The 115,343-nt window shown below is 62.0% G+C and carries 102 protein-coding genes and 1 pseudogene (1 of these 103 only partly in view); 53 read left to right on the top strand and 50 right to left on the bottom strand.

Going from position 1 to position 115,343, the window contains the following annotated elements; all coding sequences use genetic code 11:
- Both surE and ACK4R0_RS01795 read left to right on the top strand, forming a co-directional pair.
- Positions 1-291, top strand: partial view of a 5'/3'-nucleotidase SurE gene (gene surE / locus ACK4R0_RS01800; protein ID WP_409669332.1) — the 3' end only. It extends 489 nt beyond the left edge of the window; the window shows 291 of its 780 coding nt (coding positions 490-780); its start codon lies off the left edge, out of view; it ends in the stop codon at positions 289-291.
- A gap of 1 nt (position 292) precedes the next feature.
- The gene (locus tag ACK4R0_RS01795) at positions 293-949 is read left to right on the top strand and encodes a GntR family transcriptional regulator (protein ID WP_409669330.1); all 657 of its coding nucleotides are present in this window, start codon (positions 293-295) and stop codon (positions 947-949) included.
- Here ACK4R0_RS01795 and ACK4R0_RS01790 read toward each other — a convergent pair.
- From ACK4R0_RS01790 to ACK4R0_RS01765, 6 genes are read right to left on the bottom strand one after another with little or no spacing between them, the layout of a single operon-like run.
- On the bottom strand, positions 941-2,176 hold the full coding sequence (locus ACK4R0_RS01790; RefSeq protein ID WP_409669327.1) for a thiolase family protein: 1,236 nt from the start codon (positions 2,174-2,176) through the stop codon (positions 941-943). The two genes, ACK4R0_RS01795 and ACK4R0_RS01790, sit on opposite strands and share 9 nt — an antisense overlap.
- Positions 2,176-3,714, bottom strand: a complete 1,539-nt coding sequence (locus ACK4R0_RS01785) for a class I adenylate-forming enzyme family protein (protein ID WP_409669324.1) — start codon at positions 3,712-3,714, stop codon at positions 2,176-2,178. Before ACK4R0_RS01785 ends, ACK4R0_RS01790 begins: the two co-directional genes overlap by 1 nt.
- A 10-nt stretch (positions 3,715-3,724) precedes the next feature.
- Positions 3,725-5,182 carry a pyruvate carboxylase gene (locus ACK4R0_RS01780; protein WP_409669321.1) on the bottom strand — a complete coding sequence of 486 codons (1,458 nt, stop codon included), beginning with the start codon at positions 5,180-5,182 and terminating at the stop codon, positions 3,725-3,727.
- Between the two features lie 4 nt (positions 5,183-5,186).
- Positions 5,187-6,554, bottom strand: a complete 1,368-nt coding sequence (locus ACK4R0_RS01775; protein ID WP_409669318.1) for an acetyl/propionyl/methylcrotonyl-CoA carboxylase subunit alpha — start codon at positions 6,552-6,554, stop codon at positions 5,187-5,189.
- Between the two features lie 2 nt (positions 6,555-6,556).
- Positions 6,557-7,069, bottom strand: coding sequence for an acetyl-CoA carboxylase biotin carboxyl carrier protein (locus tag ACK4R0_RS01770; protein WP_409669315.1), 513 nt, complete (start codon positions 7,067-7,069; stop codon positions 6,557-6,559).
- On the bottom strand, positions 7,066-8,613 hold the full coding sequence (locus tag ACK4R0_RS01765) for a hypothetical protein (RefSeq protein WP_409669312.1): 1,548 nt from the start codon (positions 8,611-8,613) through the stop codon (positions 7,066-7,068). Before ACK4R0_RS01765 ends, ACK4R0_RS01770 begins: the two co-directional genes overlap by 4 nt.
- A 301-nt stretch (positions 8,614-8,914) precedes the next feature.
- Between ACK4R0_RS01765 and ACK4R0_RS01760 the strand changes: the two genes are divergently transcribed.
- From ACK4R0_RS01760 to ACK4R0_RS01735, 6 genes are all read left to right on the top strand, one after another.
- Positions 8,915-9,670 carry a response regulator transcription factor gene (locus ACK4R0_RS01760; RefSeq protein WP_409669310.1) on the top strand — a complete coding sequence of 252 codons (756 nt, stop codon included), beginning with the start codon at positions 8,915-8,917 and terminating at the stop codon, positions 9,668-9,670.
- A 99-nt stretch (positions 9,671-9,769) separates the two neighbouring features.
- A complete protein-coding gene (locus tag ACK4R0_RS01755) occupies positions 9,770-10,831 on the top strand; it encodes a zinc-binding dehydrogenase (RefSeq protein WP_409669307.1) in 1,062 nt (353 codons plus the stop codon).
- On the top strand, positions 10,828-11,853 hold the full coding sequence (locus ACK4R0_RS01750; RefSeq protein WP_409669304.1) for a phosphotransferase family protein: 1,026 nt from the start codon (positions 10,828-10,830) through the stop codon (positions 11,851-11,853). Before ACK4R0_RS01755 ends, ACK4R0_RS01750 begins: the two co-directional genes overlap by 4 nt.
- On the top strand, positions 11,850-12,272 hold the full coding sequence (locus tag ACK4R0_RS01745; protein ID WP_409669301.1) for a hypothetical protein: 423 nt from the start codon (positions 11,850-11,852) through the stop codon (positions 12,270-12,272). The genes ACK4R0_RS01750 and ACK4R0_RS01745 overlap by 4 nt, the downstream gene beginning before the upstream one ends.
- Before the next feature lie 81 nt (positions 12,273-12,353).
- Entirely contained in the window at positions 12,354-12,437 is an 84-nt protein-coding gene (locus ACK4R0_RS01740; protein ID WP_409670860.1) for a hypothetical protein, read from the top strand.
- Positions 12,438-13,437: 1,000 nt separating this feature from the next.
- Positions 13,438-14,214 carry an SDR family NAD(P)-dependent oxidoreductase gene (locus ACK4R0_RS01735; RefSeq protein WP_409669298.1) on the top strand — a complete coding sequence of 259 codons (777 nt, stop codon included), beginning with the start codon at positions 13,438-13,440 and terminating at the stop codon, positions 14,212-14,214.
- Between the two features lie 35 nt (positions 14,215-14,249).
- On the opposite strand, the gene ACK4R0_RS01730 is transcribed toward ACK4R0_RS01735, so the two are convergent.
- The 4 genes from ACK4R0_RS01730 to ACK4R0_RS01715 form a co-directional block, all read right to left on the bottom strand.
- On the bottom strand, positions 14,250-15,050 hold the full coding sequence (locus ACK4R0_RS01730) for an SDR family NAD(P)-dependent oxidoreductase (RefSeq protein ID WP_409669295.1): 801 nt from the start codon (positions 15,048-15,050) through the stop codon (positions 14,250-14,252).
- Positions 15,047-15,487: a GFA family protein gene (locus tag ACK4R0_RS01725; protein ID WP_409669292.1), complete on the bottom strand. Its 441-nt coding sequence runs from the start codon at positions 15,485-15,487 to the stop codon at positions 15,047-15,049. Before ACK4R0_RS01725 ends, ACK4R0_RS01730 begins: the two co-directional genes overlap by 4 nt.
- Positions 15,488-15,568: 81 nt before the next feature.
- Complete coding sequence (locus ACK4R0_RS01720) at positions 15,569-17,833, bottom strand: TonB-dependent receptor (protein ID WP_409669288.1); 2,265 nt, start codon at positions 17,831-17,833, stop codon at positions 15,569-15,571.
- Positions 17,834-18,101: 268 nt separating this feature from the next.
- Positions 18,102-19,352: a cytochrome P450 gene (locus ACK4R0_RS01715; RefSeq protein WP_409669285.1), complete on the bottom strand. Its 1,251-nt coding sequence runs from the start codon at positions 19,350-19,352 to the stop codon at positions 18,102-18,104.
- A gap of 141 nt (positions 19,353-19,493) precedes the next feature.
- On the opposite strand from ACK4R0_RS01715, the gene ACK4R0_RS01710 reads away from it, so the two are divergent.
- Entirely contained in the window at positions 19,494-20,492 is a 999-nt protein-coding gene (locus ACK4R0_RS01710) for a LysR family transcriptional regulator (RefSeq protein WP_409669282.1), read from the top strand.
- Here ACK4R0_RS01710 and ACK4R0_RS01705 read toward each other — a convergent pair.
- The gene (locus ACK4R0_RS01705; RefSeq protein ID WP_409669279.1) at positions 20,489-20,869 is read right to left on the bottom strand and encodes a nuclear transport factor 2 family protein; all 381 of its coding nucleotides are present in this window, start codon (positions 20,867-20,869) and stop codon (positions 20,489-20,491) included. The two genes, ACK4R0_RS01710 and ACK4R0_RS01705, sit on opposite strands and share 4 nt — an antisense overlap.
- Here ACK4R0_RS01705 and ACK4R0_RS01700 point away from each other — a divergent pair.
- From ACK4R0_RS01700 to ACK4R0_RS01665, 8 genes are all read left to right on the top strand, one after another.
- Positions 20,868-22,166 (top strand): phosphotransferase, encoded by a 1,299-nt coding sequence (locus tag ACK4R0_RS01700; protein ID WP_409669276.1) that lies wholly within the window; start codon positions 20,868-20,870, stop codon positions 22,164-22,166. The genes ACK4R0_RS01705 and ACK4R0_RS01700 overlap by 2 nt on opposite strands.
- A 17-nt stretch (positions 22,167-22,183) precedes the next feature.
- Entirely contained in the window at positions 22,184-22,957 is a 774-nt protein-coding gene (locus ACK4R0_RS01695) for an SDR family NAD(P)-dependent oxidoreductase (RefSeq protein ID WP_409669273.1), read from the top strand.
- A complete protein-coding gene (locus ACK4R0_RS01690) occupies positions 22,954-23,808 on the top strand; it encodes an SDR family NAD(P)-dependent oxidoreductase (RefSeq protein WP_409669270.1) in 855 nt (284 codons plus the stop codon). The genes ACK4R0_RS01695 and ACK4R0_RS01690 overlap by 4 nt, the downstream gene beginning before the upstream one ends.
- The gene (locus tag ACK4R0_RS01685; protein WP_409669267.1) at positions 23,805-24,821 is read left to right on the top strand and encodes a zinc-dependent alcohol dehydrogenase family protein; all 1,017 of its coding nucleotides are present in this window, start codon (positions 23,805-23,807) and stop codon (positions 24,819-24,821) included. Before ACK4R0_RS01690 ends, ACK4R0_RS01685 begins: the two co-directional genes overlap by 4 nt.
- 1 nt (position 24,822) lies before the next feature.
- Complete coding sequence (locus ACK4R0_RS01680) at positions 24,823-25,203, top strand: limonene-1,2-epoxide hydrolase family protein (RefSeq protein WP_409669264.1); 381 nt, start codon at positions 24,823-24,825, stop codon at positions 25,201-25,203.
- A 70-nt stretch (positions 25,204-25,273) separates the two neighbouring features.
- Positions 25,274-25,990 (top strand): GntR family transcriptional regulator, encoded by a 717-nt coding sequence (locus ACK4R0_RS01675; protein WP_409669261.1) that lies wholly within the window; start codon positions 25,274-25,276, stop codon positions 25,988-25,990.
- A complete protein-coding gene (locus ACK4R0_RS01670; protein ID WP_409669258.1) occupies positions 25,984-27,099 on the top strand; it encodes an NAD(P)-dependent alcohol dehydrogenase in 1,116 nt (371 codons plus the stop codon). The genes ACK4R0_RS01675 and ACK4R0_RS01670 overlap by 7 nt, the downstream gene beginning before the upstream one ends.
- A gap of 272 nt (positions 27,100-27,371) precedes the next feature.
- Positions 27,372-27,653: a hypothetical protein gene (locus tag ACK4R0_RS01665; RefSeq protein ID WP_409669255.1), complete on the top strand. Its 282-nt coding sequence runs from the start codon at positions 27,372-27,374 to the stop codon at positions 27,651-27,653.
- Here ACK4R0_RS01665 and ACK4R0_RS01660 read toward each other — a convergent pair.
- Together ACK4R0_RS01660 and ACK4R0_RS01655 are read right to left on the bottom strand one after the other, a co-directional pair.
- Positions 27,650-30,430, bottom strand: a complete 2,781-nt coding sequence (locus tag ACK4R0_RS01660) for a relaxase/mobilization nuclease domain-containing protein (RefSeq protein WP_409669252.1) — start codon at positions 30,428-30,430, stop codon at positions 27,650-27,652. The two genes, ACK4R0_RS01665 and ACK4R0_RS01660, sit on opposite strands and share 4 nt — an antisense overlap.
- Positions 30,427-30,915: a hypothetical protein gene (locus ACK4R0_RS01655; protein ID WP_409669249.1), complete on the bottom strand. Its 489-nt coding sequence runs from the start codon at positions 30,913-30,915 to the stop codon at positions 30,427-30,429. The genes ACK4R0_RS01660 and ACK4R0_RS01655 overlap by 4 nt, the downstream gene beginning before the upstream one ends.
- A gap of 215 nt (positions 30,916-31,130) precedes the next feature.
- Between ACK4R0_RS01655 and ACK4R0_RS01650 the strand changes: the two genes are divergently transcribed.
- A complete protein-coding gene (locus tag ACK4R0_RS01650; RefSeq protein WP_409670925.1) occupies positions 31,131-31,631 on the top strand; it encodes a hypothetical protein in 501 nt (166 codons plus the stop codon).
- On the opposite strand, the gene ACK4R0_RS01645 is transcribed toward ACK4R0_RS01650, so the two are convergent.
- The 4 genes from ACK4R0_RS01645 to ACK4R0_RS01630 all read right to left on the bottom strand — a co-directional run bounded on the left by ACK4R0_RS01645 (position 31,522) and on the right by ACK4R0_RS01630 (position 34,535).
- Positions 31,522-31,803, bottom strand: coding sequence for a protein NO VEIN domain-containing protein (locus ACK4R0_RS01645; protein WP_409669246.1), 282 nt, complete (start codon positions 31,801-31,803; stop codon positions 31,522-31,524). The genes ACK4R0_RS01650 and ACK4R0_RS01645 overlap by 110 nt on opposite strands.
- A gap of 318 nt (positions 31,804-32,121) precedes the next feature.
- Positions 32,122-32,892, bottom strand: a complete 771-nt coding sequence (locus ACK4R0_RS01640; protein WP_409669243.1) for a hypothetical protein — start codon at positions 32,890-32,892, stop codon at positions 32,122-32,124.
- Positions 32,893-32,986: 94 nt separating this feature from the next.
- Positions 32,987-33,532 carry a hypothetical protein gene (locus ACK4R0_RS01635; RefSeq protein WP_409669240.1) on the bottom strand — a complete coding sequence of 182 codons (546 nt, stop codon included), beginning with the start codon at positions 33,530-33,532 and terminating at the stop codon, positions 32,987-32,989.
- A 118-nt stretch (positions 33,533-33,650) separates the two neighbouring features.
- Positions 33,651-34,535, bottom strand: coding sequence for a 3'-5' exonuclease (locus ACK4R0_RS01630; protein ID WP_409669237.1), 885 nt, complete (start codon positions 34,533-34,535; stop codon positions 33,651-33,653).
- A 362-nt stretch (positions 34,536-34,897) separates the two neighbouring features.
- Between ACK4R0_RS01630 and ACK4R0_RS01625 the strand changes: the two genes are divergently transcribed.
- From ACK4R0_RS01625 to ACK4R0_RS01605, 5 genes are all read left to right on the top strand, one after another.
- On the top strand, positions 34,898-35,596 hold the full coding sequence (locus tag ACK4R0_RS01625; RefSeq protein WP_409669234.1) for a DNA-binding protein: 699 nt from the start codon (positions 34,898-34,900) through the stop codon (positions 35,594-35,596).
- A 496-nt stretch (positions 35,597-36,092) separates the two neighbouring features.
- A complete protein-coding gene (locus ACK4R0_RS01620) occupies positions 36,093-37,469 on the top strand; it encodes an amidohydrolase family protein (protein ID WP_409669231.1) in 1,377 nt (458 codons plus the stop codon).
- Positions 37,470-37,515: 46 nt separating this feature from the next.
- Positions 37,516-38,766: a c-type cytochrome gene (locus ACK4R0_RS01615; RefSeq protein ID WP_409669228.1), complete on the top strand. Its 1,251-nt coding sequence runs from the start codon at positions 37,516-37,518 to the stop codon at positions 38,764-38,766.
- The gene (locus tag ACK4R0_RS01610; RefSeq protein ID WP_409669225.1) at positions 38,763-39,254 is read left to right on the top strand and encodes a (2Fe-2S)-binding protein; all 492 of its coding nucleotides are present in this window, start codon (positions 38,763-38,765) and stop codon (positions 39,252-39,254) included. Before ACK4R0_RS01615 ends, ACK4R0_RS01610 begins: the two co-directional genes overlap by 4 nt.
- Before the next feature lie 11 nt (positions 39,255-39,265).
- Positions 39,266-41,512, top strand: coding sequence for a molybdopterin cofactor-binding domain-containing protein (locus ACK4R0_RS01605; RefSeq protein WP_409669222.1), 2,247 nt, complete (start codon positions 39,266-39,268; stop codon positions 41,510-41,512).
- Positions 41,513-42,032: 520 nt separating this feature from the next.
- Here ACK4R0_RS01605 and ACK4R0_RS01600 read toward each other — a convergent pair.
- Genes ACK4R0_RS01600 through ACK4R0_RS01590 form a run of 3 tightly spaced genes read right to left on the bottom strand, consistent with a single transcriptional unit; the run spans position 42,033 to position 45,214 of the window.
- A complete protein-coding gene (locus ACK4R0_RS01600; protein WP_409669219.1) occupies positions 42,033-42,443 on the bottom strand; it encodes an acyl-CoA thioesterase in 411 nt (136 codons plus the stop codon).
- Between the two features lie 21 nt (positions 42,444-42,464).
- On the bottom strand, positions 42,465-43,685 hold the full coding sequence (locus ACK4R0_RS01595) for a malonyl-CoA decarboxylase domain-containing protein (protein WP_409669216.1): 1,221 nt from the start codon (positions 43,683-43,685) through the stop codon (positions 42,465-42,467).
- Between the two features lie 29 nt (positions 43,686-43,714).
- Entirely contained in the window at positions 43,715-45,214 is a 1,500-nt protein-coding gene (locus ACK4R0_RS01590; protein WP_409669213.1) for an AMP-binding protein, read from the bottom strand.
- A 264-nt stretch (positions 45,215-45,478) separates the two neighbouring features.
- On the opposite strand from ACK4R0_RS01590, the gene ACK4R0_RS01585 reads away from it, so the two are divergent.
- The 11 genes from ACK4R0_RS01585 (at position 45,479) to ACK4R0_RS01535 (ending at position 59,740) form a co-directional block, all read left to right on the top strand.
- Complete coding sequence (locus tag ACK4R0_RS01585; RefSeq protein ID WP_409669210.1) at positions 45,479-46,252, top strand: GntR family transcriptional regulator; 774 nt, start codon at positions 45,479-45,481, stop codon at positions 46,250-46,252.
- A 205-nt stretch (positions 46,253-46,457) separates the two neighbouring features.
- Positions 46,458-48,572: a TonB-dependent receptor gene (locus ACK4R0_RS01580; RefSeq protein WP_409669207.1), complete on the top strand. Its 2,115-nt coding sequence runs from the start codon at positions 46,458-46,460 to the stop codon at positions 48,570-48,572.
- 41 nt (positions 48,573-48,613) lie between these two features.
- The gene (locus ACK4R0_RS01575; RefSeq protein WP_409669204.1) at positions 48,614-49,756 is read left to right on the top strand and encodes a serine hydrolase domain-containing protein; all 1,143 of its coding nucleotides are present in this window, start codon (positions 48,614-48,616) and stop codon (positions 49,754-49,756) included.
- Complete coding sequence (locus tag ACK4R0_RS01570; RefSeq protein ID WP_409669201.1) at positions 49,753-50,520, top strand: SDR family NAD(P)-dependent oxidoreductase; 768 nt, start codon at positions 49,753-49,755, stop codon at positions 50,518-50,520. The genes ACK4R0_RS01575 and ACK4R0_RS01570 overlap by 4 nt, the downstream gene beginning before the upstream one ends.
- Positions 50,520-51,854 carry an MFS transporter gene (locus ACK4R0_RS01565; RefSeq protein ID WP_409669198.1) on the top strand — a complete coding sequence of 445 codons (1,335 nt, stop codon included), beginning with the start codon at positions 50,520-50,522 and terminating at the stop codon, positions 51,852-51,854. Before ACK4R0_RS01570 ends, ACK4R0_RS01565 begins: the two co-directional genes overlap by 1 nt.
- Before the next feature lie 55 nt (positions 51,855-51,909).
- Positions 51,910-52,842: a 3-keto-5-aminohexanoate cleavage protein gene (locus ACK4R0_RS01560; RefSeq protein ID WP_409669195.1), complete on the top strand. Its 933-nt coding sequence runs from the start codon at positions 51,910-51,912 to the stop codon at positions 52,840-52,842.
- Entirely contained in the window at positions 52,842-54,908 is a 2,067-nt protein-coding gene (locus ACK4R0_RS01555; protein WP_409669192.1) for a hydantoinase/oxoprolinase family protein, read from the top strand. The genes ACK4R0_RS01560 and ACK4R0_RS01555 overlap by 1 nt, the downstream gene beginning before the upstream one ends.
- On the top strand, positions 54,905-56,668 hold the full coding sequence (locus ACK4R0_RS01550; RefSeq protein ID WP_409669189.1) for a hydantoinase B/oxoprolinase family protein: 1,764 nt from the start codon (positions 54,905-54,907) through the stop codon (positions 56,666-56,668). Before ACK4R0_RS01555 ends, ACK4R0_RS01550 begins: the two co-directional genes overlap by 4 nt.
- On the top strand, positions 56,665-57,432 hold the full coding sequence (locus ACK4R0_RS01545) for an SDR family oxidoreductase (protein WP_409669186.1): 768 nt from the start codon (positions 56,665-56,667) through the stop codon (positions 57,430-57,432). The genes ACK4R0_RS01550 and ACK4R0_RS01545 overlap by 4 nt, the downstream gene beginning before the upstream one ends.
- Positions 57,433-57,435: 3 nt before the next feature.
- Positions 57,436-58,026: a carboxymuconolactone decarboxylase family protein gene (locus tag ACK4R0_RS01540; protein ID WP_409669183.1), complete on the top strand. Its 591-nt coding sequence runs from the start codon at positions 57,436-57,438 to the stop codon at positions 58,024-58,026.
- Between the two features lie 388 nt (positions 58,027-58,414).
- A complete protein-coding gene (locus tag ACK4R0_RS01535) occupies positions 58,415-59,740 on the top strand; it encodes an amidohydrolase family protein (RefSeq protein ID WP_409669180.1) in 1,326 nt (441 codons plus the stop codon).
- 581 nt (positions 59,741-60,321) lie between these two features.
- Here ACK4R0_RS01535 and ACK4R0_RS01530 read toward each other — a convergent pair.
- Complete coding sequence (locus tag ACK4R0_RS01530; RefSeq protein ID WP_409669177.1) at positions 60,322-61,047, bottom strand: SDR family oxidoreductase; 726 nt, start codon at positions 61,045-61,047, stop codon at positions 60,322-60,324.
- Between the two features lie 149 nt (positions 61,048-61,196).
- Between ACK4R0_RS01530 and ACK4R0_RS01525 the strand changes: the two genes are divergently transcribed.
- The 4 genes and pseudogenes from ACK4R0_RS01525 to ACK4R0_RS01510 all read left to right on the top strand — a co-directional run bounded on the left by ACK4R0_RS01525 (position 61,197) and on the right by ACK4R0_RS01510 (position 64,926).
- Entirely contained in the window at positions 61,197-62,090 is an 894-nt protein-coding gene (locus ACK4R0_RS01525) for an AraC family transcriptional regulator N-terminal domain-containing protein (protein ID WP_409669174.1), read from the top strand.
- Between the two features lie 73 nt (positions 62,091-62,163).
- Positions 62,164-62,361, top strand: a pseudogene (locus ACK4R0_RS01520) (transposase); the annotation flags it as partial.
- Between the two features lie 417 nt (positions 62,362-62,778).
- On the top strand, positions 62,779-63,930 hold the full coding sequence (locus ACK4R0_RS01515) for an Acg family FMN-binding oxidoreductase (RefSeq protein WP_409669171.1): 1,152 nt from the start codon (positions 62,779-62,781) through the stop codon (positions 63,928-63,930).
- Between the two features lie 33 nt (positions 63,931-63,963).
- Complete coding sequence (locus tag ACK4R0_RS01510; protein ID WP_409669168.1) at positions 63,964-64,926, top strand: alpha/beta fold hydrolase; 963 nt, start codon at positions 63,964-63,966, stop codon at positions 64,924-64,926.
- A gap of 194 nt (positions 64,927-65,120) precedes the next feature.
- On the opposite strand, the gene ACK4R0_RS01505 is transcribed toward ACK4R0_RS01510, so the two are convergent.
- The gene (locus ACK4R0_RS01505) at positions 65,121-66,251 is read right to left on the bottom strand and encodes a cobalamin-independent methionine synthase II family protein (protein WP_409669166.1); all 1,131 of its coding nucleotides are present in this window, start codon (positions 66,249-66,251) and stop codon (positions 65,121-65,123) included.
- A 110-nt stretch (positions 66,252-66,361) separates the two neighbouring features.
- The gene (locus tag ACK4R0_RS01500) at positions 66,362-66,826 is read right to left on the bottom strand and encodes an Lrp/AsnC family transcriptional regulator (protein ID WP_409669163.1); all 465 of its coding nucleotides are present in this window, start codon (positions 66,824-66,826) and stop codon (positions 66,362-66,364) included.
- A gap of 124 nt (positions 66,827-66,950) precedes the next feature.
- Here ACK4R0_RS01500 and ACK4R0_RS01495 point away from each other — a divergent pair, with 124 nt between their 5' ends.
- Both ACK4R0_RS01495 and ACK4R0_RS01490 read left to right on the top strand, forming a co-directional pair.
- The gene (locus tag ACK4R0_RS01495) at positions 66,951-68,006 is read left to right on the top strand and encodes a Leu/Phe/Val dehydrogenase (RefSeq protein ID WP_409669160.1); all 1,056 of its coding nucleotides are present in this window, start codon (positions 66,951-66,953) and stop codon (positions 68,004-68,006) included.
- Positions 68,003-68,260, top strand: a complete 258-nt coding sequence (locus ACK4R0_RS01490; RefSeq protein WP_409669157.1) for a hypothetical protein — start codon at positions 68,003-68,005, stop codon at positions 68,258-68,260. Before ACK4R0_RS01495 ends, ACK4R0_RS01490 begins: the two co-directional genes overlap by 4 nt.
- Here ACK4R0_RS01490 and ACK4R0_RS01485 read toward each other — a convergent pair.
- The 7 genes from ACK4R0_RS01485 to ACK4R0_RS01455 all read right to left on the bottom strand — a co-directional run bounded on the left by ACK4R0_RS01485 (position 68,257) and on the right by ACK4R0_RS01455 (position 78,644).
- Positions 68,257-69,462, bottom strand: a complete 1,206-nt coding sequence (locus ACK4R0_RS01485; RefSeq protein ID WP_409669154.1) for a dipeptidase — start codon at positions 69,460-69,462, stop codon at positions 68,257-68,259. The two genes, ACK4R0_RS01490 and ACK4R0_RS01485, sit on opposite strands and share 4 nt — an antisense overlap.
- Positions 69,459-71,042: a serine hydrolase gene (locus ACK4R0_RS01480; protein ID WP_409669151.1), complete on the bottom strand. Its 1,584-nt coding sequence runs from the start codon at positions 71,040-71,042 to the stop codon at positions 69,459-69,461. The genes ACK4R0_RS01485 and ACK4R0_RS01480 overlap by 4 nt, the downstream gene beginning before the upstream one ends.
- The gene (locus tag ACK4R0_RS01475; RefSeq protein ID WP_409669148.1) at positions 71,039-72,178 is read right to left on the bottom strand and encodes a hypothetical protein; all 1,140 of its coding nucleotides are present in this window, start codon (positions 72,176-72,178) and stop codon (positions 71,039-71,041) included. Before ACK4R0_RS01475 ends, ACK4R0_RS01480 begins: the two co-directional genes overlap by 4 nt.
- Complete coding sequence (locus ACK4R0_RS01470; RefSeq protein WP_409669145.1) at positions 72,175-73,215, bottom strand: DUF1611 domain-containing protein; 1,041 nt, start codon at positions 73,213-73,215, stop codon at positions 72,175-72,177. The genes ACK4R0_RS01475 and ACK4R0_RS01470 overlap by 4 nt, the downstream gene beginning before the upstream one ends.
- Before the next feature lie 18 nt (positions 73,216-73,233).
- On the bottom strand, positions 73,234-75,345 hold the full coding sequence (locus ACK4R0_RS01465; RefSeq protein ID WP_409669142.1) for a TonB-dependent receptor: 2,112 nt from the start codon (positions 75,343-75,345) through the stop codon (positions 73,234-73,236).
- A 312-nt stretch (positions 75,346-75,657) separates the two neighbouring features.
- Complete coding sequence (locus ACK4R0_RS01460; protein ID WP_409669139.1) at positions 75,658-76,665, bottom strand: dipeptide epimerase; 1,008 nt, start codon at positions 76,663-76,665, stop codon at positions 75,658-75,660.
- Positions 76,665-78,644 carry a serine hydrolase gene (locus ACK4R0_RS01455; protein WP_409669136.1) on the bottom strand — a complete coding sequence of 660 codons (1,980 nt, stop codon included), beginning with the start codon at positions 78,642-78,644 and terminating at the stop codon, positions 76,665-76,667. Before ACK4R0_RS01455 ends, ACK4R0_RS01460 begins: the two co-directional genes overlap by 1 nt.
- Before the next feature lie 143 nt (positions 78,645-78,787).
- Here ACK4R0_RS01455 and ACK4R0_RS01450 point away from each other — a divergent pair, with 143 nt between their 5' ends.
- Positions 78,788-79,411 (top strand): helix-turn-helix domain-containing protein, encoded by a 624-nt coding sequence (locus tag ACK4R0_RS01450; protein WP_409669133.1) that lies wholly within the window; start codon positions 78,788-78,790, stop codon positions 79,409-79,411.
- Positions 79,412-79,448: 37 nt separating this feature from the next.
- Positions 79,449-81,152, top strand: coding sequence for an N-acyl-D-amino-acid deacylase family protein (locus tag ACK4R0_RS01445; protein WP_409669130.1), 1,704 nt, complete (start codon positions 79,449-79,451; stop codon positions 81,150-81,152).
- Positions 81,153-81,190: 38 nt separating this feature from the next.
- Here ACK4R0_RS01445 and ACK4R0_RS01440 read toward each other — a convergent pair whose 3' ends face one another.
- The 6 genes from ACK4R0_RS01440 to ACK4R0_RS01415 form a co-directional block, all read right to left on the bottom strand.
- The gene (locus ACK4R0_RS01440) at positions 81,191-82,423 is read right to left on the bottom strand and encodes a PQQ-dependent sugar dehydrogenase (protein WP_409669128.1); all 1,233 of its coding nucleotides are present in this window, start codon (positions 82,421-82,423) and stop codon (positions 81,191-81,193) included.
- Between the two features lie 131 nt (positions 82,424-82,554).
- A complete protein-coding gene (locus ACK4R0_RS01435) occupies positions 82,555-83,658 on the bottom strand; it encodes an alpha-hydroxy acid oxidase (RefSeq protein ID WP_409669125.1) in 1,104 nt (367 codons plus the stop codon).
- Positions 83,642-84,649: an FAD:protein FMN transferase gene (locus tag ACK4R0_RS01430; protein ID WP_409669122.1), complete on the bottom strand. Its 1,008-nt coding sequence runs from the start codon at positions 84,647-84,649 to the stop codon at positions 83,642-83,644. Before ACK4R0_RS01430 ends, ACK4R0_RS01435 begins: the two co-directional genes overlap by 17 nt.
- Positions 84,646-85,581 carry a DUF4198 domain-containing protein gene (locus ACK4R0_RS01425; protein WP_409669119.1) on the bottom strand — a complete coding sequence of 312 codons (936 nt, stop codon included), beginning with the start codon at positions 85,579-85,581 and terminating at the stop codon, positions 84,646-84,648. Before ACK4R0_RS01425 ends, ACK4R0_RS01430 begins: the two co-directional genes overlap by 4 nt.
- Positions 85,582-85,604: 23 nt before the next feature.
- Positions 85,605-86,081 carry a DUF2271 domain-containing protein gene (locus ACK4R0_RS01420; protein WP_409669116.1) on the bottom strand — a complete coding sequence of 159 codons (477 nt, stop codon included), beginning with the start codon at positions 86,079-86,081 and terminating at the stop codon, positions 85,605-85,607.
- 23 nt (positions 86,082-86,104) lie between these two features.
- Positions 86,105-86,881 (bottom strand): PepSY-associated TM helix domain-containing protein, encoded by a 777-nt coding sequence (locus ACK4R0_RS01415; protein WP_409669113.1) that lies wholly within the window; start codon positions 86,879-86,881, stop codon positions 86,105-86,107.
- Between the two features lie 202 nt (positions 86,882-87,083).
- On the opposite strand from ACK4R0_RS01415, the gene ACK4R0_RS01410 reads away from it, so the two are divergent.
- From ACK4R0_RS01410 to ACK4R0_RS01400, 3 genes are all read left to right on the top strand, one after another.
- A complete protein-coding gene (locus ACK4R0_RS01410; RefSeq protein WP_409669111.1) occupies positions 87,084-89,483 on the top strand; it encodes a TonB-dependent receptor in 2,400 nt (799 codons plus the stop codon).
- Between the two features lie 119 nt (positions 89,484-89,602).
- Positions 89,603-90,397, top strand: a complete 795-nt coding sequence (locus ACK4R0_RS01405; protein ID WP_409669108.1) for an energy transducer TonB — start codon at positions 89,603-89,605, stop codon at positions 90,395-90,397.
- 8 nt (positions 90,398-90,405) lie between these two features.
- Positions 90,406-91,089, top strand: a complete 684-nt coding sequence (locus ACK4R0_RS01400) for a Fe2+-dependent dioxygenase (RefSeq protein WP_409669105.1) — start codon at positions 90,406-90,408, stop codon at positions 91,087-91,089.
- A gap of 95 nt (positions 91,090-91,184) precedes the next feature.
- Here the strand turns inward: ACK4R0_RS01400 and ACK4R0_RS01395 are convergent, their stop codons facing one another.
- Positions 91,185-91,580 (bottom strand): enoyl-CoA hydratase/isomerase family protein, encoded by a 396-nt coding sequence (locus tag ACK4R0_RS01395; RefSeq protein ID WP_409669102.1) that lies wholly within the window; start codon positions 91,578-91,580, stop codon positions 91,185-91,187.
- A gap of 323 nt (positions 91,581-91,903) precedes the next feature.
- Here ACK4R0_RS01395 and ACK4R0_RS01390 point away from each other — a divergent pair, with 323 nt between their 5' ends.
- Entirely contained in the window at positions 91,904-92,566 is a 663-nt protein-coding gene (locus ACK4R0_RS01390) for an alpha/beta hydrolase (RefSeq protein ID WP_409669099.1), read from the top strand.
- Between the two features lie 95 nt (positions 92,567-92,661).
- On the opposite strand, the gene ACK4R0_RS01385 is transcribed toward ACK4R0_RS01390, so the two are convergent.
- The 13 genes from ACK4R0_RS01385 to ACK4R0_RS01325 all read right to left on the bottom strand — a co-directional run bounded on the left by ACK4R0_RS01385 (position 92,662) and on the right by ACK4R0_RS01325 (position 107,462).
- Entirely contained in the window at positions 92,662-93,390 is a 729-nt protein-coding gene (locus ACK4R0_RS01385; protein WP_409669096.1) for a TadE/TadG family type IV pilus assembly protein, read from the bottom strand.
- 117 nt (positions 93,391-93,507) lie between these two features.
- Entirely contained in the window at positions 93,508-93,669 is a 162-nt protein-coding gene (locus ACK4R0_RS01380; protein WP_409669094.1) for a hypothetical protein, read from the bottom strand.
- A 250-nt stretch (positions 93,670-93,919) separates the two neighbouring features.
- Positions 93,920-95,152 carry an NAD(P)/FAD-dependent oxidoreductase gene (locus ACK4R0_RS01375; protein WP_409669091.1) on the bottom strand — a complete coding sequence of 411 codons (1,233 nt, stop codon included), beginning with the start codon at positions 95,150-95,152 and terminating at the stop codon, positions 93,920-93,922.
- A 52-nt stretch (positions 95,153-95,204) separates the two neighbouring features.
- Positions 95,205-96,272 carry a phosphotransferase family protein gene (locus ACK4R0_RS01370; protein WP_409669089.1) on the bottom strand — a complete coding sequence of 356 codons (1,068 nt, stop codon included), beginning with the start codon at positions 96,270-96,272 and terminating at the stop codon, positions 95,205-95,207.
- A complete protein-coding gene (locus ACK4R0_RS01365) occupies positions 96,272-97,453 on the bottom strand; it encodes an acyl-CoA dehydrogenase family protein (protein WP_409669086.1) in 1,182 nt (393 codons plus the stop codon). The genes ACK4R0_RS01370 and ACK4R0_RS01365 overlap by 1 nt, the downstream gene beginning before the upstream one ends.
- A gap of 171 nt (positions 97,454-97,624) precedes the next feature.
- On the bottom strand, positions 97,625-98,407 hold the full coding sequence (locus tag ACK4R0_RS01360) for an SDR family oxidoreductase (RefSeq protein WP_409669083.1): 783 nt from the start codon (positions 98,405-98,407) through the stop codon (positions 97,625-97,627).
- Positions 98,408-98,506: 99 nt separating this feature from the next.
- Positions 98,507-99,391 (bottom strand): MaoC/PaaZ C-terminal domain-containing protein, encoded by an 885-nt coding sequence (locus ACK4R0_RS01355; protein WP_409669080.1) that lies wholly within the window; start codon positions 99,389-99,391, stop codon positions 98,507-98,509.
- On the bottom strand, positions 99,384-99,743 hold the full coding sequence (locus ACK4R0_RS01350) for a Zn-ribbon domain-containing OB-fold protein (RefSeq protein WP_409669077.1): 360 nt from the start codon (positions 99,741-99,743) through the stop codon (positions 99,384-99,386). Before ACK4R0_RS01350 ends, ACK4R0_RS01355 begins: the two co-directional genes overlap by 8 nt.
- Positions 99,740-100,882: a thiolase family protein gene (locus ACK4R0_RS01345; RefSeq protein WP_409669074.1), complete on the bottom strand. Its 1,143-nt coding sequence runs from the start codon at positions 100,880-100,882 to the stop codon at positions 99,740-99,742. The genes ACK4R0_RS01350 and ACK4R0_RS01345 overlap by 4 nt, the downstream gene beginning before the upstream one ends.
- A gap of 2 nt (positions 100,883-100,884) precedes the next feature.
- Positions 100,885-102,084 (bottom strand): CaiB/BaiF CoA transferase family protein, encoded by a 1,200-nt coding sequence (locus ACK4R0_RS01340; protein ID WP_409669072.1) that lies wholly within the window; start codon positions 102,082-102,084, stop codon positions 100,885-100,887.
- A complete protein-coding gene (locus tag ACK4R0_RS01335) occupies positions 102,077-103,666 on the bottom strand; it encodes a GMC family oxidoreductase (protein WP_409669069.1) in 1,590 nt (529 codons plus the stop codon). The genes ACK4R0_RS01340 and ACK4R0_RS01335 overlap by 8 nt, the downstream gene beginning before the upstream one ends.
- Before the next feature lie 102 nt (positions 103,667-103,768).
- Complete coding sequence (locus tag ACK4R0_RS01330) at positions 103,769-106,189, bottom strand: TonB-dependent receptor (protein ID WP_409669066.1); 2,421 nt, start codon at positions 106,187-106,189, stop codon at positions 103,769-103,771.
- A 61-nt stretch (positions 106,190-106,250) separates the two neighbouring features.
- Complete coding sequence (locus tag ACK4R0_RS01325) at positions 106,251-107,462, bottom strand: cytochrome P450 (RefSeq protein WP_409669063.1); 1,212 nt, start codon at positions 107,460-107,462, stop codon at positions 106,251-106,253.
- Positions 107,463-107,727: 265 nt separating this feature from the next.
- On the opposite strand from ACK4R0_RS01325, the gene ACK4R0_RS01320 reads away from it, so the two are divergent.
- From ACK4R0_RS01320 to ACK4R0_RS01290, 7 genes are read left to right on the top strand one after another with little or no spacing between them, the layout of a single operon-like run.
- Complete coding sequence (locus ACK4R0_RS01320) at positions 107,728-109,233, top strand: aldehyde dehydrogenase (protein WP_409669060.1); 1,506 nt, start codon at positions 107,728-107,730, stop codon at positions 109,231-109,233.
- A 56-nt stretch (positions 109,234-109,289) separates the two neighbouring features.
- The gene (locus tag ACK4R0_RS01315; RefSeq protein ID WP_409669057.1) at positions 109,290-110,747 is read left to right on the top strand and encodes an aldehyde dehydrogenase family protein; all 1,458 of its coding nucleotides are present in this window, start codon (positions 109,290-109,292) and stop codon (positions 110,745-110,747) included.
- Entirely contained in the window at positions 110,744-110,947 is a 204-nt protein-coding gene (locus ACK4R0_RS01310) for a tautomerase family protein (protein ID WP_409669054.1), read from the top strand. Before ACK4R0_RS01315 ends, ACK4R0_RS01310 begins: the two co-directional genes overlap by 4 nt.
- Entirely contained in the window at positions 110,947-112,539 is a 1,593-nt protein-coding gene (locus ACK4R0_RS01305; protein ID WP_409669051.1) for an MFS transporter, read from the top strand. The genes ACK4R0_RS01310 and ACK4R0_RS01305 overlap by 1 nt, the downstream gene beginning before the upstream one ends.
- Positions 112,536-113,249 (top strand): CoA transferase subunit A, encoded by a 714-nt coding sequence (locus ACK4R0_RS01300; RefSeq protein ID WP_409669049.1) that lies wholly within the window; start codon positions 112,536-112,538, stop codon positions 113,247-113,249. The genes ACK4R0_RS01305 and ACK4R0_RS01300 overlap by 4 nt, the downstream gene beginning before the upstream one ends.
- Positions 113,246-113,905, top strand: coding sequence for a 3-oxoacid CoA-transferase subunit B (locus tag ACK4R0_RS01295; protein WP_409669046.1), 660 nt, complete (start codon positions 113,246-113,248; stop codon positions 113,903-113,905). Before ACK4R0_RS01300 ends, ACK4R0_RS01295 begins: the two co-directional genes overlap by 4 nt.
- Positions 113,902-115,338 (top strand): NAD-dependent succinate-semialdehyde dehydrogenase, encoded by a 1,437-nt coding sequence (locus ACK4R0_RS01290; RefSeq protein ID WP_409669043.1) that lies wholly within the window; start codon positions 113,902-113,904, stop codon positions 115,336-115,338. The genes ACK4R0_RS01295 and ACK4R0_RS01290 overlap by 4 nt, the downstream gene beginning before the upstream one ends.
- Positions 115,339-115,343 lie beyond the last annotated feature (5 nt).

Below are 115,343 nucleotides of genomic sequence, written 5' to 3'. Positions count from 1 at the left end.
GGAATGTTCGTCAACGTCAACTTCCCCAATTGTCCGCCCGATGCAGTCACGGGCGTTCTTGCGACGCGGCAGGGGATGCGGCCCCCCGGCGCGTTTCAGCCGATCCGGCGGGTCGATGAACGGCACGTGCCCTATTACTGGATTAAGATCGCATTCCCCGATGGCGGTGAGCAGGACGGCAACGATCTGGCGGCGGTCACCAACAATGCCGTATCGGTCACCCCGCTGCAGCTGGATATGACCGCACACGACCTCTTGCCCGCCTTCGCGCAAGCATTCCCGGCTGATTGAGATGGCCGCGGACGCACTTGGCACCGCCGAATCCGTCGCGCAAGCTATCCGCAACGGAATAAAGACCGGTCAGTTCGTGCCCGGCCAGCATCTAGTGGAAGTCGCGCTGACCCAGCGGTTGCAGGTCAGCCGCAGTTCACTGCGCGAGGCGCTGCGTAACCTGCATGGCGACGGCATCGTCTCGATGAGCCGTTACCGTGGATCGCATATCTGTAGGCTGACACGCAAGGAAGCAGCGGACCTGCTGGAGGTTCTGGAGCAGCTGGTCTGCCTGGCGGCGCGGCGGGCAGCTCTGTTCGAAGGGGAAAAGACCTCGTTGATGGACGCCGCAGTGACCGCGAGCGACCACCAGGTCATTCGCGATCGTCAGGCGTACCTCGGTCTGCGTCAGGCGTTTTACGATACGCTGTTTGCGGTTTCGGCCAATCACGAGCTGCCGCGGGTTGCACCGTTGGGCCGCGCGGACCTGTTTCGTGCCCAGATCCGTCCCTATCAGGCGGCGGACGAACAGCATTCGCATGCCGATGGCTACCGGACGATAGCAGGTGCGGTCATATCTGGCGATGCAGCGCTGGCCGAGCAGTCCGTTCGCAGTCATTTTGCCGGAACACACGCCATGATTGCACGGCTTCCGGATCATGCATTTGCGTCAGACTGACACCGATCGCCGCAGGATGGTGATCGCCGACAAGCCGTCTTCCACGCCGTAAAAGCCGCCCGAGTTCTCTGCCAGCGCAATCCTTGCGCCCGGGACCTGACGCGCACCGGCATCGCCGCGCAGCTGCGTCACCAGTTCCCAGATCTGGCCGAGCCCGGTCGCCCCCAGCGGATGTCCCTTCGAGACCAGTCCGCCCGACGGATTGACCGGAATGCGGCCGCCGATGGACGTCTCGCCTTTTTCGGCATCGGACCCACCCCAACCTTCCGCGCATAGGCCAAGAGCCTCCGTCTGCACGACCTCGCCGAACGAACTGGCATCGTGGACTTCGGCGACGTCGATCTCGTCCGGTCCCACGCCAGCAGCTTCATAAGCGCGCTGTGCGGTGAGCCGGGTGACATGGCGAGCATAGTCATTCGGCGTGCGATCCGATCCGCTCTGCGATTCAACCGTCAGAACATCGACCGCGCGGGCGTCCGGAAACCGCGACAGCAGATCGGTGGCGCAGACAACCGCTGCCGCCGCCCCGTCGCTGATCGGCGCGCACATCGGCACGGTCAACGGCCAACACACCACCGGTGCCGCCATCACCTCATCGACCGTGAACGGATCGCGATATTGCGACAGCGGGTTGGCGACCGAATGCACATGATTCTTGGCCGCCACAGCCGCAATCTGCCGCGCGGTCGTGCCATAAGTCGCCATATGCAGCCGTGCCTGCGCGGCATAGGCCTGCATCATGATATTGGGGCCGGGTCCCTCCAACCCTTCAGGTGCAGGCAACAGCATGCCATCGGTCGCGTCGAGATAGGCCTGAGCGACCAGCGCATCGAGCGGCTGCTGGAACACGGCGAAGCGCTTGTCCCGGTCCTGGCTGTAGAGCTTTTCCACGCCGACCACGAGCGCGACATCGGCAAGTCCTGCGCGCACATAATCGACCGCGACGTGCAGGGCGATGGTCGCGCTGGCGCAGGCTGCCTCGACATGCAGCACGCGCACCCCCTGAATACCCATCGGGCGCAGCGCGTATTCGCCGGGGATCGACATTTCGCCGGCAAAGAAGCCCTGGATGACATTGGCGTAGATCGCCATGCCAAGGTCGCTCGCCTTGGCCCCGGCGTCGGCGAGCGCCTGTGCAACTGCGTGCTGCGACAGTTCGCTATGGGTGCGATCGAGGTGGCGTCCGAAGGAGGTCATTCCCACGCCGATGATGGCGGCACCACGCATTAGATAGCCTTTCCGGCGGCGGCCCAGAACGGCTTGCGCAGTTCTGCCCGCGAAACCTTGCCCGCGTTGGTACGCGGCAGCGCATCGGTGAACTCGATCCGCTTGGGTGTCTTTATCGGACCGAGCAGGCCGCGCGCATGGGCGAGCAAAGCTTCGTCGCCAATATCCCCGCGCCGTTCGACATAGGCGACAACCGCCTCGCCCCATTTATCGTCGGGTACGCCGATCACCGCGCAATCCTGGACCGCATCATGCGCAAGCAGCGCCTGCTCGACTTCGGCCGGGTAGATATTGAACCCGCCCGAAATGATCATGTCCTTCTTGCGATCGACGACATAGAACCAGCCATCGGCATCGCGCACGCCGATATCTCCGGTATGGTGCCAGCCGAATTGCGATACCTCAGCAGTAGCCTCCGGGTTTCGGTAATAGCCCGCCATCACCAATGGCCCGCGCACCACGATCTCACCGCGTTCGCCCGGGGGCAGAATTGTGCCGTCATCGTCCATGATCTCGACGACCGAGAGCAGATTGGGGCGTCCGCAGCTGCCCGGATGGGCCAGGCTGCCGTGTGCATCGAGATGTTCGTGCGGCGGCATCGCAGTGACGCACATCGGTGCTTCGGTCTGGCCGAAGCTGGCATTCATTACCGGGCCGAACACGTCGATAGCTTCCCTTAGCCGGTCCTGCGACATCGGCGCACCGGCATAGGAAATGTATTCGAGGCTTGAGAAGTCGGCATCGCGCACGCCCGGCGCTGCCAATAGCATGTAGACTGCGGTGGGGGGCAGGAACATGTAGGTCACGCGGTGCCGCTCGATTGCCGCGATCACGTCTGCAGGTTCGAACTTGGGCAACACCACCACGGTTCCGCCAAGCGCCATGCTGGCCAGTGCCAGCGGCCCTGCGGCATGCGTCATCGGGGCGGCGACAAGGTTCACCGGCGGGCGCTTCATCGGCATTGAGGCGACCAGTGAACTCACCAGCGCCTGCCAGTTGCCGTTGGTCAGCATGACACCCTTTGAGCGCCCCGTGGTCCCGCCGGTATTGCCCAGAAACGCGAGTTCATCGACCAGACCGGCGCGGCGCTGTGGCGCCTGCGAGCCATCGAGTACCAGTTGGTCCCCCAGATAGAAGTCGGCACCCTCTATGAGCCGGTCGAGCGCGATGAAACGCCGGATGTTGGGGCATTGCGCGCGCAAGGGTGCGATCCGGTCGGCCACGTCGGAATGGATGAACACCGTGTCGATATCGAGCAAATCGAACAGGTAGGCGTTTTCGGCAACGCTGGCGCGGTTGTTTGCCATCGCCCAGACGCCATCGGCGCGCAGAATGCCCAGCACCGCCTCGAACGCTTCGAGTGCGTTGCCGCTGAGGACGGCAGCGTGTGCGCCCGGCGCAAATCCATCGGCGATCAGCATGTTGGCGATGGCATGCGTTCGCGCCGCGACATCGCTGTAGGTTCGCGTTACATCGCCTGCGATCATGCAGGGCCGGTCATGCGCGATCCGTGCCCCGCGATCAAAAAAGTCGATCATCCGCATCGGATCAGCGCCGCATCGTCATATCCAGCGCCGCAGACCGGATCTGCACCAGTGGCGCGGTCGCCAGCTTCATCAATCGCTGAACCTTGTTGAACTCGGGCGATGAAAGCGTCGGATAATCGCGGCGGACCGGCCCTGCGGCCCGCATGCGGTCGATATCGGAGGCCGGCACCAGCGCGCGCAGGATCAGCTCATCGTCGTTGTCGCCAGTGCCGTGCCTGCGCCGCAGTTCATCGGCATCGGGCTGTTCGGGGGGATTGTCGGCAATTTCCCGCGCGCGCGGCATCGCCATGATCTGGTCCAGGACATTGGCATCGATCGGCGCAACCGGGTCGCCATAGAAGCCTGCCGCATATTGGATGACCTCGTCGGGCACAACCGAATAGCGCTTGCCGGTGACGATATTCAGCACCGCCAGCGTCCCCACCAGCTGCGCAAACGGTGTCGCCATGCCGGGGTATCCCAGCTCGCGGCGTACCGCTGCCACCTCGGCCAGAACCTCAGGCAGCTTGTCGAGCATGTTCTGCTGCACAAGCTGGGCGCGCAACGTGCCCATCATGCCGCCGGGGATCTGGTGCTTGAGCGCGGTCACGTCATATTCGAAGTGCTGGTTGACCAGAAAGCCTGCCGCCTTGCCCGTGCGCTCGAAATGATCGGCGACCGGCGCCAGCTTGCTGGTATCGATATTGTGGGTGTGGCCCATGATCTCTACGTTGCGGGTCATGATCTCGATCGAAGGGATCGATGGTCCGTTAGCCATCGGGCGCACCGCAGTGTGCAGCACGGTCACCCCGAACTCGATGGCATCCATGTAGCTCTTGGCCGACTGGCCGAGCATGTTGTTGGCGTGCATTTCGATCGGCTTGCCGCGCGCCTTGGCGACGATGGCAGGCACCAGTGTCGAAATGCGGTCGCGGTCGAGCACGCCACCGGTATCGTAGAGCAGCAGGCTGTCGACCTCGGGCAGCGCAGACAGCTTGTCGGCCTTGTCGGCATAATAGGCATCGTCATGCACCGGCGACATCGTGAACAGCATCGTGCCCGCAACCTGACAGCCATGACCCTTGGCGATCTTCGCCAGCCGGTGCATCTTGTCGATGTTGAACAACACGTCGTACAGCCAGAAACTGCGAAGCCCGTGGACGCACAACCGGTCCACCCACAGGTCCATCAGCACATCGGGCGTGAAGCCGAACGTCACCGATCCATTCGAACGGCACCCGGCGCGCAGCGGCGTGTTGGGCATGGCCCCGACCAGCAGATCGAGCCCGGCCCAGGGGTCTTCTTGACAATGCCGGATCAGCACCTCGAAGAGCGAGGAGCCCGCAAGGCTGATGATGTTATAGCCGGTCTGGTCAATGATCGGTGCCACCGGCAGTGCCATCCCGGCCTGCATCCGCATGCCCCACAGGCTCTGCTGGCCATCGCGCATGGTTTCATCGAGGAAGGTAATATGGGCCATCGGGCTACTCCGCCAGAGCGTTGGGATTGGCGAGCAGCACCTGCTCTAGCCAGCGAGTGTGGAAGGTGTTGGCGATGAAATCGGGATGCCGGGCGATGGCGCGGTGCAGCGCGATCGTTGTCGGTATGCCTTCGACCACGAAGTTCTCCAGCGCGTCGCCCAGCCGGGTGATCGCCTCGGCACGGTTTGCGCCATGAACGATCAGCTTGCCGATCATGCTGTCGTAATAGGGCGGGATGACCGCGCCTTGGGTCATGTGCGAATCCAGCCGGATGCCTTCGCCCTGCGGTGGCTGCCACCGGGTGACGGTGCCAGGGACGGGGATAAAACCGCGCGCGGCATCTTCGGCGTTGATCCGGCATTCGATGGCATGGCCGCTGACCGCGATGTCCTCCTGCCGCATCGAAAGACCGGCGCCGCCTGCAATGCGGATCTGCTCACCGACAAGATCGACCCCGGTTACCATCTCGGTGACGGGATGCTCAACCTGGATACGGGCGTTGACTTCGATGAAATAGACTTCCTGCCGCTGCACATCATACAGGAACTCGGCGGTCCCGGCGTTACGGTAATTGACCGATTTCGCCAGATCGACTGCGGCGCGGTGTAGTTCCGATCGAACGTGATCGGGCATGGCGACGCACGGCGATTCCTCGACGAGCTTCTGGTAACGCCGCTGCACCGAGCAATCGCGCTCCCCGAAATGGACGACATTGCCCAGCCCGTCGCCCATCAGCTGAACCTCGACATGCCGCGCCTCGGGCACGAAGCGCTCCATGAACAAGGTGCCGTCGTTGAACGCAGCCTGTGCCTCGGCGCTGGCCTTGGCAAAGCCCGCCTCGGCCTCGTCGCCGTTGTTGGCGACAACCATGCCGCGACCGCCGCCGCCGGCCGATGCCTTGAGCAGCACTGGATAGCCGATGCGGTCGCCCTCGCGCCGGGCATCGGCTGCGCTGGCGATGCGGTCGCTACCGGGTACCAAAGGTACGCCTGCGGCCCGCGCCATGCTGCGCGCCTGCAGCTTGTCGCCGAGCGCATCGATCATGTCGGGCTCAGGCCCCACGAATGCAACATCGTTCTGCGCGCACAGGCGGGGCAGGATCGAGCGTTCCGACAGAAATCCATAGCCCGGATGCAAGGCATCGCAGCCGCTGGCACGGGCGGCATGCACCACCAGCCGCGGGTCCAGATAGCTGAGCGCCGCCGGGCCCGGCCCCAGAACGATGGCGCGATCCGCCAGCCGCGCCGCTGCGCTGCCGCGATCCGCATCGGAAATTCCGACCACCGTCTCGATATTCTGGGCCTGCGCCGCACGCACGATGCGCAGGGCGATTTCCCCCCGATTGGCGACGAAAAGGCGTGAAACGGCCATGATCAGTCCGTCACGATCACGAACAGCGGCTGGTCCGCCTGGACGATGTCGCCATCGTTGGCGAGCACGCTATGGACAGTCCCGGTGCATTCGGCCTGCACCGAGGTAAACAGCTTCATCACCTCGACCAGGCACAGTTCAGTCTCGGGCGAGACCTTCGAGCCGATCTCAACATAGGCTGCGCTACCGGGCTTGGGCGACCGATAGAAGGTGCCAAGATACGGCGCGCTGATGATCGTAGCGTTGGCTGGCAATTCGGCTGGCACGGACGCGGCGGTAGGTTTCGCCGCCGCTGCAGGAGACTGTTTCGCGGGTGGCGCACCAGGTGCGGTACCGGGCCGGATGGACGACTCCACCATGACGCCATCGAGCCCGGCTGCAGCGCTGTCGTTGGAGAGATAAATCTCCATGTCGTTCAGACGGACATGCAGCTCGCGCAGTCCCGAGCGCTGGAAATCCTCCATCAACGCGGCAATGGCCTCGTCGCTTTGGCCGGAAAGACTTGGTCCGGTCATGATACCCCCTTGCGCAATGCTTCGACATCGGCGCGGCTGAGGCCCGCTCCCTTGTCTCGCAACAAGGGCGATGCTTCCTGCTCCATCCGGTAAAGCGTCTGGACCGCCTCGCTTGCCAGATTATGCCGGATGCTGGTGTCGCACAGGAACCGCAAGGGAGCCTCCATCTGTTTGGGACGGAAGGCGGCGGCCTTGGCATTGTATTCGGCCAGCGTGAGAGGACCGGCACTGGTAATGTAACGATCCTGCTTTCCGCCCAGATGCGAAGACCCCGCCGTCATGGGCGCGATACCCGGCCCCGGCGGCGCGTCGAGCACGCAATAGGGAATGTGGGTGATATACCGGCGTGGCTGGTTGCAGTGCTGCATCATCGCATAATAGTGGAGCTGCTGGCTGGGCAGATCGACCAGACCGACGAGCTCGCCCAGAAAATCGCGCCCGAATTCATCATTGAGCAGCGGACGGAACCGCTCGGCGCGCGGATCGATCTTCATCCAGTCATCGACCTCGTAGACACCCGCGACATGCGCAAAGTCCTTGATGATCGAGAAATAGACCAGGGCGCCCGCATCCATCATCTGGTCGCGCGACCAGCCCGCCATGGTCTTCCACAGATCGACCGTGGCCTTGCGGAACACGTCGGTCAGATGCTCGAAGGTCTCGGCCAGCTGTTCAGGCGAGTCCATGCCCACGGGCACATGACCCTCGGTCAACACGTCGGAGGTGTACAGGCCGATGCCGGTCAGCTTGTCTGCGGTGAATTCGGGCTGCGATTCAAAGCTGCCCCAATCATCCATTAGATAGAAATGGCATCCGGTCGCTTCCATCGTGACCGTGAGGTTGTTGTAGGGGATCGCATCGCCCACGCCATCGAGCCAGGGGAAATCGCCTTGCGCCAGATCGTTGAAGTCGCGGATAACCAGTTCGCGGTTCTCACCCAGCGCATAAGGCCCCGAATTGTTGAGCGTGACCCGGCTCTCGCATGATACCAGAAAGCCATATTGCGATACGGTCGCCAGAAAACTCTGCGCCGCCTTGTGCAGCCGGTCGCCATCGGTGCAGGCGTGGAGATCGGCGTGGAACCGCTGGAGCCGCCGCTCGGGCAGAAGCTGAACCCGCTGGCCGAACTCGCGCGCGTTGATATGCCCGTCCTCGCGTTGCTGCGCCAGTTTGAAACGCCGCCAGAAGTCCATGACATAAGCGGTGTCTTCGGCCGCATCCTCGGGGCGCAGCATGCCCATGTTGATCAGGATCTCACGCCCAAGAAGATAGAAGGTCGGGAGCGCCCAGCCGGGAAGATTGCCGAACTTGCCTGCCATCGCCCGCGCACGATCACCAACCTCTTCCGCCTGCATCCGGCTTTCGACTTTGCGCAGCAATTCGGGATAACGATAGAAGCAATTGAGGTATGAGAGCAGCATGTAGGAAGGCACGGGAAACAGTTTGGATTCCTGCACCGTGCGGGTCACGCACAGCCAGTACGTGTCATCCCCAACGCTCTGGATCGAGTTGTTGGCGTTCAGCAGGCTCACATAATCAAGCATCGGGTGATCGCTCCAGCCAGAGCTGTGTTGGCGCTGACATCGCGGCCTTCTCCTCGTCCTGAGTCTTCTTTGTTGTTCGCCACTATAGTCAGTCAAAATCGTCTGACAATCCTGTTTTTTAGGCTCCCTGCATTTGATATGGCATAGCCGACGCACCACTGACGGTTTGCACGATACCCGTAAATACAATATGGTCAGACAAAATCGCCCGACTGGACCGCAGATCGGGTGACGGATGTCGGGGACGCGATGGCCGCTCACAATTGGGCGAAGCCATTGGGACCGGGAGAGGAGTGGACCTATGCAGCTCAAAGCTGACATCACCGCGCGTACCGATCAGATGGTTTCGACCTGTGGGCTGGACAGTACATCCATCTTCTTTTGCGACAGAACGGCCTCCGTTCCCCGCTTGTCCTATCTTTACCACAACGGCGTCTCGGAAGATGCCCAGCGCATATACAAACAGGGTCGGGTGTTCGAGGATGACCCGTTTACCCGCGTAGTCCAGCCGAGCGACCATGACGGTCATGTCATCTGGTGGGAGGATGACTGCCTGAAACATGCTGCCAGCAATGCCAGGGACTATCGCCAGTTCATCAGCCATTACTCGGTCGATGTCGTTGGTGCCTATGTCCAGCAGGTTCTGCCCGGCATGTTGCTGGTGATCGGTGCGCATTGCCGACCGGGTGCGCACCTAAAAAGCGACGTTCCTCGCGCGTTGGTGACCCAGGAAATCACCGGCATATCCCAGATGGTGGTGACACAACTGCTGCAGGATTTGTTACTGCGGCTGGATGGCAACCGCATGCTGACGATGATGCTGGAAGATCGCATCGGCGTGCCGAACACAGAAGGCGGCAACCTGGCCCTGTCCCAGCGCGAGCGCGAAATAGCCGAACTGGTCGGTGCCGGTAAACAGAACAAGCAGGTCGCCCATATTGCCGGCCTGTCCGAATTTACCGTCGAGAACCATCTGCGTCGCATCTATCGCAAACTGGGGGTCCACAACCGCGCCGGGATGGTGGCCAGGCTGGTGGCGCAATCCGCGAACCAGTGACGGATTCCCGTCACTGGCGCTTCGCCCTGTTGACCCTAGCCTAGCCCTCACAATCCGGCGTCCTGCCGACCGGATGCAAAAGGCAAGAGGTTGCGGTTGATGAAGGCCATGGTTCTGTGCAAGGGCGCATTCACGCTGGAAACGGTGCCAGAGCCGGTTCCGGCTGCCGGACAGATCGCCGCCAAGCCACTGGCGTGCGGCATTTGCGGCAGCGACCTTCACGCCAAGGATCACGCCCCCCACCTGTGCAGCCTGCTCCACCGCGCAGGGTTTCGCGGCTTCATGGACCCAGATCGGCCGGTCATCATGGGGCATGAGTTCTGCTGCGAAGTGCTGGACAGCCGCGAAGGGTTTGAACGCGGCGAACGCATCGTCGCGCTGCCTTTCATCGCGGGAGCCGATGGTGTCGAACTGATCGGATATTCCAACGCCTATAACGGAGCTTTTGCCGAACAGATGCTGATCCAGGCCGATTCGGCCTTTCGCGTTCCCGACAGCGTCGATACCGAAATCGCGGCCCTGACCGAGCCGCTGTCGGTTGCTGTCCACGCAGTGGCGCAAAGCGGTGCGGACGAAACCTGCGCATTCGCTGTCTTCGGCTGCGGGCCGGTCGGACTGTTCATCATAGCCCGCCTGCGCGCGCTCGGCCTTGGCCCCATCATGGCGGTGGAACCCAATGCAGCGCGCCGCGAGATGGCCGGAAGACTGGGCGCCGATATCTCGTTTGCGCCTGGAGACGAGGGTGCAGACAAATGGTGGCGCGATCTTGGCCTGCCGCTTGGTCTGTCCGATGCGATGGCGCAGGATCCAATTCAGCGCAAACGAAGCCGCGCGGTGCTGTTCGATTGCGTCGGCAAACCGGGTGTCCTGATGGCAATCGGCACAGCGGCACCTGTTGGTGCGACGATCATGGGGGTCGGCACCTGCATGGAACCCGACACGATCGAGCCCGCATTCCTGCTGCAAAAGTCGCTGCAGATCCGCTTCGTTTTTGCCTATGCGCCCGACGATTTTGCCCAGGCGTTCGCGATGATCTGCGCGTCGCCCGACGCGCTTGCACCGCTGGTGACCGGCCATGTGCCGATGGCCGATATCGATGTGGCGTTCGAATCGCTGAGCGCGGGCGGAAGTGACGTCAAACTGCTGGTGACCCCGACATGAAAGCTATAACCGACGCCGAATTGCAAGCCTATCTCGCCAGCCGCATGCAAGGCTGGAGCGACGTGTCCGTCAGCAACCTCCATCGCCTGCCGCTGGGTGCATCGCGCGAGACCTTCCGGTTCGATCTGTCTTACACCGACAGTGCGGGGCGCCACGAGGATCGCCTGATCCTGCGTCGCGATCCCCCCGCGAGCAACGTAGACAGCGACCGGCAACACGAATTCAACGCCTATCGTGCCATCCACAGCCATGGCATCCCCGTTCCGCGGATGATCCTGCTCGAGGAGGATCCCGCGTATTTCGACGGCGCGATCTCGCTCGCTGAAGATCTGCGCGGCTATCACAACAGCGAGTATCAGTTGCAGCAGCCCGAATGGGCCGGCCGCCTGCCGCATATCGCGCAAGAGATGTGGTCGTGCATGGGCCGGCTGGCGGCGGTCCCGGTCGACAGGCTCGACCTTGGCTTCATGGTTCCGTCCACACCGGAGACAACCGCGATGCAGGAGCTCGATTACTGGGAGGCCACGCTCGACCGCAATGATGTAGGACCCGAGCCGATCACCCGCGCCGCAATCCGCTGGCTGCGGCGCAATCCCCCTCCCCCTGCTCAGAAACTCGCCATGGTGCACGGCGATTTCAGGGCGGGCAATTTCCTTTACGACGACAGCGGCACCCTGATCGCGGTGCTCGACTGGGAAATGGCGCACATCGGCGATCCGCTGGAAGACCTGGCCTGGAGCATGGCGCGCGTCTTCTCGTTCGGCAAAGATGACCGCCGCAGCGGCATCGCGCCACGCGAGGACGCTATCCGCATCTGGGAGAAAGCCAGCGGGCTCATCGCCGACCCAGATGCACTGCATTGGTGGGAGCTGATGATGTGCATCAAGGGTCAAGGCATCTGGAACAGCTGCGCACACGTGTGGAGCAGCGGCACCAACCGCGATGTCATCCACGCCTATGCCGCGTGGTGGCTGCGCAACGCACAGGACCGCGCAACTCTCGAACTGATGGGGCATCTATGAAACCCGACATTCCTGTCGCCGCTTCTGATCTGGCCGAACGCCTGCGCACCGAGATAGTGCCCGGGCTGTCCGGTTTTCGCGCCAACAACGTCGCGATGACCGCACAGATGCTCGACATGATCGGCGAGCGCTGGGACGATGCAGCGGCAGTTCTGTTCGAAGAGAACGCAGCGCTGCGTGTTCTGCTGGAGCGGGGCGCAGCGTATCGTACGTCTGCCGGAACGGTCGCCGCTTCCGATACCGATCTGCGCATATCGGCACTGACACGCGCGAATACGCAGCTGCGTAGCGCGCTGATCGCCCTGCAGACGATGGTCGAGCAGCACGACGATGCCGATGCTCGCGCGCTGAATTCAGCGATCTGGTCCGAACTGCGCCGTTCGGTCGACCGGCGACGGGTCAAGTCCGCAAATTTCTAACGCCTTATCCCCCAAGCTTACCGGAGAACCCCATGCTTACCCAGGCCGACGACTATCCCATCCACCAGACCCCCGAACCGATTGCGTATTCGGGTACCGACCGTAATTTCTACGATCGCTACTGGTTCAACGGATTCGAGCCCGATGGTTCGCTGTTCTTCCTGATCGGCATGGGCATATATCCGCACCTCAACGTCATCGACTGCTCGATCTCGATCCAGGTCGATGGCAAGCAGTATTGCCTGCGCGGCAGCAAAATTCTGGAAGACCGGATGAAGCTGTCTGTCGGACCGATGAGCATCGACGTCGTCAAGCCGCTGTGGACGCTGCGTTTCGTTGCCGAGGAGCAGGACGGCATCGCTGCCGATCTAACGATCACCGGCCGGGCCTTCCCGATCGAAGAACCGCGCTTCATGCGCCGTGTCGGGACGCGCGCGTTCATGGATTACACCCGGCTAACCCAGAACGGCCACTGGTCTGGATGGATCAGCATCGACGGCCGCAAGATCGAGCTCAGCCCCAAGGCGATGGGAACTCGCGACCGGTCATGGGGCATCCGCCCGATCGGTCTGTCCGATCCGCAGCCCAACGTGCTGGCGGGCGAGCAGGGCTACTTCTGGCAATGGACACCGCTCAACTTCGCCGACAAGAGCCTCTTCTTTCATATCGCTGCCGAGCCCAACGGCCACATCTGGAACAAGCGATCAGTGCTTTGCCCGGACGGTACAGGCGGGCCGGAAAACTTCCTTGAGAGCGAAACCGCGCACATGGAGACTAAGCTCGTCGAGGGCACTTTGTGGCCGGAGCACGGTCTGCTCAAAGTCGACTATGGCGCTGGCGAGTATCAGGTTGAGCTTGAACCATTCCACCGGATGCAGATGAAGGGCATCGGCTATTTCCATCCAGAGTGGTTCCACGGGCGTTATCATGGACCGCTAAAAGTGGAGCGCGAGGATTTCACGGTCGATGACCTCGATCCGATGCAGATGCAGAACTTCCATGTACAGCGCCTGTCGAAGACCACGCTCACTTACCCCGACGGCAAGCAGGAACATTCGTTCGGCGTATTCGAGCAGGCCATTCTTGGAGCCTATAAGCCGCTGGGCATCGAAAGCACGATGGACATTACCCGCTGGGACAAGTCCGAAGACGAAGGCGGCGCCGCGTGAAGGGGCTTGCAGGCAAGGCGTGCATCGTCACCGGGGGCAGCGAGGGCATCGGCTTTGCCATCGTCCAGCGGCTGGCCGACGAGGGGGCCAAAGTGCTGTTCTGCGGCCGCAATCCGCAAACGGGAGAAGCCGCGGAGCGGACGATCGACAATCCGGATGTGCAGTTCATGCGCGCTGACGTCGGCGAAGAGGCCGATGTCGAGGCTCTGCTTCAGGCGGCAGTAAAAAGGTTCGGTGGTCTGGATATTCTGGTCAACAACGCGGCCAAGGCGGCGGTCGCACTTATCCCAGATCACAGCACCGATGAATGGCGTCGCAGCACCGCGGCAAATCTGGATTCGGTATTCTTCACCTGCCGCGCCGCGATACCACTGATGCGCCAGCGCGGCGGCGGTTCGATCATTAACATCGCCTCGATTTCCGGGCTGGCGGGCGATGGTGCCTACCCGTCCTATTGCGCGCAGAAGGGCGCAGTGATCAACATGACACGCGCCATGGCGGTCTACCACGCACGCGAAAACATCCGGATCAATGCGCTGTGCCCCGGATTCATCGAAACCCCCGCAACCGATGCGTTCAAGGCGATTCCCGGGCTGCTGGAAGACTGGTTTAAGCAGATTCCCGCGCAGCGCCCGGGTCGCCCTGAGGAAATGGCCGGAATCGTGGCCTTCCTCGCCTCGGACGATGCCAGCTTCGTGCATGGCACGATCATGGTCGCCGATGGCGGCGTCTCCGCCTCGACGGGCCAGCCGACCCAGGTTCCGCTGGGCTGAATCACCAAGCCAGCCCGCTGCCCAAAGACCCGCGTTCAGGCTGCGGTATAGCCACCGTCGGCGATGAACTCTGATCCCGTGATAAAGTCCGCCGCGTCGCTGGCAAGGTACGCGACCAGCGGGGCGATATCGGCTGCGGCCCCCAGTCGTCCGACCGGTATGAGCGCCGCCCAGGCCGCCAGCGCAGCTTGCGGATCGACAAGATTACCGTCCGCATCGCGCGGCGGATCCCAGTCGGCCCCAAGGTTTGTCGCAATCGGTCCCGGCATCACGCAGTTGACCCGGATCTTCTTCGACGCAAGTTCGGTGGCGACTGCCTTGCTGAGCGCGCGCACGGCGCCCTTGGTGGCGCTGTAGGCGGCGAATTGTGCGCCCCCGACCTTACCATAGATCGAGGATATGTTGACGATCGAGGTCGACCTTGCTCCCGAAGCGATGGCGGCGCGCATCAGCGGCAGCGCCCCCTGCATCCCCAGATAAACACTATCGACGTTGATCGACAACTGGCGACGCAAGATGTCGATACCCGCCTGCTCGAAGGGCTTGGCGATCATCACGCCGGCGTTGTTAACCAGCACGTGCAGCGCGCCGAAGCGGGCATGGACCTGAGAATACACCGCATCCCAGTCTTCATCCCTGGAAACATCGTGCTTCAGCAAAATGGTGTCGGGTCCAAAGCTTCCTGCCAGGGCGCGAAGCCCCTCGATGTTGATGTCGCTCAGCACCAGGCGCGCACCCAGCCGATGAAAAACCATCGCGGTTTCCAGCCCGATGCCCGATGCAGCGCCGGTCACCAGCGCAGTTTTACCGATCAGATCGATAAGCGGTGACGTCATTTCGGTGGCGCCAGGTTGCTGCGTGCGAAACGTTCGCTGCCAGCCAGTCCCGGCAACCACGGCAAGGCGCTTTCGCAAAACACCTCCAGCGTCGGCGGCGTCATCGCGCCTGTATCCAAGGTGCCTGCCTTGATGATGATCACGTCGGGCAGCGCGGCGACCAACGACAGGATCGGTGAGCCGCAGGCACCGCAAAAATGTCGTGCCACCGGCCGGCCGCTCTCACCGGGGGTCTCGATGACCTGCGTCGTGCCCGTCTGCCTATAGCCTGCCGCCAAGACGCCCTGCACCACCGAAAACGCACTCCCGGTCTGCCGCTGGCAGCTTCGGCAATGGCAGATTGCGCTGAACAGCACCTCGCCCGAGCAGCGATAGCGCACGGCACCGCACAGACACCCCCCTGCCTTTTCGCCGGGAACCCGGTCTGCATCATCCATGGGCGATTTCCTGCCTGTCTGGCCAATATGTCCTGGAAAAAACTCCGGCAGGATTGGGGAAATCCTGCCGGGAGTGGGAGATCAGAAGGTATAACGCACGGTCACGCCATAGGTGCGTGGCGGAGCATGGAGCATATAGTCGTAGCCAAAGGCATCACGCAGGTTGAGGCCGTACATGAAGATCTTCTTGTTCAGCAGATTGGTAGCGTACGCACGGACCGAGATCGTATCGTTCTCCCATCCCAGTGTTGCGTCCACGATTGCGTTCTTTGGCGCATTCAGATTGAAATTGCCTGCTTCGTTGTTGAAGGGCGAGAAGAACTGCTTGCTGGTGTAGGTAACGTTGGGAGAGAACACGACCTCGCCCGAGCCAAGTTGGCCGATCGTCCAATCCGCGCCGACGTTCAGCGTGATCTTGGGCGCATTGGGCAGCGTGTTGCCATCCAGATTGACCCCGGACAGCGTCAGCCGGTCATAGGTAGCGTCGAGATAGGTAAAGCCAATGCTCGTCCGCAACGACGGAATCGGGCGGGCATCAATTTCTGCCTCGAAACCCTTGATGGTCGATCCGGGTGCTGAGCGGATGAAGCCGGTGGTGCCGATGACTTCGTTGAGCTGCTGGTTCTTGTACTTGGTCAGGAACACCGCCGCCGTCAGGTTGGCAAGCCCTCCAAACAGCCGCGATTTCATTCCAGCCTCGTACGCATCGACCTTTTCAGGCGGCACGAAATCGATCGGGTTGCCCGCATAGAACTGGCTGGCGAACGATCCCGCGCGATAGCCACGGCTGAAATGTGCATACAGCAACGTGCCGCTGTCGAACGTGTAATCCAACCCAATCTTGCCGGTCAATCTGCTGCTCTTGCGCCGCTTCTCCGCCTCGGGCGTAATCACGCCGGTCGGTGAAATCGTTCCGTGCGTGAACGTGATGGCTGCGGCGTTGGGATCGGTGGGATCAAAATTATATGTTTCGAACGCCGGGGATGTCGTCGGGTCAGCAAAGACAGTCAGGAACGAAAAGGCATCAAAGTGCCGGTTCGAATCCTTGGTGTAGCGCAAACCCAAGGTAAACCCCAGATTGTCCGTGATATCTTGATCGACCTGTGCGAAAATCGCGCGTGATTTACGGATCTGAACATACTGCTGAAAGAAATACAAGCTTTGGACCAGACGATATTTGTCCTCGTTATCGATTCGATCATATCCGTAGTAAAGGCCGGCCTGAATGTTGGTCCGGTCATTCGAGTACGCCAGCTTTATTTCCTGATTGAATTGCTTGTAAACGTCACCGTAGTTCGTTTGCAGAAACCCTACGACCGGGGTACCTGATCCCTCCTGCGTGAACTCTTGCCGCGACCAATCGTAGGCGCTCAGCGATTGGATCGACAGCTCGTCGGTCAGCTCATAGTTGATATTGAACTGAGCTCCGGCATTGGCGACATCGTTAAATCCCAGGTCCGGCTGGTTGGTTTCGAAGAAGCTGAGACCATCGTTAGCACGAAAGTAGGTCGATATGCCCGAGTTGTCGTTGAGATGAAACGCCGCTGCCTGCGTGGGCTTGCCTTTGCTGCCTGTAAGCTTGAGAAACATGTCCAGCCGATCGGTCGGCTTTGCGCGGATGATCAGACGACCCGCCAGAGAATCACGCGAGTTCGCGTCGGGCTCGCCGGGAAATATGTTCTTCACAAAGCCGTTGGCTTCGACATAGTTCGCTGAAAGCCGGAAGCCGAGGACATCGTCGATCAGCGTCCCGTCAATCGCGGCCTGGCCGCGCACTTCCTGGAAACGGCCATAGCCGGCTTCGACATAGCCCCGCGTGCCGCTTTCGAGCGTTGGCTTGACCGAAATGAAGTTGATCGCGCCGCCGGTGGTATTCCGTCCGTACAAGGTGCCCTGTGGCCCGCGCACAGCTTCGATCCGCTCGAGATCGTAAAGCTGCAGCCCGTGCATCGTGCGCGCGCTCAAATAGTTATCATCGGTGTAGATACCGACAGGAGAGACCTGATTGGCGCCGTATTCATTGCCGACACCAATGCCGCGCATGGTGAAATTGGGCTGTGCATCGCCAAACGCGCTGGTGACCTGAAGCGAAGGTACTGCACCACTCAACGCCATTGAAGAGGTAATGCCCTGACGCTGGAGGTCGCCGGTAGTCAGCGCGGTCACCGCGACCGGCACATCCATCAGCGCCTCTGCACGACGCTGTGCGGTCACGACAATTTCTTCGAGACCCACGGTTTCTGCCTCGGGTGCAGCCTCGGTAGCAGCACCCTGAGCGAGCGCCGGAACCGACGCAAGGGCTGTAGCGCCAAGCAAGGCCGAGATACAGATTTTCAAATTTCGCATAAATCCCCTCCATCATGTTGTTTCGTTCGCTTTGACAGCAAATCGAATGCGGCGCTTTGGCGCTCTTTGAACCTTAGCTTTTACCAGCTCTGACCAGCATCCTGTCCAATCGAGACTGGCTCGATATTCATCGGAAAATGGCATAGCACTGGAACTCGACCGTAATCTCCCGGCAGACCGTGAGCCGTTGCAACAGGTGCACCAACAGGTCCGCTATTTCGATGTAGTCCCAAGCCCGCGTTCGCGCGCTGACGGATTCCCGTCAACGTCACGCTGCGCGATAGCGGATCGGCAGCCGCTTGAGTCCGGACACGAAATTGGCCTTCACCCATGCTGGCTCGCCCGCCAGCTCGATATCTTCCACCCGGGCCAGCAGTTCGCTGAATAGCGCCTTCATCTCCAGCTTGGCGAGATGCTGGCCGAGACACACGTGCGGCCCATAGCCAAAGGCGACATGCCGGTTCGGCGAGCGGTCGATGCGGAACTCGAAGGGAGCCGCGAAGACATCGGCATCGCGGTTGGCGGATGGATAGCACATCATCAGACTGTCACCCGCCTTGATTGCCTTGCCGCCGACCTCGCAATCATGGACAGCAGTACGAAAGAAATGCTTCACCGGGCTGGTCCAACGGATGAACTCATCGACCGCCTTGGGCATCAGCCCGGGATCGGCGCGAAGCCTGGCCATCTGGTCGGGATTGCGGATCAGGCCCAGAAGCCCGCCGGAAATTGCCGAGCTGGTGGTGTCGTGTCCCGCTGCAGCCACAATGAGATAATAGGCATTGCGCTCGTCGTCACCGATGGGCTGGCCATCGATCGTGGCTGTCGACAGGATGGTGGCGACATCGTTGCGGGGATCGGCACGCCGGGCGGCCGTCATGGCGCTGAAATAGGTGTTGAACTCGGCGAAAGCCTCCATCATCGATGCCATGCCGTCGCCGCCACCGGTATCCTCGTCGGTACTCCCGAAGATTTTCTGCGAAAGACGCAGCATTAGCGGCTCGTCTTCCTGCGGGACGCCCAGCACCAGCATGATGGTGCGCAGTGGATACCAGGCGGCGATATCCTTGGCGAAATCACACTCCCCACCCAGTGCGATCAGCCGGTCCACGGTTTCGCGCGCCAGTTCGCCGACTTTTGCTTCGAGATTGCGCAGGGTCTTGGGACTGAACCATTCGGCGGTCAGCGCGCGGTATGCCTTGTGATCGGGGTTGTCCATCGCCACCAGATTGCGGGCAAAGGTGCTGCTGCCGGTCTGCGCCAGCATCATGTCTTCATCGGTTTTTGTTACAAGAAACTGCCTGGGCGCATTTAGGAAATTCTGCGCGTCGAGTTCGACGCGGGCCACGTCGGCGTGACGCGTCACGGCCCAGAAAGGCCGGTATGCGGCCGCATCGGTCCAGTGTACCGGATCGTGGTCCCGCAACATCGAAAACGCTTGATGGTAAAGCGCTTCATCGCCGTAAGTTTCGGGTGCGGTGATGATCTCATTGATATTCGGGTCAAGCTCTGCTGGCATGTTTTTGGTTCCTCTCCCCATTTGGTTAGGAACCACATCATCCTACGTCCAATCGGCAATCGGCCAAAACCGATAGACCATTCCAATTAATGTGATAGTCTTTGATCCATCGGCCAACAGAGCCGAACGAAGGTAGAGGCCATGCATCATCTCGACATGAAGCTGCTACGCAGCTTTGCGGCAGTGGCGAACGAGTGTTCCGTGACCCGGGCGGCGGAGCGCCTGAACCTGACCCAGCCTACGGTTTCCGGCCAGCTCAAGGAACTCGAGCAGACTTTGGGTTTTTCGCTTTTTCACCGGACCTCACGGCATGTTTCGCTGACCGATCAGGGTGAGCGGTTGCTCCCGAAAGTGCAGACCCTGCTCAACCGGGCCGAGGATGTGCGGCAGGAAGCCGAAGCAATGCAGCGGGCGACCATCACGCACTTTCGCCTTGGCGCTGCGATGTACACGATGGATTTCGAGGATCGCATCGAGTTGCTGGATGCGTTCACCAGTGCCCGTCCTGAGATGGGATATACCATCGACAACCGGTTACAGTCCGACCAGATCCGTGATCTGCTTCAGGAGCGGCTCGACGTCGCGTTGCTGCTGGGAATTGCGGCGCATGTTCCTCCCAACGAATTTACCCGCGATGTTCCCAAAGGCCTGATCACCAACGAGGTCCAGTACCCCGACTCGCTTGAAAGGGTGGTGCTGCGGCAGCAGCGCATTGGCTTGCTTGTGCCAGAGGACAGCGAATTTGCCGGCATGGACATCATCCCCAAGGATGCGTTGGCGGGCCAGCGTATCGCCATGTTGAGCGGAGAACATGGCGATGCGCTGATCAAGCCTCTTGTCAGCTTTCTTTTGTCTGAAGGCGCCGTGCCGTTGGCCCCGTCAGAAGGAAACGCGCTCGCGATCGAGCGCTATGCCCTGCGCCACCACACCTGTGCGATCGGCATCGGCTGGTTTCCCAGTCCAGCAGGCCTGGTCTGCAAGATGGTCGAGGGAATGGACTTTTCGATGGACCTAGCCGTCGTATTGGGCACATCACCGAACCGTGCGGCACGCAGGTTCTTCGAATTTGCCCAGCGCTGGCAGGCGATCCGCGAACAGCCGCACGGCAACATACAGGTTTTAGCCGGACGAAACGCCTAGCCCAGATCGAACGTGGCCAGCACATGCGCTGAATCGCTGTATTCGCGCACCTCGCGGATGCGGTTGCCATCAAAGTGGAACAGAAAAACATAGCGGTTGCTGTAAATGCGGCCATCCTTGAGCGGGCTTTCTGTCGTCGCCTCGATCATAACGGTGCCAGGCTGCTGGATTACCAGCCCCGGTACGATGACAATGCCTTTCACCATCTGGGCGTGCAACTGGCCCAACAGGCTGTCGAATTCCGCTACCGGGAAGTCCATCCCGCCGTTCCACCACCAGCGCGCGTCAGGGGTGAAGCTGCCCGCCGCGACGCTGCCTTTTGCTATCGCTGCCAGCACGGCCAGTGCCGACTGCTCGATTTCCATATCGCTGTTCATGCCGGCGTCCCTCTTTGTGTCTGGCCCGATTGTGTCTGGCAGCAATGTTCTGTTGCCGCCGCCCGGCCGGCAAATCGATTTAAGTCGCCAATTCATAGGCTTTGCCAATGCATCGGCGGCAAAGGCCAATTGGACTCTGGCGCGATCCAAAACCATCGTTGCCCACAAGGACTGCGGACACAGCAGTGCAGAGAGGAAAATCGTGAGCATCAGTAACGCCCCAGCCAGGCTGGTCAGTCCCGAACCCGTGCCGCGCCCGGAAAGCGTCGATGGCGAATGGCTTGAAGCAATGATGCACCGCGCCGGATATTCCGTGGATATTGCCGGCGTTTCCGTGCAGAGCATCGGCACCGGCCAGATCGGCGATACCGCCCGGCTGACGATCACCTATCGAAATGGAAGCGTACCTGGACCTGACACGCTGGTTGGCAAGTTCTCCTCGACCGATCCCACCAGCCTGCAGGTTGCGGCAGCATGGTCGTTATACGAACGCGAAGTGCGCTTCTATGATGAGCTGGCCACCTCTGCCCGAATCACCACACCGACCTATTTCGGTGCCCAGCTCGATGACGCTGGCGACTTTGCGTTGCTGCTGGAAGACTTGGCCCCTGCCGCACCAGGCGATCAGTTCAAAGGGCTCAAGCCCGATCAGGCGGTTCGCGCGGTACAGGAAGCCGCAAGGCTCCACGCAGCCTTCTGGGATCAGGGAGAGAGCGCCGCGCTGCAATGGCTGGACAGCGGACCACTCGCCCAGCCATTCTACGCGCCCGATATTTTCCGGTCGACCTGGCCCGGCTTTTTCGATCGGTACCACGACCAGCTGACCCACGAGCAGCGCACCGTCTGCGATGCACTGGCCGAGGGTTACGACGTCTACAACGCACCCCGCCCTCGCCCACGGTGCGTAACCCACAATGATTTTCGTCCGGACAATATGCTGCTGGACGACAGCCGTTTGTTCGTGGTCGATTGGCAATCGGTCGCGCTGGGTACCAACGCGGTCGATATCGCTTACATGGTCGGCGGAGCGTTCGATTCCGACGCTCGTCAGACGGTCGAGCCCGCGCTGCTGGCGGCCTATCACGACGAGCTCCTGCGGCAAGGCGTGACCGGGTATCTGCGCGACGAACTCGACGCCGAATACCGCCATTTCACGTTTGCCGGGATCAACGTGGCGGTCGGTGCTGCCATGCTGGTGCAGCGCACCGAGCGCGGCGACCGGATGTTCCTGACAATGCTCGATCGCCACGTCTCACATGTCGTTGACAATGATGCCCTGTCCTTGCTGCGAACATGACAGAGGAAACCAAACACATGGCTACAACCCCAATGCTCGATGGGAAGGTGGTAATCGTCACCGGCGCGGGATCGGGCATAGGCCGCGCTGCCGCACTGCTGTTTGCAAAAGAGGGCGCGAAGGTTTGTCTCCTCGACCGCGACGGCGACGCCAACATGCAAACCGCCGAGCTGATCGCCAAGACCGGAGCGGAAGCGCATTGCTGGACCGTCAACGTGGCCGATGAGGCCGCCGTCTCGGGCAGCATCGCCGTAATCGTCGAGACGTGCGGAAGGCTGGACGGCGCGTTCAACAATGCCGGCATCGAGATGGCCAACAAGCTGGTGCACGAGCTCGAACTGGCGGATTGGGAGCGGATGATGGACGTCAATCTGACCGGCGTGTTCTTGTGCATGAAGCACCAGACCAAGGCGATGGCGCCAAATGGCGGGGCGATCGTCAACATGTCGTCGGGCGACGGAATTATCGGGGCACCCTATGCAAGCGATTATGTTGCGGCCAAGCACGGCGTGGTCGGGTTGACGCGAGCCGCAGCGTGCGAGGCGCGCTACACCGGCGTACGCGTCAACGCGCTGCTGCCCGGACTGATCCTGACGCCGATGGTCGAGGATCGATTGTTCGGCAACCCAGCATTCGAAGCCCAGGTCGCCCCCATGGTCGAGCGGCATTCTATCGGGCGCTTTGGCAGGCCCGAGGAGGTCGCCGAGGCGGCATGCTGGCTGCTGAGCGACCGGGCATCCTTCGTCAATGGTGCTATGCTCACGGTCGATGGCGGATATACCGCGCGATGACAGCGCATCACACCGATCGCTTGGCTGGCAAGGTCGCCATCGTCACCGGGGGAGCATCGGGTATCGGCGAAGCAACCGTTCGCCGGCTGCATTCCGATGGCGCGCAGGTTGTAATCGCCGATATCAGGGCCGAAGCTGCCGATACGCTGGCTGCCGATATCGGCGGCGACCGGGTACGGGCCCATCAGATCGACATGATCGACACACTCCAGATCGAAACGATGATTGCCGAGACTGTCCGCACATTCGGGCGGATCGACATTCTGGTCAATAATGCCGGAATGGGATCATATGGCCGCGTTACCGATATCGATCTGGCGCACTGGCGCGACGTCATGGCGATCGATGTCGAGGCGGTGATGTGGGCCAGCCGCACCGCGATGCCCCATCTCGAAGTCAGCAAGGGCTGCATAGTTAACGTCGCATCGATCGCCGGTCTGGGCGGCGATTACGGGTTCGCAGCGTACAACACCGCCAAGGCTGCGGTGATCAACCTGACGCGGGCGATGGCACTCGACCATGCGCCTTCGGTCCGGGTCAATGTGGTCAGTCCAGGCCTGACCTGCACACCGCTGGCTGCCGGGCTTTATGAGAACCCCGATATCATGGCCGCCTGGCGCGATGGGTTGCCGATGGGACGGCCAGCAGAGGCGAGCGAGGTCGCCGCTACCATTGCCTTTCTGGCGTCATCCGATGCCAGCTATATCAACGGGCACAATCTTGTCATCGATGGCGGCGGGACCGCGCATACCGGCATGCCCAACTTCACCCGCGTCCTAGCGGGCAAGAGCCATCTCGAGGGAATGGCAAGCGCGGTGAACCGAGCGCCTGCGTCAGGAGTGAAGGAATGAGCGCGACCATGCGCGCGCTGCGCCTGCCATCCAATTCCAGCCTGGACCGGCTGCACATCACCTCGGAAGCCACGCCAAAACCGGGGCACGGCCAGGCGCTTGTTCGTATTCGCGCGACCTCGTTGAACTACCATGACTATCTCGTAGTCGCTGGCTTCATCCCTCAGCCAGCGGGACGTATACCGATGTCCGATGGTGCTGGCGAAATTGTGGCGCTCGGGGAGGATGTAAACGGTCTCACTGTCGGCGATCGGGTTATGGGGGCATTTTTCCCCGACTGGATCGACGGTGACCCCACCGAGCCCAACACCGCTGCGATCTCGGGCGAGACGGTGGATGGCTTTGCTGCCGAGTATGTCGTCGTGCCTGCTGCCTCGCTGGTCATCATGCCGCCGGGCTGGAGCTTCGAAGAAGCCGCGACCCTGCCGTGCGCTGGCTTGACCGCTTGGCGCGCCTTGCGCGTCGAAGGCAATCTTGACCGAGGAGCCTGCGTTATGTTGCCAGGCTCAGGAGGCCTTTCAGTATTTGCCTTGCAGTTGGCCAAGGCGATGGGGATCACCGCCATCGTCACCTCGTCCAGCCACGGCAAGCTCGAGCGGCTTGCCGCGCTGGGAGCGGACCATCTGCTGAACTATCGATCCACCCCCGACTGGGGCGCTCGGGTCAGGGAATTGACGGGGGGACGGGGCGCCGACCTGGTGCTGGAGATCGGCGGCCAGTCGTCGTTCGCACAATCTGTCACCGCCTGCCGGATGGGTGGCAGGGTGATGGTCGTTGGCTCGACGATGAACCCCGCCCCGGAACTGCCCTTGCGCGATGTCGTGATGCGGCACATCCGCGTCAATGGAATGGCGGTCGGCAACGTCGCACAGTTACGCGCTCTGGCCGATTTTGTCGCGGCTAACGGCATAAGACCGGTCATCGACCGGACCTTTGCAATGGACCAGCTTACCCAGGCTTTTGCCTATCAATTGACTGGCCAGCACCTTGGCAAGATCGTGGTGAGGGCCTGACATGGACTTGATCGCAACCACCGAGGCCTTCATTGCTTCGTGGAACCGACGCGATGCCGCTGCGATCGAGCGTGCCATGCATCCGGACGTCGTCTGCACCGGCATTCCGCTACCTGCAGCCCACGGTCGCGCAGCTGCCATGGCGATGCTCGCGCCGTTTCTGGAAGCCGAGGACATCGACTGGCAGATCACCGCAATCGCCAAGTCTGGTTCCGCCGTACTGATCGAACGAACCGACCGGTTCCGCTTCAAGGGCAGCCCGTGGACAACGGTGCGATGTGCAGGTGTTTTCCGGTTCGACGATGCAGGGTCGATCACAACCTGGACCGACTATTTCGATATGGCCGAGCTTGTCGCCGCGATGCCGACCGGCGCGGATTGAGGATGCGGCGATTGGACATCCCCGAACCTCCGCTCTGGCCGAAACAGCGATTATGGGGCAAAACTGCTGGATGACAGAACCATCCAGCGACATAGCCGCCGTCAAGCCCCCCGCCCGTTTGTTCGACCGCATTTTGCGCTGCATTCAGATGGGACAGCTGGTCCCCGGCCAGCATCTGTCGGAACGCGACCAGATGCTGCGCTTCGGGGTAAGCCGCAATGCTCTGCGGGATGAACTCAAGCTGCTGGCTGCCCAAGGTATCGTAACGCTAACGCCGCACCGCGGCGCGTTTATCGCGGCACTTGACCGCCAATCTGCTCTTGACCTGCTCGAAGTGCTCAAGCCTCTTTGCGAGCTGACGGTGGAACGCGCCGCGCTGAATTGCCGAAGCGACAAGGATCGCGCTGCGATGCTGGCGACGGCCCGGCACATGGTGGAAACGATCGCCAGTACAAGCCGCGCCGATTTTCTGGAGGCACGGCGGCAGTTTTACGCCCTCATGGTGCAGATCGGCGGCAATGCAGAGCTAGGCCGCTTCATCCCTTCTTCGCGGGCGGATCTGTTCCGCATCCAGTTCAACACCTTGCAGACGCGCGAGCAACTCGATGTTCACGCAGGCGATTATGCCCGCATAGCCGATGCCGTGGTCAACAACGATCCTGTCGAAGCGGTGATGGCCATGCGGAAGCATTTTGAACGCACGATCGACGCGCTGATGATTTTGCCGGCCCATCATGCTGCTTCCACCATCTCAGTTGTTACCAATGGAGACGTTCAGCCATGCTAGAAATTCAGGCAGCAGTAGCGCGGACACCGTCTGGCCCTTTCACGATCGAAGCCGTCCAGATTTCCGGTCCACGTGACGACGAGGTGCTGGTCAAAATCGCCGGCGTCGGCCTGTGCCACACCGACATCGTGTTCAAGGACCAGTTCGTTCCCTACCCGCTTCCGGCCGTGCTTGGCCATGAAGGCGCAGGCGTGGTGGAAGCCATAGGAACGAATGTACATGGCGTTGCAGTTGGCGATCGCGTCGTGCTGGGCTTTTCAAGCTGCGGCACCTGTCCGCGTTGCGACGAAGGGTTGCCAAGCTATTGCCGAACTTTCGTGCCGCTCAATTACGCTGGTCAGCGGCTCGACGACGGTTCCACGGCGCTCGCCGGCGGGGATGAAAGCATAGCGTCGCACTTTTTTGGCCAGTCGTCATTCGCCTCCCATGCCATCGTCCGCCAGCGCAACGTCGTCAAAGTGGGCGATACGAAGGCCGATCTTGCGTTGCTCGGTCCCTTGGGCTGCGGTTTTCAGACCGGCGCTGGCGGGATAATGCGTTCCTTGGCCTGTCCGGCAGGCTCGTCGCTTGCCGTATTTGGTGGCGGCCCGGTCGGGCTTGCCGCAGTCATGGGCGCAGTGATTCAGGGGTGCAGCATTATTGTTCTGGTTGAACCGGTGGCGGCCCGTCGTGATATCGCGTTGAGCCTAGGCGCGACCCATGTCATCGATCCTTCAGTAGAGGATGTGACCGCAGCAATCCGCTCGATCATCGCGCAGGGAATCGATTTCGCATTCGACACTACCGGCAACATCGGCGTGATCGATGCGGCGATGGCATCGCTTGGCAGCCATGGCGCGATCGGTCTGGTGGGCGTCCCCAAAAATGCCGACGCGAGCATCGCTGTCAACATCGCGCAGGTGATGACGTTCGGTCACCGGATCATCGGGATCATTGAGGGTGACAGCGACCCGCAGACGTTCATCCCGGAACTGCTGCAGCATCACGACGAAGGCCGTTTCCCGTTTGATTCGCTGATCAAGACCTTCCCGCTCTCGCAGATCAACCAAGCTATTGCGGACCAGGCGCGCGGCGATTGCGTCAAGGCTGTGCTGATCCCGGATACCTAGGGCGTCTCGGTAGTGCCGCTGTGCCTGATAAAGCGCGACCTCTACAATTACCCCCTAAGTTGGATATGCCCAAGCATTATGTTGCGGCTCGCCCCGAAGCGCAGATAGGCCTTGCTATATACGCAGGCGATATGCCCTCCGTCCAAACGCAGCTCAGTATTTAGGTTATGCCGATAGGAATGGATGATTACGCTAAAGGCCACCTGTATAGGCACTCATCCATTAGCAGAGCCTTCACTCTGGTGCTGGTAACTGGATTGCAGGAGGCATCAATGAACAAAAACACCTTACCGCCCGGCACTGCGTCACCTTATCCCAGCCCAATTCTCAGCAAACTGCGTGAAGCCGATGCTGACGTCGGCGCGGCCCTGAATTCGGCTTGCGGCGATTGTCCAGTGTCGGTCTGGCACTGTGCTGGCGAAAACATCGAAGCTCTGAAATGCTTCTGTCCGGCACTGCATCAGATTACATGGACCAAATCTGGCCCGGCTATCAAACTGTGCGATGCACGAGAGCACGAGATCGTCGCCTATAAGGCTCGGACAACGATCTAGAGCGAAGGCCCGAGGGTCGTTGACGGCTGGATCCGCAGTGGCGTTTTTTCGGAACGTACAGCCTGATTGTCTCGATCGTCTAACCGGGTTCCGTCCGCTCCAAGTAGATCATGGCGTTGTGCCGCATTCCAGGCCGACATGAGCCTAGCTCGGCGCGAGATAACATGTAACGCCTCAGCCATGCTGATGTTTTCGCCGGCAGGGGCGGCTGATGATGCTCTGACGGGACCAACCGCGGCAGCCCGGTGATCCATTCGGTCAACGGCTGAGATCGGAGATGCCCAACCGCTCGCCAGACCTGTCCGCTCAGCAAGGTCTGACAGCACGTCTTCTGCATAGCCCGACCGAAGCGGTGGCCTCAAGTTCACTACCGATGGAGAATGCGTTGCCAGCGCTCGGGCGACATCCAGCAATGAATGGCCGCGCTTGCTCAGTACGTTTGCAACCTCGAAGTCGATAGATCGGTTGCGATCTTCAGGTCGAAGGGACGGATCAACGGCGCGTTCATCGAAGATTTCGTCCCACATGTCGACGAAGAGTTCAGCAACCTCGGATTTCGGGGTTTTTGCGTACAATGCCGATTTTGCCTGCGCGCGATCAATCTTATCGGCTTCCACGGCAAGTGCTTCGCGAACCTCACTGTTATCGAGCGCCGAAGCAAGGGTGATCTTGGCGCGATGTTCTGCAGGGGATCGACCCAGCACGATCTGCCGCACCGCTTCCTCGCCACGACCTTTGCGCAGCAATGCCAAAACTGCCTTGGTCTCAATTTGGGAAAGATGTTGGTCGGTGATCGCGATCCCAGCTGGCAGTGCCCGCAAGCTCGACGACCAAGCCTGCAGATATTCAACAGTCCCCTGGCTATCGCTGTCGCGTGGCTTTGCAGCAGCCATCAAGCTATTCCGCCGGTCGCGATTAGAATTCGAGGCTTCGGCCCGCGCATTCCTTTCGGCCTCGGCCGCTATCCGGGTTGCCTCGATTCGATACGCGCGGTCACGTTCGTGAGCCAATTCAGCTTCGAGCAGCTGACGCCGCCGCTCAGCTTCCCGGGCAATGGCGTCAGATTGGGCCCGATTCAATAAAGCAGCCATTGCTTCCGCCTTCGCGGACGAAGCTTGCCGACGTTCGCGCGCAAGCTGATCCTCCTGTTCGATACGACGTCGTTCGGCTTCACGGATTGTCGCGTACAGTTCGGAATGCAGAACAGCACAGGCAGCAATGCGCGCAACTTGGGTAGTTTGCCTAGCCGAAACGGTCTGGCCTGCTTCGACGCGCGCATGATCGGACCAAGCTCGTTCCTCAGCGGCCCTCCGCTTTCGCATGGCCTGCGTATGTTGCGCTTGCAGAGCCGCTGCGCGAACCTTCAATGAATCGACAGCGGCGCGAAGGGGAACTGCAAGCGACTGGATCTGCGCATTCATCTTTGCGGCGCTCTGCTTGATTTCAAGGAGGGATGCAGCCAGCATCGACCGCATCCGATCAAGGCGGCGTCCGCGAGTCTCGGTCACCTTATTGGCAAGATTACGATGCACACGCGCGGCATCCGTATCGCCCACGGCGGCGCGCTGCTGCACGAACTCAATAAAAACTGGCCTTTTGCGAGCAGGCCCACCCGTGATGAGCGCGAAGTCGAGTTCGGCTTTGGCCCTGGCTTGCAATTCCCGCCTGAGCCTGCCGCTGGCAGCCTTTAAGCCTGCGGGAGTTGCATAAGGCTCCATAGATTCTGCGAGCTTAGCAGCCTGTAAGGCGATTAGGCCCTTTTCGCGCTTATGCCGCGCGAAAGCAGCCTTTCTCCTTGCAGCAGTTCGGTGCCACTCCTTTAATTCGTAACGGAATTCTGTCTGGAGCCGACTGAAACCCGTATCAAATGTCCGCTCAGGCTTATTGAGATTGACGGGTCTGCCCGCCTTCCTTGCCTCCCATTGGAGGAACGGCTGATCAGCGGTTGCATCGAGTTTGGGCATTCCGCCCAAGCCAAACGCGGCAATCTTAACGAAGTCGCGTGCGTCCGACATGCTGCATACCTGCAGCCCCCGCACTCGCTCCCGTTCCCCATATTTGGCGATGCGAATTTTTAGGCCATGCTCCGCCAAGGCGTCAGTACGTTGCTGCCAAGTGGGCAATAACAGTGCGGAACGTACCTGGTCGAAATAGCGATCTTGCAGCGCGACATCGCCGCGTGCATTCAATCGCTCCTGCTGCCAGCGCTCGAGGCAGGGCTCGGCCGCATCGCCAACTTTAGGGGTGGATGCCAGCTGACGAAGGCCCCATTCACGCTCGACCTCACGAGCCAATTTGATCAAGCGACTGCCAAGATTGCTATCCCAAGCGCGGCTCTTGACCGATCCACGAGGAAGATTTGCTGCTTCCGCCGCTGTCACCGCCCTTCCCTGCGCCTCGGACCAAAGCACTCGCGGCGGCGCATTTCCAAAATCGTCTAATTCGCAAACGGCGACATGCACATGGCCATCATCGTGCGCGATGGCAACGAAGGGGTGTCCATCGAGACCCGCGGCACGCACCATCCGGCGTGCAAGCTCGGCGTTTTTCTCATCACTAAGACCGATTTCGGCACGACCAATCAGATGGACAACTGGACGCGTTCGGTCAGGCGACAACGCCGCATTATATGCCATTTGTGCAGCAGCCGTGCGCTCATCGTACACGCCATGGGTCGCAATGATCCGCGCATCTCCACGATGCCCGTGTTGGCCATGGCGCAATAGGTAGTCAAACAAACCGTAGAAATCATTCCCACGTTCGCACTTCAGGATCATCGCCGGATCAATCTAATCAGCTGATCAATCGCGTTGGAAAGTCTTGGAGAAACGTCGGATTCGCTGTCATGCAGTCGAACCAGTAGCTGCTGCATCAGGGACGGCAGTTCGTACAGTACTCGATGCCGATGCTCATCGGCGATGAAGACGGGATCGATTCGGTCCAACCAATCGATCATCTTTTGGAGGTCCTTGCGCATCGCTCGCAGGTCGCTGCCAACGTTGCCCAGCAATGCCAGCACTTCCTGGCCGCCTGGCATCGGCATACGCCTGTCGACATCAGACGACCGCGCTTTGCGCTCGGGCTTTACAGCCTGCATCTGCGGGACATGCGATCGGAGCCAGTCCTGCTTGGCGTGTTCGCCAGAAAAGCCGGCAGCCGCGATGTGGGCAGTTAAGGCCGAGTAGTTTTCCGCAGTGAGTTTCACCCGAAAATCCTTCGGCTTTGCCCGGGCCGGTTTTCTTATCTTGGTTGCGACGGTCATGCGCATTGACCCAAAGCGGGGAGGGTGCGGGAGGGGCTATGCCCCAACCGCCAACGCAAGTCGTTCCACCGCCCATGGCGACAGAGCAAAGCGACAGAGGCCATGGGCGAAAAAGGTGGACACGACATTCCTTGCTACCTCTCTAACGTTACCTCCCTATTATCTTTCATTCTATTCGATTTGCAAAGCGTATTTCTTCATCCTATATTCTAGAAATGGAGAAAACGATCATGGATAACAAGCATAGAACCAAACAACCCGTACGACAGGCTACCGCGAAGGCATCATCTTCGTTCAATCTGGCGGATAGTTTCGAAAACGACCTGCTTCGAGCAACGCAGGAGCATATAAGGAAGATTGAGTTAGACCGCAAAAATCGCGTCAACTTTGACAAACTTTTGGCCGCAGTAATCGATCAAGTTTTAAGATGCGAGGTTAACCTCCAGCCCTCAGAGGTAGCCATCGCAACAAACCGAATATTAGCAGATTTGGTTAACGCTGGTACAGTAATAGGTACGCTTCCGAGCGAACCGCGGATAGAAGCTGCTGTAAGAAAGCACCTGAGAACACGAACAGACAGTGCCGCGGGTTCAGCTGTCTCGACGCCTACGCAAGTCGCGCCGAGAAGGACGTTGCCGTCAATTCCAGAAAGCCCTCAAAAGGCGGACGAAGCGCAAACACACTCGGTCGCCTGGCAAAATCATACACCCTTATGAGATAGCGACGGCCACTGCGCTCGCGGGGTACGCCGAGCTCATTACGCGATATGAAAAAGGGCGACCGCTCCCAGCGGTTGGTCGTTTTGAAGTCGATCAGGCTTCCGCGTCCAACCTGTACAAGGCAGGCGATGCCTAGCCAAAACTGTCGCGATCCTGATCGGAGATTCATCGCACATGAGCCGCCAGATCATGCCCCCCAGCGTCTTCAAAGTCGAGCGACCGTGGTGCGGAACGACCTCTTTGAGAACTTCCAGCGTCGAACCGCGCAACCAGGCAACGAAACGGGTGGTGTTTGTGAAGTAACGTCTGACACGGTATCGCCGGGCTATGCCCGGCACGTGCGCAACGTCGGTCGCTTCGGCACAGGTGATCTCGAAATTACCCTGTCGAAGTGCCCTGATGTCGGACGCGCGTAGTCGCTGTTGCAGCAGTCGTTCGGCGTATCGCAACAGGAGGCGGGGAGAGAGCCCTCCCCCCGCCTTGCTCGCTATCCTGCCATTGCGTGCTCATCGCTGATCATGCCCGCGAGCCCTGCACAGGTCCGCTCGAGCTTGGCCTGTACCGTCTCCGTGAGGGTGGCGTTGCGCCGCAGCCACTCGAGCACCGCGAGGGCTGCCGCCCAAGAATCGATGCCCTGCTGTCCCTGCGAGCGTAACCATGCGAGATGTGCGATGGCGAGCAAGCCGCAGTCCAGCTGGACATGGGCACGGACATCAGCCCAGCCTTGATCGTCATGCGGAAAGCGCACATGTTTTTTGCCCGCCATCAGGAAGGATGGGAGCCCGATACGCACCAGGACCTCGGACAGGTGATGCCAGGTCTTGCCGCCGTTCTTGATCGCGAGGCCGAGGTCAAAATGGCGACCTGGCGCGTCCAAGTCCCGGTAGCGCGGCCGCTCGGCTCGAAATTGCTGGGGCAGGACGAGCGAGTATTCCTGAGCGGCCAGCTGGAGCAGTTGAACATCGGTGGCGATGCTGCCGAATCCGACAACGGCGCGATCAGGGCGGGCATAGAGATGATGAAACAGGTCGCGGACAACTCGCCGCTCATCGCAATCTTTTTCGGCTGCCCAGTGCGCAATGCCCTCGCAGCTTATTGCGCCGTCGGCTGACACGCTGACGTCAAACACAGCGGCGGCAAAGATTCTTTTGCTGGCGATGCGGTGGAATGGCTGGAGTTGGGGGTTGATGCGCTGCGAGGCGGCATGCAGCCCTTCGTCCCAAGCTGACTCGGTGTCAAAGTAACTGAACTTAAGCATGTGTCGTGTCCTAGAATCGCCAAAGGCCGCCCTTCTGGGCGGCCTTTGGCATTAAGTTTGCAAGGTTGGACCGGACTGTTGCCCGGCGGCCGGATTAGCTGAAAAGAACCAATGGCGCGCGACGCTGCGGCGGGGTTGGCACCGCCCCAGATTCGATCGTCTGGGTGTCGGCCAGGTGTTCGCAGGCCAACAAATCTGCAGTCTTCTTGATCCGCCGCATTGCCAATTTCCTGACAGTTCGTAGGTCGGCTGGCTTGACGCTGAGGCGGATCATGCTCCCGCGGGAATCAACTGCGAACTGTCGGTCAGAACGGAGGCAGACGAGACTGACACCATTGCCTTCTGAAACGGAGGGCATGCAATTGGTCATGACCTCAACATGGTCAAGCTCGCGCCACACAACCGTAAAGCCGATCGGCTTATGTACAATCGCGTTCTGGAACGACACGTGCACCAAGTCCTTCCCGATCTCTTGGGCGATGCGCGCCAACTCGGCAGACGCTGGCACATCAACTGGCGGGCCGAACATATATCCGATCCCGTCATTTGCGAGTGCATGCAGTGGCAAGCCCATCTCGATTCTAAGCGCATTGACATAGTTCTGCTGCCGCAGAGCATTTGAAGTGTAGGTTGCATTCATAACGTTCATTCCTTGTGATACGGCCTTTTGGCCGGAGCATTTTTCCCGTCTTCTGGGTGCTCACTAAGACTGTTTCTCTTGGGTTTGGGCCGGGCCGCTGTCCGCCACGGCCACGACCTCAGCGGTGCCGCTGGTGCCACGTGATTTGGGTTACCTTGGGTGCCGGACCGAATGGCGTGACGTGGCGCCCGATCCACAAGATCTCTGCGTCAAGATTTTGCTCCATGACCTCGATGCACCAAACCTTGTTCGCTGCATCCCACCGGTAGCCACGGGCTTTCAAGATCGACCGCGCATCAAAGGGAGCCCGGGTCGCTTCCACCCGAAAAGTCGGCTTGGCAGCGTTGGCGAGCAATGCACCGAGCACCGGTTGACCCGTTGGCAGCGGATAAGCCAGCAAATGGATCAAGCTGATCACGTCCGCGAGCGCGCGGTGCCCCGAATTGTAGAACCCGATCTGGGCAAGCAAGTGCCCCAATGCGCGGCCGTCGAGTTGCGCATCGACCAGCCAGTCAAAATCGGCCAACGAGCAGGCCCAAGCTGATTCTGCGGTACAGGGAAGCAGGTGGCGGAGAAAAGACAGGTCGAAGGCAGCGTTGTGCCCGATAAAGACGTCAACCTGCCGAAAATCCTGCTCAACCAGGTCAAGGTCGATCGCTTTTCCGCGCACGTCAGCGTCGGTGAGGCCGGTGAGCCGAGAAACGCGGCTTGGGATCTGCATGCCCGGATCGCAAAGCGCCTCCCGTGCGGCAATGACATCGACTATGTCGCCGGCAGCATCAACCAGCAGGATCACGTAACCAAGATCGATGATCTGGTCTCGCGTCGCGTCCTTGCCGGTCGTTTCAGTGTCGATCACCGCGATTGTCGTAAGTGGCTCAACCGGCTGTTTACGGACGATAAAGTGCTCCAGACGCGCGGCAGGCAGGAGGACGCGGATGTTCCATTCATCACTATCCCCGCCTAGTGTGCCAGACGGAGCGTTATTCGGTATATCGGTCATTGTAGTCCTTAAGACCGAACCTGAGAAAAACTTTTTTCCCATCACAAATTCGATCAAAAGGGCCGCAGCTGCCCGGTTTTCCATCCGCTAGGACATGCGTGCGCGGATATGCCTAATCCCTGTGGAGCGGTCGGTAGTATGCGAACATGGACCGACCCGGCGCGGGGGTACCGCGACGAGGCGTAGTCGGAGGCACTGCCATGCGTATAAATGGAGTTATTGGTTGAAGGGGTGGCTTGGCATTCACGCCGTCCCTACTTCTACAAAAAAGGCACTGGTTACAGCTTATTAAGCTAGGGACACTATCTCGGGTGGCGCCAGAGGAAATGCCATACGTATTCATATGTATACGTATGAATGCAGTGGAGACCCGCAACGTGAGTCAAGCCAGGGGAATTCAATACGACACGGTGGCGGCCGTCGCAGACAAACTCGTCGCTGCAGGCGTCAAAGCTGACCAGATCTCTGCAATTATGATTCGTGAAGAGACCCGTACAGGCAGCCTGACGACTATCATTAATCACCTCAGGCAATGGAAGATTCATTCCACCAAAGCGATCGTACCGGCAAACTTTACCAGTGACGATATGGCTGCGATTCTCATGGTGATGACCAACAAGGTTCAAGAGGCTGCGAACCGTGTCCGTGATGAGGAACGCGCGGCCCTCGAAGTTAAACTTGTAGAGATGGAATCGTTAAGAGATCAACTCCATGCCGCAATGCAACTAAATTCCGAGATTGAGGCTGAACGGGCTGACGCTGCCGACAAAGTGGAAATATATCGCAAGGAGCTTCACGAAAGTCGGCTGCGAGAAGCTACACTTAAGGGCGAGCTAACAGCACTGAAGCAGGCGCTAGCGCGTTTTGAGCCAACTGCACCGACCTGGGCGCATGGTGGTCCTGATGATCGGAGCAATGAGAATTTCGGCCATCGCGAGCAGGCCGGAGCGCCTTCCCCACACCAAGCGGCCGTAAGCAGAGAACTAGGTTCGGCAGTCGCCAAAGTCGTTGGGGAGGCTATTCAACGCAATGGTGATGACCCGCAAAAGAAGCCTTCCTGAAACGCAAAACTGCCACCGCTACCCATCGGATTGCGGCTAGAGCTGCACAGAAAATTGCCACGTCGATGATTTTGCCCGTGCTACGATTTCGGGTATAGGCGGCCCAAGCTGGGCAGTGTCAGCTGTCGCCCCACTTTCTTCCCTTCAGAGCAATTGGCAGCAGTCGACCCAGACCCGGTCGTTCAGACCAGCCGGCATAAGCGTCCGCTCCTCACAGAAGCTGCCGATATGACGCCCGGAGCCGGGCATTCGGCATTGCCCCCTATCTTGGTCATTCGACCTCTTCGGCCCTGATCCGCAAGCTGCCGAGGCTAGATTCGATATCAGGGTTCAAGCCGAGGCTGATAAATGGTGAGCAAAAAACGTCATTTGCTGTCGGCTATTGGAACGCCTTGGCTTTCTGTCTCGTTGTTGAATCTTACCCCTGTTGCAGGGAAACTTTTCAAGGGGCGAACCAATTGGCCTGACACATGCCTTTCGAATCTCCCGGCGCACTGTGCTGGCAGGGGTGGGCGCGTCGGCAGTCGTTCCGATCGGCGCGGTCGCATTGCGTCCGGCCTCGAGCGAATATCTGATCCGGGGTGCCACGGTGTTGACCATGGTGCCGGGTGCCGCTGGGCTTGCCGACCATGATATCCATGTCCGCGACGGAGTGATCGTCGCCATCGGCCAGAATATTACCGCGCCTGCGGCCGCGCAGATCGATGCGCGGGATTCGATCGTTTTGCCGGGGCTGGTCGATACGCACTGGCATCTGTGGACGACGCTGTTGCGCAACCTCGCCGACAACAGCGACGCCAACGGCTATTTTGCCATGACCGGCCGGCTGGGACAGCGTTTCAGTCCGGGTGATATGCGGTTGGCAGCCAAGCTCGCTGCTGCCGATGCGATCGATCACGGGATCACGACCGTGCACGACTGGTGCCACAACATCCGCAGCCCGGAATACGCCCGCGCCGCACTGGCGGGGCTGAGCGAGACCGGGCTGCGGGCGCGGTTTTCCTACGGCGCGACGCGCGAGACGGCGTTTGACCAGCCACTTGATGGCGGTGACTTCGCACGCCTGCACGACAGCTGGAATGAGTGGTCTGCCAATGGTCGCCTTACTCTCGGGATCGGCTGGCGCGGAGTGCTGGCCACGGCGGATGGCAAACCGAAGGCGGTGCCTGATGCGGTCTGGCGCGCGGACCTGGCGCTGGCTCGCGACCGCGGGCTGCCGGTCAGCGTCCATGCCAACAACAGCGCCGCCAATCGTGGGCATATCCGGCGGCTGGCGGAACTGGGCCTGCTCGGAAACGACATGCAGATCATCCACGCGGTCAATGCCGAGAACGACGAGATCGCGACGCTCGCGCGAAGCGGCGCGAGCGTCTCGCTTGCGCCCTCGTCCGAACTTACCGTGGGCTTCGGCGTACCGCCGGTCGCGGCGCTGCAGCGCGAGGGTGTTCTGATTGGAGCGTCGATCGATACCCCCGCCCTGGTGGGCGTGTCGGACTTGCTCCGCGAACTGCGGACGATCCAGGGGCTCGCTAATGCGCAGACCGGCGACGAGATGGCGATGACGCCGCTCGATGCACTGGCGATCGGTACGCGCGAGGGCGCGGCATCCTTGGGGCTTGGCAATATCACCGGGACGCTGAGCCCAGGCAAACGTGCAGACCTGATCGTCGTTCGACGCGATGCGCTGTCGCTGCAGCCGCAGGCGGACCCGGCCACGACGATTCTGCGATCGGTGCGGGCGTCGGATATCACGCTGGTGATGGCCGATGGCGCCATCCTGAAGCAGCACGGCCAACTCACCCGGCTCGACCGCGCAGCGCTTTCGAACGATGTCGCAGAAGTGACTGCCCGGTTGATGCGCGATGCTCGCTGAGCGAGTGACTGGGCGACGCTGGCTGCGTGTCCTGGCATGGGCAGCTTTGGTCCTGCTGGCTGCGCTGGTGATCTATGCGCTTTGGGCGCGCGAACCCGCGATCGCCGCGATAAACCGGCCCAATCCGGCGAACTTCGACCGAAGCGAGATCGCGCGGGGCGCGGCGCTTGCCCGGATCGGCAACTGCGCCAGCTGCCACAGCGTGCCCGGGGGCCGGGTTTATGCGGGCGGCACCCCGATCAAAACGCCGTTCGGCACGATCTATGGCAGCAATATCACCCCCGATCCCGAAACCGGTATCGGCAAATGGCCCTACGAGGCATTCGCGCGATCGATGCGCGAGGGCCTGGGGCGCGACGGATCGCATCTGTATCCGGCATTTCCCTATGATCGCCTACGGCATACCAGCGATGCTGACCTTCGCGCGCTCTATGCTTTCTTCATGACCCGCGACGCTGTGCGCTCCGAGCCGCCGGCCAATGCTCTGATCCCGCCGCTCGGCTGGCGGCCAGTGCTGGCGGGGTGGAAGCTGCTCGCGCTGCCGCGCACCGGCCCGCAAGCACCACTGCCGCAACTCGGGGCACTGTGGGAGCGCGGCCGCTATCTGGGCGAAGGGCTCGCGCATTGCGCCAGTTGCCATTCGCCGCGCGGGCTGTTGCAGCAGGAACTGCGCGAACGCGCGTATGCGGGCGGCTGGTCCGATGGCTGGTATGCGCCGCCGCTCGACGCATCGTCGCCCGCGGTGCGTGAATGGACCGCTGAGCGGCTGTACACCTATTTGACTACGGGGCTCAGCACCGCGCATGCCGCCGCTGCAGGACCAATGGGACCGGTGACGCACAACCTCGCGCGTGCACCTGAGCGCGATGTGCGTGCGCTCGCGACATATTATGCGTGGACGATGCGCAACGCGCGTGCTGCGCGTTCCGAGCCTGTGCTGCCCGACCGCGGCGCGGTCGCGGCCAGAGCGCACCCCGCCGGGGCGGTGTTGTTTCGCGGAGCCTGTGCGGCATGCCACGAACCCGGCGCGCCGATGATGGTTGCGGGGCGCCCCGACCTTCGGCTGGGCAGTCCACTGCACGAGGAAAATCCGCGCGACACCGTGCAGATCATCCTGCAGGGGCTCGAGCCGCCCGTCGAGCCGCACGGGCCTTATATGCCCGCTTATGCCGATACGCTGACCGACAAGCAGATCGCTGCGGTCACCGGCTATATGCGGGCGCGATGGGGGTCTGGGCCCGACTGGGGCGATCTTGAACAGGCGGTGGCCGATGCACGCGCGGAGGGCGGCGAATGATTGAGCTGACGATCAACGGCACCCGCCGCCGCATCGAAGGCGATCCGGCCGAGCCGCTGCTGTATGTGCTGCGCGACGACCTGGGGCTGCATGCCGCCAAGTTCGGCTGCGGGCTGGGCCAGTGCGGTTCGTGCACCGTGCTGGTCGATGGCAGACCGGTGCAATCGTGCATCACACCGATGGCCGCGCTCGAAGGCCGAGAGGTCATGACCGTGGAGGGATTGGGCGACGCCAAGGCCCCCGGGCCGGTGCAACAGGCGTTTATAGACGAGCAGGCGGCGCAATGCGGCTATTGCATCCCCGGCATGATCGCGCGTGCCGAGGCCTTGCTGCGCGCCGATCTGCGTCCAAGCGAGGCTGCTATGCGGACCGCGATGCGGCCATCGCTCTGCCGCTGCGGCACGCATATGCGGATCCTGCGCGCAGTGCGCCGCGCCGCCGTGGCGATGGGCGGCGGCATCGTCGATCCTGCCGAGCCGGTATTATGAGCGGTGGGGTCATGAGCGGTCTGGCGCGCCGGGATGTGCTGCGCGGCGGCGGGCTGGTGGTGCTGTTCGCACTCGCCGGATCCGCTATTGCGCAGGAGGGGGCCACCAGCGGTGGCGGTGAAGGCACCGGTGCGCCGCCTGAAATTGCTCCCGGGCTGCCGGGAAGTCTCGCCGAGTTTCCGCATCTCGATGCGTGGATCCGCATCGCCCCCGATGGCGCGGCGACCGTCTTCACCGGCAAGGCCGAGCTGGGCCAGGGGATCGGCACCGCGTTGCTGCAGATCGCCGCCGACGAGCTCGACTTGCCGCTTGAGCGGGTAACGCTGGTCACTGCCGATACCGGGCGTACTCCCGACGAGGGGATCACCTCGGGCAGCCAGTCGCTGCAGAACAGCGGCACCGCGATCGCCAACGCTGCCGCCAATGTCCGCTATCTGCTCGCCGAACGCGCAGCGCAGTTTTTTGGGGTGGCACTGGACACGCTGTCGACGATCAATGGCGTCGTGCGCACGCGCGATGGACGCCAGGCGAGCTATGGCGAACTGGCGGCATCGCTGTCTTTGCATGTCGAGGCGCGGCCACAGGTGCCCCGCAAGCGCGTCGCCGCGCGCGACCATATTGGCCGCGACCGCCCACGCCGGGACATTCCGCCCAAGTTGACCGGGGTGCCAGCCTATGTCCACGACATGGCGATGCCGGGAATGCTGCATGCGCGCGTCATCCGCGGGCCCGCCGAAGGCACGCGGCTGACCGCGCCCGATCTCGATGCGATAGCGCGCATGTCCGGCGTCGAGCAGGTGGTGCGTGTCGGCGATTTCGCCGCGATGCTGGGCCCGCGCGAATGGCCGCTGGTACAGGCGATGCTGGCGGTCGGGCGGATACCATGGGCGCGCAGCGAAGCGCCGCTGCCCGGCGGCGATCTGCGCGACATGATCCGCGCCTTGCCGACCCAGCCCGATGTGATCCTGTCGCGCGACGCTGCTACGCTGCCCGCCGTCCGGCGTATCGCCGCGCGCTATGATCGCCCCTATCTGATGCACGGCGCGATCGGGCCGTCCTGCGCGGTCGCGCTGTGGAAGGATGGCGAGATGACCGTGTGGACACACAGCCAAGGCGTCTATCCGCTGCGCAATGCGCTCGCCGAACTTCTCGACCTGCCCCCCGAGCGCATCCGTTGCATCCACCGCGAAGGCGCCGGTTGCTACGGGCATAACGGTGCCGACGATGTCGCTGCAGACGCCGCGCTCGCCGCGCGCGCGGTGCCCGGTCGACCCGTGAAGCTGACCTGGACCCGCGAACAGGAGCATGGTTGGGAACCGCTCGGCCCAGCGATGGTGACCGAGGTTTCGGCGGGGGTGGATGCCAATGGCCGCATCGCCGAATGGACTCATCAGGTGTGGAGCAGCACCCACAGCACCCGTCCGTCGCAGGCAGGCGACCTGCTCGCCGGGCTGGAAGTCGGGCGCGGATTTACGCCGTCACCGCCGCGCGCGATCCCGCAGCCCAATGGCGGCGGCGATCGCAACGCCATCCCGCTCTACAGATTGCCGCGCGCGACGATCACCAACATGTTCGTTCCGCAAATGCCGGTGCGGGTATCGGCGCTGCGCGGCCTGGGTGCGCACATGAACGTGTTCGCGATAGAAAGCATGATCGACGAACTGGCGGCGGTGGCCAAAAGCGATCCTGTCGCGTTTCGATTACGGCATTTGTCGGACCCGCGCGCAATCGCAGTGATCCGCACCTTGGCCGATCGGTTCGGTTGGGCGCGCCTGCCGCGCGAGCGCTGGCGCGGCCAGGGTTTCGCCTTTGCGCGCTACAAGAACAGCGGCGCCTATTGCGCTGTGGCGATCGACCTGCGCGTCGAGCCTGAAACCGGCGCGACCACGGTGTTGCGCGCGGATGCTGCGGTCGATGCCGGCGAGACCGTCAGCCCCGATGGCCTGCGCAACCAGATCGAGGGCGGCATCGTCCAGTCGATCAGCTGGACCGCGCACGAGGAGGTGCGCTTTGAGCCCGCGCGCCGCACTGCCTTCGACTGGAGCAGCTATCCGATCTTGCGCTTCGATTCCGTGCCACAGCGAATGGCCGTGCACATCATCGATCGTCCCGGCCAGCCCTTTCTGGGCGCAGGCGAAGCGTCGCAGGGACCTTCGGCGGCAGCATTCGCTAACGCCGTTGCGCGCGCGACCGGGCAGCGTCTGAGATCAATGCCGTTGACGGCCGAGCGTATCCGGCAGGCGCTTGCCGCGCGGTAGCCGATGCCGATGCTGGTGTAAGGTTGGTTCGCAGCGCCAGCGACGTTGACAATGCATCAGACAGGCTGCGGCGTGCAACACGCTGGATGTCGGTTCCTAGCCCCACTTGCCATTCGACCTATCGCAAGGGAACGGCAGGAACGTCCCTAGACCTTCCGGCAGCAGTCGACCCAACAATGGTCATTTGAAGGTGGGTTTCGCAAAGACTGCTTTCGGCGGCACCGGCCATCAGTCTCGCTTGAGCTTGCCTGACCACAATGTGCGCCAACGACGGTATTTGGCGCCTTCCAACAGCATTGCGGGCGTTGGCCAGCAGTAATCTTGACGTTTGATGCATGCCAATTCGCGCTCGGTCTTTCTCCTTGAACGAGCCTGCGGTCTGGGAAGGCTGGAAATATCTAATCTGATGGCTTTGTCGGTCACAAGGGTCCACGCAGCACCGGATATCAGCGGCTTGATCTGCAGGTCCCCCTCCATTGGCCTTCCGGCTTAGCAAAATTCCAGGGATGTGCCGACGAGATCAAGCAACCAGATACGCTTCACAGCTTGTGAGAAAATAGTCGGGTAGCGGTACCGATTTGCGCGCGACAAGGTCGAATCTTACCGTGGTTGCCGTCAGAACTGCGTGCTCGACCTCGCCATCCGGGCCTGTCATGACGTGCTGGGTGACGATTGAACTGCGCCCGGTGCGGACAACTCCGCTGCGGATGAGCAGCAGGGCGCCGATGGCGACCTCGGCCTTATAGTCGATCGAATGGTTCACGTCCGCCCAGCCCAACTCAGTATGCCTTGTCGGCCGATCGCCCAGTGCGTGCATCAGATGATAGGATGCGACATCGAACATCTCGACATAGCGAAAGGTCGTTAGGTGGCCCATCTGGTCGCAAAGCCAGGGGAATGCGACTCCGCGATAGGTTTCGATCATCGGCATCGGTACTTCTCCTGAGGGGGGTTATATGAGGTTTGTCTTGACCCAGGGCAGCGTCCAGCGCCGTGCAGGGGCAGCTGTTGCTGCTATCAACGCGTCGACTTCGGGCGACCGCGCTACCTCCCCGTGCGCTGAAAAGCGTTCGTGGTTGGCCACCAGATCCTGCGCGCGATAGAGGTAGTTGACCATCATGCCTGCACTTTGCGCCAGGCCTTTGGCCGACATATCGGCATCGCTGTTGATCCTCCACAATTCGGCGCCGTTGCCGAGATGGAACGCAGCCACCGGATCGCGCGGCTTGCCGGGGGTCCCATCGGGTTGAACGCCGGTGAGATACAATGCACACAAACGCCGGGGGTCATCACCGTCGTGCGCCAGGTTGCGGCCGCCAGCATCGAGCCAGCGCACCAGGCCCGGGATCGGCGACAGGGTCGCGAAAACCGATAGCGAGGGGTATTCCGCCTTCAGGTCTGCGACGATCTGCTTGATCAGGAAATTGCCGAACTGCAGGCCACGCAGCCCCGGCTCGCAATTGCTGATGGAATAGAAGATGGCCGTGCTTGGCCGGTCGGGCGTGGTGCGGCTCGGTGGATGATCGAGCAGAGGTGCTATCGCGCAGCTAATCTGGTCGGTGAGCGCCACCTCGACGAAAATCAGCGGTGTATCGGGCAGCGCCGGATGGAAAAAGCCGTAGCAGCGCCGGTCGCCCTCGGTCCTGCCGCGCAGATCGGACCAGTCCGCGATAGTATGGACTGCCTCGTGCTCAATCAAACGCTCAAGCAGTCTTGCCGGACTGTCCCAGGTTATCGGCCTGAGCGTCAGAAAGCCCCGGTTGAACCATGATGCGAGCAGGTGCCTGAGGTCGGCTTCCAGCGGAGCCAGCGCAGGGCATTGCGCGATCTCGCGCAGCAACCTGGCTCGCCAGGCGACCAGATGCCGTGTGCCGCCGGGGGCCGCATTCAGACGCCGCAAAAGCTCCTGGCGGCGCGGTTCGGCGCGGATGCTCAGCTGCGAGGCATGCACCGCATTCGGCCGCTTCATCCATTGATCGATGCTCGCGGCAAGCAAGGCCGGATCCGGGCCCAGATTTTCGATCAACCAGAGACTGTAGGCCTGCTCGGTTTCGTGATCGAGCATGGCCAGGGCCCGGGCCAGTCGCGTCGCGGTCAACGTTCCCTGGGTCTCGCCGCAGCTCTCCAACAGGCTGAGCGACAGCTGCTGCGCCGTACGGAGCGGGTCCGGCACCGGTTTCGCACAGCCTGCAAACCCCAGGCTCAGGCGCACAGGTCGAACTGCCCGGCGTGCACGCGGCGCAGTTCGGCTTTCTGCACCTTCCCCATCGCATTACGGGGCAACGCTGGTGCAAACACCACTGCCTTGGGCAGCTTGAATCCGGCAAGGTGCGGGCGCAGCCGGTCGATGATCTCCGGGCCGGTAAGATTGGCTCCGGCCCTCAGGCATACCACCGCCAGCACCGCCTCGCCGAAATCGGCATGCGGCACGCCCACGACCGCGACATCGCCGATCTCGGCCATCGCTTCCAGCAGCGTCTCGATCTCAATCGGGTAAATGTTCAATCCGCCCGAGATGATCATGTCCTTGTCGCGGCCGACGATGCGCACGACGCCATCGTCATCGATCGAGGCGATATCGCCGGTGATGAAATACCCGTCGTCGCGAAACTCCTCGCGGGTCTTTTCCGGCATCTGCCAGTATCCACCGAACAGGCTGTCGCCGCGCACTTCGAGCACCCCGGTCGCGGCACCGCCGGCGATACGGACCCTGTATCCGGGCAAAGGCTGGCCGACCGCGCCGGGCAACCGGGGCCCGTCCAGCGGGTTGGAGCAGATGATGCCGCACTCGGTCATCCCGTAGCGTTCCAGAATATCGTGCCCGGTCCGCTCTGCGAACGCGGTGAACGTGGCAGGTGTGAGCGGGGCGGACCCGCTGACGAACAGCCTGACATTGGCGGTCGCCTCGCGGGTCAGGCCGGGGCTTGCCAGCAAGCGGGTGTAGTGAGTGGGGACCCCCATGAACACGGTCGCGTCATCGAGCCGCTGCAGCACTGCGTCAGCATCGAAAGCGGGAAGAAGGTCGATCCGCCCCCCAGCCAGCAACAATGGGTGCATCGCGATAAACAGCCCGTGAATATGGTAAAGGGGGAGCGCATGCAGCAGCCTGTCGTCGGCACTGATGCCCCAGACTTCCGCCAGATCTCGCGCATTTGCTAGCAGGTTGCGCTGTGACAGCATCGCGCCCTTGGACCGTCCGGTTGTGCCAGAGGTATAGACGATCGCCGCCAGGTCGTCTGGCGAGGCAGGCGGCGGGGGCAAAGCGACGTCCGAGGGTGTGGCTTGCAGCCATGACCCTTCGCCAACAGCGCCCAGAGTGCGCACCGTGACGGCCGTCGGGATGCAGGCCGAAGCAACCAGCGCCGCTTCGTCGGCTGGCGCGCAGATGAAAAGCGAAGGACCCGCGTCGCGCAGGAAATAGCCGACCTCATCGGCACGATAGGCATCGTTGAGCGGCAGATAGACCGCACCCAGCCGCAGGCACCCCAGATAGAGCATGACCAGATCGAGCGACTTGGGCGACTGCACCGCGACCCTGTCCCCCGGCGCAACGCCCAGCGCGATCAATCGCAGCGCGAGATCGTCCATGGCTGCACACAACTGGTGCCCGGTAAGTTCACGGTCGTCCTGGCTGATCAGCACCCGGTCTGCGGCGCGATCGAAGGCTGCGATCAGCGCCATACTCAAGCTTTGTACGGTCATATCGCTGCGGGCTCCTGCTGAGGGACATGGCGCTGCCGGAACTATCGACTGCCACGCAGAAACAAGGTGTACGGCTGCCGATGGGCCGGAGTCAAGGTGTTCGCTTCAAATCGTCGACGATAAGCCTCTCAACGCTGATTGATTTGGCACTCAGTTAGCTTATTGTCGACGATAATGTGCTTCTGATCGATTGAAGCCCCCGCTGGTGATCAGCACGTCGCTGGGGTACCAGAGCATATTGTCGACAATCCACAGGGGCACGAGATGAAGAAGACCACCACAGGCGAAACGAGGGCAAAGGCCAAGGCGGTGTCGAAGAAGCCCAGAGCGCAGCGCCCCAAAGTGCCGGTCCGGCCCTTCGGTGCATCCAAGTTAACTGCCGGAGGCGAGCTCAAGATGTCTCTCGTCGAGCGCGTCTACCAGACGCTGATGGCGGCGATGGACCGCGGCGAACTGGCGCCCGGAAGCAGGATCATAGCGGCCGAGGTGGCGCAGCAGCTTGATCTCAGCCGTGCGCCGGTGCGCGAGGCGCTGGCGGTTCTCGCAGGCCAGGGGCTGGTCGAACTGCTACCCGATCGCGGCGCGGTCCTGCGCCCGATGGAGCAGCACGATCTGGCCGAGATGTACGAGGTGCTCGCCCCGATTGCGGCACTAGGGCTCAAGGCTGCGGCCGCACGCGCGCAGGAGGGCGACAACCCGGCGCTGATCCGCGCGGCGATGGCGGCGATCGGTGACGCCGCCGCAAAGCCTGCTGAGGGTGTGGCCTTTTTCCAGGCGTTGAACAACTTTCACTATGTGGCGAACGCTATCGCGCAAAAGCCCTATGTCGATTTCGTGATGCGTATGATGCAGATCGAATACTGGAACCGCCTGCTCGTCGCAGCCATCGATCTCGACGTCCATGCTCCGCAATATGTCAGAAACTATCAACGTCTTACCGACGCGTTGCTGGAGCGCGACTCGCGCAGCGCAGAGGCCGTTATCCTTCACCATGTCGACTGGTGTGTCCGACTCCTGACTCCAGCAGAAGCACTTTAACATCAATGATCGTCGACGATAAATGGCTATAATGACAGGGATTTGAACATTAAATGACAAATCGTCGACGATTACCTTGATTATCGTTTTGGCCTGTGTCTACACTGCGTCACGGCGAGGCAAACATGCCGGAGCCCGTGGACAGCAAAAGGGGACGATCATGGTCAGCCAATTCGCATCGATGCGGGGCGCTTCTGCAATGGCAATGGCAATCGCCGTCGCATCTCCCGCAGCCTTCGCCCAAGAGGCGGCGCCGGCTGCTGGCCCGCGTGCTTCGGGCTATGACGACGAGATCATCGTCACCGCAACGCGCACAGGCGAAACCCGGCTGCAAGACACGCCCCTGGCAGTAACTGCGGTCAGTGCCGAAACGCTCGACCGTGCCGGGATCAAGGATATTCGGGATCTCGTGTCGCTCGCGCCGGGTCTTCAGGTCACCCAGAACGCCACCTTTTCGCAAGTCTACATCCGCGGTATTGGCTCAAACAATGTCTTCGGCGGGTCGGACCCATCGTCGACGATGCACGTCGACGGCATCTACATGGCGCGGCCCGGCAGCTACCTGAGCAACTTTCTGGATGTCGAGCGCATCGAGGTGCTGCGCGGCCCGCAGGGCACGCTGTATGGCCGGAATTCGGTCGGCGGAACGATCAACGTCATCAGCCGCAAGCCCGACGACGTGATGCGCGCCCGCGCCCAGCTTACCTATGGCAATTACGACTTCATGCGCGCCGAAGGCTATGTCAGTGGCCCTGTCGTTCCCGGCAAGATCGCAGCCTCCTTCTCTGTGCTGCGTTCGAAGCGGGATGGTTTCCTGGCCAACGCGGTTCCCGGTGTCGGCGATATCGACGATGAAGACACCATCGGTGGGCGCGCACAGCTGCGTTTCACCCCCAACAGCCGGATCGACCTCGTGCTGCGCGCCGATTATCTGCATTCGGACGATGCGCTCGGCGGCTATGTCAAAATGCTCCAGCCGACCACCGATCCGGTGGCCAACAGCGTGCTCGGCGATTTCCGCACCGTGGCGCTCAACATCCGGTCGGGTTCGGATCGCACCCAATGGGGTGTGTCGAGTGATCTGAGCTACGATCTGGGCGGCGCAACGCTTCATTCGCTCACCGGCTATCGCACAAACCGGCTCCAGCAGGTCGGCGATACCGACGGCACCGCGCTCAACGTGCGCCGCACCGACCAGTTCGAAGGCCAGCGCCAGTTCTCGCAGGAGTTGAACCTGTCGGGCACCCTGGGCGATCTGTCGTACATCCTGGGCGTCTATTATTTCGACGAGAACATCCAGGTGGACTCGTCGGTCACCACCTTTGCGAGCAACGTGCGCGCCAACTTCGCTCCGGTGATCGAGACCGCTGCGGTAGCAGGTTTTGTGCAGGCCAATTACGCACTCACTAATCGGCTCAGCCTGACCGCAGGCGCGCGCTATACCCGCGAGCGCAAGCGCTTCGACCAGACCGCCAGCCAGTTCTTTGTGACGACCGGCGGTTTCCGGCCCGGCTTCCCCGAAACCTATCAGCTGCGCGATGTGTATTCGGCCTGGACGCCCAAGGTGGGCATCGAGTTTCGGCCTGCAGACGACGTGCTGGTCTATGCCTCGGCAACCAAGGGCTTCAAATCGGGCGGCTTCAACTTCTCGAGCCGCAACGTCAACCAGGGGTTCGATCCGGAGACCCTGTGGAGCTACGAAGCAGGCGTGAAACTGGAGCTGTTCGATCGGCTTTGGCGCGTCAACGGCACCTATTTCCATTATGATTACACCAACCTGCAGGTCCAGGCGTTCCTGTCGCCGGGCGTGATCGACATCACCAACGCGTCCGATGCGACCGTTGACGGGGTCGAGATTGAATCGTTGCTCCGTCCAGTTCAGGGCATCCAGATCGGCGCAAACCTCGCGTATCTCGATGCTGTCTATAAAAACTACACTACCGCGCTCGCACCCGGCAACGTCGTGTTCGATGCTTCGGGCAACCGGCTCAACCTCGCGCCCAAATGGGCCTACTCGGCGTTCGTCGATCTCGATCTTCCGGTCGGCAACGGTTCGATCATCGGGCGCGCCGAATACAGCCATCGCGGCCGCCAGTTCTTCACTGCAGGCAATGTCGGGCTCGACCAGCAGTCGCCCTATGGCCTGATCAACGCCAGCCTGGGCTATGATTTCGGCGACAGCGGCTTTCGCGTGATGCTGTTCGGACGCAACCTAGCCGACAAGGAATATGTCACCAGCACCGCAAGCTTCGCCTCGGGAATCGTCGGACGCGTCGGCGAGCCGCGCACCTACGGCATCCGTCTCAGCGCCGCATACTGATGGTGTATCTATCCTTGCGCAGCCAGAGTGAACAACCGACGATGACCTCTCCGATCGAAGTGCCCATCTCGGGTCATTGCGACCCCGAATTTTCCGCAGTCCGCGACGCGTTCGAAACGAACTTTCGCGAGCGTGGCGAGCGCGGGGCAGCTGTGGCGGTGTATCGCGGCGGCGTGGCATGCGTCGATCTGTGGGGGGGCTGGGCCGACAAGACTCAGACCCGCCCGTGGGCGCAGGATACCATCGTGTGCATGATGTCGGTCGGCAAGGGCATGGCGGCTCTGTGCCTGTGGATGCTCGCCGACCGCGGCGCGCTCGATATGGACCGCCCGGTGGCGCATTACTGGCCCGCGTTCGCCGGCGGCGGCAAGGCAGCGATCACCGTGCGCACGCTGATCACCGGCAAGGCGGGCCTGTTGTTCGCCGATTCCGCGCCCGACGGCGCAGGGCTCGACTGGGAAGCGATGATCCAGGCCTATGAGCAGCAGGTTCCCGAATGGGAGCCCGGCACCGATCATGGCTATCACAGCTTCAGTGCGGGATATCTGCTCGGTGAACTGGTCCGCCGGATCGACGGTCGCCGGCTCGAACGTTTCTTCGACGAGGAGGTGGCCCAGCCACTCGGCGTCGATTATGGCTATGGAACGCGCGGCGCATCGGACGACCGGGTCGCCGATGTCATCGCCAATCCGGACAGCCACACCTTCGTCCAGACGCGTGACCGCACCACCAAGCTGGGCCGGGCATGGAAGCAGCGTCCGCCATCGGACGATCCCTATAACGATGCCGCATATCGCGAGGGCGTGATGCCATCGAGCAACGGGCACGGCAATGCCCGATCGGTGGCGAAGGTCTACGCCGCCCTGGCCTGCGGTGGCACGCTCGATGGGGTGAAGCTGGTTTCGCCGCCGACGATCGATGCGATGCGCAGCGAGTCCTGGTTCGGTACCTGCGCGATGACCGACCGGGTGTTCCGCTATGGCCATGGCTTCTTCCTCAACGAACCCCAGATGTCGCCGATGGGCGGCAATCCGCGCAGTTTCGGCCATCCCGGAGCAGGCGGTGCGCTCGGCTATGCTGACCCGGAAAACCGGATATCGTTTGGCTACAGTCCTTCGTTCATGTGCGCCGGCGGCGGACTCGGCGAACGCTGCGCGGCGCTGAGCGCGGCGGTGTACGCATGACCGGTCGTTTTGAAGGCAAGGTGGCGTTGGTCACCGGTGGCAGCTCGGGCATAGGCGAGTGCGTGGCGCGCGCGCTGGCCGCCGAGGGCGCCGAGGTTGCAATTCTCGCCAGCTCTTCGCTGGACAAGGCGCACGCGGTCGCAAGTTCGATCGTCGCAGCGGGCGGCAACGCGCGCCCCTACAAGGCCGACGTGCGCGACGCCGCCGCGATGAACGCGCTGATGGCCGGTGTCGAAGCCGATCTTGGCGGGCTCGATCTGCTCGTCAATGCAGCAGGGGTTTTCTACGCGACCCCGGTCGGTGCCACCGATGGCAGCGATGCCGCGCGGATGATCGACATCAATGTTACCGGTTTGTGGAACAGCATCGCGGCGGCGACCCCGCTGATGCAGCGCAGGGGTGGCGGCAGGATCGTCAACTGCGCCTCAACCGCGGCGATGATCGGGATCAACAGCCACGCGCTCTATTGCGCGAGCAAGGCTGCGGTTGTGATGATGACCCGCGCGCTGACCGCAGAGCTTGCTCCGATGAACATTGCTATCAATGCGGTCGCGCCGGGTAACACCGCGACCCCTATGAACGAGGACGTGCGCAACAACGCCGAGGCGATCGCCGCGATGCAGGCGATGACGCCGAGCGGTGTCGCGTTCAGCGATGCCGATGCGATCGCCGGTGTGATCCTGTTCCTGCTCTCTAACGAGGCGCGTGCGGTGCACGGCGCGACATGGCTCGCCGATGAAGGCATTTCGGCGGCGATCGGCTGATGCATTCGGCATCACCTCGTCTGGCGCAGCCATCGTCGGTCATCGGAGGATGGTACCCGTGGTACGTCGCGGGGCTGCTGGCGGTGGCGCATCTGGTGTCGTTCGTCGACCGGTTCGTGCTCAGCCTGGTGATGGAGCCGCTCAAGCTCGATCTGGGCATCTCGGACACCGAACTGGGATTGCTCCAGGGCACCGGCTTCGTCATCCTCTATGTTGTCGTTGCGGTCCCGCTCGGGCGGATGGCCGATCAGGTCAACCGGCGCAATCTGATCGTCGTGGGCATCGTGCTGTGGAGCATCGCGACTGCCTTGTGCGGTCTGGCCGACAGCTTCGGCTCGCTGTTCCTCGCACGGCTTGGCGTGGGCTTTGGCGAAGCCGCTCTGGTGCCTGCCGCGATGTCGCTGCTCGCCACCTATTTTCCCAAGGAAAAGCTTGGCCGGGCGGTCTCGCTGTTCACCACCGGAGCATCGCTCGGCAAAAGTGCCGCGATGATCGGCGGCGGCGCAGTGCTGGCGTGGCTGGTCGTGCAGGGTGGCCTCGCGCTACCGGTAGTCGGTCAGCTCGCACCATGGCAGGGCACCTTCGTGATCATGGCGCTTCCAGGTTTCGTGCTCGCACTCGTCATTGCACTGACCTTGCGCGAACCCAAGCGCGCGCCTGCTGCCGATCCTCTTGCCAAACCCGGCTTTGGACCGGCAATCGCACATGCCAAGGCGCATCGCAGCGCCTATATTCCGCATGTTGCCGCCTCGGTCACCGTTGTCCTGCTCATACAGACCATCGCTGCGTGGAGCGCGACCTTCTACGTTCGCCTGTTCGACATGACGCCATCGCAGGCGGGTTTGCTGGTGGGCAGCGTCATTCTGGTCGCGGGGCCGCTGGGGCATCTCAGCGGGGGTTGGCTCACCGACCGGTTTGCACGCAACGGCGCGCCGTCTCCGGCCGCTCCGGTGATAACGATCGCGCTGCTCGGGGCGATCCCGGCCACGCTGGTGTTCGCGTTCAGCCGCGATGTCACGACCTCGGTCATCGCTTATGGCCTGCTCAATTTCTCGCTGACGCTGGGTTCGCCCGCCTCGCTCGCAGGGGTGCAGATGCTCACCCCGCCTGCGATGCGCGGAGTGGTGACGTCTGTGTTCCTCGCCATCGTGACGATGGTGGGGATCGGCTTCGGCCCGCCTTTGGTCGGGGCGATCACCGACTTCGTGTTCGGCGACCCCGACAGTCTCAATCTCTCGCTGCTCGCGATGGTTCTCGTCGTCGCGACATTCGGCGCAACCATGGCCATGGCCAGTCGAACGGCGTTCGGCCGGACGATGCGCGCGCTCGAATAGTCCTTCGCGGCACCGCTCGCCGCCCATGCCTTCTAGACACAATTGGAGCCAATCGATGAAACGTACCGGTAAGGCGATCATCACCTGTGCAGTCACGGGATCGATCCACACCCCCAGCATGTCACCCTATCTCCCGGTTACGCCCGACGAGATCGCGCTACAGGCGATCGAGGCGGTCGAAGCGGGAGCTGCGGTGCTGCACCTTCACGCGCGCGATCCGATCGACGGCCGGCCATCCCCCGATCCTGCGCTGTACATGCAGTTCCTTCCGCGGATCAAACAGCAGACCGATGCGATCATCAACATCACCACCGGCGGCGCGCCGGGGTTCAGCGAGGACGACCGGATGGCGGGGCCGCTCGCCGCCAGCCCCGAGATGACCTCGCTCAACATGGGTTCGATGAACTTCGGCTTCTGGCCCCTTGCCGACAAGTTCGACTGGAAGCACGAGTGGGAACGCGAACTGATGCTGGGCAGCAAGCGCTTCCCCGCCAACCACAATTTCGCTCTGATCGAACGGATCATGACCGAGTTGGGCGAGGGCCACGGCACCCGCTTCGAGTATGAATGCTACGATATCGGCCATCTCTACAGCGTGAAGCACTTTGCCGACCTCGGCCTGATCAAGCCGCCGTTCCTGATCCAGGGCATCTTCGGCATTCTGGGCGGTCTGGGCGCTGATCTGGAGAATTTCTTCCTGATGAAGCAGACTGCCGACCGGTTGTTCGGCGATGATTACATCATGTCGTGCTTTGCTGTCGGACGCCCGCAGATGAAGTTTCTCGCGCAATGTGCGCTCGTGGGCGGCAGCGTCCGCGTCGGGCTGGAAGACAGCCTTTACATCGGCAAGGGCGAACTCGCGGTCAGCAATGCGCAGCAGGTGCGCAAGGTCCGCCAGATCCTCGACGCGCTCGATATCCCGATCGCCACCCCCGAGGAGGCACGCGAGATCCTGGGTACCAAGGGCGGGGACAGGGTAGCTTTCTGATGCGCTTTGCAACCGATACCGGCGGGACGTTCACCGACCTTGTCGTCGAGGAAGACGATGGCACGATCACGCTGCACAAGGCGGCGACCACCCCGTCCGATCCGGTGGCAGGCGTGCTCGACGCGCTACGCGTCGCCGCCGATGCGCGCGGCCTGACGCTGGCCGACCTGCTCGCGCGCGGCGACAGCTTCATCCATGGCACCACCCACGCGATCAACGCAATCATTCAGGGGCGCACCGCGCGCACCGCGCTGATCGTCACCCAGGGCCACCGCGACATGCTGCTGTTCCGCGAGGGTGGAAGGGCAGAGCCGTTCAACCATGCGCACGCCTATCCGCAGCCATACGTGCCGCGCGCGCTGACCTTCGAGGTGCCCGAAAGGATCATGGCGGGCGGCAAGGTGCTGACCGTGCTTGATGAAGCGGCCACCGCAAAGGTGCTCGATCAGATTGCCGCCGCCAATGTCGAAGCGATCGCGGTTTCCCTGCTGTGGTCGACGGTCAACCCGGCCCATGAGAACCGCATCGGCGCAATGATCGCGGCGCGCTTCCCCGACATGCCCTACAGTCTTTCGCACAGCGTCAACCCCACGCTGCGCGAGTTTCGCCGCGCCTCATCGGCTGCGATCGATGCCTCGCTCAAGCCACTGATGGGCGCGTATCTCGGCAGCCTCGAAGCGCGACTGGCCGAAGCCGGCTTTGCCGGGCGCGTCATGGTGCTGACCAGCGCAGGCGGCATGGTCGACGCGCGCGAAGTGGCTGCGCAACCCATCTCCGCGATCAACTCGGGTCCCTCGATGGCCCCGGTGGCCGGGCGCCACTACGCCTTGCGCGAAGGCGGTTTCGACAATGCGATCATCGCCGATACCGGCGGCACCACCTACGATATATCGATCATCGCCGAAGGCCGCGTCGCTATGACCCGCGATCTGTGGATCGGCGAGCCGTATCGCGGGCATCTGGCGGGCTATCCTTCGGTCGAGGTGAAAAGCGTCGGCGCGGGCGGGGGCAGCATCGCGCGTGTTGATGCCTCGGGCCTGCTGCACGTCGGTCCGCAAAGCGCGGGCGCGATGCCGGGCCCGGTCTGCTACCAGCGCGGCGGCACCTTGCCCACGGTCACCGATGCGTGCGTGGTACTGGGCTATCTCGACCCCGATTTCTTCCTTGGCGGCAAGATGCAGCTCGACGCCGCCGGCGCGCGCCGCGCGATCGAGGAGCACATTGCTGCGCCGCTTGGCGTATCGGTCGAGGATGCCGCGTGGTCGATCGTCGATCTGGCCACCGAAGCGATGGTGCAGGCGATCCAGGACCTTGTCGTCAATCAGGGCATCGACCCGGCCCGCGCGGTGCTGATCGGCGGCGGCGGGGCGGCAGGCCTCAACTCGACCTTTATCGCGCGGCGGCTGGGCTGTCCGCGGCTGCTGATCCCCGAGACCGGCGCAGCGATGAGCGCGGCAGGCGCGATGATGTCGGACATTACCGCCGAGTTCGCCGCTACGGTGCACAGCAACACCGCGCGCTTCGACAGCGACGTTGTCGGCGCTGCGGTGGCCGGTCTGGCGGCGCGCGCCGCCCGGTTCATCGAACGATCGGGCAGGCCGGGCGAAACGCACTTCATCGCCGAGGCCCGCTACGAGGGCCAGGCTTGGGAGATCGACGTGCCGTTGCCCGACGCCGACTTCGCCAGCTCAAGAGCGATCGCGGATTTCCGCACGCGGTTCGAGGCAGAGCATCTGCGGCTGTTCACTATCGTCGACCCGGCGTCGGACATCGAACTAATCGGTTTGCGCGCACGCGTCCAGTGTTCTGCACGCGATGGCGTGTCGGACTTCCGGCTCGCCATGGCAGAGGCCCAGCCGCGCGCAACGGGGACGCGCAACGTGTATTTTGCCGGCAGCGGCTGGTCGCAGACGGCCGTGTGGCGGCTCGAGGCGATCCCGCCCGACCACAGGATGGACGGCCCCGCGATCGTCGAATCCGATTTCACCACCATCGTCGTCGACCCCGGCTCGCGCTTCTGGCGCTCGGTACCCGGCGCGATCCTGATCGAGGAACGCCCGCAATGACTTCGCCCAGCTTCAACGGCGCGCAAATGGCTGTCCTGCGCAGCCGCCTCGATGGCGTGGTGCGCGCGATGTCGAACACGCTGCTGCGCACCGGGCGATCCGGTGTGCTCAACCGCGCGCGCGACTTCTCGTGCTGCATCCTCACCCACGACGGCGAATTGATCACCGCCGCCGACAGCCTGCCGATCCATGTGCTCTCCGGGCCCGATCTGATGGTCAAGTCGGTGAAGGACTTTCACCCGGTGCAGCGGCCGGGCGATGCGTTCCTGCACAATTCGCCCTATCACGGCTGCTCGCACCCCGCTGATCTCTCGGTGATCGCGCCGGTGTTCGATCCCGAAGGGCGGCACCGCTTCACCTTGCTCGCCAAGGCGCACCAGGCCGATATCGGCAACTCGCAGCCCACGACCTATATGGGCGAGGCGACCGACGTCTATAACGAGGGCGCGCTGATCTTCCCCGCGGTGCAGGTGCAGCGCGACTGGCAGGACATCGACGACATCATCCGCATGTGCAAGGTGCGCATCCGCGTGCCGCACCAGTGGCACGGCGATTATCTCTCGACCGTCGGCGCGGTGCGCGTCGGCGAACGCAATCTTACCGCCTTGGCCGAAGATATCGGCTGGGACCTGCTCGAGGCGTTTGCCGGGCAGTGGTTCGATTATTCCGAAGCGCGCATGGTCGAGGCGATCGTGGCGCTTCCCGCAGGTCAGGTTAGCGGCAGTTCAACGCACGATCCGTTCCCGGGCCTTCCCGCCGAGGGCGTCAAGATCACCTCGCACATCACCGTCGATCCGGCAGCGGGCCGGGTGACGGTGGACCTAGCCGACAATCCCGATTGCATGCCCTGCGGGATGAACCTGTCCGAAGCCTGCGCGCGCACCGCCGCGATGATCGGGGTGTTCAACAGCATCGATTATCAGGTGCCCAAGAACGCCGGCTCGTTCCGGCGGATCGACGTGCTGCTTCGCGAAGGGTGCATCGCGGGCATCTCGATCCATCCATTCTCCTGCTCCGCCGCCACCACCAACATCGCCGATCGCGTCGCCAATTCGGTTCAAACCGCGCTTGCGGGGCTGCAGGATGGGATCGGCATGGCCGAGGTCGGCGCAGTGATCGCGCCATCGGCGGGCGTGGTCTCGGGGATCGATCCGCGCAGCGGCAAGGCCTTCGTCAACCAGGTATTCCTCGGCATGAGCGGCGGGGCTGCGAGCCCCGGCGCCGATGCGTGGTGGACCGTGGGGCATGTCGGCAACGCCGGGCTGTGCTGCATCGACGGTGTCGAGCATGCCGAGATCGTACAGCCGATCCTCGTCCACCGGCGCGCGTTCGTTCCCGACAGCGAAGGCGCGGGCCGCACCAACGGTGCACCATCGACCGTCATCGAGTTCGGACCCGTGGGCGGTGCGATCGACATCGGCTATCTGTCCGACGGCCATGTCAACGCGCCGGTCGGCGTGCGCGGCGGCGGAGCCGGCGGCGGCGCGGACCAGCATATCATCCATGTCGATGGCAGCAGCGAGCGGCTCGCCGCCTGCGCTCAGGTGCATGTCGAGGACGGCGAGCGCGTGCTGGCGGTGTCGTGCGGCGGTGGCGGCTACGGATCACCCTTCGAGCGCCCCGCCGAGACGGTGCTGCGCGACATGGCCGAAGGGCTGATCAGCGCCGACCGGGCGCGGACCATCTATGGGGTCGTCGCGCTGCCGGACGGGAAGATCGACAGCGCTGCGACACAGGACTTGCGGGAGCAACATACATGAATAATCCATCGGCACCGGTCAGGCACGCGGTGGTCACGGCAGGCGCGGCAAACATCGGCCTTGCGATCGCTTATGTCTTTGCCGACGCGGGCTGGAAGGTCAGCATCTGCGATGTCGATCAGGCCGCGCTCGACGGCGCGTGTGACGGACATCCCGGGTTGACGGGATACTGCGTCGACGTCGCCGATCCGGCTGCGGTCGACGCTTTTGCCGCAACGATGGGGCCGATCGATGTGCTGGTGAACAACGCAGGCGTAGCAGGGCCGATCGGCGGGATCGAGACCAACGCGCCCGATGACTGGGCGCGCTGCTTTGCAGTCAACGTGCAGGGCGCGTTCCAGATGATCCGCGCAGTGGTGCCCGGGATGAAGAATGCCGGCAGCGGGGCGATCATCAACATCTCCACTGCCTCGGCGGTCACCGGGCTGCCCGGTCGCACCGCCTATGTCGCGTCGAAATGGGCGCTGGAAGGGATGACCCGTAATCTGGCGCGCGAGCTTGGCCCCGATGGCATCCGCGTCAACGCGATCCGCCCCGGCTTCATGGATACCGAGCGGATGCGGATGCTGATGGGACGTGCCGCCGAGACGCGCGGGGTTGCGGTCGCCGAGGTCGAGGCCGAGGCACTTGGCTTCATCTCGCTCAGGACCAAGATTCAGCCTTCGGAAATCGGCGACATGGCGCTATTCCTGGCATCGGATGCGGCGCGGCACGTCACCGGACAGATCATCGGCGTCGATGGCAACTGTGAATGGGAAGGTTGAACCATGGCACGCATCCGGTCACTGACCCTCGACGAACTCGCCGCCCGCGGCATCGACACCAGTCCGTTTCTCGCCGATTTTGCAGAGCTTCCTGGAAGCATCGCAACGCTGGGCTACCGGCCAGACATCCTGCAGGCGACCTTGGGCCTGTGGACCGCTGTCATGGGCGCTGGGCGGGTCCCTGCTGATCTCAAGTACATGGCAGGCTATCTCGCCAGCAAGGCAGCTGGCTGCCAGTATTGCTCGGCGCACACCGCCAGCAATGCGGCGAACAGCGGTGCGTCGGTCGAAAAGATCGGAGCGATCTGGGATTACGAGCGCAGCGCTCTGTTCTCTGCGTCCGAGCGCGCGGCACTCAGCTTTGCGGTGCTTGCCGGTCAATCACCCTCGGGCGTCACCGACCAGACGATGGAGCAACTGGCCGAGCACTTCGATGAAGAGCAGATCGTTGAACTTCTTTCCGTCGTCGCGCTGTACGGCTTTTTCAACCGTTGGAACGACAGCCTCGCTACCACGCTTGAAGCGACACCACGTCAGTTCAGCGAGGCCAATCTCGCCGGCCAAGGGTGGAGCATCGGCAATCACTCGGCCTGACGTACGAGACCGCGCAATCTGCTGGATACAGCACATCGCCGCGCGAGCGGCCGCCTCGTACGAAACCAGTCATTTGCTCGCGTCTTCCTAACCGGCAGTTTTGTCCCAGAACCTGCCAACTGGACACCCCGAAGCGGACGGTCGGTAATGCGCCCTCGAACGCGACGCTATATTGGACAGGCGGTAACAAGGCGGGCTGGCGCGCGGTTTCGTTCGCCGGGGTGCCTGCGCCATCCGACGCGCCTGAGCATGGCAAATTTTGCTTTGAGTTGCGGCCTGAAATGTCATGATGTCGACATCAGCGATTACTTAGATCATCTCTTATCGTCAGGGTGGGGAAATGATGCTGCAAAACAATCGGTTCGCGACGGGCGGGACATGTCGCTTCGTGCGCAATCTGATGGCATTGCTTGCCTTCGCGCTCGCAGCTCCCTTGTCGGCGCAGGATGCTGCCTCCGGTGAAGCCCTTTTTACGCAAGTCCGGGTGTTCGATGGCACCTCTGAAACGCTCTCACCGCCGACCGATGTACTCGTGCGGGGCAACGTCATCGCTGCGATCGGCCAGGATGCAGGCGCGACCGCTGTCGATGCGGTGGTAATCGACGGGCGCGGGCACACGCTGATGCCCGGGCTGATCGACAACCACGTACACATGATGTTCAACTCGCTCACGCCGGCCCAAATGTCCGCTCCGGACATGGGATTGGACAAGGTTATGCAGCTTTCGGCCGGTCAGGCCCGGGCGATGCTGCTGCGCGGATTCACGTCAGTGCGGGATGTTGGCGGACCTTCTTTCGAGCTGAAGCGGCTGATCGACAGCGGCAAGATCATGGGCCCGCGCATATGGCCGTCCGGGCCGATGATCTCGCAAACTTCGGGCCATGCCGACTTGCGCGGCCCGAATGAACCTTCGCGCCGCTTTACCGGCAAAGTGCCGCTCGCCGAACAGTTCTGGGCGAGCGTCATCGCCGATGGTCGGCCCGAAGTGCTGACCGCGGTGCGCGAGAACCTGCGGCTGGGGGCGAGCCAGATCAAGATCTCGGCCGGCGGGGGGACCAGTTCGGAATATGATCCGCTCGACGTTACCCAATACACGCTCGACGAGATGAAAGCCGCAGTTGATGCTGCGGATGATTGGAATACTTATGTCACAGTCCATGCCTATCACCCAAAGGCGGTGCGCCGTGCGATTGAAGCCGGGGTAAAGGTGATCGAGCATGGCAATCTGCTCGACGAGGATACGCTGACGCTGATGGCGGAAAAGGGCATATGGCTGTCGGGTCAGATGCTCGTCGATTCCACCGCGGCGATGGATCCCCGGCGGCGCGAAAAGCGCAAGCCCATCATCGAAGGCCAACGGATCGTCTGGCCGCTGGCCAAGCGGCTTGGGGTCAAGTTGGCCTGGGGCACGGACTTCCTTTTCGAGCCCGACCTGAATGAACAGCAGAACGCCTATCTGCTGCGCTTGAAGCCGCATTTCACTCCGGCCGAACTGCTGCGGCTTGCTACGGGCGCCAACGCCGAACTGCTGGCACTGTCAGGTCCGCGTTCGCCCTATCAGGGACGGCTTGGCGTGGTCGAGGTGGGCGCGCTCGCCGATCTTATCCTGGTCAATGGCGATCCGCTGGCCAACATCGACCTGATCGGCGATCCCGAGCGCAATTTCACGGTGATTATGAAGGACGGCATAATCGTGAAGGGCGCCAACCAATGATCGCTCGGCATTGCCTGGTCGGCCTTTGTGCCGCCGCCGCGTTTGGTCGCTCCTGCTGCCGCGCAGGAAAGTGACGACTTACATGTCCCTGATGGCGGGGCGCAAGTCACGGTGTATGGCTGGCTGGCCGGTGCCAGCGGCGAACTCACGCCCTTCGCAGACGCTCCGACAATCGCCTTCGACGATCCCTTCGGCGAGGTGCCAGACGACGTTGATGCGGCGTTCTTTGCCAGCGGACAGTACCGCAAGCATTCGCCTTGCCCCCCACATACAGCCATTGGATGCCCTTCAGCTGCATACCTAAAAGCCGGGATGCCGTCGGAGCGCCAGCCTGTCGGAGGCAGGACGAACCTTGTTTGCCACCTCCCGCCAACGGCGCAGCTCGACGAACGACGCTGATCGTTTGCGTAAGTATCTTGCGCGATTCGGGCTGAGCTTCGATCGGCCGCTGGTTGACAGGTGACCAGAGTTGGGCCGGTTGCAGACGGGCGGTTCTTCGCGTGTCCGAACTCGCCGCCTAAGGCCCCATTTGGAGACTGCTCCCAGCGCTCCGAATGGCGGCCCAACGATGCTCGTGCGGACTACATGTTTGCAGCGGTGGGGCGCACAATCACTTCATTTACGTCGACGCCTTCCGGCTGTTCCAACGCATAGCGGATCGCACGCGCGATCGCGTCGGGGGTTAGAGATTTTTGGCGCCAGCCCTTAAGAGCTTCGGCAACTTGCGGGTCTGTGATGTCATTGCCCAGTTCCGTCGCAACCACGCCGGGTGAGATGACCGTGGCGCGTATATCGTCGTGTTCCTGTCGCAGGCCTTCTGTGATCGCCCAAACTGCATATTTGGTCGCGCAATATACTGCTCCTGTTGGGACCACGAGGTGCGCGCCGATCGATGCGACATTGATCACATGCCCGGCACGCTGCGCGACGAAGCGCGGCAGCACTGCCGCAATGCCATTGAGTACGCCATGGATGTTGACGTCAATCATCCGCGTCCATTCTTCCCGCTTCAGCGCAGCGAGGGGCGATAGCGGCATGATGCCGGCATTGTTCACCAGCACATCGATGCGACCGAACGTCGCTTCTGCCGCATCGGCAAAGGCGTTGAAACTGACGGGATCGGTCACGTCGAGAGGGCCCCATGCGACCTGCTCTCCTAGCTCTTCCGCGAGCGCCTGAAGCCGGTCGGTCCGGCGCGCGCCGATAAACAGGTTGGCGTTTGTCGCGGCCAGTTCTCGCACCGTGGCTTCCCCGATGCCGCTGGATGCGCCGGTGATAAGAATAGTCTTGCTGCTTAGCCCGCTCATGGTCGTTCCTTTCCGTTCGAATTGATGAGCCGACATTGCCGGATTTGTACGGAACCACGTTAGATTGATCGGCCGGGAGTTTTGCCTGATTCTCCGAATTGCGCTAACCGGCCTTGCAGATGCACACGGAACCGGGAATTCATGACAGCATGAGAACGATCCCTGATCTCGCAGCTTCGATCCTCAAGCATGCGCCGCCTTCCGGCATGGGCGGAACAGCTGTGCCCGGCCTCTCCGTCATCCGCGAGGATCGGCCGACCGTTCCTGTCCCGTCGGTCTACGAAGCCTCGCTTTGCCTCATCGCCCAAGGTGCAAAGCGTGTCTCGCTGGGCGATCACAGTGTTGTCTATGACACGTCGCGCTATCTGCTGGTTTCCGTCGACCTTCCGCTCGTCGGGCATGTGATCGAGGCGAGTCCGGATGCGCCCTATCTGTGCTGCAAGATCGACCTCGACATGGGCGCACTGGCCGACATCATAATCGCTGAGGGCGCCTCAACACCGAAAAGCCATTTGCCGGTGCTCGCTGTCTATCCATGTGAGCCCGACTTGGTGGACGCGGTCTGCCGATTGGCGGGATTGCTTGACAGGCCCGAGAGCATCAGCGCCCTAGCGCCGCTGATCCAGCGCGAAGTGCTGTATCGGCTCCTCCACGGGCCGCACGGCCCCTTGATCCGCCAGATGTCTGCGGCGGACAGTCATCTGAGCCAGATTAGCCGGGCCATCGCCACTATCCGGCAAAGTTTCCACAAGCGGTTGCGGATCGACGAGATTGCGCAGGCGGCCGGGATGAGCGCATCATCGCTTCACTCGCACTTCAAGGCCATTACGCGCGTCACGCCGCTCGAATACCAGAAGCACCTTCGACTACACGAAGCCCGGCGGCTGATGGTGGCGGAGGGGAGTACCGCCGGAGACGCAGGGTTTGCGGTGGGTTATGAGAGCCAGTCACAGTTTAGCCGCGAGTATCGGCGCCTCTTCGGAGCGCCGCCACGCCAGGACGTCGAGCGGCTCCAAAACGCAGACAATCTGGAATCGGTCTAGGCTAGGGTCAGGACCTATTAATCGCTTGGGCGCGGCCTGAACGGCTGATTCAATGTGGCAGGAGGTAGCTGCCATGGCTGATTTGTTGATGTTGAACGATGCGCAGATGCGCTGGATTGAGAAGTATTTCCCGCTTTCGCACGGTATTCCGCGAGTTGACGATCGGCGGATATTGAGCGGGATCCTGTTCGTCATCCGCAACGGGCTGCGCTGGCGTGATGCGCCGAAGGACTATGGGCCGCACAAGACCATCTATAACCGCTTCATTCGGTAGAGTCGGCTGGGGGTACCGCCAGCGGCATCGCATCGAAAACATGTTTGCCAAACTCAAGGCCTGGCGGCGTATCCACACACGCTACGACCGATGTGCAGACGTCTTCCTCGCCGCCATCACGTTCGCAGCTATCTTCATCTTCTGGATCAATGAGTCCTGACCCTAGACTGATAACACTCGAGTGTCTGGCAGCGTAATTTCCAACGCCGCCTTGTCAGCGACCGTCGATGGCCCTGCCTCTTCAATGCGATATCCGTGATTTCGGGCAATGGACGAAATGATCGGCGCCTGAAAGCGGACGCCAAGCCGCCGGCGGTGCCGGCGCTTCGCGCCTGCTTGCAGGTCGGCCATGATCAGCCCGGCACGCAGCCGACCCGAGCGCTCCGGCAACGTGGGCACTTTTGATCGGTATCAATGCACCCGACGGCGAATCTCGCCACTCTTTGTGCTATCGAGCAAACGGTCAGGATTTGGGTGATGAACCGCAGGCACCTGTTGTTGGGCGTAGCAGCTACCGCAGTGGCAGGCACGGGGCTCTATCTGGCGGGCCGTGGTCCCTCCTACCCGCAAGCCTTAGCACCGGTCCGGGCGGAGTTGGCGGCGCGCGACCATGCCGATATGCCCTATCTGGTGCATCATGCCGTGCTTGCGGCAAACAGCCACAATACCCAGCCCTGGCTGTTCCGGACGAGCAAGCGGCATCTTGAAATCGCGCCTGACCGGCGGCGCGAGACACCCGTGGTCGATCCCGACAACCACCATCTTTTTGCGAGCCTTGGTTGCGCGGCCGAGAATCTCTCGCTGGCGGCTTCGGCAGCGGGGGCGAATGCCAACATCGCCTTTGTCAGCGACAGCGCAGGTCTTCGGGTCGATCTGGAGCCTAGCAGATCGGCGCAAGCCCCGCTGTTCGCGGCGATACGCAGTCGCCAGTGCACCAGAGCCGATTATGACGGCAAAGCCGTGGACACCGCCAGTCTGGCCATGCTGGAGCGCGCAGCAGCGGTGCCAGGATGTCGCGTCGTCCTGATCACCGACAAGCCGGTCATGGAGAGCGTCCTCGACCTGATCGTGGCCGCCAACAGTGCGCAGATCGGTGACCCCGCCTTCATGCGCGAGCTCAAATCGTGGATCCGTTTCAACGCGGCAAGCGCGGTCGCGACTGCCGACGGGCTTTATGCAGCATGCTCGGGCAATCCGGCCCTCCCGGACTGGCTTGGCAACAGGCTGTTTGATCGCGTTGTAACGGTGGAGGGCGAGAATGCGAAATGCGTCAGCCAGATCCGTTCGTCCGCCGGCATTGCAATATTCGTGTCCGACGCGAATGACCCCGCGCACTGGGTACAGGCCGGGAGGAGCTATCAGCGCTTTGCCCTGCAGGCGACGTTGCTGGGCATGAAGCATGCTTTCCTGAATCAGCCAGTCGAGGTCGCAAAGTTCCGCCCACAACTCGCCAGCCTGCTTGGCATCGGCACCTATCGGCCTGATCTTGTGGTTCGCTTCGGCTATGGTCCGGCCATGCCCATGTCGATGCGCCGACCGGTTGCCGATGTCATGACCGTGCTGTGAACTTTCCATGCTCTGGCTGATGACCCTGAGGCAATGACCCGCCTAACCCGCCAGCAGTGGTTGATCGGCGCCGGCGTGGGCGCGTTGATTGGCGCAGGCTATGTCTGGTCGCGTTTTCGTCAGGCGGTTGCCACCGCAGAATGTCGCGTTGCCGCGCGCAGTTCGACCATCGCGACGCCGTTCGGCACGCTCGAATATGCCATGGCAGGCTCGGGTCCGCCGCTGCTGATGATCCATGGCACCGGCGGTGGTTTCGACCAAGGCTTGCGTTTTGCCGGGGTACTGAAGCGGTTTGGACACCAGATCATTGCGCCTTCGCGTTTCGGCTATTTGCGCAGTGACTTTCCCGAGGACCCGTCGCTCGTCAATCAGGCTGATGCCTTGGCCGCGTTGCTTGATCATCTCGCCATTGATCGGCTGGCAGTCGCTGGTGGTTCGGCCGGGGCACTGTCTGCAACGGCGTTTGCGCTGCGCCATCCAGACCGCTGTTCGGCGCTGGTGCTGCTCGTGCCCGCGGCCAATGTCGATGGCAGCGATCCGGTCGAAATGAGTGCGTTGCAGGAAACGGCCGTGCGCACGTTGCTGACCTCTGATTTCGCGTTTTGGTCAGCGCTGAATATCGCGCCCGAAACGCTGATCGGTACACTGCTTGCGACCGACCCGGCGCTGTTGGCCACAGTCAGCCAGTCCGAACGGGCGCGCGCCTTTGGCATATTGGCCGACATCATGCCTATCGGCGCGCGGGCGAAAGGCATGCTGAACGATGCGCGGCAGGCCGGACATCCGGCAGCGATGGATTTTTCGCAACTGCGCATGCCGGTGCTGCTGATCTCGGCAGAGGACGACCGCTTCGGCACCGCCGCCACCGCGCGCAAGATCGCCGAAGCTGTGGCGCACGCCGAGATCACCATCCTGCCCGATGGCGGGCATATCTGGCTGGGCCATGACGTCGAGGTTGCGCAGCGGATCGATCGGTTCTTGGCACAATCCGTTTAGCCAAGGCCCATCATCAAGCATCACCGCACCTAAGCCGTTTTCTCACCCTGCTCGATAACGGATCGGGTCAGCGGTGGCTGAAGAGTGAAGGTACCATCAGGCCATATGCGGCGACCGATGTTCTTCGTTCGGATTGGCATCGAGCGCGACCAGGTGTGCGCAGCCTTGCTCGATGGCTTGGCGTTAGGCCGGGCTTACAGCCGCGATCCTGCCAGATCGGCGCCTGCGCGCATGGCCTTGAGTTTCTTGGCGGTGACCAGCGGGTCGATCTTGCCATAGCCTGCGAAGGTGCCGAAGCCGCAATCGGTGCTGGCGACAACACGGTCTGCGCCGACGATGGCTACGAAGCGTTCCAGCCGCTGCGCGATCAGCTCGGGGTGTTCGACGTAATTCGAGCAGGTGTCGATCACTCCGGGAGCCAGCCGCTTGTCGCCGGGGATTTTCGCATCGCGCCACACCGTCCATTCATGCTCGTGCCTGGGATTGGCCCCTTCGAACAGAATGGTAGCCGGACGCGCGGCGAGCACGATGTCGATCACGCGCTCGAGCGGGATGTCGTGATCGTGCGGGCCTTCGTAATTGCCCCAGCAGATGTGCATCCGCATCCGCTCGGGCGGGATGTTGGCGGTGGCGGCATTCAGCGCCTCGACATTGGCTGCGGCGACCTTGAGGAACTCTTCCTCGGACAGGTCCTGGTAGCCGGTATGGCGCGACATCGCGAGATCGGGGCAGTCAAGCTGCAGGTCGAACCCGGCATTGACGATCGTCTCGTATTCCTCGCGCATCGCATCGGCAAGATCGGCCAGATACGCCTCGTGGCTGGGATAATGGCGGTTGACCTGGAAGGCGGTGATCAGGCCTGGGGAGGCCGCGTTCATGAAGCCCCGTCCGCCTGCCGAATGCGCGTCCATCGCCGCGCGGAAGCGACGGATGTCGTCGTGCAGCGGCTCGAGCGAAACCAGCTTGACCGGCCCGATGCACGAGGCCCGGACGAATTCCTGGCTGCCCATGATCGCCGAAAGCCTGCGCGCCAGATCGGGAACCTCGGCCAGGTCTGCCGCCGGCTTGCGATCGACGTGCCCGCCAAAGCCCGACAGCCGCTCGATCATATAGGTCGAATAGCCGACCTTGCCCATCTCGCCGTCGCTGACGATGTCGACCCCGCATTCGCGCTGGAACGCAACCGAGCGATCGACCGCATCGGACACCGCAGCGTCGAACGCAACCGCGTCAAACGGCTCGCCTGCATCACGCGCCAGCAGCAGCGCGGTCAGTTCCGGGCCGCGCGGCATCGATCCGACATGGGTTGTGGCTATATAGGTCATGCAAGCCCTCCTCATGGCTGTTCCAAGCCGTTGACCCCGTCCCTTCGCCGATTTGGAGCGGCTGCACAAAGTGATAGCAGCGATCCATTGCGATCATTCCCGTTGATAGGCTATCGCAGCGGCAGCTCGGTGGTCGACTTGATCTCCGACAACGCCACGGTCGAATTGATTTCCTGCACGCCGGGCAGCTTGCTCAGCTGGTCGAAGAAGAACCGTTCATAGGCATCGATATCGGCGGTGACGATGCGCAGCATGAAGTCGGTGGTCCCCATCAGCACATAGGCATCCATCACCTCGGGAAAGCCCTGGATCGCGGCGCTGAACTCGTCGAGATTGGCGCGGCCGTGCGCGTTGAGCTTCACCTGCGCAAAGACATGCGCGTTGAGCCCGACCTTGCGCCGGTCGAGGATCGCGACCTGCTTGCGGATGAAGCCTTCGCGCTGCAGCCGATCGATGCGCCGCCAGCACGGCGAGACCGACAGGCCAACGCGCTCGGCGATCTGCGCGGTGGTCTGCGTCGCATCGCGCTGGAGTTCGCGGAGGATTTTTATCTCGAAACGATCAAGTGGGGTCATCCATTTCGCTTAAACCGATTATCGCGAACATACTATTCCAAAAATGCGCAGGTTCGATCCAATCCAGACCGAGATTGCCCCCGCGCTCCCTGCCATAAGCGCCCCAACATTGCAGGAGCCCAACATGTCCGAACACCATCACCTTCATAACGCCACCGTCGCATGTGTGCGCCTCCACGATCCCGCCAGCGGGCTGGACGGCTATATCGCGCTGCACGAAACCGATCTGGGACCGGCTGCGGGCGGCTGCCGGTTGTGGAGCTATGCCGATGGCGATGCGGCCCAGGCCGACGCGGTGCGGCTGGCGCGCGGCATGACTTACAAGAACGCGCTTGCCGGGCTGCCTTTCTCGGGCGGCAAGGCGGTGCTGCGGCGGCCCGAAAAGGACTTCGACCGCACCGCATTGTTCCAGGCGTTCGGACGCGCGGTGGCCCAGCTCGATGGCCGTTATGTCACCGCCGAGGATGTCGGCACATCGGTCGCCGACATGCAGGTCGTCGCCTCGATGTCGCGCCATGTCGCGGGGCTGCCGCCCGAAGCGGGCTGCGCGGGCGGAGACCCCTCGCCCTGGACCGCGCTGGGCGTGTTCGAATCGATGCAGGTCGGCGTGGCGCAGGTGCTGGGACGCTCGCTCGAAGGCGTCACCGTCGCGGTGCAGGGCGTCGGCAATGTCGGCGCGGATCTGTGCCGCCGCCTGCAAGGCGCAGGGGCACGGCTGGTCATCGCCGATACCGACGCCGCGCGGTGCTTTGCGCTCGCCAAGGAAGTCGGCGCAAGTGTGGTCGGAGTCGATCAGATCGCTTCGGTTGAGGCCGATGTCTTCGCGCCGTGCGCGCTGGGCGGCGCGCTCGATCACGAGGTCGCGAAGAACCTCAAAGCTCGGCTTGTGTGCGGCGCGGCGAACAACCAGCTCGCCACGCCCGATGTGGCTGCGCTGCTGCTTGATCGCGGGATCGTCTACCTGCCCGATTATGTCGTCAACGCAGGCGGCATCATCAGCGTGTCGGCGGAATATCTGGGTGAGGATGCGGGCCATGTCGGGCAGCGGGTCGCCGCGATTGCGCCGCGCGTCGCTGCGCTGCTTGCGCGCGCGACGGCCGAGAACCGTTCGCCCGCCGAAGTCGCCGATGAAATGGCCGAGCAGGTGATCGCCAACGCCCGCGCGATGCAGGCCGCATGAACAACGACAGCTGGCGGTTCGATATCGAGGCGATGGTCGATCCGCAGTCTCTGATGCGGGTGCTGGGTTATTTCGCCCAGCGCAGCGTCGTTCCCGACGCGCTAGAGATGCGTATCGAGGCTGGGCGGATGACGATCCGCCTGACCGCCCCCGATCTGCCCGAGCCGCACGCGCATATCATCGCGGCCAAGCTCGAGCAGATCGTGTTGGTGGAGTCGGTCCGGATGCGCGCGCTCGAGGCAGTGGCAGCCTAGCGGGCCGCGCCCCTGCCCTGCGCCTCCAGAATGCGCAGCACGTTGCCGCTCCACATCTTCTCGATGTCCGCGTCCGAATAGCCCGCCGCCTTGAGCCGCGCGGTGATCTTGGGCTGCGCTGCGATATCCTCGATACCGACCAGACCGCCACCGCCATCCCAGTCGGCGCCGAAGCAGATATGATCGGGCCCGGCGACCTCGATCGCGCGCAGCGCCATGGCGATGAACTTCTCGAAGTTCGCATCCCACATCTGTTCGCGGGCATCGAGTGCGCGCCAGCGGCGGGTGAGGTCGGCCTGCTCGGCCGGCGAGAGCGTGCCGATGGTCTCGTACAGTGCGAACAATTCGGCGCGCTCGGGGGTCATGTTCATTTCGGACAGGAAAATCGTCGAGACGCACATCGCGCCGTTCTTCGCCGCGAGCGCACGCAGGCGGTCTTCGTCGAGATTGCGCGGATGGTCGTTGGCCGAACGCAAGCTCGAGTGCGACAGGATGATCGGGTATTTCGACAGCGCCAGCAGCTGGTCGAACGCGGCGTCGGACGCATGGCTGGCATCGATCACCATCCCCAGCCGGTTCATCTCGGCGACCCAGGCCTTGCCCAGCGGGCTCAGCCCGTTCCAGCGCGGCGTATCGGTCGAGCTGTCGGCGAACTGGTTGTTCTTCGAATGCACCGGCCCTGCCATGCGCACGCCCTTGGAATGGAATTCGGCGAGCAGCGACAGGTCCTCGCCGAGCGGGTAGCTGTTCTCGATCGACTTGAACGCGATCAGCCTGCCTTGCTGGTTGAGGCGGCGCGCATCGGCGGCGGTCAGCGCGGTGCCGATCGCATCAGCATGCTTGGCCAGCGTGGCGTCGATCAGATCGGAACGTGCACGCGCGTGTGCCAGCGCTGCGGCATAGCCTTCGGCGGTCAGCGGCCCCTGGTCGGTATAGGTGACGAAGAAGCCGCCATCGAGCGCGCCGTCCTGCATCCGCGGAATATCGAGCTGCGCCAGATCGGTGGCGAGATCGTGGCGATCGGCAAAGCTCCATCCCGGCCGCGCGAAATGCAGCGGCGTATCGAGATGCGTGTCGAGCGTGAGGATGCGGGCGTGCAGGGCAGCGGCATCGTCGTCGCCGCTCGGGGCACCGCTGGTCGTGGTGCACGCCCCCAGGGTCGTGAGCGCGGTGGCGGCGAGAAGAAAGGCGATCGGTTTCACTTCGTGCTCTCCACGGGCTTGAGGTCGAGATCGTGATAATCCCAGCTGAAATCGGCGATCTTGCTGACCGCCTTCATCGTCACCCCGGTGACCGCGCCTTCGGCATCGAGCGCGAAGGTGACATAGGCAGGCTCGATTGCCTTGTCGTCGAATTCGGTGACGAAGCTGTCATACTGCCAGTGCTTGAGCCGCCCGACCATGCGCGGGGTCGAGGTGAAATCGATCGTCAGACCCGCAGGGGTCGAAGCGATCACAATGTCGCCATACCACCGGTCGCGATAGCGCCCGGCATAACGCGCGACATCGAGCGACGGGCCAACTTTCGCTGCCGAGGCGGTGGCGGCCTTGGTCTGCTCGAGATACTGGCGTCCGTCCTCAAGCCGCGCCACATACCAGTCCTGCCATTTGGTGGTCCAGTCGAAGTCGGGCTCGTCGAGATAGTGGTCGATCAATTTGTAGCTGAGGCCTAGCAGCATGCCGCTCTCCTCGGAGTTGAGCATGATCGCAAAGCCGACATCGAGCTCGGGGATCATCACCACCCGGGTGATCGATCCGAACACCCCGCCGCCATGGCTGATGATCTGGTGGCCGCGATAATCCTGCACCTGCCAGCCCAGCGCATAGGCCTGGTTGGCGGGTTGCGCGGGCTTCAATTCGGGCGGCAGCGGGGTGACCTCCATCGGCGTCACCGGCTTCCACATCTCCTTCGCCTGCTCGGCGCTGAACAGTTGCTTCCCGCCGGGTAGCGCGCCTTGCGCGAGCTGGATCTTGAGCCACGCCGCCATGTCGTCCGCGCTCATCGCCAGGCCGCCTGCGGGCGCACCGTTGCGGCCGAGCTCGTCACGCTCGTCGAGCACCTGCTGGTCGCCAAGCCCGCGCAACGGCCCCGAAAGCCGCGCGTGCGGCCAGGAGCGGTTGGCGATGCGGAAGCGGTCTTCGCTGTCGCTGGTCGCGTGCTTCATGCCGCCTGCTTTCAGCACACGCTCGCGCATGAAAACTTCCCAGGTCTGGCCGGTGACCTCCTCGATCAGCTGCCCTGCGACCGCATAGAGGATGTTGTCATAGGCGTAGGAATAACGAAAGCTGGTCCTGGGCTTGAGGAATGCAACGCGCTCGACGGTCTGGCGGCGCGTGAGATTGGTGCGCGGCACGAACATCAGGTCGCCCTGCCCCAGCCCGAGTCCGCTGCGATGGACGAGCAGGTCGCGGATGGTGATCTCGCGCGTCACCCAGGCATCGTGCATCCGGAACCAGGGCATATGCTTGATCACCGGATCGTCCCAGCCGATCTTGCCCTCGTCGACCAGGATCGCGAGCGCGGCGGCAGTCAGTGCCTTGCCGGTCGATCCTGTCTGGAACAACGTCGCGGCATCGACCGGCGCCTTGTCGCCCAGCTTGCGCACGCCCCAGCCGCGCGCCAGCGTGGTCTTGCCGCCCTCGACGATCGCGATCGACACGCCCGGCGCACCGACCTTCTGGCGCAACGCCTCGACGCTCTGGTCGATATCCTTGGGCGGCTCGGCCCAGGCAGGCACGGCGGCAGCGAGCAGTGCGCCCGCGAGCAGGTGGAGGGGTTTCATGCGGGCAACTCCGATGGCGAAGGACGGGGCATGCGGATCAGGCGGTAGACGCCATAGGTCAGCAAGGGCACGACATAGACCGCAAGAAACAGCCAGGCGAGAAAGCGGTAGCCGCTGGCGATCAGGTCAACGAGGCCGATCCGCGCGGCGACGAACATGCAGCCGGTGAGGATGACAGCGCCAATCGCGGCGCGCGCCATAGCGCCGGGTTCGGGCCGCGACCGGGCCTTGAGTGCGCCAGCAATCCGCTCGTTGATCGCATGGATCGCGCCCACGCCGCTTTCGAGCAAGGCGACGAAGATCATCAGCTGGAACACCATCTGGAAGCCCGGCACCGCCATCTGCCGGAGCAGGAAATCGGACGGCAGCGTCTCGGCACCGATCGACGGATAGAATGCCATCATCGCGACGAAGAACAGGATCGCGGGCAGCATCGTCAGCGGTCCCGCGATCAACCCTGCGACCAGCGCATCACGCTGGCTGGTCAGATGCCGCAGCACCGGCAGAATGATCACCGCACCGACAATGTTGTAGCTGGCATAAGTAAGCCCACCCGCCATCCAGTTGCCTGCGGGCGCTGGCGCCGCAGCAAAAGCCTCCCCGATGCGGTCGCCGAAGCTCGACAGTGCAAACACGATGAACAGCGCGTAGACCGCATAGATCAGCATCGAGGCATATTTGAACAACCGCTCGACCGCGCCTGTCCCCAGCGAGGTGGTGGCAACGATCGCGACCGCTAGCACCACCGAGCCCAGCAATTCGGGCCAGCCGAAGGTCGCAGCCCCGATCGCGCCTGCCGCCGCGCCGAACACCGCGAGGATCAGGACCACGAAGATCAGATAGGACATCTCGAACGCGATCCAGCCGCGCCCGAGCAGTTGCTGGAAGAAGCTGCGGTAATCATAGGCGTTGAGCGCGCGCGCGAGCATGAAGGTGATCGCCGCAACGACAGTGCAGATCAATGTCGCCAGCAGCATCGCTGCCAGCCCGCCCCAGGGGCCTGCGGGCACGAAATACTCGGCGAGCTCGCGGCCCGTGGCATAGCCGCCCCCGATGATCACTGCCTTGAGCGCGAAGCCGGGCAGCAGGAAGCGCTGGAACCAGCTGGACCTGCTTGCCGGCGCCGCAACGGTCATGCCAGGCAGCTGTCCACAAGCGCCTCGAAGCTGGCGCCGCCGCGGATCGGATCGGCGACTGGCAGACCGAGCCGTGCGCTTTCGGCGGCCATATGGGCATCGGCCTCTGCAGCGGTCATGCTCGAGGTGTTGAGGCTCACCCCGGTGCAGCGGATCGCAGGGTTGGTGCGGTTGCCCAGCCGGATCGTGAGATCGATGACCTCCTCGATCGTCGGCAGCGCAAAGCTCTCCATCCCCAGGATCACCTTGCGCGACGGATCATGGCATACCACGAACGCGTCGGGCTGGCTGCCGTGGAGCAGGCCGAGCGAGACCGCGGCATAAGCAGGATTGAAGATCGACCCCTGGCCCTCGATCAGGTCCCAGTGATCGGGCGCGGCATCGGGGCTGAGCATCTCGGCGGCGCCCGCCTCGAAATCGGAGATCACCGCATCCATCGGCACGCCGCCGCCTGCGATCATGATTCCGGTCTGGCCGGTGGCGCGGAAATCGGCTTCGACCCCGCGCGCCACGAACGCGCGATGCAGCGCCAGCGCGGTGTATTTCTTGCCCAAGGCGCAATCGGTGCCCACGGTGAGCAGCCTTTTGCCGGTGCGCTTGCGGCCGTTGCCGATAGGGATATTGGCAGGCGGGGTGCGCACATCGATCAGCCGCTGGCCGGTGCGCCGCGACGCCTCGGCAAGCGCCGGGATGCTCGCCAGCCGGACATGCAGCCCGCTGACGATATCCAGCCCCGCCTCCATCGCCTCGATCAGCGCGGCGATCCAGGTCGGGCCGATCAGCCCGCCCTGGTTGGCGACGCCGATCACCAGCGATTGCGCCCCGGCAGTCGCCGCCTGCGCCGGAGACATCCGGGCAAGCCCGGTCGTCACCGTGCAGCCATCGACCGAATACTCGCCGACACAGCGGTCTGCCGCCCAATCGGCGAGCCCCAATGCGGTCTTGGCATAGCCCCGCTCGGTAGTGTCGCCCAGAAAGAGCAGATAGGGCTGCGGCAGGGCGAGACTTTCAGCCAGCCGCATCATTGGCGCGTTCATGCACTTATACTCCGTGCGTCAGAAAGACAGGTCAAGCGCAACGCCAAAGGTGCGCGGCTGCAAGGGTACGGTCGAGAGGAAACCGGGGTTGGTTGTCGCCACATTGGTGGTGATCCGTGCCTGTTCATTGGTGAGATTGCGCGCATAGGCCCGCACGGTGAAACGCTCACCGAAGGTGATCGCGGCATTCAGATCGGCGGTTGCATAACCTTCCACCGGGACCGCGAGGCCCGAGGCGGCGACATCCGAAACGCGGTCTCCGACGATCCGCACCGAACCGCCGACCCGAGCGCTCGCCGTGTCGCCAAGCGCAAAGGCATAATCTGCCGTCATCGCAGTCGAAACCTTGGGCACGTTGGGCAGCTGGTCGCCATCGGTGCAGGCAGCGGTGGTCTCGGTGCATTTCGCATCGGTATAGGCGAAGTTCCAGCCGACGCTCAGTCCGGCAACCGGCTGGATCAGCAAGGCGGCCTCGACCCCCTTGCTCTGCGCGGTTCCGGCGTTGACCAGACCGTTTATTCCGCCGGCAAACGGAGCAGATGTCTGCAGATCCTTCCAGTCGAGCATGAACACCGCGGCATCGAGCGTCACCGCACGGTCGAGGAACGCCGCCTTGATCCCCGCCTCGTAGCTTGTCACGCGCTCAGAACCCACCGTCGTCGGGAAACCGGGCAAGGCAACGTTGGGGCCGCCGGGACGATAGCCGGTGGCGACGCGGGCGTAGATCATCGTGTCGCGGTTGAGGTTGAACTGGGGGCTGACGCTGTAGGTCACCACATCCTCACGCGACCTGCCGTCGCCGCTGATGTTCAGGCCGGCAAGCGGGATCTGGGTGATCTGGGTGAAGGTCTGGTCGTTGCGCGCCCAGCGCAGGCCACCGGTCAGGTGAAACGCTTCGCTGAGCTTCCAGGTCGCGTTGCCGAAGACCGCGTACTCCTTGTAGGTGTTGGGCAGGCCCACAGTTGCAAAGGGATCGATGCCCGGGATCGGATTGCCGGCAAGATCGAGCGCGCGCACGATCTGGCTGTGGGTGTTGTCTTCATCGGTAAAGAAGAACCCGACCATCCAGTCGAAACGGGTGCTCGGCGCCGATGTCAGGCGAACTTCCTCGGTGAACTTCTTCTGAAGCAGTTCCGAAGGGAACGGCGCCAAGCCACCGAATGCCCCGCCGAACACCCGGCTGGCGTCGCTGACCTCGAAGATGTCGAGTTTGCTGTACGATGTCGTGGAGCTCAGCTCGGCAAAGCCGAAATCATACGCGATCGAACCCGAATAATATTGGAACTCGCTTCTGAAGGGATCGGGCAACTGGTTGTTGGTGCTCAGGAAAGCAGCCCCAGGTGCCAGCGGCGTACCCCCCGGTCCTTCGTACAGAAGACCCTGATTGTCCGAATCGACCTTCTGCCAGATCGCGCTCAGCTTGACCGTCAGCGCAGGATCGGGCTGCCACAGCACCGCGGCACGCGCGCCCTGCTGGACTGCGTCGTTGACATCCTTCTCGCCGGTCAGAATGTTGTCGATGAACCCGGGGGTCTCGCGACGCGAATAGCTGCCGCTGATTGCCAGCTCATCGGCAATGATCGGCACGCTGATCATCGCGCTGCCGGCCCATCCCATATCGTCGGCATTGGAGATCGTGAACACTTCGCCCGACGCCTTGGCCTTGAGCTCGCGCAGATCGGGCTGGACGGTGACGTATTTGAACAACCCGCCGATCGAACTTGCGCCGTAAAGCGTGCCCTGCGGCCCGCGCAGCACTTCGAGCCGTTCGATGTCATAGGGCAGCAGATCGAGCGTGAAGATCTGCGAGCGGTTGTAGATGCCGCTCGATCCGATCGGCGCATCGTCGAGATAGATGCCGACCGTGGCGCTGGGACCGATCGGCGCGACACCGCGCAGCGACAGCGTCGAGCGCCCGGGGGAACCGGCATTATCGACCTGCAGGCCAGGAACATAGGCGGCGTAATCGGTAAGCTGCGATCCGCCGCTTTGCTGCATCTGCTCGCCGGTGACGACGCTGATCGAGATAGGCACATCCTGCAGCCGTTCGGTGCGCTTCTGGGCGGTGACGACAATCTCGTTGCCATCGCGCGCCGTCGCATCCTCGGATTCCTGGGCGTAGGCAGGCATTGCGGTGCCGAGCGCCAAGATGCTTCCGGCTGTCAAAAGTGTGTGCTTCATCATGATCACTTCCCCTTTAAACGTCAGCCTGCTCCGGACGGATTTTTCCGCCGGGCAGCCTGCGTTCGCTCCCTATTGAACGTTGATTGCGCCTGGCCCTGTGGCTGGGTGGCAACCGGTCGTCAGGACATTGCAACAATGCCTGAAACAGCGTCTAGGCTGACACCTATTTTCTTATTGGAGATATTTTACTCTAATTGGAAACTTGTCAACCCTGACGGGCCATCAAGCGAAAGAAAACGATCGCAACCGGATATCCCGTCAGCTGCCCCAGATGCCCGAAGGGCAGTGAACGCGGCCATCGCGATAGCTCACCCCCGGATCGCGGTCCTGGGCAAGGAAGGTCGGACCATCGAGATCGACGATGTCGCACAATTGGCCGAGCAGGAACGACGGCGCCATCGACAGGCTTGAGCCCATCATGTTGCCGACCATGACACCCAGCCCGAGCAGCCGTGCTTCGCGGGCGATCGCCAGCCCCTCGGTAAGCCCGCCGCATTTGTCGAGCTTGATGTTGACCATGTCGAACCTGCCAACAAGGCGCGCGGTGTCGGCGAGCGTGACCGCGCTTTCATCGGCGACGAACGGGATCGAGCGCTTGAAGCCATCGAGATCGCTCTCGTGCCCGCGCCTGAGCGGTTGTTCGAGCTGCGCGACCCTGAGTCCGATCAGCACCGGCATCAGCCTGGCGAGCGTGCCGATTTCATAGCCCTGATTGGCATCGACGCCGAGCCATGCCTCGGGCCGCGCGCTGCGGATCGCCTCGAGCCGGGCGATGTCGTCGTCGAGATCACCGGTGAGTTTGACCTTGATCGGTGCGAGCGGATCGAGCGCCTGCGCTGCCGCAGCCATCGCCGCAGGCGTGTCGGCCCCCAATGTCAGCGTCGAGAGCAAAGGCCTGGGAGGTTCCAGCCCCGCCAGCTCCCACACCGGGCGCCCGGCCTGCTTGGCCTCAAGCTCCCAATAGGCGCAGTCGAGGGCGTTGCGCGCGCCGCCCGGTGGCAGGAGATTTTGCAGATCCTCACGGCCCGCGCCGTTCTCTATCGCCGAGCGCACGCTTTCGGCTTGCGCCAGCATATGGTCGATATCATCGCCCAGATAATAGACCCCCGCCCCCTCGCCGCGCCCGACATGCTCGCCATCGGACAGGCTCGCGACCATCAACGCGGTTTCGGCGAACACGTGCCCAGAGATGCGAAAAGGCTGGTGGTAGGCGAAGCGCTCGACCCGAAGGTCGAGCGCGAGTGCCGTCTTTGTTTGCAAAGTCATCAATACACCATGTTGAAGCCATAGAGGTTGAACACCACGGTCACCCACACCAGCGGCAGCGCCGCGAGCACCAGCAGCACCGCGCCGAGCCTGGTCGTCCAGCGCCGTTTGCCGGTCCACACCAGCCAGCCATACCAGCCTGCAGTGAGCAGCAGACCAAAGCTGGCCAGCGGCGTGAGGATGCGCATCAGATGGATCAGCCAGTCGAGCGGGCCCCCGATCGCGCCGATATCCGCCGAGAAGGTCAGGATCAGTGCCAACCAGCCGACCACCGCCGCGATCACCAGCCAGGCGAACAGGCGCGACAGGCGATAGGCGGTCCGCGCCCTGCCCTCGAACGGCATGGCGGCCGCGAAATTGCGCCGGACCAGTGCGCGCACCGGCCATGCCAGCGCGGTCAGCAGCACGATTACAAGCGCGAAGATCAGCGCAGGATGGATCCAGTCGGTGTTCACGCTTGCAGGCGCGGGCGTAAGCATCATGAACGGCGAGATCGCATCCATGCTCACCCGGACGACCTTGCCGTCCTTGACCTCGGCAACCAGCCGCTCGCCGGTGTTGCGGTCACGCCAGACAAAGGGCTCAACCTCGACCCAGTCACGCGCTGCGGCGCTGAGGCCGTCGAGCGTTGGCATGCTGATCGATCCACCCTCGGTAGGCACGATTTTCGTCGGCCCCAGCAGCCCGAGCACGCTGAGGAAATTGGTGAAAGACCCGCGGCTCGAGACATAGGTGCCAGCAACCAACGCAGCATGTTCGCGCGCCGTCTTGGCATCGATCTGGGTCATGGGCTCATCGGCGGGCAGATAGCGATCGGCGAACTTGTGGAACAAGGCGCTGCGGATGCCGCCGGCGGCACCTTCAGCGCCTGCGCTGTTCATCGAGATATAAAGGCCGATGTCGGCCTCAGGGAACAGCCACAGATAGCTGTGGAACCACACCGTGTCGCCGCCATGTGCGATCGCGCGCTGGCCGCCGACCCATTGTTCGTAAAAGCCCAGCGCCATGGTGTTGAGGTTCGCCATTCTCGGTGCCCGGTAATCGTGCATCATCCGGGTCGTCTCGGGCTTGAGCAGCACGCCGCCATCGTTGAGATGCGCGATCATGAACTTGCCCATGTCGGCGCCGCTGGCCGACAGACTGCCGGCGGGCGCAGGGATGACGATCTCGAACGGTTCGGGCTTCTGGGAGACGTCGGGATAACCCTTCGACATCAACGGCTGCAGCCTGGCCGGCAATGGCTGGCGGAAGGAAGAGTTCGTCATTCCCAGCGGCGCGAAGATCTTGCTGTCGACATAATCATCGAACGACTGCCCCGAGACCCGCTCGACGATATAGCCCGCAAGCGCGGTGGCATAATTCGAATATGCAGGGGTGGTGCCGGGCGCAAAAACCCGCTGGGGCAGCGCCAGCGGCATCTGCTTCTTGAGCGCCATCGCGGCCTTGGGATCGCTGCTGATCAGATAGCGCACCGACTCTTCAAAGCCTGCGGTGTGCGTCATGATGTGGCGCAGCGTGATCGGCTTGCCGTCGAACGGCGGAATCTGGAAATCGAGATACGTGTTCACATCCTTGTCGAGATCGAGCTTGCCCGCCTCGACCTGCTGCATCACCGCTGTCCAGGTGAACAATTTGGAGACCGATCCCGGACGGAAAAGCGTTGTCTCAGGCGAAACCGGGGTACGCTTGGCGACATCCGCATAGCCATAGCCCTTCTGCAGCACGGTGCCGTCGCCGTTGACCACGACCACGACCGCGCCCGGGATCTTGCCCTTTTCGAGCGCATAAGGGAGGAAGCCGTCGAGCCACGCCTCGACATCTGCCTTGTCGAGTGGCCGCGCTGTCGCCGAACGGCTCCCGGCCTCGATGTTCACCGTCGCCGGCTCAGCGGCCTTGGGCTGCGGCACCGGGCCCTGTGCGACCAGCGGCAGCGCCGCCAGAGCCGCCAGTCCGATCATCGCCTTGCGGATGAAACGCATTGCACTCCCCTTTTGTCCCTGGCGCCGCGCGACACTGCTTGCAGCTTCCAACGCAACGGCTTACCAATAGCCAACAACTGCTAGCCCGTTAGGGACATAATGATCCTGATTAGAAAATTGTCAAACAGCGATTGGATTTTTTGATGGCGGATCGTGCCAACCCGCCGACTTTGGGGACGGTCATGCGCGATATCCGCTCGCGCAATGGCTGGACGCTCAAGCAGATGAGCGCAAAGTCGGGCATCCCCGTATCGACCCTGTCCAAGGTGGAGCATGACCGGCTGACATTGAGCTATGACAAGCTCCAGCAGCTCAGCCAGCGGCTCAACATCCGCATGTCCGATCTGTTCGCCGAATCGCAGGAGGATCCGGCCCCGCGGGTGACCGGTCGGCGCAGTATCGGCACCATTGACAAGGCGGTGCGGGTTACCACCGACAATTACGACTACCATTATCTGTGCACCGACCTCAGGCAGAAGCGGATGATCCCGATCATCACCCGCATCCGCGCGCGCAGCGCCAGCGAATTCGGCGATCTGGTCCGGCACCATGGCGAGGAGTTCATCTATGTCATCGAGGGCGAGGTCGAGATCCACACCGAATTCTATGACCCCGTGGCGCTCACCGCCGGTCAGGGCATCTATCTCGATTCGTCGATGGGCCACGCCTATGTCGTCGCCGAAGGGTGCGAAGAAGCGCTGGTGCTGGGGGTGTGCTCGAGCGCCGACGACGGCCTGATGGACTCGTTGATGAGCCTGCACGGCTGATGGCCGCGATGGGCGGAAAACTTGCGGAGAGGGTGATATGAAACTGCGCCGATCGATCACGCGATACGCTATTGCCGCCATCCTGCCGCTGGCTTTGGCGGGCTGCGCGAGCACCCAGGCGCCCCCTCCCCGCTATGATGTCGTCATCCGCGGCGGCACGCTTTACGATGGCACCGGCGCCGCGCCGATCACGGGCGATGTCGCGATCAGCGGCGACCGGATCGTCGCTGTCGGCACCGTCGAGGGTGCAGGCAAGACCGAGGTCTCGGCGCACGGCATGGCGGTAGCACCCGGCTTCATCAACATGCTGAGCTGGGCCACCGAATCGCTGATCGTTGATCCGCGCAGCCAGAGCGACATCCGCCAGGGGATCACGCTCGAGGTGATGGGCGAAGGCTGGTCGATGGGACCGATCAACGCCAAGATGAAGGCGGACGAGACCGCGCGCCAGGGCGACATCAAGTTCCCGATCGAATGGACCAGCCTGGGCGATTATCTGACCTATCTCGAGACGCGCGGCGTCGCCACCAACGTGGCAAGCTTCGTCGGCGCAGCGACGGTGCGGGTCCACGAATTGGGCGAAGGCGATGTCGATCCTGATGCTGCGCAGTTGGCAAAGATGCGCTCTTTGGTGCGCGAGGCGATGAACGAGGGCGCGATGGGGGTCGGCAGTTCGCTGATCTATGCGCCGGGCTCCTATGCCGAAACCGACGAGCTGGTCGCGCTGACCAGCGAGGCCGCGCGGTGCGGCGGCATGTACATCAGCCACATGCGTTCCGAAGGCGACCGCATCGAGCAGGCGATCGCCGAGCTGATCGAGATTTCGCGCCGCTCGGGCGCGCCAGCAGAGATCTATCACCTCAAGATGGCGGGCCGCGACAACCATGCCAAGCGCGAAGCGGTGGTCCGGCAGATCGAGGCAGCGCGCAGCCAGGGCCTCAGGATCACTGCCGACATGTACACCTATACCGCAGGCGCGACCGGGCTCGATGCCGCGATGCCGACCTGGGTGCAGGCCGGCGGGGTCGAAGCGTGGATCGAACGGCTGAAGGACCCCGCAACGCGCGCGCGCGTCGCCGCCGAGATGAAGGCGCCCGGCAGCGACTGGGAGAACCTGTTCTACGGCGCGGGCGCGGACAAGATGATCCTAACCGGGTTCAAGAACCCCGCGCTCAAGTCCTTGACCGGCAAGACGCTGGCCGAGGTCGCCGCGATGCGCAACCAGTCGCCCGAGCAGACCGCGATGGACCTGGTGATCGAGGACGGATCGCGGGTCGGCACGGTGTATTTCCTGATGTCAGAGGACAATGTCCGCGAACAGATCAAGCTGCCGTGGATGAGCTTCGGTTCGGATGCGGCCTCGCAATCGGCCGAGGGCGTGTTCCTGAAATCCGGCGCGCACCCGCGCACGTATGGCAATTTTGCGCGGCTGCTGGGCCGCTATGTCCGCGACGAGAAGCTGATCTCGCTGACCGAGGCGGTGCATCGGCTCTCGGGGTTGCCCGCGCGCAACCTCTCGATCGCCGATCGCGGGACGCTCAAACCGGGGAATTTTGCCGATGTCGTGGTGTTCGACCCCGCGACCATCGCCGATACCGCAACGTTCGAGGATCCGCACCGTTATGCGGTCGGCATGCGCGATGTCTTCGTCAATGGCATTGCCGCGCTGCGTGAGGGCGAGCCCACCGGCGCTACCCCCGGGCGCGCGGTGCGCGGTCCAGGGTACGGCAACTGCCGCTGAGCATTCAGCGCTCCGCGCGCTGCCAGCAGCCGCGGGTCTTAGCGTCCCCGGCGTGCCAGCCAGATCGTATTGGCATTGTCGTCGACAACGAAGACCGATCCATCGGCGCGGGCGCGGACGCTGACCGGACGACCGTGCACAGTGCCTTCGCGCTGATCGGCAATGAACCCGGTAAGGAAGGGCTGCGGGTCCGACGTAGGCTTGCCGTCGGCAAACGGCACGACGAGCACATCATAGCCTGCCATGTCCGACCGGTTCCACGACCCGTGCCGTGCGATATAGCCGAACTGCCGGCCATTTTCGGGCGGCGATAGCGTCAGGCCCAGCGCAGCAGCATGCGGCCCGACCGCGATATCGGGAATGACGGTCGTGGGCAGCAGTTCGCGCTTGGTGTTGGCGTGGCGGGGGTCCTGCTTGCCCCAATAGCTGTAGGGCCAGCCATAGAATGCGCCTTCGCGGACGCTGGTGACATAATCGGGCGAGATATTGTCGCCAAAATCGTCGCGTTCGTTCACCGCGGTCCACAAGGTGCCATCGGCGGCGATATCCATTCCGACCGGATTGCGCAGGCCTGTTGCATAAACCCGCTCACGGCCCGTCGCCAGGTCGACCGCGAGGATCGCCGCGCGGCGCTCTTCTTCCTCCATGCCGTATTCGCCGACGTTGCTCGCCGACCCGACCGACACGAACAGCGTGCGCTCGTCCGCGCTCAGCTGCAGGTTGCGGGTCCAGTGGTTGTTGTATCCGCCTGCCGGCAGCGAGATCAGCTTGCGTGGCTGCGCGGTGATCTGGGTCTGCCCGGGCGAAAACGGATAGCTCACCACCGCGTCGGTGTTGGCGACGTACAGACGCCCGCCCGCGACAGCCATGCCGAACGGCTGGTTGAGATTTTCGAGCAGCACGAAGGTCTGGTCGGCCATGCCATCGCCATTGGTGTCGCGCAGCAGCGTAATCCGGTTGGCCGAATATCCGGTGACATTGGACCGCGCAAATCCGCGCGCGGTTTCAGGATCGGCATCGAGCTTGGGCTTCTGCCGCGCCTCGCTGACCAGCACGTCACCATTGGGAAGCTCGAGCAACTGGCGCGGATTTTCCAGCCCGCCTGCGAACTTCACCACTTCCCAGCCGCGCGGTGCGCGCGGCGTCTTGCCCTCAGGCCAGCCGATGACGACCGGATGATTGATCACCGCAGGCGTGGCATATGGTTTGTCCTGATCGGGAACGCCCAGCTGCACCTGCGTCTGCGCGATCGCCGAACCTGACGTGACCATAACGGCAATAGCAATGAGACTGGCGCGCATGAAGTGAACCCTTTCCTTTGGCGTATGCATCGCGTTACGCGGCGCGCCCGGATTGGTTCACCTTGATAGCTCAAGTCGGCGGTGGAACTGACCTGATGTGGTCATTGTGATGCAGGACAATACAGGCACCGGGAATCGATCTCCCGTATCGTCCGGCAGCCGGTCAGCGCCATCGCCAGCTCCAGCTCTGCCCGCAGCACGCGGATGGCGTGCGCGACACCCAGCGCGCCCGCCGTCGCGAGCGCATGCAGAACCGGCCTGCCGATCAGCACCGCCTGGGCGCCGAGCGCGAGCGCCCGCAGCACATCGCTGCCGCGGCGGATGCCGCCATCCATCAGCACCGGCACCCGCCCCGCCACTGCATCTGCGACACCGGGCAGCAGGTCGATCGACGCTGGCACCCCGTCGAGCACCCGCCCGCCATGGTTGGACACGATCATGCCGTCCGCGCCGCAATCGAGCGCCCGCGAGGCATCGTCCGGGTCGGTTATGCCTTTGACGACCAGTGGCAGACGGGTGTTGCGCTTCACCCAGGCGACATCGCCCCACACCGCGGCATGCTCCAGCAGCGGTGTGTCGAAAAGCAGCGCTTGCGGGTTTTGGCCAGCGGCGGGCTGTTTCATCCCCTCAAGGTTCACCGCGCGCACATGCGGTGGCAGTACAAAGCCTGCGCGCGCTTCTGCATTGCGCAGGCCGTTGACCGGAGCATCGACCGTCAGCACCAGCGCGCGATAGCCTGCGGCCTCGGCACGGCGAATCAGGCCGAGGGTGAAATCGCGATCGGGCTGGATGTAGAGCTGGAACCACAACGGCGCGGCGGCGGCCTTGGCGATGTCCTCGATCGGCTGGCTCGCCTGGGTGCTGACGACCATGCACGTCCCCGTCGCCCCGGCGGCCAGCGCGGTTGCGCTTTCGCCATCGGGATGCGCCAGGGCGTGATACGCGGTCGGCGCGATCAATATCGGGGCGTCCAGATCCAACCCCAGCAGGTGCGTCGCGGTCGACCCGCCACGCATGTCGCGCAACACCCGGCTGCGCAAAGGCAGGCGCGCAAAGGCGGCGATGTTTTCGCGCAACGTCCATTGATCGCCCGCCCCGGCGTTGAGATAGGCCCAGGCAGCAGGGTCGATCCGCGCCTGAGCAAACGCCTCATAGTCACCCAGCGAGGCGATTTCGCGCGGAATGTGGTCAAGCTGCGGCAGCATCCGTCACCACCATAGCGGCCAGCGCCGGACTGAGCCATTCGCGCCCATCGCGCAGCACGATGCGCGCCATCAGCCCGTGGCGCACCGCGAGCCGCTCGGCCGCATCGTGGTGCAGAACGCCGAGCGCGGTTGCCCAGCCATCGGCCTGCATGCAACTGGGGTGCAGGACGGAAACCGCGGTCGTCTGGTGGATCGCCGGTCGCCCTGTGCGCGGATCGAGCGTATGGCCGCCGCGCAGATAATCGCCCGAGGTTGCGATAGAAAGCTGGTGCAGCGCGATCCGCAGTGTCGGCAGGCGCGTGTTCGGCGGGTTCTCGATATCGACCCACCAGGGGTCGCCATCGGGGCGGAGGCCGCGCCCGGCACACTCGCCGCCGATCTCGACAAACGCATGCCGGATGCCGTGCTCGGCCAGCATATCGGCCACGGCATCGACGGAAAAGCCCTTGGCGATCCCTGACAGATCGAGCCAGACCCCGCCGGGTTGGTGCAGGCTGCGGCGATGCTCATCGAAGCCAAGCTTCCGCCAGCCTGATTGGGCTAGGCACTGCGCAATGTCGGCCTGCGTCGGATCGGTCGTCGTCTGGCGCGACCCCAGCCCCCAGACGTCGGTCAGCCGTCCGATCGCCGGATCGAAAGCCCCGTCCGAGGCCTCGGCAATCGCGAGCGCGCTCGCCATCACAGCTGCAAAGTCACTCGACAGCGCAAACGCGGTGCCCGCATCGGCCCGGTTGAAACGCGACAGCTGCGATTGCGGCTCCCAGTGGCTCATGTCCGCGACGATCTCGTCGAGCCGCGCCTGTACGAACGCGCGCACCTCGTCCTGCCCGACCTTGAGCGAAGACGGCATCGCGGCGCGCACCTGCCAGGTCGTGCCCATGGTCTCGCCGGCCAGATGGATGACCGGCGCGCTGCCATCGAAGCTGCGGAACACGGCCGGGTCCACGGCCTCCGGCACCGCGATGCGGATTGCCGGATCGATACGTGTCATGGGGCGAGCACTTCGAGCGTTGCGGTGTAGCTCATCCGGCGCTTGCTCGCCTTGGGGTGGCTGGGCTTTGCATCGGTGACCGAGGCGTTGAGCCAGTACATCCCCGCCATCGGCCATTGCACGGTCAGAATGCCCCGGTCGTCGGTCATGAGCTTTTGCGTGCCGTCGCTCTCGCGATAGCGGCGGCCACCGGGAATCACCTCGACCTCGAGCCCGGCAGCGGGCTGGCCATCGACCAGAAAGCGGAACTGGCCAGGCTCGTTCGAGACCAGATCGGTCGGCATCGTCACCGGCACGAACTCCAGCCCCTTGCCGGTCGGCTTGAACAGCGTCTCGCTCGGCTCGCCCGCACTGACGAAGAACTCGTTGCGCCCCATCGTTTCGGTGAGGTCGAGATCGGTGGCGTTGGCAGGGATGTCATCGACGCTGGCGACGATATGGCTGGGGTCGATCCGCGGCCTGCCGCCGGGTGCCGCACCTTCGGGACCAGCCGGAGCGGCGGCGCTAACGGCTGCCGCAGGGGCTGGGGCGCCGCCCGCAGCAGGCGCGCCCGGCGGCGGGCCGCGACGGCGACCGACCATCCAGGGCTCGCCATCCACCTTGAAGCTTCCGGAGATACCGGCATTTTCCATGCCGATCCGCCAGGTGCCCGGCTTGTCGATCTTCACATCGAAGGTCGAGCGATATTTGCTCCTGGCAGCGTTCTCGACCGCGCCCATCGATCCGTCGGGCGCCCAGACCTTGACGCCATCGACATTCATCGCGTTGTGGTCGGGTTCGAACGGCGCAGTCGATGCGCCAGCATCCACGGTGACGCTCTGCTGGGTATCGGACAGCACCGTGGTCGAGGGCAGCAACCACTGGTTATGCGCATGAGCGGGGACTGCAAGCCCGATGGCGGCAGCAGTAAACAACAGCGACTTGGCAATCATGGCACGGCCTTTCTGGTGGAGTGTCAACGGGGTTTCACGGTGATGGCGCCCAGCTCGGTTTTCCCGGCGGCCTTGGCAGCGCGGACCGGGACATCGAGCGGCATCGAGACGATCTCGCGCCCGCCATCCTCACGCGCGGCTTCAACGAACAAGGTATAGGTCCCCGGCTTGACGTCGGCGGGGATGGCGATGCGGTGCGCGCCCGGCGCGCGGGTGGCGCCGCTGACGCCATCGGCAGGGAGCTTGAGGCTGCGCCCGCCCTTGCGCCACCAGGTGCGCAGGTCCGCCAGCCATTTGGTGCCGGGTTCGGCGCCGCGCTTGTTGACATCATACCACACCGCCAGCGTCCGCGCCGCACCGCCTGCCTTGGGCTCGAGCCACACCGCGACATAAGGGACGTGATATTCGGCGACATCGATGCGCGGGATGGTGACGGTCACGCTCTGGGCGGACGCCGGGGCGGCAATGACGCCGACCGCGATGGCGAGGCTCTTTTTCATGGCGAGGCTCCTTTGCTTACCTGTCAGAAATGCATGAACAGCAGGATGATGGCTGCCGGGGTCAGTGTCCCCAAGCCGACCAGCGGCCAGGTCGACGGGCGGTGCCGGGCGTGCAGCTGCAACAGCAGCAGCCCGGTGAAGGTAAAGATCACGCACGCCACCGCGAGCACGTCGATCAGCCAGAACCAGACGGTGCCGGTGTTGCGCCCCTTGTGCAGATCGTTGAAGAACGACACCCAGCCGCGATCGGTCTTTTCGGCTTCGATCACGCCCGATTGTCGGTCGATGCTGACCCAAGCGTCGCTGCCGGGTCCGGGGACCGCAACATAGACCTCGTCTTCGCTCCACTCGGCAGCGACGGTGCCCGGGTCGATTCCCACCAAAGCGCGGACTTCGGCACGGACGGCATCGGGCAGCGGCGCCCCTTCCGCCGGCTCGGCGCGCGCCAACAGTCCGGTGAGCGATGACGGTAGCGTGGCCGTTTCGGTAACGATCCGCGGCGTGGCGGAAATCGTCGACGCATGGTTGAGCGTGATGCCGGTCACCGAAAACACGAGCATGCCGGCGAGCGAAATCGCGGCGCTGATCCAGTGCCAGCTGTGCAATTGCTTGAGCCAGAACTGCTTGGGCTTGCGCGCCTTGCGCCGGGCCGGAACGGCGCTGGCGGCAGCGCGGGCACGGGGATTGCCTGTCGCGGCGCCGGCGGCGACCTCAACGGCATGTGCCCGCGCCCCTGTCCGCGCCTCTGGGGCGTGGTGCGGCGCATCGCTGGAGGATGAACAGGATTGATGCAACGACAAGGCAATGTGTCCCGCTGCTGTGCGACCATCGATTGGTCTGATGCCTAATGCACCTGCGCAATCGCGCTCACGCTGTCAAACATTTATTGCGAATGAGAAGCATTTGAGTCGTTTATTGCGAGAGCGTTGCATTAGGATTGACTCTAATAACGATTCGCAATAGCAGCCGCTCCACCACACGTTCTACTCGGGGGAAAACCAAGTGACTGCTGCCAAGAATACGCCACCCTTGCTCGCGCTCAGTTGCGTCGGCGCGATCGCCTTTTCCAGCCCAGGCTTCGCACAAAGCGCCGAGGGCACGCAAAGGCTCGGCGGAATGACCGTATCCGACAGCGCCATCGAGGAAAGCCAGGTCAAGGTGGAGGAAGCCGCTTCCCCCAAATACACAGCGCCGCTGCTCGACACGCCGCAGACGATCACCGTGATCTCCTCCAAGAGCATCCAGCAGCAGAACCTTTTGACCCTGCGCGAAGTGCTGCAGAACGTACCAGGCGTGACATTCGGTGCGGGCGAAGGCGGCTTTGGCTATGGTGACCGCATCATCCTGCGCGGCCAGGATGCCAAGAACGACGTCACCATCGACGGCGTGCGCAGCAGCGCCTTCCAGAACCGCAACGAGACCTACAACATCGAGCAGATCGAGGTCACCAACGGCGCCAATTCGGTCTACAGCGGCGGCGGTTCGGTCGCGGGCAACATCAACCTGGTGACCAAGAAACCGCTCGGTACCGACCAGAGCTATATCCAGGGCGGCATCGGCACGGACAATTATTATCGCGGAACCGTCGACATCAACAAGCGCGTGTCCGACCTGATCGCGGTGCGCCTCAACGCAGTCTATCACGAGAACGACGTGCCGGGCCGCGATGTCGAGTTCTACAAGCGCTGGGGCATTGCGCCAGCGATCACCATCGGCATCGACAGCCCGACCAATCTGACGCTGCAGTTCGAGCATCTCGACGACAAGGCGATGCCGCAATACGGCCTGCGCTATTACGCCAATCTGGGCGGTTTCCTCGACGATTTCGACCGCGAAGGCTATTACGGCTTCGCCAACCTCGACCAGCAGAACGCCAAGACGACCGCGCTGCAGGCGATCTTAAGCCATCAGTTGAGCGACGGCGTGACGGTGCGCAATCTGACCCGCTATGAGCACATCGCGCAGAACACCGTCACCAGCCAGCCCACCGGAACCTTCTGCCTGGCCTCGACCGGCAGGCAGCCGGGCAGCTTCGCGGTCCCGTCGATAGAGGCAGCCTGCCCGGCGACGATCCCTGCAGGCTATTATCTGCCCACCGGGGGACGCGGCGTCCAGCGGCTCATCACCAACGACACCTTCTACAACCAGCTCGATCTCACCGCGGAATTTTCGACCGGAGGCATCGAGCACTCGCTGGTGGTCGGCGCGTCGTATCTGCAGGAAGACTATCGGCAGACGTCAGGCAACTTGCCACGCAATTCCGATGGCACCACGCCTGCGTTCGATCTGGTCAACATCGCCAATCCGGGCGCGGTCGTTCAGGGCCCCGCAGGCTTCGCTTATGGCAGCAATGTCTACACCGGGCCGGTAAACTTCATTCTGGGCAGCAAGAACCGCGGCGATCGCCGGGTTATCGCGGGATATCTGTTCGATACCATCAAGTTCAGCGACATGTTCGAGATCAACGGCGGGCTGCGCTACGAGAACGCGCGCGGATCGAACAGCACGGTATCCTTCGTCACCACCGGTGCCACCCTGGGGCAGGTCAATACCGTGACCGGCCCGTTCGATAACGAAGACACGCTGTTCTCCTACCGCGTCGGCGCCGTGTTCAAGCCCAGCGCAAACACCAGCCTGTACATCGCGACCGGAAACTCGAAGAACCCGTCACAGGCCGCCGTCGATGGCGCCTGCACCGCCGCCAATTGCAACCTGGCACCCGAAACGACCAAGAACTACGAGATCGGCGCCAAGGCAGACCTGTTCGACGCCAAGCTGCTGGTCAATCTCGCGGTCTTCCGCAACGACCGCGACAGCGTTCGGGTCAACTCGAACGACCCGATCTTCCCCGAGCAGCGGCTCGACGGCCAGCAGCGGGTCGAGGGCATCTCGTTCGGCGCATCGGGCAACATCACCGACAACTGGACGATTTCGGCCAACTATATGTACCTCGATTCCAAGGTACGGCAGGGCGTCTCCGATTTCTGCCTCGCCAATCCGGGGACAACCGGCTGCAACAACACTGCCGCCTTCCCCGATCCCTCCGCCGGATCGCAGCTGCAGAACACGCCGCAGCACTCGGGCAGCCTGTTCACCACCTATCGCTTCGATTTCGGACTCGAGCTGGGCTATGGCGTCAACTATCAGGGCAAGTTCCTGCTCAACTTCCCGACTGCGGCCGAACTGGCCGCGGGCACCTATACCCCTTATTACGTGCCGAGCTATACCATCCACCGGCTGATGGTCTCCTACCCCGTCACCGACCGATTGTTCGCGCAGGTCAACGTACAGAACTTCACCAACGAGAAGTACGTCACAACCGTGCGCAACGCGCTGGGCGGAAGCTGGGCCCAGCCCGGGCCGACCCGTCAGGCGGTGTTCAGCCTGAGCTACAGCTTCTGATCGGCCTGGCAAGGCTGCCTCGGTCAGGACCGGGCAGCCTTGCCGCATTGATGGAACGGATTGGGCTGGCGAGCAGTCGGCAACTGATATATTGCGAGTCAGTTGCGATATTAGTGACAATGATTCGCAAGTGGGGCGATATGGTGCTGCTAGACAACAGTCTCTCATCGGCGACCGTGCACGGCGGAGCTGCCGAGCCCGTGTCCGACGGTACCGGCGCGCCTGGCCCGGCAAAGGCCATTCCGAATTATCTCGCGGCAGGTCGCTATGGCGAAGGCAATACATCCCGGTTGCCTGCCATCGTGCTTGCTATTGCATTGCATCTGCTGCTTGCCCCCGCCCTGTTGAGCCTGGGCTATCAGGCGGTGAAGACGCGCGCGAGTGCGATCACGACGGTGAACCTGGCGCCGCTACCGCCACCACCGCCTGCAGCTCCGGCACCGCCGCAGAGCGAACCTCTGCAGACCTCGGTCCGGCCTGCCGAAGCGGTGGTTCCCGTGGTGGCCCCGCCCCCGGTGATCATGATGGTGCCAACCGCCGCCCCGCAGCTTGCGATGATGCCCCCTTCGGCCCCACAGGCGCAGGTCACGACCCCCGCCCCGGCGCCGCCCGCCCCCCCATCGACCGTTGCCTCGGATTCGCTGGGCACACGCATGATTTCGGGCGGGCCTCCCAGTTACCCGGTCGAAAGCCGCCGCAAGAAGGAGCAGGGCACGGTGGAGCTGCTGCTCGTGCTGGGGATCGATGGCCGCGTCGAGACCATCTCGGTCGCCAGGAGCAGCGGCTTTGCCCGGCTCGACGAGGCGGCACTGAACGCGGTCCGCCGTTGGCGCTGGGCGCCGACGATGCGCGATGGCGCACCGGCCAAGGTGCGCGGCATCGTCGAGATCCCCTTCGTCCTGACCAACGGCTGAGCCAAACCATGCTGCTCCCGCTCCCTGCCCTGCTGTCGCCCGACGAAGTTGCCGCGCTGCGGCGCTTCATCGACACTGCCGACTGGATCGACGGCAACGCCACCAGCGGGCATCAGGCACAGCTGGTCAAAGACAACCTGCAGCTTCCCGAAGCCAGCGAGGCTGCACAATCGGCAGGGCAGATCGTGCTGGCCGCACTCGCCCGCAACCCGGTATTCATTTCGGCTGCGCTGCCGGCAAAGATCTATCCGCCGATGTTCAACAGCTATGCCGGCGGCCAGAACTACGGGCTGCATGTCGACAATGCAGTGCGCGTGCTGCCCGGCGCAGGCGGCACCATCCGCGCCGACCTTTCGATGACGGTGTTTCTTGAAGACCCGGCGACCTATGACGGCGGTGAACTGAGCATCGAGACCGCGTTCGGCGCGCAAAGAGTGAAGCTGTCGGCAGGCGATGGCGTGCTCTATCCGTCAAGCTCGCTGCACCGTGTCGAGCCCGTGACACAAGGGCGCAGGCTGGCGAGCTTTCTATGGGTCCAGTCGATGGTTGCCGATGAACGCGCGCGGTCGTCGCTGTTCGATCTCGACCAGTCGATCCAGCAGCTGTCGGCGGACGTGGGCCAGGACCATTCCGCTCTCGTCCGACTGACCGGTGTCTACCACAATCTGCTGCGACGCTGGGCCGAGGCCTAGGCCGCAGCAAGGCCGATGCGGTTGCCAGCCGTTCGCTTGAAGCGAAGACCGACAAACGCGATCCTTGGATTTTTCGGACGCTGATTCTCCGATCGCTAGCCCTCGACGGCATAGGCCAGATCGCTGAACAGCGCGATTGTCGCCCCGAGCCCGACCGCATGGCCGTTGATCCGTGCGATCACCGGCTTTTCGGCGCGCAGGAAAGCCTGGAGCAGGCGGCGCGCCTCGACGAAGCTCTGCAGCGTCGCCATCGGCTCGTCGAGCATCCGCTGCATCTCGCGGATGTCCCCTCCGGCGGAAAAGGCGCGGTCGCCTGCTCCGGTGATCACCACCACCCGCGCATCGTGATCCTGGTTCACGTCCTCGAGCACGCGGCGCAGATCGTCATGCATCGCGCCCTTGAAGGCGTTGGTCGGTGGATTGTCCAACGTCACGACCAGCACGCCGTTGGGGCGAAGCTCGGGCTTCAGGGCGGTGCAATATTCGTACACGGTAAATTCTGACCCCTTGACGCTGCGAGCAGGTGAGACGCAAACGCCTCGCCCACTGCAGGAACCTCTCATCCTCTTAAGCCAGGAGGCGGGGATCATGCACGGGCAGGCGGCGATCAATCGCCAATGCGATTGCTTGCGCCATCCGCGACAGATGCGCACCGGCCTATCGATCGCCGCTTGCCCTTCGCGATGGCCCTGCCCCGTCGCCGCCTGCGCCGGATCGTGGGCTTTTCCCTTAGGCGCACGCTCGAACCTTGCTATTCAGGTCGGCATGGCGAGCCCGTACCAGGGGCTTTCGCGCAGCATGAAGGAACGGATCGTTGTCGAAAATCGTCAATGGCGCCAGCCTCAAGCCGCGGACCGGTGGCCGTCCCAAGACCATCGTCCTGCTGCTGCACGGCTACGGGTCGAGCGGCACGGACATGATCTCGCTCGCGCCGCAATGGCAGGACGCGCTTCCCGATACGCTGTTCCTTGCGCCACATGCGCCGCAGCGTTGCGGGATGATGGGGGCCGGCTATCAGTGGTGGGGGTTGTCAGGTTTTGCGCCATCGGCGCTGGCAGCGGGCGCCGAGTCGGCAGCCCCTGCCATCGATGCCTTTATCGACCGCAAGCTGGCAGAATATGAACTGTCCGAGGCGGACCTGGCGCTGGTCGGCTTCAGCCAGGGCACGATGATGGCGCTGCATGTCGCCCTTCGCCGACCAAGCGCGGTCGCCGCCGTGGTGGGCTATTCGGGCATGCTCACCGGAACTGCCGGGCTTGCGCACTCGGACTTCGCCAAGCCACCGGTGCTTCTGGTGCATGGGACGGCAGATCCCGTCGTGCCGATCGCGGCGCTGCATATGGCGGAAAGCGAACTCAAACGGATCGGCGTCGAGGTCGCGACGCACATATCCTATGGCGTTCCGCACAGCGTCGATCCTGTCGGCCTGCGCCTCGGGCGCGATTTCGTGGCCGACGCCTTTGCTCATGCATCCTGACCGCCCGCCACGAGACAGCGCCGGAAGCAGCCTGACCGCAGCCAGCCAAGGGATGAAGCCTTATTGCTCCAAGCCATCGGTTGCCGTTTCCCAGGCTATTTTTTCTTTTTGGGCGCTTTGGGGCAATCCAGATGGAAATGGTCTTTGTGCGGTCGTTTGACACACCCTTTGGCTGCCTCACCAATTTCAGCATCGGTGGTTTGCGGCAATGTGCTGTCGAATTTTTCGCAGGTGGACTTGCGGGCGCTGCTGGTGTCGCCACCGGGCGCGACACCCAATTCCCTTTTGTCGCGCACGGTATAGGCGGCCTCTTGCCGCAAAATCTTGTGCTCCATGAACATCTCGCCAAACAGCGGCTCATATTCGTAATACAGTTCCACGAACATGACGGCGTTGCCAGGCGTCGCAGCGATGCGCTCTGCCGGCGGGCCCATTCCCAAAAAGCCCTTGCCCGTCTTGCCGTCACCTTCGTCGCCATAAGCAGATTCTTTCCCCAGATAGCCCTTGCAGCGCTGCCACTGGACGACCTGCCCGCCATCGGCATTCACCTCCAGGCTTGAAAGAACCAGCCGCCCCTGGCCAAACACGTCGATGCTGCCGCCTTGGATATCTGCTGCCTGAAACACGTCGTTCAGCTGGGATTCGAGGATCTTTTTCGCGCTGAAATTGGAATCGAGCGAGCCGATGCGGGACGCGTTGTCCGCCATGTTCAAGGCGATTTGGCTCATCTTCATCTGGGTGATCGCCAGATGCGAGACTTCGACCCCGTAAAAACCCAAGCCCAGGAAGATCGGCAGGGTCAAAGCGAACTCGATCAGCGCCATCCCGGAATTATCGTGCCGGAAGCTCACTGGAGCCCGTTTGCAAAGCGACAATCGTTTCATCCAAAGCCCCCAGTATGCGATTAATATATGTTATAAATAATGTGGTATCTCATAAGGTTAGCTTGATTTGATGAAGATTGAGTTGTCGCGATAAGCAAAAGCGGGCCATCTTTCAGCCCACCAGAATTGTCTGTCAGGAATCTTGCCAGGCAAGGCTCGTCCGCCATCGGGCAGCGGATTGATCTGGTTGTGGCGATAACCGATGCGTGCCGCGGCCATCGCGCAGCGTGTGCTACGGCTGCTAGGGTGATGCCAACCATGCTGATCTAAAAGAGTGGAGCGGTAGAGGGAATCCAATCAGAGCGCTATTATGTTGATATATATCATTATTTTCTAACGCCCCGTCGATTGGTCCATCAATTGTGCCATCAAAAAAAATTTGAAAACGGGTTCGATTCCTAGGAGCAGAATCCAACACCGAAGGGGACCGATTCGGATGAGGCATTTTTATGCCAAGATGTGTGTTGATTTAAACTCCCCAAGCATCTTTCAGGGCCAATTTCACATCAAGCAGCTTCTCGGAAGGCACATGCGCACCTGCCTCTACAAGCTTTTTGCCCTGCACATAATCTTTGACCCTGTTCACGCAATCTAACGCGATTACCTTATTGTCTTTCAGGTAGACGACCGAGAATGAACGTGTGGCCGGATCGCCTCGCACTAGCGCCTGGTCATGCCCAATTGAGAGCCCAACCGTCTGCAATCTGAGGTCGTACTGGTTGGACCAGAACCACGGCGTTGACGAATATGGCGATGGGTGTCCGCAAATTCCTCCGGCAGCAGTGGTGGCCATATCGTTGGCATTCTGCACCGATTCCAAGCGGATCACAGCATTGCCGGCAAATGCGTTCGCGTGTGCAGCACAGTCACCGATTGCATAAACATTAGGTAATGATGTGCGGCAAAATTCGTCGACGTTCACTCCATTTGCACCAGCCGCGCCTGCTGTCAGCAGTGGCTCAACGCACGGAATGATCCCAATGCCTACGATCACAATATCTGCCGGCACAATCTCCCCGTCCGACATTTTGACGCCAGTTACGTGTCCGTTCGCTCCCAAGATTGAATCGATTCTTGCGTTCGTACGAAGAACAACGCCGTGCGCTCGGTGCGCTGCTTGAAAAAACTCTGAGAGCGGCTCACCAGCCACTCGCGCCAACACACGCGGAAGCGCTTCCAACAGTGTCACATGAACATCAAATTTTGTCAGCACGGCAGCTGCTTCAAGGCCAATATATCCGCCCCCGATCACCACTGCGCGCTTTGCTCCGGCATCCAGTGAGGCCATCAGGCAGTCAGCATCTTGCTTCGTACGGACCGTATGAACGCCATCCAGGTCTGCCCCAGAACAGGAAAGACGTCGCGGATCGCCTCCGGCTGCCCAGATCAGGTTGCCATAGGTAAGCTGAGACCCATCATCCAGCGTTACGCTATGTGCTGCCGGATCGAGTGAGACGACTTCGGCGCCCAACCGCATCTCGATGGCCTTGTCTTTCCAGAACTGAGCGGGGCGAATGCATATCCGGTCGAAGGTCTTTTCTCGCGCTAGATATTCCTTGGACAAAGGTGGCCGTTCATAAGGAATCTCCGGTTCGCGCCCGATCATCAAGATACGACCCGTCAGACCTTGCTGGCGCAAAGCGGTGGCTGCCTGCGCCCCGCCATGGCCTGCACCTACAATGATCACATCTGCATAATCCACTTGAAGTCCAATGCTATAATCTGGGATATGAATGGCATGCGACCCCGTCAAATTACTGACAACGTTCCATTGCCTGCCGCGCCAAAGCTGCTAGCCGCGGCAGAGCCTCCGCCCTTTCCTTAGCTCGCGTGTTCGACGCGGAGCCTCGCATTACCCTGCCCTTGATGCCGTGGAAAATCGCAGCAAGGCGAAAGAAATTAAAGGCGAGGTAGAAATCCCAATCTGGAATCTGTGTCCGCCCTGTTCGCGCACAATAAGCAGCAATGTATTCTTCTTCCGTCGGTAGGCCTAGCGGCACCGGGTCCGCGCTACCTAGCCCTGCTACTATATCACCAGGCATGCGGTACATCATCGCGTGATAAGCAAAGTCCGACAAAGGATGTCCGAGGGTTGAAAGCTCCCAGTCGAGAACAGCCAGCACACGTGGCTCAGTCGGGTGGAAAATCATGTTGTCGCACCGAAAATCGCCGTGGACGATTGCTGCTTCGTTGCTGTCAGGAATCGCAGTTGGCAGCCACTCTACAAGCGAGTCCATGTCAGCCAAACGGCCTGCCAGGTGGTCTTCCATATATTGCTGCGACCAGCGTCCAATCTGGCGGGCAAAATAGTTCCCGGGTTTTCCAAAATCGCTCAACCCTGCCGCAAAGGGATCGATTGAATGGAGCGCCGCGATCACGCGGTTCATTTCATCAAAATAAGCGGCGCGCTCGTGTATTGGCAGGTCCGTGAAGGCCGCATCCCAGAAGACTCGTCCTTCAACCATTTCCATCACATAAAACTGGCTGCCAAGCACAGTTTCATCCTCGCAAATGCCAAGGACCTGAGCCACGGGAACGTCGCTGCCGTGAAGCGCCTGTGACACACGGGCCTCTCGCAGAACGTCGTGCGCGCCCTTCAACAACAACCCAGGCGGCTTTCGCCGCAGGACATAGCGGGCCCGAGGTGTGCTCAACCGGTAAGTCGGGTTGGATTGCCCGCCATTGAACTGCTCGACTGAAAGCGGTCCGCGAAAACCTTCGATGTTAGTGGCCATCCATCCTGTCAACGCAATCTCGTCAATGGCGACGCGGACTTTGCTTGATCCGGTATTGGCCAGGGTGAGTGCCGTCCCCGAGGCCATCACTGAGTGCTCCTCCAGTCACGGCGCAGTTTCTTGGCGAGGCTCCACTTATGGACTTCTGTAGGGCCATCGTAGATCCGGAACGCGCGAACTTCCCGGAAAATCGTTTCTACGATGGTCTTGTCGGTAACACCGGTACCGCCCATCACCTGCATACACTTGTCAGCGATGCGCATCAGTGCCTCTGATACAGCCACCTTTGTCATCGAGCTCTCAACTGTGCCCAGTGATCCGGCATCAAGTATGCTGGCGCACCAGTCGATCATCAGTTCGCACTGCTTAATGTCGATCATGTTTTCTGCCAGCATGAAGCCCACGCCTTCGTGGTCGATCAGGTGCTTGCCGAAGGCCATTCGACGATTGGTGTAATCCACTGCGATTTCCTGGGCTCGGATGCAGCCGCCCAGCCATCGCATGCAGTGTGAAAGCCGCGCCGGGGAAAGCCGGATCTGAGCATATTTGAAACCCTCGCCGGCCTCGCCAAGCATCTGATCAGCAGGCACGCGAAGGTCATCAATGGTGATTTCAGCATGGCTGCCAGGCATCGAGCTATCGATCGTGTTGGGCACAGCGGTGATGCGGATGGCAGGATCAGGTAGTTCGACGAGAAACATGCACGCGCCGCCTGCGCTGTCTGCGGCTTCGCTCTTTGCCATGACGATGCCGACTTTGGCCCCGTCCGCACCTGTGATGAAAGCTTTCTTGCCGTTGATCACCCAGTGGTTCCCGTCCTTACGGCAGGTAGTGATCATCATTGACGGGTCTGCACCCGCGCCGTTGAGATCGGCTGGCTCGGTCATGAAGAAAGCCGATCGCGCTCGCCCTTCCACCAGCGGCTTCAAGAAGCGCTCCTTCAGGTCGGGGTGGCCTACCTTGCCAATGAGATACATGTTGCCCTCATCTGGCGCTTGGGTGTTACAGGCCAGCATGCCCAACGGGGTAAGGCCCGACTTGATGAGGATGATAGCGGTCTCACGCTGATTGAAATGGCTGCCGTCGGAGCGGATGTGGGGTGTTAGCACTCCTGCCGACCGTGCCAGCTCACGAAGCTCCATAACGAGCGCGTCTGTCGGCGCACCATGATGGTCTCGGCGAGGATCTTGCTCGAATGGAATGATGGTCTCCCGCACAAACGCTTCAACCCGCGCAGCCACATTCAATGCTTCTTGGCTAATGCTCAACACTTGATCCTTAAATCTTCAGAGAAACAGATATGTGAAATCATCTATGAAATAGCGCCTCATCATCTTAATCGGATGATAGCTCCGCTCATTCTGATAATTATCCTATTGCGATATTGGAAATTATTGACCTTGTCTCGTTACGCGCATTGAACATTCAGGCGCGGGAGTTCATAATGACTGCCCATCATCTACATTGATGACAGATCCGGTTATGCCTTGGGCGAGGTCGGAGCAAAGCAGCAAAAGTGGGGCATGGAGATCGGTTTGCGGCCTCAATCTCCTGCGAGGAAACGAGCGGACAAACCGATCGCCAGCTTCGCCCGTAAGGCCATCTGCGGTCATCTCAGTCGCAAAATATCCAGGCTGAATCACGTTGACGCTTATACCACGCGTAGCCCATTCACGGGCGAGGGCCCGACCCATCTGCCGAACAGCCGCCTTTGTCGCACCATAGACGGTAGTATAGGGCATGACGCGTTCCGCGGTGATCGAACCGATGATAACGATCCGCCCCCTATTCATGACGCTCGGGCCAGCAATCTCCATTCGGCGGGCGCCTTCCGTTGCGGCAAGAAACACCCCAAGTATATTAGTTTGCAACAGGAGGTTTAGACTAGCCAGGTCTAAATCGAGCGCCGATTTTTCAATCGCAACTCCCGCATTCAAGACAATTGTGTCTACCATCCCAAAATTCTGTTCGGCAGCATCATATGCCGCCCTTATTGAGGCTTCGTTGGTTACGTCCATCTGCACAGCCATGGCCTGCCCGCCCCCACCGTGAATTTTGTCTACCTGTTCGCCGAGACGATCTGCCCGCCGTGCCGCCAGCACCACCCGTGCCCCAGCTTGTGCAAGCGCGTTGGCGAAGCCGGCTCCGAGACCCGAAGACGACCCTGTGACCAAAGCAACACGCCCGTTGAGGTTAAATTTAAAAAAACTTTGATCACTCATATAACTTCACCAAGATATCACCCGCGTCGACAAACAAATACCGACCATAATTTATTTATCTGCTGTGACCGTGATCCATTTTATTTAATGCGGGTTTAATTAAACATATCCCTCAACGTGGGCTCGCCCCAGCGTGAGAACTCTTCTTCCTGAAACTTTCTCAATGGCTTCAAATTCAATGTTCCGTCCGCTTGCCCAGCTGGTGAATTGCAAGCTTTCTCCAGGTAGCAAAGGTGCCGAGAACCGGACGCTGAGCGAGCGCAAGCGATTTGGATCGTAATCGCACCAGTCCGCCAGAATGGCATGCCCAGCGATTCCAAACGTGCAAAGCCCGTGCAAGATGGGTCGGTCGAAGCCAACCGAGCGCGCAGCTTTCGGAGATGCGTGCAACGGATTACGATCTGCGCAAAGGCGGTAGAGGAGAGCCTGCTGCGGTATCGTCGGGAGTGTGCGCCGGCGTATTGCCGAACGTTCAGCCGTTCCCTCGGCTACCTGCGGATCCATTTTCGACGATTGCGAGACCTTGCCCGAGAAGCCTCCGTCACCGCGCGCAAAGGTTGTGTGGCGGACGGTAGCAAGAAGATCACCGCCGTTCTTGTCAAACAATTCCTTGTCATATGTGATAATCGCGCCGCGCTTCTCACCTTTGTCGATCACGTCCACGACTTGGTGCCGGGCGACAATACAGCCCGTTGGCGCTAGCCGCCGATGGATGACAATTTCTTCTTCGCCGTGAACGATTTGCGCAAAATCGATACCGGTTGCCGGATCGGCCATCCATGATCCAGGATAGCCCAGAATGACAGCCATGGTCGGCAACACTCGGGGTGGGCCGCCGATCTCCGATACGAACCGCAGCTGACGCTCATCGACTGGGTCAGTGCCCATGCCGACGGCCAGAGCATAGCGGATGGTGTCATCTTCGGAATAGATCTGTTCGATGTCCGGAAAGGTCCAGGCAAGCAGAGCATCGCGATCAATCATCGTTCAAACTCCGGAACTGCACATGCCAGGCGCCCTGCGATCCGGATGGCGCAGCGGCTAGCCGGTCACCAATCGCAGCATCTTCCAGTGCGTGCCCCATCAAGATCACATCATCATCCATTGCGACCAACACCAGGGTATAGGGCACGAGAGAACGGTGATGTTCATCCGGAGCACGGTAGACGCGGGTAGTCGCCAGCACTGCCCCGGTCGTTCGAAGTGCCCGATTTTGGAGGGCAGTTGCACCACAATGAGGACATGCCAGGCGCGCGGGTGCGTGAAACCGACCGCAGCCATTGCAGCATGGCAAGTCTATCCTGCCGAGTTCCAGACCCTTCTGGAAAGCGCTCATCTCGTCCTCTCCAGAACAAGGGAAACATGGGCTGAAAGCACACCACCTTCTGAGTGCACTAGGGCGGTCAATGGACTATTCATCGCTTGTCTGTCTTGCGCGGCCCCCCTTAGCTGCTGTACCGCCTCGACTGCATGCGCCAGGCCCGCTGCAACGCCTGAATGCCCGAATGAGAGCAGGCCGCCATGCAGGTTGAGGGGTTGCGGGCCGCTTGGCCCAAACATGCCGTTGCGTGCCAGCGAAGCACTTTTGCCGGCAGGAGCGATGCCAATCTCCTCCAGAAGCATTGCCAATGTTATAGTGAAGGAATCGTAGATCGATAGATAGTCGATGTCCTCCAGCGCCATGGCTGCCTCTTCCAAGGCGCGTGCGACAGACGCGCCCGCGCCGGTATTCGACAGAGATGACATGGCAGTGAGATGCTGGTGCTGGTGTGCCTGACCCGCCCCGCGGACGCGTACGCGCATACCGGCGGGATCGGCTTCGATCAGCAACGCAGCCGCGCCATCGGAAATCGGGCAGCAATCCAGCAGTTTCAGCGGCAGAGATATTGGCTTGGACCGCAACACATCGTCCACGGTGAGAGGATTGCGCAGATGTGCCAGCGGATGAAGTCCTGCGTGGTTGCGCATCAGCACGGCAAATTCAGCCAGATCGGCCTCGGTCGCGCCGGTCCTGGAAAGATAGTGCGAGCCGAGCAAGGCATAATAGGACGGCACAGCAACGCCGCATGGAACTTCGAACTCAGGGTCACCGATCTGCGACAAAGTCTGGATCGATTGGTCTCGGCTCTGCCCGGTCAGGCGATTTTCTCCACCGAGCACCAACACCCGCTCGCACCGCCCGGCGCGCACCAGGTCTGCCGCCAGCATCAACATGGCCCCGCCCGTAGCGCCACCAAGTTGCACGCCATGCGCATAGTGTGGCCTCAGGGCCAGCTTCTCCGCCAGCACGTCAGAGAGCATCAGATGCGGAAGCGTGGTCGCATAGCCGCAGATAAGGCCATCCACCGCCAGCCGGTCAATCCCGGCATCGGCAAGCGCCTCCTCGGTCGCAGCAGCCATAAGTTCGACCGGCCCAGCTCCCTCGTGTCGGCCGAAACGTGTGCATCCGACACCGCTGATGTATGCGTCTCGCATGCTTATGCCGAGCCCAGGATGCGGGCGATGATGGAATCGGCAAAGCCAGCTTCACGAAGGATTTCCTCACCATGTTCGCCCAGCCGCGGTGGACATTGCGGCTGGGCGGTACCGGCGGCCATGCGTACGGGGTTGCGCACCGCCCGCATCTTCCAGTCGCCTGCCGGCAGTGTCTGAAACATGCCCACCGCTGCGAGATGCGGGTCGCTCTCGAGTTCCTCCAGCCGCTGCACCGGCGCGCAAGCAATACCAAGCCGGTTGCCAGTCGACAGCCAGTGGGCGGTCGGGTGCACGCAGAGGAAACCTTCCAGCAGAGCGTAGAGCGCCTCTATGTTCTGCGTCCGCGCCGCTATGCCGTGGAAACGGGGATCTTCTGCCAGAACCTCCTGACCCACCTCGCAAAAGAAAGCGCGCCAATCGCGGTCGCTATATGGCATCCAACAGATGTAGCCATCGCTGGTGCGAAATGGCCTGCGCCATTTTGCCATGGTTCGCTTGTAACCGAGCTCATCAGGCTCCGCGGGAGTCTCCCCACCCGCTTCCACCAGATGCCGCGCGTTGAAATGTTCGGTGAGCAGGAACTGCACCATCGTCTCGAACATCGGGACCTCGATGATCTGTCCCAATCCCGTCCGCTCCCGCTGGTAGAGAGCGGCGATGGCGGCGTGGACAGTCATCTGGCCTGCAACCTTGTCGGCCACAATGGTGGGAATGTAGCGCATCTCGCCCATATGACGGTAGTTGAGATCGGCGACGCCTGACAACGCCTGAATGATGTCGTCATAGGCAGCGCGGCCCCCATACGGCCCGTCTTCACCAAATCCATGCAGGCCAACATAAATGAGGCGGGTGTTGCGCGCGCAAAGATCTGCTGCCGACAGCCCCAGCGAAGACAGCTTTTGCGGGCGAACATTGTGCAGGAATATATCGGCCTTGTCGGTCAGCGCGAACAACGCTTCGCGACATTCCGAACGCTTGAGATCGAGCACGATCGATCTCTTGTTGCGGTTCGAGCCGAGAAACAGTGACGCCATGCCAGGTTCCAGCATCGGCCCTGTATGCCGTGTGGTATCGCCGCCAGGAGCCTCGACCTTGATTACATCTGCGCCATAATCAGCAAGCGTCTGGCTGGCGGAGGGCCCTGCCACCACCGTGGTGAGGTCAATCACCCGGACGCCCGATAGCGGCAGATCATTACGCATGGTCGTGCTCCCCTGCCTCATCCAGCTGTCGAATCAGTTCGGCGGCCCGCCACGCCATCGCCATCACCGGCGCAAATGTGTTGCCTGCAGGCATAACCGGCGCGATCGACAAATCAGCGACATGCAGCCCCTGCGTACCGCGCACCCGTGTCATCGGATCGACTACAGAAGCTTCGTCCTTACCCATCCGGCAGGTGCCGAAGGCATGGTAGGCTGTCGTACCCATCGCGCGATAAGCATCCAGGATCGCATCGTCGGTATCGGCCACCGGACCGGGCCTAGTTTCGTGGTCTATCATGTCGGCGACCGGCGACTGCGCGACGAGTGCGCGCACGAAGCGAACCGAATCCACCATCACGCGGCGATCTTCCTCATCGGCAAAAAAGTCGAGCGTACTCTGCGGCAACGCGTCGGGATCGACGCTCTGAATAGCAACAGAACCGGCCGAACGCGGACGAAGGGGATAGACGGCCAGCTGCATCCCCGGTGCCGTTTCCATCGCCAGCTTCGATTTTGCCTTATCGATGCTGAACGGCGCTGCGATCAACTGCGCGTCAGGACGCGCCAACCCCGGCCGTGAACAGAAATGACCCAGCACATCATACGCGGCACTGGCCATTGGCCCGGAGCGGAAACCATAATAACGCAACACATTCGCCACTAGCCGCCAGCCGGAAAACTGGGGATTGAGCGACATCGGGCGGCGCAGGCGCCATTGCATCGCCAGAGCACAATGCTCGCGCAGATTCGCGCCGACTTCTGCGCGATCGGCAATGACGGGAATGCCAAGACGCCGCAGCACCGCTGCATCCCCTACCCCGGAGCGCTGCAAGATGGCAGGCGATGCAATCGCACCCGTGGACAAGATGACGCGCCTGGCGGAAAAATCCTTCATGCTGCCGTTGACGCGGCAGGCCACACCGACTGCGCGGGTCCCATCCCAGAGTATTCTGTCTGCTATCGCGCCTGTTACGACGGTCAGGTTAGGCCGGGCCATGGCCGGCGTCAAAAAGGCAACGGCAGCACTCTGGCGGCGCCCCGCGAAAATAGTGGAAGGGCAATAGCCGATCTTTGGTCGGTCGTCGGGCTGATTGACGTTCAACGGTGCATCCAGTCCGATATGCTCACCTGCGGCGATGAGCCGGTCCATCAGCGGATGTCGGGCAGGCGTGGAAACGCGCAACCCACCACCCGCCGACCCGTGAGCTTCGGCTGCGTCAAAAATGCGTGCCATCTCCGACCAGGCCCAGTCCGAGCTAGTATGCGCCGCGATCTCACCAAAATCGCCCGGTTGCGGTCGAACGTACATCATGCCGTTGACCGATGAAGATCCGCCCAGTCCCTTGCCGCGCAGCCAGTAGGCCGGTGGCGCATTCTGTCCGGGCGTACCATGCGCCTGGAACGGCCAGACGAAATCCGGGTTGGACAGGATCTTGGCGACACCGCGCGGCATGTGAATAAAGGGATGATCGTCGCGCGGCCCCGCTTCCAGCAGCATGACCTGGACAGTGCGATCCTCGGACAGGCGGTTGGCCAGCACGCACCCTGCCGCGCCACCTCCGACGATCACATAATCATACATATCGATTACTCAAAGAAACCGGCAGAACGCGAATCCGCAGCCGTGTAAGCATGACACAGCTGCGGATGGTACTCGGTCCTGACATCACCGCACGGCCTTCGTTTAGTTACCAAAGCGAACGATGGCGTTGACCCAGATTTCGCGGCCGCGGTTTGGAACGCCAACAGTGTCGCCCAACAGCGTCGATGCACCGCCGGGGGCTCCACCGGACAGTGGGTTATCTGCAGAGCGGGTAAAGTAATAGGTATTGCCAAGGTTGCGCCCCATAAGGCCGATCTCCCAGCGCTCATCGGCGTCCATCAGGCGGATGCCCGCATCGAAAAGTTCATAGGATTTCTGCCGACCGCCAGGTGCTGACACCACGTCGGTAAAGAAGCTGTCGCTGAACGTAAAGGCACCCTGCAGACCGACCTTCAGGCCAGAGAATTCGGGCGAAATATAGTCGAAGCCCAGGTTTCCGCTCCAATCGGGCGCGCGGACCAGCTGTGTGCCGCTAAGGTCCTGCAGCAAGCCAGCCTGCCCTGTGAAGCGGTTGACCTGCACGCGGCAGTCGGGTGTCGGAAGCCCGCGATAGCAGGTCGCCTGATAGTCGGTGTACTTGCCGTCCTGGTAAGCCACGGCACCGCGCAAGGACAGACCATCAAGTGGAGTGCGATAGGTAAAGTCAAACTCCACGCCCTTGGTCCGCACTGCCCCTGCATTGCGCAGTTCCTGGTTGAGCCCCACCAATACCGCGACCTGCAGTCCGGTCGTCTCATAGCTGTAAACCGCAAGGTTAGTGCGCAGATCACCGTTCAGGAAGGCGGACTTGATGCCGCCTTCAAAGCCGGTGATCAGCTGCTGGTCGTAGCGCAGATCGACGAGCGACGTGTATCGACCGTTGCCATTGAGTACTGGATTGAGCGTGGGCTGGGTGGCATTGAAGCCGCCCGACAAGAAGCCTTCCTTGTACGAGCCATAGATCGTCAGATTGTCATTCGGTCTGAAGGTAAGCGTGGCTTCAGGCGAAAGGTTGTTGAACCTGGCATTGCGAGGCGCATCCACATCGACCAGCGTGTTGCGGCTGGCAGCGATGGCGGAGCGGAACACGGTCAGTTCCTTGCTTTCATTGGAATAGCGTGCACCGCCGGACAGTTCAAGCGTCGGCAGCAGCTCGACCATGACCTGTCCGAAGATCGAATAGGCCTCTCCTTCCTGTGTGTAATCATAATTCGCGCTGAAAACGGGCGCGTTAGCGTTGCGATATACGACCGCCTGGTTGGTGGCATGACTGTCCTGATACAGCCCGCCGAACATGAAGTTGACCGGGCCGTCGAAGTCGCTGGTCAGGCGCAGTTCCTGTGTCATTTCGCGGATCGACAAGGCGGCGAACGCCGGAAGGAAGGTCTGCGGGATGCCGTTCTCCTGAAAGTTGGCAATGAAGTTGCCAACGTAGGAGTTACTCGCCTTGTAGTATCCGGTGATTGACGACAGCGTCAGGACGTCGTTCAATTGATAGTTCATTTCGAGACCGCCAAGGATCTGGTCGGACTTCAGATAGGTTTCGGTTCCGAAGCGCGGATCGGCAATCGCGAAATTAGGTCCGATATTATTGGTCGAGGTCACCCTGCCATCAGCTCGGCAGTCTTCGGGAGTAGCAAATCCAGCAGGCGTTCCCTGCGGACGGCCCAACGGACAGTTAAGGAACTGTAGATTATCAGTCGATCCAGAACCATCACTGTCGTTATACGAAATCTTGAGCCGAGCATCGAACCGATCCGACGGCTCCCACTTCAGCGTGCCGCGGATGGCATATTCCTCGCCATTCGGGACTCTGCGATCAAACGGCACCAGCACGTTGGCACCGCCGGTCGGCGCGACGTTGCGGACGAACCCTTTCATCTTGGAATAATAGCCTGCAACGCGGAAGCCCAGCGTATCGCTGATGGGTCCGGCAACAAACCCTTCCAGGCGCACCTCGTCTGCCTTGACCTCATAGCCTGAGTTCAATCCGGCGCTAAGACTGGAGGTCGGATCTGCAGTGCGAATGGAAATGATACCGCCCGGGCTGTTCTTGCCAAAGAACAATGCCTGAGGCCCTTTCAGCACCTCGATCTGTGCGAGGTCCATCTGGCCAAGGCGCCTGACCGATGAACGCGCAACGGGCACGCCATCAATGTTGAACGAGACCGCCTGATCGCCGAACGGGTTGGCGTCCACACCCGACAGACCGCGGATCGCAACGATGCCGCCCTGCGGCGAGGATGTTGCCTCGCTCGTGATCAGCGTGGGAACGGCGCGTGCCAGCATATCCACGGTGTTGATGTTGCGACGCTGCAACTCTTCGCCGCCGATGGCGGTAAGCGCGATCGGTGCTGCAATCGAAGTTTCCTCGCGGCGGCGGGCGGTGACGATGATCTCGCCCTCAGCGACGCTGGCATCGGCAGGCTGCTGGGCATCCGTAGCCTCTTGTGCCAGCAATGGCGTGCATGTCACGGCAGTGCTGGCAAGCAGCGCGAATCGAAGTGCTCTGTTCAGGTTCACGATTTTATCCCCTCTATTTGTCCGGATCACACGCGTGTCCAAATCTTCATGCATTGGCTGATCAACGACCGGGCACATCCCAGACGATCGGCAGGCTTTCGAGCGCCATCACCACGCCCGCGCGCCATTGCGGGACAAACCCGTCAGCAATGCGAAAGCGTGGGATCCGGCGCAGAAACTCGTTTATGAAAATGCGCATTTCGGCGCGAGCCATGTGGTGGCCCAAGCACAGATGTGGCCCGGTCGAGAAGCTCACATGCTGGCGGCGCTTTCGATCGATATCGAACGTCTCAGGATCCTGATTCCGGCGATCGTCCATCCCCGCCAGCGTCATCGGCGCGACGATCATGTCGCCGGCACGAAGCTGCGCTCCGGCAAACTCGATATCGTTGCGCACAAGCCGGACGCCGTTGGTCACGGCAAACCGGCGCATAGATTCATCGATATAGGCCGGGATCGCATCGGGATCGGTGCGAAGCCGATCCTGCATATCAGGATTGCGCGCCAGATAATTGAACGAGAAGGTCATCGCATTGGCAACCGTATCCAAGCCCGCAACAAACAGGAGGAAGCCGATAGACAGCAATTCGTCCATCGTCAGGGGTCGCCCATCGATCTCTTCAACCACAAGACGCGAGAACAGATCATCGCGCGGCTCAGCCATTCGAGCGCGCATCACCGCTTCAAGCTCACCGAATATTTGCGCAGACAACTCGATCCGGCGTTCGGCCGGGACGTGGCTGAAGAATTCCGTGACGACCTGACGGAATTCGACATAGCGGTCGAGCGGAAGCCCTGCGAGTTCCATGAATACGGTCACAGGATAATAGGCACCCAGTGCCTCAGCGAAGTCGCAGCCTCCGTCCGCATACACTTTGTCGATCAGTCTTTCCGCCCAATCCTGCATGGCACCTTCAAGGCCGTGCACCATGCGCGGCGTAAAGTGGCGCATCAGCATTTTTCGATACGGCGTGTGCTCGGGTGGATCGAGATTGATGGGGATCGCGACAAACGGACTCTCTGTCTTGGGGATCTCAATCTCCTTGTTGGAGAAATTGGCCGTGTCCTGAATGACCTTCTCGATCAGATCGTAGCGCGTGACGACCCAGTGTCCGCCGTTGAAAGGGGTATAGAAGATCTCGGGCGCTTCTAGCTGCATCGCACGATAGCCCAGGTGCAGGTCGTCCATCAGCCTCGCATCGTGATAGATATCGAACGGATAGACTTGTCCGGCGGTCACATGCGGCGGAATCTGTTCAGCTAGATTGGTCAAATTTCCTCACCTTTTGCCTGTTTTGGCCAGCGATCGGGACCGTTCGATCATGTCGATCAGGCCCAGCCGTGGCTGGCTGTGTATCCTCATTCCCACGCAAAAATCCGCTTGTCAACAATTCAGAATGCAATTCTCCATTGAGAATATTTACAGGGTTGACGACCCGGCCGCGTCCCCCGATATTCTACATCACGAACGGTATTCTCATTTTCGCCGTTGAAGTTTGATGGCGGGGAAACACCCGTCAAACCTTTGGAGACGATGCATGGCTTCTGGCATGCCGCAATTACCGAGCGAAAGGCTGGATGCCTTTTTCATCGGTGGCGAATGGGTCGCCCCATCGACTGAACAGCGAATTCCTGTCGTCATGCCTTCTACCGAGGACGTCTGGTTCACTGTTCCTGCGGCGGCGCCTGAGGATGTTATGCGGGCCGTGGCTGCTGCACGTCGCGCGTTCGACCACGGTCCCTGGCCCCGCCTGCCCACGAGTGAAAGGGCACACTATTTAAGGCGGCTTTCACAGGAAGTGGTGCGGCGCCATGCCGATCTGGCAACCTTATGGACCGGCGAAGTGGGTGCCCTGTTTAGCGCCGGAATGGCGACATTCTCGTCGGGCAGGGATGAATTTGCGCGCACAGCAGAGCTCGCAGAAACCTTTCCGTTTGAGGAAAGGCGTGAGCCGGGACGCGGCGGCAAACTGGGACTTCTTGTGCATGAGCCGGTCGGAGTAGTTGCGGCGATAGTACCGTGGAACGGGCCGTTCCTAGCCATTGCCGCAAAATGTGCCCCTGCCCTGCTGGCAGGCTGCACCATCATCGTGAAGTCCTCTCCCGAGGCACCGGGTGACGCCTATCTGCTAGCCGAGATGGCCGAAGCGATCGGGCTCCCGCCGGGCGTCATCAATGTGATTACCGCCGACCGGGACGTGTCAGAGCTTCTGGTCACGCACCCCGATGTGGATAAGATCACCTTCACGGGCTCTACCGCTGCAGGTAAACGGATCGGCGCATTGTGCGGCGGCAGGATCGCGCGCTGCACTCTGGAACTTGGCGGCAAATCGCCTGCGGTGATCCTTGACGATTACGATCCCGCACAAGCCGCGCGGTCAATTGCGGCGATGGCGCCCAACCTCTCGGGTCAGGTGTGTTCCTCACTGACTCGGTTGATCGTCGCTGCGGCGCGGCACGATGAATTTGTCGACGCGCTTGCAGCGGAGTTCGCGGCAATCCGGGTAGGCGATCCGTTCGACCCGGCAACCCGGATGGGACCACTTGCTACTTTAACCCAACGCGAGCGGGTGGAAGGATATATCGCCAAGGGTATCGCCGAAGGCGCGATTCTGGCTTCTGGCGGCCACCGCCCGCGTCATCTCGTCCGTGGATATTATATTGAGCCAACGATTTTCGCCCGGGTCGACAATGCAATGACCATCGCGCGCGAAGAGATATTCGGTCCGGTGGTAAGCGTGATTGCAGCTGCCAGCGAAGCTGAAGCGATTGCAATAGCGAACGACAGCGATTTCGGGCTCAATGCCTCGGTATTCACCAATGACCCCGACCGGGCGTATGCGGTCGCGCGGCAGCTACAGGCGGGCACAGTAGGGCACAATTCCTGGCGCACCGATTTCTCGTTGGCATTTGGCGGCTTCAAGCGCTCGGGCATCGGTCGCGAAGGCGGCACCGAAGGCATCAGGACGTTTACTGAACTCAAGACTGTAATCCTGGATGCAGACCCTTCGCACTGCAAAACAGATCATCAGCAATCCGCATGACCGTGCGCGAGCGGATACCCGCTGCGTCGCAGGCGCCCTTTCCCTGAAAGAAAACCATGTATTTTGATCCCGACCAGGTAAATCCACCCACGCATCTGATCATCGGTGGTGAACGGTGCGCAGGTGTCACGCTTAACGATGTCCACAGCCCCTCTCGCCACGCGCTTGTCCGACCGGTCGGCTGGGCTTCAGATGCGCAAGTGGATCAGGCGGTGCAGGCTGCCCGTCTCGCCGCGCCAGGCTGGGCTGCCTTGGCGCCGCGCGAGCGCGCCGAACTGCTTGCGCGGTTCGCCGATCTGGTCGACGCCCATGCTGAGGAGTTGGCACGGCTGGAATCGCTGGTATCCGCGCGAATCTACAGCGAGGTCATCGCGCGCGATGTGAAAGTCGTTTCAGGTGTGCTGCGCTATTTCGGCGAGTTTGCTGACAAGGTCGACGGCGCGGTGACACCAACGCCGCGCAATTCGCTCTCTTTCACCGTGCATGAACCGCATGGTGTGGTTGCGGCAATCTCGCCTTGGAATTTTCCGATGATCCTGTCGTCCTGGAAGTTTGCGCCAGCATTGGCGGCGGGCAACGCTGTCGTGCTCAAGCCATCTGAACTCACCCCCTTCTCTGCGACTCGGCTTGCAGAACTGGCGCTGGAAGCAGGCCTCCCCGCCGGCGTTTTCAATGTCATCCATGGCGATGGTGCGGTAGGCGATGCGCTGGTGCGGCACCGCGGCGTTGATTACGTCACTTTTACCGGATCAAGTGCAACCGGCGCCCGAATCATGGCTGCGGCTGCCGAAACCGGACTCAAGCAAGTCAGTCTGGAACTGGGAGGCAAGGGACCGCAACTCGTGTTCGACGACGCTGCGGACCTCGACCGGCTGGCTGCCATGATCGCCCGCGGCATTACCTACAACTCGGGGCAGGTTTGTTTCGCAGGCTCGCGGCTGGTCGTACAGCGTGGCATCGCAGCCCGTCTGACAGCCAAGATCGCCGAAACGATGCACGGCCTGCAGTTCGGCGAGACGTGGAACACCGCTGCCAATATGCCCCCGATCATCAACGAACGCCAGATCGCGCGGATCGACTCCATCGTTCAGGCGAGTGTTGCCGAGGGTGCAAAGGTGGTGTGCGGCGGCGAACGGATTGCACACGACGGCGCGTCCTTCTTTGCCCCCACGATGCTCAGCGGCATGGCTCCTGACAGCATTGCGATTCGCGAAGAGATCTTCGGCCCGGTCCTTGCGGTCCAGGAGTTCGACAGATTCGATGAGGGCGTCGCGCTCGCCAACCACGCAGAGTACGGCCTGACTGCGTCTGTGCATACCCGAGACATCAGCCAGGCTTTCAAGGCTGCGCAGGCGATCGAGAGCGGGACGGTGTGGATCAACGACTGGGGCCGCCGGACAGATTTTACCGCGCCATTTGGCGGCTACAAAAGATCGGGTCTGGGCAAAGACATGGGGCGACCCGGCTTCGAGAAATACCTCAAAAGTAAAGCCATCTGGCTGGAGATCGAATGATGCCGCTTGCATATGTATCCCTGATCGAAGGCACGACCGAAGAGCAGAAGCGCAAGCTGATTGCGGGTATCACAGACGCCTTTGCTGTCAGTGTCAACGCGCCGCGCGAACTGGTTCGGGTCATCATCAACGAGGTACCCGATACCAATTGGGGTGTGGGCGGAAAATCGTTCAAGGACCGCAAGCTGGAAAGCCGCTGATGGTGGCGACATCCTCACCGGCTGCCAAGCCAGCTGGCTTTTCGATCGGTCGCACGCTGACCGAAGTGCCCAGTACCGCGTACAGCAACTGGGTGCTTGGGCTGCTTGCGGTCGTATACGCGATCAATTTCGTGGATCGCCAAATCATCAGCGTGCTGGCGCTGGATATCAAACGCGACCTGGGCCTGACTGACGCCGATCTGGGATTTCTCTACGGTACCGCGTTCGGAGTGTTTTATGCACTGTTTGGCATCCCGATGGGGAGGCTGGCAGATAGCTGGAACCGGGTGCGGCTTATAACGATCGGCCTGGCGGTCTGGTCGGCGATGACCGCGCTGTCAGGGCTTGCCCGGAATGGCGCCCAGCTTACGGCAGCGCGCATTGGCGTCGGCGTGGGCGAGGCGACTGCCAGCCCGTGCGCCTATTCGCTGATCTCGGACTATTTTCCAAGGAACAAGCGCGCCAGTGCACTGGCGGTCTACTCGTCAGGAATGTATCTGGGTGCAGGGCTCTCGCTTTTTATCGGTGCGGTAATCGTCAAGGCTTGGGACGCTGCTTATCCCGGCGGGCTGAACGGCATAGTCGGATGGCAGGCCAGTTTCATGGCAGTCGGCATTCCAGGACTGTTGCTGGCGCTCGTCGTAGCCACTTTACGCGAGCCGGTACGCGGGCTGTCGGAAGGGCTACCCACCCGGCCGGTCGCGCACCCGTTCCGTGAATTCTTCGCCGAACTGATGACCATCATCTTTCCGTTATCTCTGATCGCAGCTGCCCGGCAAGGCGCGCGTGTGCTTTGGCGCAATCTGCTAGGTCTCGTGATCATTACGCTGCTGGCATATGCGCTGATCGTGCTTACCGGTGATGTAGCGCAATGGGTGGCTGTCGGCATCGGCTTTTATGCAATCTACAGCTGGGCTGTAGCGCTCAAGAAGCGGGATGCACCCGCGTTTCAGCTTATATGGGGAACACCCGCATTTCTTGCGGTTCTGGTCGGCTACGGTCTGATAGCCTTTGTCAATTATGCGGTGCTGTTCTGGTCTCTGCCATACGCGGAAAGCGTTCTTGGCGCCGACAAATCCACCGCAGGGCTGATCATCGGCGGGGGCGGCGCTGCCGGCGGGTTTATCGGCCTCAACATCGGCGGTCGAGTCGCCGACCGGCTGCGTCGCAGCAATCCGGGCGGACGCATTCTGGTGATCATTTTCGCTGCGCTGGCACCAGTCATTCCGTTGGTGATCATGTTCTCAACCGACAATCTCACCGTATTTTACGCATTGATCTTGCCCATGACGGTGCTCCACAGCACCGGGCTTAGTGCGGCAGCAGCGACCACGCAGGATCTGGTGCTGCCCCGGATGCGCGGGCTCGCGACCGCCTGCTATTTCCTCAGCATCACCATGATCGGACTGGCGCTAGGCCCCTATATGGTCGGACGCGTCTCGATCTGGACCGGCGATCTTGGAACTGCGATCCTTTCGCTGCTGCTGGTCATGCCAGTCTCCACGCTCGCCCTGGTTCTGCTCTATCGCTGGTTGCCGAAAGCGGAGGCCAGTGTTGCAGAACGCGCGCACGCGGCCGGAGAACCATTGTGAAAGACAAGATCTACCAAAGCCCCGATGCGGCCATGGAGGGGCTGCTGTCTGACGGCATGACGCTGATGTCGGGAGGATTCGGCCTGTCGGGCAACCCTGAAAGCCTGATTGATGTCGTCCAACGTTCGGGTGTGCGCGACCTGACAATTATCTCGAACAATGCAGGGGCCGACGGGTTCGGCTTGTGGACGCTGCTGAACAATCGACAGGTCCGCAAGATGATCTCTTCGTATGTCGGTGAGAACCGGCTTTTCGAGCAGCAGTTCCTGAACGGCGAACTGGAGCTGGAACTTAACCCGCAAGGTACACTGGCCGAACGCATCCGAGCGGGCGGAGCAGGCATTCCGGCATTCTACACCCGCACCGGCGTGGGCACCGTCGTGGCCGAGGGCAAGCGCGTCGATACCTTCGAGGGCGACCAGTATGTCATGGAGCGCTGGCTGAAGGCCGATGTCTCACTGGTCAAGGCATGGAAGGCGGATCCCGAGGGTAATCTGATTTATCGGAAGACCGCACAGAATTTCAATCCGGCCATGGCTACGGCGGGCCGTATTACAGTCGCGGAAGTGGAAGAGATTGTCGAGGCTGGCGTGCTCGATGCCAACGCAATTCACACACCGGGCATCTATGTCGACCGGATCGTGCTTGCGACGATCAATGAAAAGCGAATCGAAAAGCGCACCGTTCGAAAACGTGAGGATGCAGCATGAGCTGGACCCGGGACCAAATGGCCGCGCGGGCAGCGCGCGAGCTTCGCGATGGCGACTATGTCAATCTGGGTATTGGTATCCCCACACTTGTGGCTAACCACATTCCCGGCGATATCGATGTGTCGCTGCATTCGGAAAATGGCATGCTGGGCACTGGCCCCTTTCCCTTCGATGGGGATGAGGACGCGGACCTCATCAATGCGGGCAAGCAGACGGTCACCCAACTGCCGACCTCCAGCTTTTTCTCGTCATCTGAAAGCTTTGCGATGATCCGGGGCGGGCATATCGACGTTACCATTCTGGGCGCAATGGAGGTTTCAGCATTCGGCGACATCGCCAACTGGAACGTGCCTGGGAAAATGCTGAAGGGTATGGGCGGCGCGATGGATCTGGTGGCGGGGGTCAAACGCATCGTCGTCCTCATGGAGCACGTCAGCAAGGACGGGAGCGCCAAGATCCTCGATCGTTGTTCCTTGCCACTCACCGGCGTGGCGGCAGTCGATCTGATCATAACGGACCTGGCCGTCTTCACCTGCGATCGCAGTGCCGGACTGGTGCTGATCGAGACCGCGCCAACAGTGACGATCGATGTGATCAGGCACAAAACCGCCGCGCAATTTGCAATCAGCAAAGCCATTATGGAGCAATCATCATGACCGCATATGAGGCAAAACTCGGACTTTACATCGCTGGCGAATGGCGCTCTGGCGAAGGGCGCGATACCCACGATGTGCTCAACCCAGCAACGGGAGAAACGCTCGCCCCTCTGCCGGTCGCGACGGCTGCAGACCTTGATCTTGCGCTTGAAGCGACAGCTCGCGGGTTCAGCCTGTGGCGTGCAACTGCGCCAGAACAACGTGCCGCCATTCTGATGAAGACGGCCGCATTGTTGCGCGAGCGGACCGAGCGGATCGCGACGATCACGACACTGGAACAGGGCAAACCGGTGGCGGAAGCCAAGGGCGAGATTGGCCTCGCGGCGGCAATTCTGGAGTTTCATGCCGGCGAAGCGCAGCGCATTTATGGCCGCGTGCTGCAGCGCCCCAAGGGAACCCGCTCGATGGTGCTGCAACAGCCCGTGGGGCCGGTGGCCGCATTCTGCGCCTGGAATTTTCCTGCCCTCAACGTGGTACGCAAGCTTGCGCCTGCGCTGGCAGCTGGATGCTCGGTCATTATTAAACCCAGTGAGGAAACCTCAGGATGCGCGATCGAAGTAATGCGCTGCTTTCAGGACGCCGGACTTCCCGGAGACGTGGCCCAGATGGTGTTTGGCGTACCTGACCAGATTTCACGTCATCTGCTGGCCTCGCCCGTCACGCGCAAGCTTAGCTTCACGGGGTCGGTTCCGGTTGGCAAGCATCTAACGCGGCTGGCCGCCGATACGATGATGCGCACGACCATGGAGCTGGGCGGCCATGGTCCGGTGCTGGTGTTCGACGATTGCAATCTGGAGCAGACACTCGACACACTGGTCGCAAACAAGTTTCGCAATGCGGGCCAAGTGTGCATCGCGCCTACCCGCTTCTATGTGCAACAAGATATCTATGAACGGTTTGCTCAAGGCTTTGCCGAACGCACGCAGCGGATCACGGTCGGGAGCGGGCTGGACCCTGCCACGCAGATGGGACCGATGGCCAATCCGCGCCGTCCCATGGCGATCAACGAGCTTGTAGAGGATGCCCGCAACGCTGGGGCACGCGTGCTGGCGGGCGGTCAACCGTTTGCGTCTGATGCAGGCTTTTTTGTGGCTCCGACCGTTCTGGCCGATGTGCCGCTGACGGCCCGGGCCATGAACGAGGAGCCGTTTGGTCCGCTTGCACTGCTGACGCCGTTTGCAACGCCAGATGAGGCAATCGAGCAGGCAAACCGGTTGCCATACGGCCTTGCTGCCTATTGCTTCACCGAAAATGGCAGGCTCCAGAACCGACTTGGCGACGATATTGAGGCCGGAATGATCGCGGTGAACAATGTGCGACTGAGCTGGCCCGACAGCCCGTTCGGCGGGATGAAGGACAGTGGCTACGGATCGGAAGACGGGCCCGAAGGCATTGCTGCCCATTTGGTCACCAAGACATTTCACATGATGTGATGAGA

The organism is Blastomonas sp. (genome assembly GCF_046294995.1).
Lineage (GTDB): Bacteria > Pseudomonadota > Alphaproteobacteria > Sphingomonadales > Sphingomonadaceae > Blastomonas.
The sequence above is the reverse complement of the archived record's forward strand: the minus strand, read 5'-3'. Positions and strand labels throughout refer to the sequence as shown.

What these genes read in the sequence shown, in the direction of transcription:
- ACK4R0_RS01500 (WP_409669163.1), bottom strand. Translation starts at nt 66,826, where the DNA reads ATGACCCCACTTGATCGTTTCGAGATAAAAATCCTCCGCGAACTCCAG.
- ACK4R0_RS01655 (WP_409669249.1), bottom strand. Translation starts at nt 30,915, where the DNA reads ATGACCGTCGCAACCAAGATAAGAAAACCGGCCCGGGCAAAGCCGAAG.
- ACK4R0_RS01730 (WP_409669295.1), bottom strand. Translation starts at nt 15,050, where the DNA reads ATGACGTCACCGCTTATCGATCTGATCGGTAAAACTGCGCTGGTGACC.
- ACK4R0_RS01580 (WP_409669207.1), top strand. Translation starts at nt 46,458, where the DNA reads ATGGCAATCGCCGTCGCATCTCCCGCAGCCTTCGCCCAAGAGGCGGCG.
- ACK4R0_RS01495 (WP_409669160.1), top strand. Translation starts at nt 66,951, where the DNA reads ATGTCCGAACACCATCACCTTCATAACGCCACCGTCGCATGTGTGCGC.
- ACK4R0_RS01335 (WP_409669069.1), bottom strand. Translation starts at nt 103,666, where the DNA reads ATGTATGATTATGTGATCGTCGGAGGTGGCGCGGCAGGGTGCGTGCTG.
- ACK4R0_RS01725 (WP_409669292.1), bottom strand. Translation starts at nt 15,487, where the DNA reads ATGGATGATGCAGACCGGGTTCCCGGCGAAAAGGCAGGGGGGTGTCTG.
- ACK4R0_RS01510 (WP_409669168.1), top strand. Translation starts at nt 63,964, where the DNA reads ATGACCCGCCTAACCCGCCAGCAGTGGTTGATCGGCGCCGGCGTGGGC.
- ACK4R0_RS01640 (WP_409669243.1), bottom strand. Translation starts at nt 32,892, where the DNA reads ATGCTTAAGTTCAGTTACTTTGACACCGAGTCAGCTTGGGACGAAGGG.
- ACK4R0_RS01570 (WP_409669201.1), top strand. Translation starts at nt 49,753, where the DNA reads ATGACCGGTCGTTTTGAAGGCAAGGTGGCGTTGGTCACCGGTGGCAGC.
- ACK4R0_RS01295 (WP_409669046.1), top strand. Translation starts at nt 113,246, where the DNA reads ATGAGCTGGACCCGGGACCAAATGGCCGCGCGGGCAGCGCGCGAGCTT.
- ACK4R0_RS01460 (WP_409669139.1), bottom strand. Translation starts at nt 76,665, where the DNA reads ATGACTTTGCAAACAAAGACGGCACTCGCGCTCGACCTTCGGGTCGAG.
- ACK4R0_RS01670 (WP_409669258.1), top strand. Translation starts at nt 25,984, where the DNA reads ATGCTAGAAATTCAGGCAGCAGTAGCGCGGACACCGTCTGGCCCTTTC.
- ACK4R0_RS01345 (WP_409669074.1), bottom strand. Translation starts at nt 100,882, where the DNA reads ATGCGAGACGCATACATCAGCGGTGTCGGATGCACACGTTTCGGCCGA.
- ACK4R0_RS01695 (WP_409669273.1), top strand. Translation starts at nt 22,184, where the DNA reads ATGGCTACAACCCCAATGCTCGATGGGAAGGTGGTAATCGTCACCGGC.
- ACK4R0_RS01350 (WP_409669077.1), bottom strand. Translation starts at nt 99,743, where the DNA reads ATGAGCGCTTTCCAGAAGGGTCTGGAACTCGGCAGGATAGACTTGCCA.
- ACK4R0_RS01445 (WP_409669130.1), top strand. Translation starts at nt 79,449, where the DNA reads ATGAAACTGCGCCGATCGATCACGCGATACGCTATTGCCGCCATCCTG.
- ACK4R0_RS01770 (WP_409669315.1), bottom strand. Translation starts at nt 7,069, where the DNA reads ATGACCGGACCAAGTCTTTCCGGCCAAAGCGACGAGGCCATTGCCGCG.
- ACK4R0_RS01765 (WP_409669312.1), bottom strand. Translation starts at nt 8,613, where the DNA reads ATGCTTGATTATGTGAGCCTGCTGAACGCCAACAACTCGATCCAGAGC.
- ACK4R0_RS01720 (WP_409669288.1), bottom strand. Translation starts at nt 17,833, where the DNA reads ATGCGAAATTTGAAAATCTGTATCTCGGCCTTGCTTGGCGCTACAGCC.
- ACK4R0_RS01645 (WP_409669246.1), bottom strand. Translation starts at nt 31,803, where the DNA reads ATGAATCTCCGATCAGGATCGCGACAGTTTTGGCTAGGCATCGCCTGC.
- ACK4R0_RS01680 (WP_409669264.1), top strand. Translation starts at nt 24,823, where the DNA reads ATGGACTTGATCGCAACCACCGAGGCCTTCATTGCTTCGTGGAACCGA.
- ACK4R0_RS01530 (WP_409669177.1), bottom strand. Translation starts at nt 61,047, where the DNA reads ATGAGCGGGCTAAGCAGCAAGACTATTCTTATCACCGGCGCATCCAGC.
- ACK4R0_RS01575 (WP_409669204.1), top strand. Translation starts at nt 48,614, where the DNA reads ATGACCTCTCCGATCGAAGTGCCCATCTCGGGTCATTGCGACCCCGAA.
- ACK4R0_RS01635 (WP_409669240.1), bottom strand. Translation starts at nt 33,532, where the DNA reads ATGAATGCAACCTACACTTCAAATGCTCTGCGGCAGCAGAACTATGTC.
- ACK4R0_RS01665 (WP_409669255.1), top strand. Translation starts at nt 27,372, where the DNA reads ATGAACAAAAACACCTTACCGCCCGGCACTGCGTCACCTTATCCCAGC.
- ACK4R0_RS01545 (WP_409669186.1), top strand. Translation starts at nt 56,665, where the DNA reads ATGAATAATCCATCGGCACCGGTCAGGCACGCGGTGGTCACGGCAGGC.
- ACK4R0_RS01705 (WP_409669279.1), bottom strand. Translation starts at nt 20,869, where the DNA reads ATGAACAGCGATATGGAAATCGAGCAGTCGGCACTGGCCGTGCTGGCA.
- ACK4R0_RS01405 (WP_409669108.1), top strand. Translation starts at nt 89,603, where the DNA reads ATGATTCGCAAGTGGGGCGATATGGTGCTGCTAGACAACAGTCTCTCA.
- ACK4R0_RS01600 (WP_409669219.1), bottom strand. Translation starts at nt 42,443, where the DNA reads ATGCCGATGATCGAAACCTATCGCGGAGTCGCATTCCCCTGGCTTTGC.
- ACK4R0_RS01780 (WP_409669321.1), bottom strand. Translation starts at nt 5,182, where the DNA reads ATGGCCCATATTACCTTCCTCGATGAAACCATGCGCGATGGCCAGCAG.
- ACK4R0_RS01450 (WP_409669133.1), top strand. Translation starts at nt 78,788, where the DNA reads ATGGCGGATCGTGCCAACCCGCCGACTTTGGGGACGGTCATGCGCGAT.
- ACK4R0_RS01400 (WP_409669105.1), top strand. Translation starts at nt 90,406, where the DNA reads ATGCTGCTCCCGCTCCCTGCCCTGCTGTCGCCCGACGAAGTTGCCGCG.
- ACK4R0_RS01310 (WP_409669054.1), top strand. Translation starts at nt 110,744, where the DNA reads ATGATGCCGCTTGCATATGTATCCCTGATCGAAGGCACGACCGAAGAG.
- ACK4R0_RS01745 (WP_409669301.1), top strand. Translation starts at nt 11,850, where the DNA reads ATGAAACCCGACATTCCTGTCGCCGCTTCTGATCTGGCCGAACGCCTG.
- ACK4R0_RS01555 (WP_409669192.1), top strand. Translation starts at nt 52,842, where the DNA reads ATGCGCTTTGCAACCGATACCGGCGGGACGTTCACCGACCTTGTCGTC.
- ACK4R0_RS01435 (WP_409669125.1), bottom strand. Translation starts at nt 83,658, where the DNA reads ATGCTGCCGCAGCTTGACCACATTCCGCGCGAAATCGCCTCGCTGGGT.
- ACK4R0_RS01750 (WP_409669304.1), top strand. Translation starts at nt 10,828, where the DNA reads ATGAAAGCTATAACCGACGCCGAATTGCAAGCCTATCTCGCCAGCCGC.
- ACK4R0_RS01560 (WP_409669195.1), top strand. Translation starts at nt 51,910, where the DNA reads ATGAAACGTACCGGTAAGGCGATCATCACCTGTGCAGTCACGGGATCG.
- ACK4R0_RS01775 (WP_409669318.1), bottom strand. Translation starts at nt 6,554, where the DNA reads ATGGCCGTTTCACGCCTTTTCGTCGCCAATCGGGGGGAAATCGCCCTG.
- ACK4R0_RS01795 (WP_409669330.1), top strand. Translation starts at nt 293, where the DNA reads ATGGCCGCGGACGCACTTGGCACCGCCGAATCCGTCGCGCAAGCTATC.
- ACK4R0_RS01630 (WP_409669237.1), bottom strand. Translation starts at nt 34,535, where the DNA reads ATGACCGATATACCGAATAACGCTCCGTCTGGCACACTAGGCGGGGAT.
- ACK4R0_RS01440 (WP_409669128.1), bottom strand. Translation starts at nt 82,423, where the DNA reads ATGGTCACGTCAGGTTCGGCGATCGCGCAGACGCAGGTGCAGCTGGGC.
- ACK4R0_RS01420 (WP_409669116.1), bottom strand. Translation starts at nt 86,081, where the DNA reads ATGAAAAAGAGCCTCGCCATCGCGGTCGGCGTCATTGCCGCCCCGGCG.
- ACK4R0_RS01340 (WP_409669072.1), bottom strand. Translation starts at nt 102,084, where the DNA reads ATGCGTAATGATCTGCCGCTATCGGGCGTCCGGGTGATTGACCTCACC.
- ACK4R0_RS01690 (WP_409669270.1), top strand. Translation starts at nt 22,954, where the DNA reads ATGACAGCGCATCACACCGATCGCTTGGCTGGCAAGGTCGCCATCGTC.
- ACK4R0_RS01760 (WP_409669310.1), top strand. Translation starts at nt 8,915, where the DNA reads ATGCAGCTCAAAGCTGACATCACCGCGCGTACCGATCAGATGGTTTCG.
- ACK4R0_RS01700 (WP_409669276.1), top strand. Translation starts at nt 20,868, where the DNA reads ATGCCGGCGTCCCTCTTTGTGTCTGGCCCGATTGTGTCTGGCAGCAAT.
- ACK4R0_RS01785 (WP_409669324.1), bottom strand. Translation starts at nt 3,714, where the DNA reads ATGATCGACTTTTTTGATCGCGGGGCACGGATCGCGCATGACCGGCCC.
- ACK4R0_RS01490 (WP_409669157.1), top strand. Translation starts at nt 68,003, where the DNA reads ATGAACAACGACAGCTGGCGGTTCGATATCGAGGCGATGGTCGATCCG.
- ACK4R0_RS01360 (WP_409669083.1), bottom strand. Translation starts at nt 98,407, where the DNA reads ATGAGTGATCAAAGTTTTTTTAAATTTAACCTCAACGGGCGTGTTGCT.
- ACK4R0_RS01755 (WP_409669307.1), top strand. Translation starts at nt 9,770, where the DNA reads ATGAAGGCCATGGTTCTGTGCAAGGGCGCATTCACGCTGGAAACGGTG.
- ACK4R0_RS01355 (WP_409669080.1), bottom strand. Translation starts at nt 99,391, where the DNA reads ATGATTGATCGCGATGCTCTGCTTGCCTGGACCTTTCCGGACATCGAA.
- ACK4R0_RS01430 (WP_409669122.1), bottom strand. Translation starts at nt 84,649, where the DNA reads ATGACACGTATCGATCCGGCAATCCGCATCGCGGTGCCGGAGGCCGTG.
- ACK4R0_RS01715 (WP_409669285.1), bottom strand. Translation starts at nt 19,352, where the DNA reads ATGCCAGCAGAGCTTGACCCGAATATCAATGAGATCATCACCGCACCC.
- ACK4R0_RS01475 (WP_409669148.1), bottom strand. Translation starts at nt 72,178, where the DNA reads ATGACCGTTGCGGCGCCGGCAAGCAGGTCCAGCTGGTTCCAGCGCTTC.
- ACK4R0_RS01480 (WP_409669151.1), bottom strand. Translation starts at nt 71,042, where the DNA reads ATGAAACCCCTCCACCTGCTCGCGGGCGCACTGCTCGCTGCCGCCGTG.
- ACK4R0_RS01320 (WP_409669060.1), top strand. Translation starts at nt 107,728, where the DNA reads ATGGCTTCTGGCATGCCGCAATTACCGAGCGAAAGGCTGGATGCCTTT.
- ACK4R0_RS01315 (WP_409669057.1), top strand. Translation starts at nt 109,290, where the DNA reads ATGTATTTTGATCCCGACCAGGTAAATCCACCCACGCATCTGATCATC.
- ACK4R0_RS01675 (WP_409669261.1), top strand. Translation starts at nt 25,274, where the DNA reads ATGACAGAACCATCCAGCGACATAGCCGCCGTCAAGCCCCCCGCCCGT.
- ACK4R0_RS01540 (WP_409669183.1), top strand. Translation starts at nt 57,436, where the DNA reads ATGGCACGCATCCGGTCACTGACCCTCGACGAACTCGCCGCCCGCGGC.
- ACK4R0_RS01385 (WP_409669096.1), bottom strand. Translation starts at nt 93,390, where the DNA reads ATGGCGCTGATCGAGTTCGCTTTGACCCTGCCGATCTTCCTGGGCTTG.
- ACK4R0_RS01550 (WP_409669189.1), top strand. Translation starts at nt 54,905, where the DNA reads ATGACTTCGCCCAGCTTCAACGGCGCGCAAATGGCTGTCCTGCGCAGC.
- ACK4R0_RS01455 (WP_409669136.1), bottom strand. Translation starts at nt 78,644, where the DNA reads ATGCGTTTCATCCGCAAGGCGATGATCGGACTGGCGGCTCTGGCGGCG.
- ACK4R0_RS01425 (WP_409669119.1), bottom strand. Translation starts at nt 85,581, where the DNA reads ATGATTGCCAAGTCGCTGTTGTTTACTGCTGCCGCCATCGGGCTTGCA.
- ACK4R0_RS01305 (WP_409669051.1), top strand. Translation starts at nt 110,947, where the DNA reads ATGGTGGCGACATCCTCACCGGCTGCCAAGCCAGCTGGCTTTTCGATC.
- ACK4R0_RS01465 (WP_409669142.1), bottom strand. Translation starts at nt 75,345, where the DNA reads ATGCCTGCCTACGCCCAGGAATCCGAGGATGCGACGGCGCGCGATGGC.
- ACK4R0_RS01790 (WP_409669327.1), bottom strand. Translation starts at nt 2,176, where the DNA reads ATGCGTGGTGCCGCCATCATCGGCGTGGGAATGACCTCCTTCGGACGC.
- ACK4R0_RS01685 (WP_409669267.1), top strand. Translation starts at nt 23,805, where the DNA reads ATGAGCGCGACCATGCGCGCGCTGCGCCTGCCATCCAATTCCAGCCTG.
- ACK4R0_RS01610 (WP_409669225.1), top strand. Translation starts at nt 38,763, where the DNA reads ATGATTGAGCTGACGATCAACGGCACCCGCCGCCGCATCGAAGGCGAT.
- ACK4R0_RS01585 (WP_409669210.1), top strand. Translation starts at nt 45,479, where the DNA reads ATGAAGAAGACCACCACAGGCGAAACGAGGGCAAAGGCCAAGGCGGTG.
- ACK4R0_RS01565 (WP_409669198.1), top strand. Translation starts at nt 50,520, where the DNA reads ATGCATTCGGCATCACCTCGTCTGGCGCAGCCATCGTCGGTCATCGGA.
- ACK4R0_RS01515 (WP_409669171.1), top strand. Translation starts at nt 62,779, where the DNA reads ATGCACCCGACGGCGAATCTCGCCACTCTTTGTGCTATCGAGCAAACG.
- ACK4R0_RS01290 (WP_409669043.1), top strand. Translation starts at nt 113,902, where the DNA reads ATGACCGCATATGAGGCAAAACTCGGACTTTACATCGCTGGCGAATGG.
- ACK4R0_RS01590 (WP_409669213.1), bottom strand. Translation starts at nt 45,214, where the DNA reads ATGACCGTACAAAGCTTGAGTATGGCGCTGATCGCAGCCTTCGATCGC.
- ACK4R0_RS01370 (WP_409669089.1), bottom strand. Translation starts at nt 96,272, where the DNA reads ATGGCCTCGGGGACGGCACTCACCCTGGCCAATACCGGATCAAGCAAA.
- ACK4R0_RS01660 (WP_409669252.1), bottom strand. Translation starts at nt 30,430, where the DNA reads ATGATCCTGAAGTGCGAACGTGGGAATGATTTCTACGGTTTGTTTGAC.
- ACK4R0_RS01470 (WP_409669145.1), bottom strand. Translation starts at nt 73,215, where the DNA reads ATGAACGCGCCAATGATGCGGCTGGCTGAAAGTCTCGCCCTGCCGCAG.
- ACK4R0_RS01710 (WP_409669282.1), top strand. Translation starts at nt 19,494, where the DNA reads ATGCATCATCTCGACATGAAGCTGCTACGCAGCTTTGCGGCAGTGGCG.
- ACK4R0_RS01525 (WP_409669174.1), top strand. Translation starts at nt 61,197, where the DNA reads ATGAGAACGATCCCTGATCTCGCAGCTTCGATCCTCAAGCATGCGCCG.
- ACK4R0_RS01505 (WP_409669166.1), bottom strand. Translation starts at nt 66,251, where the DNA reads ATGACCTATATAGCCACAACCCATGTCGGATCGATGCCGCGCGGCCCG.
- ACK4R0_RS01380 (WP_409669094.1), bottom strand. Translation starts at nt 93,669, where the DNA reads ATGGCCGCGGCACGCATCGGTTATCGCCACAACCAGATCAATCCGCTG.
- ACK4R0_RS01605 (WP_409669222.1), top strand. Translation starts at nt 39,266, where the DNA reads ATGAGCGGTCTGGCGCGCCGGGATGTGCTGCGCGGCGGCGGGCTGGTG.
- ACK4R0_RS01650 (WP_409670925.1), top strand. Translation starts at nt 31,131, where the DNA reads ATGGAGAAAACGATCATGGATAACAAGCATAGAACCAAACAACCCGTA.